General features: G+C 71.6%; 86 protein-coding genes. 42 read left to right on the top strand and 44 right to left on the bottom strand.

The window, feature by feature from the left end; translation table 11 throughout:
* The 4 genes from ACWEPL_RS32950 to ACWEPL_RS32935 all read left to right on the top strand — a co-directional run.
* Positions 1 to 537, top strand: a 537-nt coding sequence (locus ACWEPL_RS32950; RefSeq protein ID WP_452438492.1) for a M23 family metallopeptidase, incomplete at its 5' end; no start/stop codon positions are given.
* 6 nt (positions 538 to 543) lie between these two features.
* On the top strand, positions 544 to 1980 hold the full coding sequence (locus ACWEPL_RS32945; protein ID WP_452438491.1) for an N-acetylmuramoyl-L-alanine amidase: 1437 nt from the start codon (positions 544 to 546) through the stop codon (positions 1978 to 1980).
* Between the two features lie 206 nt (positions 1981 to 2186).
* Positions 2187 to 3131: a class 1 isoprenoid biosynthesis enzyme gene (locus ACWEPL_RS32940; RefSeq protein ID WP_452438490.1), complete on the top strand. Its 945-nt coding sequence runs from the start codon at positions 2187 to 2189 to the stop codon at positions 3129 to 3131.
* Positions 3132 to 5084, top strand: a complete 1953-nt coding sequence (locus tag ACWEPL_RS32935; RefSeq protein ID WP_452438489.1) for an NACHT domain-containing protein — start codon at positions 3132 to 3134, stop codon at positions 5082 to 5084.
* On the opposite strand, the gene ACWEPL_RS32930 is transcribed toward ACWEPL_RS32935, so the two are convergent.
* The 3 genes from ACWEPL_RS32930 to ACWEPL_RS32920 form a co-directional block, all read right to left on the bottom strand.
* Positions 4996 to 5676, bottom strand: a complete 681-nt coding sequence (locus ACWEPL_RS32930) for a hypothetical protein (RefSeq protein ID WP_452438488.1) — start codon at positions 5674 to 5676, stop codon at positions 4996 to 4998. The two genes, ACWEPL_RS32935 and ACWEPL_RS32930, sit on opposite strands and share 89 nt — an antisense overlap.
* 137 nt (positions 5677 to 5813) lie before the next feature.
* Positions 5814 to 6302 (bottom strand): hypothetical protein, encoded by a 489-nt coding sequence (locus tag ACWEPL_RS32925; protein WP_363978430.1) that lies wholly within the window; start codon positions 6300 to 6302, stop codon positions 5814 to 5816.
* 225 nt (positions 6303 to 6527) lie between these two features.
* Positions 6528 to 7421, bottom strand: a complete 894-nt coding sequence (locus tag ACWEPL_RS32920) for a MerR family transcriptional regulator (RefSeq protein WP_452438487.1) — start codon at positions 7419 to 7421, stop codon at positions 6528 to 6530.
* A 45-nt stretch (positions 7422 to 7466) separates the two neighbouring features.
* Here ACWEPL_RS32920 and rplK point away from each other — a divergent pair, with 45 nt between their 5' ends.
* From rplK to ACWEPL_RS32885, 7 genes are all read left to right on the top strand, one after another.
* Entirely contained in the window at positions 7467 to 7892 is a 426-nt protein-coding gene (gene rplK / locus ACWEPL_RS32915) for a 50S ribosomal protein L11 (protein ID WP_449909094.1), read from the top strand.
* 34 nt (positions 7893 to 7926) lie between these two features.
* On the top strand, positions 7927 to 8343 hold the full coding sequence (locus ACWEPL_RS32910; RefSeq protein WP_452438486.1) for an HIT family protein: 417 nt from the start codon (positions 7927 to 7929) through the stop codon (positions 8341 to 8343).
* A gap of 222 nt (positions 8344 to 8565) precedes the next feature.
* Complete coding sequence (locus ACWEPL_RS32905) at positions 8566 to 9099, top strand: hypothetical protein (RefSeq protein ID WP_452438485.1); 534 nt, start codon at positions 8566 to 8568, stop codon at positions 9097 to 9099.
* Between the two features lie 254 nt (positions 9100 to 9353).
* The gene (locus tag ACWEPL_RS32900) at positions 9354 to 9461 is read left to right on the top strand and encodes a keywimysin-related RiPP (RefSeq protein WP_350723271.1); all 108 of its coding nucleotides are present in this window, start codon (positions 9354 to 9356) and stop codon (positions 9459 to 9461) included.
* Between the two features lie 13 nt (positions 9462 to 9474).
* A complete protein-coding gene (locus ACWEPL_RS32895; RefSeq protein ID WP_452438484.1) occupies positions 9475 to 11325 on the top strand; it encodes a lasso peptide isopeptide bond-forming cyclase in 1851 nt (616 codons plus the stop codon).
* Entirely contained in the window at positions 11322 to 11579 is a 258-nt protein-coding gene (locus ACWEPL_RS32890) for a lasso peptide biosynthesis PqqD family chaperone (protein ID WP_350723274.1), read from the top strand. The genes ACWEPL_RS32895 and ACWEPL_RS32890 overlap by 4 nt, the downstream gene beginning before the upstream one ends.
* Positions 11576 to 12031 (top strand): lasso peptide biosynthesis B2 protein, encoded by a 456-nt coding sequence (locus ACWEPL_RS32885; RefSeq protein ID WP_452438483.1) that lies wholly within the window; start codon positions 11576 to 11578, stop codon positions 12029 to 12031. The genes ACWEPL_RS32890 and ACWEPL_RS32885 overlap by 4 nt, the downstream gene beginning before the upstream one ends.
* On the opposite strand, the gene ACWEPL_RS32880 is transcribed toward ACWEPL_RS32885, so the two are convergent.
* Both ACWEPL_RS32880 and ACWEPL_RS32875 read right to left on the bottom strand, forming a co-directional pair.
* A complete protein-coding gene (locus tag ACWEPL_RS32880) occupies positions 11995 to 12657 on the bottom strand; it encodes a response regulator (RefSeq protein ID WP_452438482.1) in 663 nt (220 codons plus the stop codon). The two genes, ACWEPL_RS32885 and ACWEPL_RS32880, sit on opposite strands and share 37 nt — an antisense overlap.
* Positions 12654 to 13781, bottom strand: coding sequence for a sensor histidine kinase (locus tag ACWEPL_RS32875; protein ID WP_363978405.1), 1128 nt, complete (start codon positions 13779 to 13781; stop codon positions 12654 to 12656). The genes ACWEPL_RS32880 and ACWEPL_RS32875 overlap by 4 nt, the downstream gene beginning before the upstream one ends.
* Positions 13782 to 13992: 211 nt before the next feature.
* On the opposite strand from ACWEPL_RS32875, the gene ACWEPL_RS32870 reads away from it, so the two are divergent.
* Entirely contained in the window at positions 13993 to 14337 is a 345-nt protein-coding gene (locus ACWEPL_RS32870) for a DUF6223 family protein (RefSeq protein ID WP_452438481.1), read from the top strand.
* On the opposite strand, the gene ACWEPL_RS32865 is transcribed toward ACWEPL_RS32870, so the two are convergent.
* The 4 genes from ACWEPL_RS32865 to ACWEPL_RS32850 are packed head-to-tail and all read right to left on the bottom strand — an operon-like array spanning position 14303 to position 19920.
* The gene (locus tag ACWEPL_RS32865; RefSeq protein ID WP_452438480.1) at positions 14303 to 16885 is read right to left on the bottom strand and encodes a family 78 glycoside hydrolase catalytic domain; all 2583 of its coding nucleotides are present in this window, start codon (positions 16883 to 16885) and stop codon (positions 14303 to 14305) included. The two genes, ACWEPL_RS32870 and ACWEPL_RS32865, sit on opposite strands and share 35 nt — an antisense overlap.
* A 1-nt stretch (position 16886) precedes the next feature.
* Entirely contained in the window at positions 16887 to 17714 is an 828-nt protein-coding gene (locus ACWEPL_RS32860; RefSeq protein ID WP_363978396.1) for a carbohydrate ABC transporter permease, read from the bottom strand.
* On the bottom strand, positions 17711 to 18625 hold the full coding sequence (locus ACWEPL_RS32855; protein WP_452438479.1) for a carbohydrate ABC transporter permease: 915 nt from the start codon (positions 18623 to 18625) through the stop codon (positions 17711 to 17713). The genes ACWEPL_RS32860 and ACWEPL_RS32855 overlap by 4 nt, the downstream gene beginning before the upstream one ends.
* Complete coding sequence (locus tag ACWEPL_RS32850) at positions 18619 to 19920, bottom strand: ABC transporter substrate-binding protein (protein ID WP_452438478.1); 1302 nt, start codon at positions 19918 to 19920, stop codon at positions 18619 to 18621. The genes ACWEPL_RS32855 and ACWEPL_RS32850 overlap by 7 nt, the downstream gene beginning before the upstream one ends.
* Before the next feature lie 241 nt (positions 19921 to 20161).
* On the opposite strand from ACWEPL_RS32850, the gene ACWEPL_RS32845 reads away from it, so the two are divergent.
* A complete protein-coding gene (locus ACWEPL_RS32845) occupies positions 20162 to 21151 on the top strand; it encodes a LacI family DNA-binding transcriptional regulator (RefSeq protein ID WP_452438477.1) in 990 nt (329 codons plus the stop codon).
* On the opposite strand, the gene ACWEPL_RS32840 is transcribed toward ACWEPL_RS32845, so the two are convergent.
* Positions 21146 to 22456: a cellulose binding domain-containing protein gene (locus ACWEPL_RS32840; protein WP_452438476.1), complete on the bottom strand. Its 1311-nt coding sequence runs from the start codon at positions 22454 to 22456 to the stop codon at positions 21146 to 21148. The two genes, ACWEPL_RS32845 and ACWEPL_RS32840, sit on opposite strands and share 6 nt — an antisense overlap.
* Positions 22457 to 22575: 119 nt before the next feature.
* Positions 22576 to 23784, bottom strand: coding sequence for an ROK family protein (locus ACWEPL_RS32835; RefSeq protein WP_452438475.1), 1209 nt, complete (start codon positions 23782 to 23784; stop codon positions 22576 to 22578).
* A gap of 132 nt (positions 23785 to 23916) precedes the next feature.
* Here ACWEPL_RS32835 and ACWEPL_RS32830 point away from each other — a divergent pair, with 132 nt between their 5' ends.
* The 5 genes from ACWEPL_RS32830 to ACWEPL_RS32810 are packed head-to-tail and all read left to right on the top strand — an operon-like array spanning position 23917 to position 28310.
* The gene (locus tag ACWEPL_RS32830) at positions 23917 to 24969 is read left to right on the top strand and encodes a sugar ABC transporter substrate-binding protein (RefSeq protein ID WP_355194000.1); all 1053 of its coding nucleotides are present in this window, start codon (positions 23917 to 23919) and stop codon (positions 24967 to 24969) included.
* A gap of 54 nt (positions 24970 to 25023) precedes the next feature.
* On the top strand, positions 25024 to 25998 hold the full coding sequence (locus ACWEPL_RS32825; protein WP_350723292.1) for an ABC transporter permease: 975 nt from the start codon (positions 25024 to 25026) through the stop codon (positions 25996 to 25998).
* On the top strand, positions 25995 to 26750 hold the full coding sequence (locus tag ACWEPL_RS32820; protein ID WP_363978376.1) for an ATP-binding cassette domain-containing protein: 756 nt from the start codon (positions 25995 to 25997) through the stop codon (positions 26748 to 26750). Before ACWEPL_RS32825 ends, ACWEPL_RS32820 begins: the two co-directional genes overlap by 4 nt.
* 25 nt (positions 26751 to 26775) lie before the next feature.
* Entirely contained in the window at positions 26776 to 27645 is an 870-nt protein-coding gene (locus ACWEPL_RS32815) for a sugar phosphate isomerase/epimerase family protein (RefSeq protein WP_363978373.1), read from the top strand.
* Positions 27642 to 28310, top strand: a complete 669-nt coding sequence (locus tag ACWEPL_RS32810) for a nucleoside/nucleotide kinase family protein (RefSeq protein ID WP_355193995.1) — start codon at positions 27642 to 27644, stop codon at positions 28308 to 28310. Before ACWEPL_RS32815 ends, ACWEPL_RS32810 begins: the two co-directional genes overlap by 4 nt.
* Positions 28311 to 28331: 21 nt before the next feature.
* Here the strand turns inward: ACWEPL_RS32810 and ACWEPL_RS32805 are convergent, their stop codons facing one another.
* Together ACWEPL_RS32805 and ACWEPL_RS32800 are read right to left on the bottom strand one after the other, a co-directional pair.
* Positions 28332 to 29807 (bottom strand): class I adenylate-forming enzyme family protein, encoded by a 1476-nt coding sequence (locus ACWEPL_RS32805; protein WP_452438474.1) that lies wholly within the window; start codon positions 29805 to 29807, stop codon positions 28332 to 28334.
* Entirely contained in the window at positions 29791 to 31344 is a 1554-nt protein-coding gene (locus tag ACWEPL_RS32800) for an NAD(P)-binding domain-containing protein (protein WP_452438473.1), read from the bottom strand. The genes ACWEPL_RS32805 and ACWEPL_RS32800 overlap by 17 nt, the downstream gene beginning before the upstream one ends.
* Positions 31345 to 31406: 62 nt before the next feature.
* On the opposite strand from ACWEPL_RS32800, the gene ACWEPL_RS32795 reads away from it, so the two are divergent.
* The 5 genes from ACWEPL_RS32795 (at position 31407) to ACWEPL_RS32775 (ending at position 36733) form a co-directional block, all read left to right on the top strand.
* Positions 31407 to 32894: an aromatic amino acid ammonia-lyase gene (locus ACWEPL_RS32795; protein ID WP_452438472.1), complete on the top strand. Its 1488-nt coding sequence runs from the start codon at positions 31407 to 31409 to the stop codon at positions 32892 to 32894.
* A 33-nt stretch (positions 32895 to 32927) separates the two neighbouring features.
* Positions 32928 to 34244, top strand: coding sequence for an FAD-binding protein (locus ACWEPL_RS32790; RefSeq protein WP_452438471.1), 1317 nt, complete (start codon positions 32928 to 32930; stop codon positions 34242 to 34244).
* Between the two features lie 103 nt (positions 34245 to 34347).
* Positions 34348 to 35007, top strand: coding sequence for a DUF998 domain-containing protein (locus ACWEPL_RS32785; protein WP_363978355.1), 660 nt, complete (start codon positions 34348 to 34350; stop codon positions 35005 to 35007).
* Between the two features lie 37 nt (positions 35008 to 35044).
* Complete coding sequence (locus tag ACWEPL_RS32780) at positions 35045 to 35419, top strand: YciI family protein (protein ID WP_350723308.1); 375 nt, start codon at positions 35045 to 35047, stop codon at positions 35417 to 35419.
* A gap of 57 nt (positions 35420 to 35476) precedes the next feature.
* Positions 35477 to 36733: an RNA polymerase sigma factor gene (locus ACWEPL_RS32775; RefSeq protein WP_363978352.1), complete on the top strand. Its 1257-nt coding sequence runs from the start codon at positions 35477 to 35479 to the stop codon at positions 36731 to 36733.
* An 11-nt stretch (positions 36734 to 36744) separates the two neighbouring features.
* Here ACWEPL_RS32775 and ACWEPL_RS32770 read toward each other — a convergent pair whose 3' ends face one another.
* The 8 genes from ACWEPL_RS32770 to ACWEPL_RS32735 form a co-directional block, all read right to left on the bottom strand.
* Positions 36745 to 36912 carry a hypothetical protein gene (locus ACWEPL_RS32770; RefSeq protein ID WP_452438470.1) on the bottom strand — a complete coding sequence of 56 codons (168 nt, stop codon included), beginning with the start codon at positions 36910 to 36912 and terminating at the stop codon, positions 36745 to 36747.
* Between the two features lie 61 nt (positions 36913 to 36973).
* The gene (locus tag ACWEPL_RS32765) at positions 36974 to 38350 is read right to left on the bottom strand and encodes a serine hydrolase domain-containing protein (protein ID WP_452438469.1); all 1377 of its coding nucleotides are present in this window, start codon (positions 38348 to 38350) and stop codon (positions 36974 to 36976) included.
* A 138-nt stretch (positions 38351 to 38488) separates the two neighbouring features.
* A complete protein-coding gene (locus ACWEPL_RS32760; RefSeq protein ID WP_452438468.1) occupies positions 38489 to 40003 on the bottom strand; it encodes a nucleoside hydrolase-like domain-containing protein in 1515 nt (504 codons plus the stop codon).
* Between the two features lie 167 nt (positions 40004 to 40170).
* Complete coding sequence (locus tag ACWEPL_RS32755) at positions 40171 to 41187, bottom strand: LacI family DNA-binding transcriptional regulator (protein WP_452438467.1); 1017 nt, start codon at positions 41185 to 41187, stop codon at positions 40171 to 40173.
* A gap of 37 nt (positions 41188 to 41224) precedes the next feature.
* Positions 41225 to 42034, bottom strand: a complete 810-nt coding sequence (locus tag ACWEPL_RS32750) for a carbohydrate ABC transporter permease (protein WP_350723315.1) — start codon at positions 42032 to 42034, stop codon at positions 41225 to 41227.
* On the bottom strand, positions 42031 to 42963 hold the full coding sequence (locus tag ACWEPL_RS32745; protein WP_452438466.1) for a carbohydrate ABC transporter permease: 933 nt from the start codon (positions 42961 to 42963) through the stop codon (positions 42031 to 42033). Before ACWEPL_RS32745 ends, ACWEPL_RS32750 begins: the two co-directional genes overlap by 4 nt.
* A 1-nt stretch (position 42964) precedes the next feature.
* Positions 42965 to 44200, bottom strand: coding sequence for an ABC transporter substrate-binding protein (locus ACWEPL_RS32740; protein WP_452438465.1), 1236 nt, complete (start codon positions 44198 to 44200; stop codon positions 42965 to 42967).
* A gap of 217 nt (positions 44201 to 44417) precedes the next feature.
* Positions 44418 to 45572 carry an FAD-dependent monooxygenase gene (locus ACWEPL_RS32735; protein WP_452438464.1) on the bottom strand — a complete coding sequence of 385 codons (1155 nt, stop codon included), beginning with the start codon at positions 45570 to 45572 and terminating at the stop codon, positions 44418 to 44420.
* Positions 45573 to 45631: 59 nt separating this feature from the next.
* Here ACWEPL_RS32735 and ACWEPL_RS32730 point away from each other — a divergent pair, with 59 nt between their 5' ends.
* A complete protein-coding gene (locus tag ACWEPL_RS32730; protein ID WP_452438463.1) occupies positions 45632 to 46249 on the top strand; it encodes a TetR/AcrR family transcriptional regulator in 618 nt (205 codons plus the stop codon).
* A gap of 170 nt (positions 46250 to 46419) precedes the next feature.
* Positions 46420 to 46626 carry a cold-shock protein gene (locus ACWEPL_RS32725; RefSeq protein WP_192788611.1) on the top strand — a complete coding sequence of 69 codons (207 nt, stop codon included), beginning with the start codon at positions 46420 to 46422 and terminating at the stop codon, positions 46624 to 46626.
* Positions 46627 to 46683: 57 nt separating this feature from the next.
* On the opposite strand, the gene ACWEPL_RS32720 is transcribed toward ACWEPL_RS32725, so the two are convergent.
* The 4 genes from ACWEPL_RS32720 to ACWEPL_RS32705 form a co-directional block, all read right to left on the bottom strand.
* A complete protein-coding gene (locus ACWEPL_RS32720; protein WP_452438462.1) occupies positions 46684 to 47823 on the bottom strand; it encodes an alpha/beta hydrolase family protein in 1140 nt (379 codons plus the stop codon).
* A gap of 75 nt (positions 47824 to 47898) precedes the next feature.
* Entirely contained in the window at positions 47899 to 49743 is a 1845-nt protein-coding gene (locus ACWEPL_RS32715; protein WP_452438461.1) for a hypothetical protein, read from the bottom strand.
* Between the two features lie 71 nt (positions 49744 to 49814).
* Positions 49815 to 51590, bottom strand: a complete 1776-nt coding sequence (locus tag ACWEPL_RS32710) for an ABC transporter ATP-binding protein (protein WP_452438460.1) — start codon at positions 51588 to 51590, stop codon at positions 49815 to 49817.
* 164 nt (positions 51591 to 51754) lie between these two features.
* Positions 51755 to 53176, bottom strand: coding sequence for a hypothetical protein (locus ACWEPL_RS32705; RefSeq protein ID WP_452438459.1), 1422 nt, complete (start codon positions 53174 to 53176; stop codon positions 51755 to 51757).
* A gap of 133 nt (positions 53177 to 53309) precedes the next feature.
* Here ACWEPL_RS32705 and ACWEPL_RS32700 point away from each other — a divergent pair, with 133 nt between their 5' ends.
* A complete protein-coding gene (locus ACWEPL_RS32700; protein WP_355193961.1) occupies positions 53310 to 53975 on the top strand; it encodes a sensor domain-containing protein in 666 nt (221 codons plus the stop codon).
* Positions 53976 to 54041: 66 nt separating this feature from the next.
* Here ACWEPL_RS32700 and ACWEPL_RS32695 read toward each other — a convergent pair whose 3' ends face one another.
* Positions 54042 to 54428: a hypothetical protein gene (locus tag ACWEPL_RS32695; protein WP_452438458.1), complete on the bottom strand. Its 387-nt coding sequence runs from the start codon at positions 54426 to 54428 to the stop codon at positions 54042 to 54044.
* Positions 54429 to 54596: 168 nt separating this feature from the next.
* On the opposite strand from ACWEPL_RS32695, the gene ACWEPL_RS32690 reads away from it, so the two are divergent.
* The 3 genes from ACWEPL_RS32690 to ACWEPL_RS32680 all read left to right on the top strand — a co-directional run bounded on the left by ACWEPL_RS32690 (position 54597) and on the right by ACWEPL_RS32680 (position 58335).
* Complete coding sequence (locus tag ACWEPL_RS32690) at positions 54597 to 56633, top strand: sensor histidine kinase (protein ID WP_452438457.1); 2037 nt, start codon at positions 54597 to 54599, stop codon at positions 56631 to 56633.
* Positions 56630 to 57289 carry a response regulator transcription factor gene (locus tag ACWEPL_RS32685; protein ID WP_350723338.1) on the top strand — a complete coding sequence of 220 codons (660 nt, stop codon included), beginning with the start codon at positions 56630 to 56632 and terminating at the stop codon, positions 57287 to 57289. The genes ACWEPL_RS32690 and ACWEPL_RS32685 overlap by 4 nt, the downstream gene beginning before the upstream one ends.
* A 62-nt stretch (positions 57290 to 57351) precedes the next feature.
* The gene (locus tag ACWEPL_RS32680) at positions 57352 to 58335 is read left to right on the top strand and encodes an aldo/keto reductase (protein ID WP_452438456.1); all 984 of its coding nucleotides are present in this window, start codon (positions 57352 to 57354) and stop codon (positions 58333 to 58335) included.
* Positions 58336 to 58372: 37 nt separating this feature from the next.
* On the opposite strand, the gene ACWEPL_RS32675 is transcribed toward ACWEPL_RS32680, so the two are convergent.
* Positions 58373 to 59428 (bottom strand): Glu/Leu/Phe/Val dehydrogenase dimerization domain-containing protein, encoded by a 1056-nt coding sequence (locus tag ACWEPL_RS32675; RefSeq protein WP_452438455.1) that lies wholly within the window; start codon positions 59426 to 59428, stop codon positions 58373 to 58375.
* 305 nt (positions 59429 to 59733) lie between these two features.
* Between ACWEPL_RS32675 and pqqA the strand changes: the two genes are divergently transcribed.
* The 7 genes from pqqA (at position 59734) to ACWEPL_RS32640 (ending at position 66052) form a co-directional block, all read left to right on the top strand.
* On the top strand, positions 59734 to 59889 hold the full coding sequence (pqqA, locus tag ACWEPL_RS32670; RefSeq protein ID WP_225963807.1) for a pyrroloquinoline quinone precursor peptide PqqA: 156 nt from the start codon (positions 59734 to 59736) through the stop codon (positions 59887 to 59889).
* Between the two features lie 12 nt (positions 59890 to 59901).
* On the top strand, positions 59902 to 60711 hold the full coding sequence (gene pqqB, locus ACWEPL_RS32665; RefSeq protein ID WP_452438454.1) for a pyrroloquinoline quinone biosynthesis protein PqqB: 810 nt from the start codon (positions 59902 to 59904) through the stop codon (positions 60709 to 60711).
* Positions 60708 to 61379, top strand: a complete 672-nt coding sequence (gene pqqC / locus ACWEPL_RS32660) for a pyrroloquinoline-quinone synthase PqqC (RefSeq protein WP_452438453.1) — start codon at positions 60708 to 60710, stop codon at positions 61377 to 61379. Before pqqB ends, pqqC begins: the two co-directional genes overlap by 4 nt.
* Entirely contained in the window at positions 61376 to 61615 is a 240-nt protein-coding gene (gene pqqD / locus ACWEPL_RS32655) for a pyrroloquinoline quinone biosynthesis peptide chaperone PqqD (protein ID WP_350723348.1), read from the top strand. The genes pqqC and pqqD overlap by 4 nt, the downstream gene beginning before the upstream one ends.
* Positions 61612 to 62661 carry a pyrroloquinoline quinone biosynthesis protein PqqE gene (pqqE, locus tag ACWEPL_RS32650; RefSeq protein WP_452438452.1) on the top strand — a complete coding sequence of 350 codons (1050 nt, stop codon included), beginning with the start codon at positions 61612 to 61614 and terminating at the stop codon, positions 62659 to 62661. Before pqqD ends, pqqE begins: the two co-directional genes overlap by 4 nt.
* Before the next feature lie 95 nt (positions 62662 to 62756).
* Positions 62757 to 63143: a hypothetical protein gene (locus ACWEPL_RS32645; RefSeq protein WP_363978293.1), complete on the top strand. Its 387-nt coding sequence runs from the start codon at positions 62757 to 62759 to the stop codon at positions 63141 to 63143.
* 38 nt (positions 63144 to 63181) lie between these two features.
* Positions 63182 to 66052, top strand: coding sequence for an AfsR/SARP family transcriptional regulator (locus tag ACWEPL_RS32640; RefSeq protein WP_452438451.1), 2871 nt, complete (start codon positions 63182 to 63184; stop codon positions 66050 to 66052).
* Here the strand turns inward: ACWEPL_RS32640 and ACWEPL_RS32635 are convergent.
* The 7 genes from ACWEPL_RS32635 to ACWEPL_RS32605 all read right to left on the bottom strand — a co-directional run bounded on the left by ACWEPL_RS32635 (position 66020) and on the right by ACWEPL_RS32605 (position 74211).
* Positions 66020 to 67885 carry a BTAD domain-containing putative transcriptional regulator gene (locus ACWEPL_RS32635; protein ID WP_452438450.1) on the bottom strand — a complete coding sequence of 622 codons (1866 nt, stop codon included), beginning with the start codon at positions 67883 to 67885 and terminating at the stop codon, positions 66020 to 66022. The genes ACWEPL_RS32640 and ACWEPL_RS32635 overlap by 33 nt on opposite strands.
* A gap of 101 nt (positions 67886 to 67986) precedes the next feature.
* Complete coding sequence (locus ACWEPL_RS32630) at positions 67987 to 69207, bottom strand: glycosyltransferase (protein ID WP_363978284.1); 1221 nt, start codon at positions 69205 to 69207, stop codon at positions 67987 to 67989.
* A 138-nt stretch (positions 69208 to 69345) separates the two neighbouring features.
* Positions 69346 to 69606: a GlsB/YeaQ/YmgE family stress response membrane protein gene (locus ACWEPL_RS32625; RefSeq protein ID WP_350723358.1), complete on the bottom strand. Its 261-nt coding sequence runs from the start codon at positions 69604 to 69606 to the stop codon at positions 69346 to 69348.
* A 39-nt stretch (positions 69607 to 69645) separates the two neighbouring features.
* The gene (locus tag ACWEPL_RS32620; protein WP_452438449.1) at positions 69646 to 70572 is read right to left on the bottom strand and encodes a hypothetical protein; all 927 of its coding nucleotides are present in this window, start codon (positions 70570 to 70572) and stop codon (positions 69646 to 69648) included.
* A 79-nt stretch (positions 70573 to 70651) separates the two neighbouring features.
* Positions 70652 to 71116, bottom strand: a complete 465-nt coding sequence (locus ACWEPL_RS32615) for a MarR family winged helix-turn-helix transcriptional regulator (RefSeq protein WP_350723362.1) — start codon at positions 71114 to 71116, stop codon at positions 70652 to 70654.
* Positions 71117 to 71192: 76 nt separating this feature from the next.
* Positions 71193 to 72089: a sugar phosphate isomerase/epimerase family protein gene (locus ACWEPL_RS32610; RefSeq protein WP_452438448.1), complete on the bottom strand. Its 897-nt coding sequence runs from the start codon at positions 72087 to 72089 to the stop codon at positions 71193 to 71195.
* Positions 72090 to 72099: 10 nt separating this feature from the next.
* Positions 72100 to 74211: a PQQ-dependent sugar dehydrogenase gene (locus ACWEPL_RS32605; RefSeq protein WP_452438447.1), complete on the bottom strand. Its 2112-nt coding sequence runs from the start codon at positions 74209 to 74211 to the stop codon at positions 72100 to 72102.
* A gap of 191 nt (positions 74212 to 74402) precedes the next feature.
* Here ACWEPL_RS32605 and ACWEPL_RS32600 point away from each other — a divergent pair, with 191 nt between their 5' ends.
* Complete coding sequence (locus ACWEPL_RS32600) at positions 74403 to 77465, top strand: BTAD domain-containing putative transcriptional regulator (protein WP_452438446.1); 3063 nt, start codon at positions 74403 to 74405, stop codon at positions 77463 to 77465.
* A 51-nt stretch (positions 77466 to 77516) separates the two neighbouring features.
* On the opposite strand, the gene ACWEPL_RS32595 is transcribed toward ACWEPL_RS32600, so the two are convergent.
* From ACWEPL_RS32595 to ACWEPL_RS32585, 3 genes are all read right to left on the bottom strand, one after another.
* The gene (locus ACWEPL_RS32595; RefSeq protein ID WP_355193929.1) at positions 77517 to 78143 is read right to left on the bottom strand and encodes a TetR/AcrR family transcriptional regulator; all 627 of its coding nucleotides are present in this window, start codon (positions 78141 to 78143) and stop codon (positions 77517 to 77519) included.
* A gap of 71 nt (positions 78144 to 78214) precedes the next feature.
* Positions 78215 to 79141 (bottom strand): NAD-dependent epimerase/dehydratase family protein, encoded by a 927-nt coding sequence (locus tag ACWEPL_RS32590; protein WP_363978266.1) that lies wholly within the window; start codon positions 79139 to 79141, stop codon positions 78215 to 78217.
* 29 nt (positions 79142 to 79170) lie between these two features.
* On the bottom strand, positions 79171 to 80310 hold the full coding sequence (locus ACWEPL_RS32585) for an SGNH/GDSL hydrolase family protein (RefSeq protein ID WP_452438445.1): 1140 nt from the start codon (positions 80308 to 80310) through the stop codon (positions 79171 to 79173).
* Between the two features lie 222 nt (positions 80311 to 80532).
* Here ACWEPL_RS32585 and ACWEPL_RS32580 point away from each other — a divergent pair, with 222 nt between their 5' ends.
* The 4 genes from ACWEPL_RS32580 (at position 80533) to ACWEPL_RS32565 (ending at position 84401) form a co-directional block, all read left to right on the top strand.
* Positions 80533 to 81465 (top strand): cupin domain-containing protein, encoded by a 933-nt coding sequence (locus ACWEPL_RS32580; protein ID WP_452438444.1) that lies wholly within the window; start codon positions 80533 to 80535, stop codon positions 81463 to 81465.
* Between the two features lie 130 nt (positions 81466 to 81595).
* Positions 81596 to 82864: a cryptochrome/photolyase family protein gene (locus ACWEPL_RS32575; protein ID WP_363978257.1), complete on the top strand. Its 1269-nt coding sequence runs from the start codon at positions 81596 to 81598 to the stop codon at positions 82862 to 82864.
* Positions 82865 to 83050: 186 nt separating this feature from the next.
* Positions 83051 to 83884: an SAM-dependent methyltransferase gene (locus ACWEPL_RS32570; RefSeq protein ID WP_397368654.1), complete on the top strand. Its 834-nt coding sequence runs from the start codon at positions 83051 to 83053 to the stop codon at positions 83882 to 83884.
* 100 nt (positions 83885 to 83984) lie between these two features.
* On the top strand, positions 83985 to 84401 hold the full coding sequence (locus ACWEPL_RS32565; protein WP_363978459.1) for an ATP-binding protein: 417 nt from the start codon (positions 83985 to 83987) through the stop codon (positions 84399 to 84401).
* Positions 84402 to 84524: 123 nt separating this feature from the next.
* Here ACWEPL_RS32565 and egtE read toward each other — a convergent pair whose 3' ends face one another.
* From egtE to egtA, 5 genes are read right to left on the bottom strand one after another with little or no spacing between them, the layout of a single operon-like run.
* Entirely contained in the window at positions 84525 to 85820 is a 1296-nt protein-coding gene (gene egtE, locus ACWEPL_RS32560) for an ergothioneine biosynthesis PLP-dependent enzyme EgtE (protein WP_452438443.1), read from the bottom strand.
* Positions 85817 to 86797, bottom strand: coding sequence for an L-histidine N(alpha)-methyltransferase (gene egtD, locus ACWEPL_RS32555; protein WP_452438442.1), 981 nt, complete (start codon positions 86795 to 86797; stop codon positions 85817 to 85819). Before egtD ends, egtE begins: the two co-directional genes overlap by 4 nt.
* A 19-nt stretch (positions 86798 to 86816) precedes the next feature.
* On the bottom strand, positions 86817 to 87536 hold the full coding sequence (gene egtC, locus ACWEPL_RS32550) for an ergothioneine biosynthesis protein EgtC (RefSeq protein ID WP_363978245.1): 720 nt from the start codon (positions 87534 to 87536) through the stop codon (positions 86817 to 86819).
* Positions 87537 to 88829, bottom strand: a complete 1293-nt coding sequence (egtB, locus tag ACWEPL_RS32545) for an ergothioneine biosynthesis protein EgtB (RefSeq protein ID WP_452438441.1) — start codon at positions 88827 to 88829, stop codon at positions 87537 to 87539.
* Entirely contained in the window at positions 88826 to 90088 is a 1263-nt protein-coding gene (gene egtA, locus ACWEPL_RS32540; RefSeq protein WP_452438440.1) for an ergothioneine biosynthesis glutamate--cysteine ligase EgtA, read from the bottom strand. Before egtA ends, egtB begins: the two co-directional genes overlap by 4 nt.
* Before the next feature lie 105 nt (positions 90089 to 90193).
* On the opposite strand from egtA, the gene ACWEPL_RS32535 reads away from it, so the two are divergent.
* Positions 90194 to 90445, top strand: coding sequence for an anti-sigma factor family protein (locus tag ACWEPL_RS32535; RefSeq protein ID WP_363978236.1), 252 nt, complete (start codon positions 90194 to 90196; stop codon positions 90443 to 90445).
* Here ACWEPL_RS32535 and ACWEPL_RS32530 read toward each other — a convergent pair.
* Positions 90440 to 90679, bottom strand: coding sequence for an anti-sigma factor family protein (locus tag ACWEPL_RS32530; RefSeq protein WP_452438439.1), 240 nt, complete (start codon positions 90677 to 90679; stop codon positions 90440 to 90442). The genes ACWEPL_RS32535 and ACWEPL_RS32530 overlap by 6 nt on opposite strands.
* A 79-nt stretch (positions 90680 to 90758) precedes the next feature.
* Entirely contained in the window at positions 90759 to 91397 is a 639-nt protein-coding gene (locus ACWEPL_RS32525) for an RNA polymerase sigma factor (protein ID WP_350723388.1), read from the bottom strand.
* Positions 91398 to 91826: the final 429 nt, after the last annotated feature.

The raw sequence follows: 91826 nt of genomic DNA, 5'->3' as shown, positions 1-91826 counted from the left end.
GGCGCCCAGGTCACCCAGGGCCAGAAGATCGGCACGGTCGGCAACACGAGCAAGCCCGGCAACAACATCAGCCCGCACCTGCACTACGAGGTCCGCCAGGGCACCAGCTACCCGAGCAACATCCGCAAGGCCACCTTCAACGGCGCCACCTTCGGCTACCCGAACGCCAGCGTGACCTCCAAGAACAAGTGCGGCGGCGGCAGCCCCGGCAACCCGCACACCGCCGAGTCCGTCTGCGGCGCCGGCTACAAGGTCATCGATTCGGCCGCCCTCGGCTCCAGCGGCACGGTCTACCTGACCTTCAACTCCGCCAACGGCAACAACTGCGTCGCCACGATCAAGAAGACCTCGCTCGGCAAGGCCACCGCCACCACCGCCTACCTGGAGGTCGCGGGCAAGACCCGGGCCACCGACACCGGCAACTTCGAGTACTACGCCGGACCCATCCGGGCCACCGCCGCCGGCAAGTGCGTCAAGTGGGGCGGCAAGGCCGGATCCAGCACGTACAACAGCCCGTCCGAGCACTGCGGGAGCTGAACCCCCTTGAACCTGCGCATTCTCCTGACCGGCGCCGCCGTTCTGCCCCTGTCGATGCTGGTGGGGCAGCCGGCCGGCGCGGCGGCCGCCGATCCGATGACCGACGCGTTCACCAAGGCGGCCTCGACGTACGAGGTGCCTCGTGACCTGCTGGTCTCGGTGGCCTACTCCGAGACCCACCTGGACGGGCACCAGGGCCAGCCGAGCGCCGACGGCGGCTATGGCGTGATGCACCTGGTCACCGCCAAGACCCTCGACAAGGCCGCCACGCTGACGAAGAAGTCCGCTTCGGCGCTGAAGTCGGACGACGCGACGAACATCGCGGGCGGCGCGGCCGTCCTGCGTGCCCTCGCCGACGAGCTCAAGCTGGACGCCACCGCCCGCAAGGACGCGGGCAAGTGGTACCAGGCGGTCGCCAAGTACGGCGGCGCCTCCTCCCCCGCGGTCGCCCGGCTGTACGCCGACACCGTGTACGAGGAGCTCGCCAAGGGGATCCGCGCCACGACCCCCGGCGGCGAGAGCGTCACCGTACCGGCGAGCACCGTGACGCCCGAGCGCGGCCCGTACGCCGACGCGGACGACCTCGACAAGCCCAGCACCCTCGCGGCGAGCACCGACTACCCGTCGGCCAGGTGGGTTCCGGCGCACAGCAGCAACTACGCCGTCTCCAACCGGCCCACCAGCGACGCGATCGACCGCATCGTCATCCACGTGACCCAGGGCAGCTACGCCGGCACGATCTCCTGGTTCCAGACCGGGCCCCGGCCGAACCCCACCTCGGCCCACTACGTCGTCCGCTCCTCCGACGGCGCCATCACGCAGACGGTCAGGGAGAAGAACCGGGCCTTCCACGCCGGCAACTACAACCGGCGCTCGGTCGGCATCGAGCACGAGGGCTTCGTCGACAACGCCACGTGGTTCACCGACACCATGTACCGCGCGTCGGCGGCGCTGACCCGCAACATCGCCGACCGGTACAACATCCCCAAGGACCGCAGCCACATCGTGGGCCACAACGAGGTCCCGGGCGCCGACCACACCGACCCCGGCCGGTACTGGAACTGGTCCAAGTACATGCAGTACGTCACCGGCAGCAGTGGCGGCGGCGGGGGCACCAACCCGCACACCGCCGAGTCCGTGTGCGGCACCGGCTACAAGGTGATCGACTCCGCCGCCCTCGGCTCCAGCGGCACGGTCTACCTGACCTTCAACTCCGCCAACGGGAACAACTGCGTGGCCACGATCAAGAAGGCCTCGCTGGGCAAGGCCACCGCCACCGCCGCCTTCCTGGAGGTCAAGGGCAAGACCCGGGCCACCGACACCGGCAACTTCGACTACTACGCCGGACCCATCCGGGCCACCGCCGCCGACAAGTGCGTCAAGTGGGGCGGCAAGGCCGGGACGAGCACGTACGAGAGCCCCTTCGAACACTGCGGCGGCTGATCCGCTGACCCTATGACCTGTGGCCGGATCGCGCGGGCTCGCGATCCGGCCACAGCTTTGCCGTGGGGCAATTGCGGCTGACGACACGCGGCCGACAAAGGCGTCTGACGTCCGTGTCGGGCGAGGGCCGCCAACCCGGGAAAGCCGTATTTACCGTAGCCCGGTGCCGTGTCATCATGCGCTCACCGTCTGTCGATGGGAGCGTAGTGATTCGCGACCTACTGACCGTTCTGCGCTGTGCCCGGCTGGCGATCGCCCTTCCCGTCGCGCTCAAAGACGCCGTCGCCTGCGCTCCCGACGCCGTACGCGACTTCGAGCGCGCCGTGGAACCGATCGTCCGCGACGTGTTCTCCGAGCCCGAGCGCGAGGCGATGATCGACTCTCTGCGCGGCACCGCGCTGAGCTTCAACGTCGGCATCCATGCCTACGCCAGGATGGCGGGCCGCTCCTGTGACGGGGAGCTGGTCATGCTGGCCGGATCGGTCGCCCGGCTCTATGACGACATGATCGACAACGGCGGCGACCCGGCGATCGACTCGTGGGTGGCGTCCCTCTTCAAAGCCGAAGAGCATGCCGCCTCACCTGATCATCACCAGCGCCTGCTGGCCGCGCTCTACGCGGAGATCCGCCGCCGTGCTCCCGGCGAGCTCTGGCACACCGCGCTGCTCGAACTGCACGACTACCAGGTGCTCTCCCGCAAGCAGCGCGATCCCGCCACCCCGGCGGCACAGCTCGGCAAGATCACTCGGGGGAAGGGCGGGCTGGCGGGCCTCGTACTGTTCGGCCTGGTGCATCCGGACATGAGCGTGGTGCAGCGCGACGCGGTGATGGAGGCGGGCGAGGCGCTGCAGCTCCTGGACGACTACCTCGACCAGGACGCCGACCTGCGTGCCGGCATCGGCACTCTGGTCAATCGGGGCGAGGTGAGCCTGGCCGAGGTGGGCGCCCGCCTGCTGGCCCTGCGGCCCCGGCTGGCCGCCTGTTACGGAGGCGCCGCGGCCCGGCCCTTCGCCGCGACGCTCTTCCTCCTCCTGGCGGTCAACGTGCTCAAACGCCACCAGCACGGACGTGCCAGGAGAACGAGAGACACCCCGCTGGGGCTGCTGCTGGCCGGCGGCAAACACGCCATCCCCCCGAAGAGAGCCTCGTAGATGCGCAAGCTGAAGACGGCGTTCTTCGTCCTCCTCCCGCTGGCGTTCGTCCTTCTGGCGGTCGTACGGCTGGCGGTGGGCGGCTGGTCCAACGTCGAGGCGGTCATCGCCGCGGCCGCCCTCGTCGTGGCCTACATCGGCACCCTGCGCGGCGAGCGCCCTCCGGACGAAGCCTCCGACCTGGCCGACAGGCTGGCCGACCAGGTCATGCAGACGGCCAGGCGGGAAGCGGGCAACCGCGACGTCCCGGACAGCCGCGGCATCCCGATCCGCTGCGAGTCCGGCGGCACTCTTCCCGGAACGATCGAGGAACTGGCCGACCACCTCTTCACCATGAAGGGGCCCGTGGTGGTGACAGGAGAGCGGGGCTCGGGCAAGACCACGCTCGGCCTGCTCCTCTCGCTGCGGATGTCCTCGGCGCAGCACCGGCCGATCCCGGTCACGCTGCCGCTGTCGTCGTGGGAGCCGCGGCTGGCCCTGCGCGAGTGGGTGGCGCTGCGGCTGGCCGCCGAGTACCCGTTCCTGCGGGCCGCTCCCCGCGCGCTGGAACGGCTGATCGCGAACGGCAGCCTGCTGGCCGTGTTCGACGGTCTGGACGAGGTGCCGCCGGCGCGCCGTACCGAAGTGGTCAGGGCCATCGACGAGGGCTGGTCCCGCTCGTACGTGCTGACCAGCCGCGTCGAGGCGTTCACCGGCCCTGTCGCCCGCAGGCTCGCCGGGACGCCGGTGGCGCGGCTGCTGCCGGTGGACGCCGCGGGCGCCGCCGGATACCTGGAGTCGCGCTGGGGCGACGTACCCGAGACCGCCGCGCTGGTCGCCCGGCTGCGCGCTGAGCCGGCGGGTCCGCTGGCCGAGGCGCTCGACACCCCGTTGATGATCTTCCTGGCGGCGCGCACCTGCGAGAGCGGCCACACCCCGCTCATCGACGGCACCGCCCCGCACATCAGGCAGGGCCTGGTCGCCGGGTTCGTGCCGGCCGTCTACCGGCCGGAACCGGAGGCCGATCAGCGGTGGAGCCCCGAGGAGGCGGCCCGCTACCTTCGGTTCCTGGCCGACTTCCTGCGCCGCAGGGGGACCCACGACCTGGCCTGGTGGGAGTTGCACCACGCGCTGCCCCGCGCGGTGATCCCCGCCTTCCAGGCCGTGCTCGGAATGGCCCTCTTCGGGCCGCTCTGCGCCGCCGTGACCGCGCTGTTCGGGCTGGGGGCGGTCGGCTGGTGGTTCGGCCTGGCCATCGGGCTGGCCAGCGGGTTCGCGGTGTCGCTGGCCAGGCAGCACTACCCGCGTGAGGCGCGGCCGAAGCTGCGCAAGACGCTGACCCGGCGCTACCTGCTGCGCCGCCTCGGCCAGGGCCTGGTGTGCGTGGTGCCCGGCATGGTGATCGTCCTGGTGCTGTACGACGGGGTGACCTACGCGCTCACTGACGGCGCGGTGTTCCTGGTCGGTTTCCTGGCCGCCTCCCTTGCCCTGGCCCCCGCCAATGTGGACAAGGCGGGCACGCCCGACGGCTTCCTGCGCAACGACCGGGCCGCTGTGCTGCTGGCCTTCGCCGCGGGCGGCCTGATCGGGCTCGCCATGGGCGCCTACCTCGGCTGGTGGATGGAGACCGGGCTGCGGGTCAGGGACCACGTGTGGCTGCTCGCCCTCGGCCACTGGCAGCAGACGCTCATCAGCGCCGCCAACGGCGCGGTGCTCGGTGCGGCCGGGTTCGGCGTCACGATGATGGCGCCGAGCGCGTGGGGGCGGTTCGTCGACGTCCGGGTGTGGTTCGCGGCGCGGCGGGTGCTGCCGCTGCGGCTGATGACCTTCCTGCACGACGCCTACGAGCGCGGAGTGCTCCGCCGTACGGGGCCCTACTACCAGTTCAGGCACGAACTCCTGCAGGACCAGGCCGCAGCTGGGCCGACACCGCCGGCGTCAGCACCACCTGCCCCGCCAGCGACCAAGCCGTGACCCGGCCGTTCGCGCCGATGGCGTAGCTCGCCTCGGGGAAGCGCGCCCGGCCGCTGTCCGGTGCGAAGCGCGCGTACCGGATCTCCAGCTCCGCGCGCCTGCGGCGGACCCGTTCGACCGCGACGCGCCCGCCCGTCGCGGGCCGGTAGCCGAACTCCAGCACCACCTCTTCGTCAGGCGCGGCCCGCGTCAGTGCCTCCACGTCGCCGGGCCTGGTCAGGTCGCAGACCCGGCCGCCGACCGTACAGCGCAGGATGTCGAAGCCGTGCCCGCGCAGCACCCGCGTCTGCGCGGCCAGCCAGTCCGGCTCGAACCGGCGCTGGGCGCGCGCCAGCAGGCGCAGCGCCATGACCCGGGCCACCACGTACGCCGCGGTCAGCCAGGTGGCGGCGGAGAAGAGCGGATGCGGCGCGAAGGTCGCCGCCAGCGCGAGCGCGGCGGTGAGCACCGCCCAGCCGAACGTCGCCGCGGGGGCGCGCTCCGGCGACGGCCCGGCCAGAACTCGGCGCACCGTCACCGGCAGCCCGGGCAGCGGCACGAGCGGGACCGGCAGGTCGGGGCGGGAGTATTCGGGCCCGTAGGTGACCGGCATCTTGCCAGTATCACCCGAGACGCCGCCCGGTGTTACTGGCCTGCCGGCTCGTCTCGTTCTGCCGGACGCGGCACCGGCCCAGCCTGAAGGGCCGCGACATCCGGATGTCGCGGCCCTTCTCCCGGTCATCGCGCCGATCAGCCGAACGGCTGGTTGTCCAGCGTGTTCACCTTCACGGCGGTGATCTTCACCTGCTTCATCAGCACCTGGGACGTGCCCGCCGGCTTGGAGCAGGCGAAGCTGAGCGGCCCCGTGCCGGGGTAGGTGTGTACGACGTTGAGGAAGATGCTGTGCCTGCTGTGCGGCGCCAGCGTCACCTCGGTGATGTCGCCGTCCGAGTTGGGGCCCGTACCGATCGTGCAGAGGTAGTCGATCGCGGAGTTACCGGTGTTCTCGGCGTACAGCTTCGCGGTGATCGTGTACGAGCCCGTCCCCAGGAACCCGCTGAAGCCGGGGCTGAGGGCGTTGGAGTGGACGATCTCGTTGTCCCACCGGCTGATCACCTCCGGTGGCACCGCCTCGGCCGCGTTGACGTTCCCCGCCAGCAGCGCGCCCGCGGCCACGACGGCGGCCAGCGCGGACAGGCGCAGGCGGCGGCGTGATGGGGCGGTTGTGGGCATGGTCATGTGAGTTTCTCCTGATGTGAGCCGTCCCCCTCGCGCGGACGCGCGAGCGGCCGCACGCTGTCGCCGGCCGAGGCGGCGGTCACCGGCTCGCGTGCACCCTGGAAAACTAGCCCTCGCGGTTTCGGAAGACCGCGCAAAAATAACCGCGCCGGCCGTGCCGGTCGTCATCGCGCTTTCGTCCACCGGACCCGCACCGAAGCCCCCGTACCAGGCACGGATCTGCGTCTAGGGCCCCTCCAGGAAGCGGCGCAGCGTGGCCTCGATCCAGCCGTACGCGATCGTCTGCTCCGGCGGCCAGGGCCTGTCCTCGATGATCGACACCAGCTCCCACAGCCTGGCCGCCCGCGGGTCGTGCTCGTCGAACGTGCGCAGCAGCTCCTCGCGGCCCTGTCCCATCACCGCCAGGATCCGATCGAGGATCGGCTCGGATTCGGGGGAGCCGGGCTCGATGCCCGCCCGCGAAGCGGTCAGCGCCTCCCGCATGATCTGGGCGTTCATCTCGTGCCAGGCGTCGAAATCCCGGTCCTCGTCCCAGAACTCCGTGTTCTGCCGGCGCAGGCTGTCGCGGTAGTCCTCGTCGGCGAGCAGGTCGGCCAGCTCCAGCCAGGCGTCGAGCTGCGCGACGGTCGGCTCCTCGGGCAGTTCGGGGAGCATGGCGTCGCGCATCTGGGTCAGCCACTCGTGCCGGGCATCGATGCCGCCGCCGACCTCGTCGACGAACTCGTCCAGCAGGATCTCCATCTCGGCCGCGCCGAGCCGGCCGAGCGCGTGGAGTCTGCTCAGATCCTCCTCGGCGGGATCGCCGTCCCGGGCGAGCGTCGCCCTGAGCACCGCCCTGGTCCGCTGGAGCGATCTGAGCTGCGTCTCGACCGCCTTGAGGTGAAGATCGAGTACGTCCCTCAGCCGGCGGTCGCCGAGCGAGCGGATCGTGGCCAGGTCGACCCCGATCTCCCTCAGCGTGCGGATCAGCTCCAGCCGCGCCCGGTCCTCATCGCCGTAGAGCCGGTAGCCGGAGGCAGTGCGCTCGCGCTCGGGCAGCACGCCCGCGTCCGAGTAGAAGCGGATCGTCTTCACGGGAAGGCCGGTCAGCTTCGCCAGGCGGCCGATCGTGTAGCTCATAATTCCCTTGAGCCTCCAGTAACTGGAGACTTTAGCGTAGCCGACATGGCGAAGCAGAAGATAGCCAGGGTCGTCACCCTGCACATTCAGGCCGGCGAGGCGGGCCCGGCGAACGTCGGCAAGGACCTCGGCCCGCTCGGCATCAACCTCATGGAGTTCTGCCGGCAGTACAACGCGCAGACGCAGGACCGGCGCGGGTTCGTGATCCCCGCGGTGATCACCGTGTACGAGGACAGGTCGTTCGAGGTCGTCACCAAGCAGCCGACCACCGCCTCGCTGATCCGGCGCGTCGCCGGGCTCGACGGCGGCAGCCCGCGCCCGGGCCACCAGAGCGGCGGCTCGATCACCCGCGCCCAGCTCCGCGAGGTCGCCCAGGCCAAGCTCCCCGACCTCAACACCGCCGACCTGGATCAGGCCGAGAAGATCGTCGCGGGAACGGCCCGTTCCATGGGCCTCACCGTCCGCGACTAGAACCGGGATCCCGCTCGGCCAGATCATGATGGGCATGGGAATCTGCGTTTTCTGCGAGATCATCGCCGGGCGCGTCGAGGCCGGCGTCGTTCATGAGGACGACAGCGTGGTGGCCATCATGGACCACAAGCCGGCCACGGTCGGCCATGTGCTGGTGATCCCGCGCGTACACGTGGTCGGGCTGGCGGACACCGATGACGCGGTCGGTACGGCGATCTGGCGCACCGCGCGGCGGGTGTCGGGCGCGTTGCGGGCATCGGGGCTGCGCTGCGACGGGGTGCGGTTGTCCCTGGCCGACGGGGAGGCCGCCGGTCAGGACGTCTTCCATCTCCACCTGCACGTGGTGCCGCGCTTCCCGGGAGACGGCGTGGTGGTCACCGCCGGCTGGAAGAAGCGGTCGCGGGAGCTGCTCGACCAGGATGCGGCGCTGATCCGGGAAGCCCTTACGTAACTCCGGCGAAAGCGTTCCTGCAATCGCCTGTTCCGCTGCACCCAGCTGCCCAAGAAAAGACGGTCTGATAATCACCTGTTTTGATCATTTCCATCTTTTTCTCCAAGTCGATCCCCGACGCGCGTTATCTCGCCTTCGAGCGGGTACCTCCAGCTCGCACCATCAGGGGGATGTGGCATTAAGTCCGATTCTTCCGAATCCGACCTACAGGGGAAGAAACAGATGATTAAGCACCGAAGCATCAGAAGCGCGCTGGCCTTTGCCGTGGCAGCGGCGGCGGCCAGTGGATTCGCGACTCTGACCTTTACGGCGTCGGCGGGCGCCACGGCCGTCACCAGCGTTCACAGCACGGTGGACACGGCGGCAACGATCAACCTCGCCACCGATCCGAGGTCGGAGAAGGAAGAGCAGCCGACCCGGGCGATCGACTCGGCCTTCCAGGGCGACCCGGAGGACCCGAAGAAGCCGCCGACCAAGTTCGTCGGGGTCATCCGCGACGACAGGGTCGCGATCAGGGACCCGCGGACGATGCCACAGTGGCATGACCTGACCGAGCTGCTGCCGCGCGACTTCGGCCGTCTGGTCGACATCACCCTGGCCGCGCCCGACGAAGGCGACACCGTGCACATCACCGTGCTGAACGAGCGCGGCAAGGTGGCCCAGAGCAGGTGCACCGTCTTCCCGACCCCGGGCACGAAGGGGACGCCGGAGTGGCCTGACAACTGCACCGACTTCATCGATCTCACGCGTAAGTGAGTCGCCTGATCCACCGATGATGAATGCCGTGCCCGGGAAGCTTTCCGGGCACGGCATTCATCGTTTTTTGCTACATTTTTGTAGCCGTACGGCACACATGGTTGTCCAATTGAGCGGATTTGCCACCTCATCGCCCGCGCCATTTTGGGCGATTTATGAGGAGAAAGCGCGCTATGACGCTATCCTGGACGAAACGGCCGCAGGCCATGCAAAGTCATCCCTGTAATGCATGGAGCGAGCCGAAAGGAAAACGCATGAAGCGTTACGAGAAGCCCCGTCTTATGGCAGCCGGATCCTTCCGCAAGGCCACCGGCCTCCTGGCCCTGCACGGCAACGACCGCCTGATCTTCAGCAAGAACTGAAATCGGACAGTCCATGCCCGACTGCGGCATGCTGAGCCGGCCGCACCACGGCGAGGCGTACTTCGTGGTCCTCCCCGACCACGAGGCCGCGCCCGCCGTGGCGGCGGTCCTGCGTACGGCGACTGCTCGCACCGTCACCTACGCCTCCGGACGGCCCTGGCTGGTCGGGCACTGGTCCGATGAGGAGATGACGGTGGCCGAGGCGGGCGCCACCAGGCTGGCGGTGATCGGCCGCTGCGCCTTCGACGCCGAACGGCTGGCCGCGGAGGCGAGCCGGCTGCGTGACCCGGCGCACCTCGACCGGCTGGCCCGGACCCTGCCCGGCAGCTTCCACCTCGTCGCCGCGCTGGACGGCCGGTTACGCGTCCAGGGCACCGCGTCCGGACTCCGGCTGGTCTTCCACGCGCGCGTGAACGGGCTCACCGTCGCCTCCGACCGCGCCGACGTTCTGGCCGCCGCCACGGGCGCCGAGCTCGACGTGCGGCGCCTGGCCGTACGGCTGCTCTGGCCCGTCCCCCATCCCCTGCCGCACCTCCCCCTCTGGCCGTCGGTCACCGCCGTCGAACCCGGCCACCACCTCACCGTCGCGCCGGACGGGGTGACCGCGGGGCATCGCCGCTGGTGGACGCATCCCGAGCCCGTCCGCACGCTGTCCGACGCCGCCGAGGACGTCCGGCGGGCGCTCGACGACGCGGTCGGCGCGCGCACCAAGGCGGGCGGCACGGTGAGTTTCGACCTGTCCGGAGGGTTGGACTCCACGTCGCTGTGCTTCCTGGGCGCCGCCCGGCAGGAGGCGCACCTCATCGCCTCCACCTGGCCGGGCCGCGACCCGGCGGACGACGACCTGGCGTGGGCCCGGCGCGCGGCGGCCCACCTGCGCGGCGCGGAGCATGTGGTCTGGCCGGCGGAGGACTCGCCGCTGGTCTACGAGGACCTGCTGAGAGTCGACGACACGCTGGACGAGCCGACCATCGGCGTCATGGACCGCGCCAGGGTGCTGGCGCACCTGCCCCGGCTGGCCGCCAGGGGCAGCAGGCTGCACGTGACCGGCATCGGCGGCGATCACGTGGCCTGGTGCTCGGAGGCGAGCTACCACCGGCTGCTGCTCAGGCGGCCGATGCTGGCGATCGGGCGGCTGCGCGGTTTCCGCGCGCTGTTCCACTGGCCGTACGGACCGATGCTCCGGACGCTGGCCGACCGCCGTTCCTACCGCCGCTGGCTGTCCGGCTCGCTCGCCGATCTGCGCGCCCCGCTGCCGCCGCCCGTGTCCGGCGCGCTGGGCTGGGGGGTGCCGCCCCGGCTCTTCCCGTGGATCACCCAGGAGGCGGGCCGCATGGCCGCCGAGGTGCTCGCCGAGACCGCCCCGTACGCCGAACCGCTGGGAGCCGACCGGGGGCAGCACGCCGACCTGCACGCCATCCACGACACCTGCCGGATCATCCGCCAGTGGGACCAGATGAGCGTCCGCGCGGGGCTGCCGATGGCCTCCCCCTTCCTCGACGACCGGGTGATCGAGGCGTGCCTGTCGGTCCGCCCGCAGGACCGGGTGACGCCGTGGCGCTACAAACCCCTCCTGACGACCGCGATGCGCGGCGTCGTGCCCGAGGAGTGCCTGCGGCGGACCAGCAAGGCGGAGGCCTCGCTCGACGCCGCCGAAGGTCTGCGCCGCCACGGCCCCGACATGCAGGCACTCTGGGCTGACTCCCGGCTGGCCCGGCTCGGGCTGGTGGACACCGCCCTGCTCAAGGACCTCACCGCGCACCCCGACACGCCGGGACTGCGGGAGGCGATCCTGTACTCGACCATCGGCTGCGAGGTCTGGCTGCGGACCCTGGAGCCGTTCGACAAGGAGGACGGCCGATGAGCCTGCGGCTGAGCGCCGATGTGTCCACCGCCGACACCGACTACGGCATCGTGCTTCTCAACCAGCGCAACGGCGACTTCTGGCAGCTCAACCCGAGCGGCGCGCTGGCCGTGCGCCGGCTGCTGGACGGCGACACCACGGAGCAGGCGGCCGCGGCCCTGGCGGCGGAGTTCGAGGTCGGGCACGGGGAGGCCCTGGAGGACGTGCTGGCGCTGCTGGAGCAGCTGCGGGCCGCCGGGTTGGTGGCGCCGTGACCGTTCCGAGCGCGCTGGAGCGGCCGCAGGGGGTTCCGTGGCGGGCCAGGCTGGCGGCGCGGATGGCGGTGGGAGCGGCGTTCTCGCTGGCCGTGCTGCCGCCGAGGCGCCTGCGTACCGTGCTCACCCTGCTCAGCCGGCGGGCCAGGCCCGCCACGTACGCCGAGGCCAAGGCCGCCAAGGACGCGGTGCTCGCGGTGAGCCTCGCCTGCCTGGGCGTGCACGGCTGCCTTCCCCGGTCACTGGCCACCGCCCTGCTGTGCCGGATGCGGGGCTCGTGGCCGACGTGGTGTACGGGTGTCCGGGTACGGCCCCCGTTCGGGGCACACGCCTGGGTCGAGGCGGAGGGCAGGGCGGTGGACGAGCCCACACCGGAGGGGTATCTCGCCCCCTTGATCGCTGTCGCCCCGAGAGGTCAGGAGTTGCGTGGGACCACTAGTCCGGATTCGTAGGCGAAGACCACGAGCTGGGCGCGGTCGCGGGCATTGAGCTTGGTCATGGCCCGGTTGATGTGGGTTTTCGCGGTCAGCGAGCTGATCGCCATGCGGTCGGCGACCTGGTCGTTGGACAGGCCCTGCGCGACCAGGGCGACGGCCTCGCGTTCGCGGCCGGTCAGCTCTTTCAGCCCCGTGCCGGTGGCGGCGTGGAGCGGCTGGGTGACGTACCGGTTGATCAGCTTGCGGGTGATCGACGGTGCGAGCAGGGCGTCGCCGCGCGCGGCCACGCGTACGGCGTGCAGGAAGTCCTCCGGCACGATGTCCTTGACGAGGAATCCGGCCGCGCCGGCGCGCAGCGCGTTGAAGACGTACTCGTCCAGGCCGTAGTTGGTCAGGATGACGACGTGCACCCCGGCCAGGGCCGGGTCCGCGGCGATGCGGCGGGTCGCCTCGATGCCGTCGACGACCGGCATCCGGACGTCGATGAGCGCGACGTCCGGCAGGTGCCGCCTGACCAGGTCCAGGCCCTCCTTGCCGTCGGCGGCCTCGGCCACCACCTCGATGTCGTCCTCCAGGTCGAGCAGCGCGCGGAATCCGCTGCGGAGGAGCGGCTGGTCGTCGACCAGCAGGACACGGATCATGACGTACGGTCCACGGGAAGTTCGGCCTGGACGGTGAAGCCGCCCTCCTCGCGCGGTGCCGCGCGCAGGCGACCGCCGAGAGCGGTGACGCGTTCGCGCATCCCGAGCAGGCCGACGCCGGGCGGCGGGGCGGCGTCCGGGGTGGCCCTGCCGTCGTCGTCGATGCGGACCGCGAGGGCGTCGGGACGGTAGTCGATCCGGACGGACGCGGTCGCGGCGGCGGCGTGACGGGCGACGTTGGTCAGGGACTCCTGAACGATCCGGTAGACGGTCCGGTCCACCGCGGCCGGCACGTCGTGGCGCTGTCCCCCGATCGTCAGCGTCGCGTCCAGGCCGGTCGTCCGGGCCCGTTCGACCAGCTCCGCGACGTCGTCGAGCCCACGCGGCGGGCTCGTGTCGTCGTCACGCAGGGCCTCCAGGGTCGCGCGCAGCTCCCGGGTCGCCTCGCGTCCGGCTTCCTGGATCGCCAGCAGGGCCTCGGGCACCGGTTCGCCCCTTTTGCGGGCCACGTGGACGGCGACCTCCGCCTGCACCTTGATGATCGAGATCTGGTGGGTGAGCGAGTCGTGCAGCTCCCGCGCGATGTGCAGCCGCTCCTCGTCGGCGCGCCGCCGCGCGGTCTCCTCCCGGGTGCGCTCGGCTTCGTCGGCCCGCCGCTCGGCCTGCCGCAGCGCCTCACCCGCGGCGCCGGCCGCGACCAGCCAGGCCAGCTCCAGGGCGCCTCTGGCCTGCGCGAACGCCTCGCCCGTGTCGTGCAGCCCCGAGGCCAGGGCCGCGAGGGGCAGGACGGCCAGCATGGCCACGCTCACCGCCACCGTGACGGCACGGTGACCTGCCCGCACGGCCGCGTACACCGCGAACAGGTACGCGACGGCGGGCACGTCGAACCCGGCCGCCTGGTAACCCGCCGCGCACAGCCCGGTGACGGCCAGGACGAGAACCGGGGCCCGGCGGCGCGCGGCCAGCGCCAGCCCGCCGGCCGCCAGCAGCGCGTAGCCGAGCAGGTCGAGGTAGGTGGTGGAGTGCTGCCCGGACAGCCCGGTGACCAGCAGCGCCGCGGCCACGCCCCCGGCGATCGCCCAGTCTGTGACAGCCGCCGGGACGCCGAACCGTCCTGTGCTCATGCGCGCACCTTAGCCGGATACCGCCGCGGGCGACTCCACCGCGCGGATGAGCGGCCGGCTACCGCAGCCGCGGTACCTGCGCGGCTTCTGCGGCATTCGCGGTAGCCGGCTGCGGCATCGGCGGCACCGCGAACTGCCCACGTCAGGCGGACGACCGGCGACGGCTCCGGCGGACATGCTCGACATCCGGTCGTAGGAGAAGGAGCACCTCATGATCATCCGTCATCTGCTCGCCACAGCCCCGGACGTCAGCGCCTATGACCTGACCCCCGGGCGTCTCTGGTCCTTGGTGGCCATCGCGCTGGGGCTGGTCGGCGTGGTCCTCGGCGGGCTGGCCCTGGCCCGCTCCACCGGTCGTGCCAGGGCCGTCGTGGCCCTGGCGGCGGGGCTGGCCGGCGCGGTCGTCGGCGGGCTGGTCGTGGCCGCCGCCGAGGGCGGTCCGGGCACCGGCTACGGAATAGTCGGGGGCGTCATCGCCCTGCTGGTGGGGCTGGTCGGCGTGGCCCTCAGCGGGCTGGCCCTCACTCGCTCCCGCCGCTCCTCCTTGTCACGGTGAAGGTGTGGGTGCCGGCGCCCACCTCGTGCAGGACGCTCCCGGGCAGGTCCACCTCGGCGGCCGTCCCCGGGGGGACGGTCGCCGTGACCGTGAGCGTCTCGCCGTCCCGCTCCCACGAGACGGCCGCGAGGCCGTACGGGGTGTCGAGGCGGGCCGAGGCGTGCGTGAGGCCGCCCCCTGGCCGGGGCGCGATGCGCAGGCGGCGGTAGCCGGGGGCGGCCGGGGCGAGTCCAGCGACGGTGCGGTGCAGGAAGTCGGCGACCGCGCCCAGGGCATAGTGGTTGAACGAGGTCATCTCGCCCGGGTTGATCGTGCCGTCGGGCAGCAGGCTGTCCCAGCGCTCCCAGATGGTGGTGGCGCCCATCGTCACCGGATAGAGCCATGATGGGCATTCGCGCTGCGTGAGCAGCTCGTAGGCGGTGTCGTACGCCCCGACCGAGCAGAGCGCGTCGCAGATGAGCGGCGTGCCGGCGAAGCCCGTGCTGATGCGGTGGCCGTCCTGGACGACCAGCTCGACCAGGCGCTGCCCGGCCCGCTCCCGCTGCGCGGGTCCCTCCAGCAGGTCGAAGGTCAGGGCCAGCGCGTAGGAGGTCTGGCTGTCGCAGGCCAGCCGGCCCGACGGGGTGACGAACTCGCGGCGGAAAGCCGCTCGTACGGCCTCGGCCAGGTCCCCGTACCGGGCCGCGTCGGCCTGGTGGCCGAGCAGCGCCGCCGTGTCGGCCAGGACGCGAGCCGTGCGGGCGTGGTAGGCGGTGGCGACCAGCGCGGGGTCCGTACGCGTCTTGCCCGGCTTGTCGGGGGGCGCGGCGGGGTCGAGCCAGTCGCCGTACTGGAAGCCCTCGTTCCACAGGTGGTCGTCGCCGGCCAGGGACGTGACGTGCTCCACCCACGCCTTCATGCTGGCGTACTGCCTGCGCAGCAGGGCGAGGTCGCCGGAGCTCCGGTAGAGCACCCACGGGACGAGCACCGCGGCGTCACCCCACACCGCGGCGGAGCGTGGCGGGAACTTCAGCGGCACCCACGGCACGTACGACGGCACCGTGCCGAGGTCGGCCTGCTCGGCGGCCAGGTCGGCGAGCCAGGACGCCAGCGCTCCCGTGCAGTCGTACAGGAACGCCGCGGTCGGGGCGAAGACCTGGAGGTCGCCGGTCCAGCCCAGGCGCTCGTCACGTTGGGGGCAGTCGGTGGGCAGGTCGACGTAGTTGCCGCGCATGCTCCACCGGACGTTGTCGTGCAGGCGGCTCAGCAGCGGATCCGAGCAGTCGAACGCGCCGATGGGCCGCAGGTCGGTGTGGCAGACCACGGCCTGGACATCGGCAGGGCCGGCCTCTCCGGGCCACCCGTCGACCTGGGCGTAGCGGAAGCCGTGCGTGGTGAACCGGGGCTCCCACTCCTCCGGCCCGTCGTCGCCGCGCAGCGTGTACGCGTCGAGCGCGGCAGCCTGGCGCAGTGGCCGCAGGGCGAGCGCGCCGTCCTCCAGGACCTCGGCATGCCGGAGCGTGACGGTGTGCCCCGCCGGGCCCTGGACGCGGATGCGCAGGCGGCCGGCGATGTTCTGGCCGAAGTCGAGGATCGTCTCCCCGCCCGGGCCGGTCAGCACCGCCACCGGGCTCAGCGTCTCCGTCCGGCGCACGGGGGGACCGCTGGGGGCGACCAGCCGGGCCGGGTCGTGGGCGAGCACGTCGGCGGGCAGCCAGGCGGAATCGTCGAAGCCGGGCGCGGACCAGCCGGCGGGCACCAGCCGGGCGTCGTGCTTCTCCCCGTCGTAGAGGCTCGTGGCGGTGATCGGCCCGGTGGCGCAGCGCCAGGAGCCGTCGGTGACGACCGTCTCCGTCGTGCCGTCCCCGTACGCGATCTCGAGCTGGGCGATGAGCGCCGTGCGGTCGCCGTAGACGCCGGTCGTGCCGCCCAGGAAACCGATGCGGCCCCGGTACCAGCCGTCGGCCAGGGTGGCGCCGATGGCGTTGGCGCCCTGGCGCAGGAGAGTGGTGACGTCGTGGGTGCGGTAGCGCAGGCGGTGGCCGTAGCTGGTCCAGCCGGGGGCGAGCACGTCGTCGCCGACGGCGTGGCCGTTGATCTCGGCCTCGTACAGGCCGTGGGCGGTGACGTACAGGCGGGCGCGGGCGATCGGGCCGCGCAGGGTGAAGTCGCGGCGCAGCAGGAGGGCGGGGCCGTCGGGCGGGCCGAGCAGTGCCGGCGGGGGTGCGGCGGCGCCGGCCTGCCAGTCGGCGGGTTCCAGCAGGCCGGCCTCGGCCCAGGACCATTCGCTCCAGTCGCTCGCCGAGCCGTCGTGGCCGTGGACCCGTACGCGGGCACCCCGCCGTTCGCGCGAGCCCAGCGGCTCGCCGGGCCAGGGCACGAGCACCGACTCCGCCGACTCGACGCGTCCGCTCGCCGTGCCGTCGCCGAGCTCGATCTCGTAGGCGGCCTGCCGCCAGCCGGGGAGGTCGGTGGCGACGGTCCACGACAGGCGGGGCGCGTTCTCGCCGATGCCGAGCGGCTCGCGGTGGTGTTCGAAGGTGGGGGCGTGGACGTGCGGAGAGGTCATGTCATCCCTTGATGGCGCCGGCGGTCATCCCGGCCACGATCTTGCGGTTGAAGAAGACGAAGAGCAGCAGCGGCGGGATCGTGATCAGCACGATGTCCATGAACAGCAGGTTCCACTGCGTGCTGTACTGGCTCTGGAAGTTGTAGAGGGTCACCTGCACGGTCGCGTTGTCGTCGCCGGGCAGGAAGTACAGCGGGTTGACGAAGTCGTTGAAGACCGCCACCGAGCTGGTCACGATCACGGTGACGGTGACCGGCTTGAGCAGGGGGAAGATCACCCGGAAGAAGAGGGCGGGCCCGGTGCAGCCGTCGATCATGGCGGCCTCGTCCAGCTCGCGCGGGATGGCCGCGACGAACGCGCGGAAGAGCAGCACCGCGAAGGACAGGTGGAAGGCGACCTCGATCAGGATCAGCCCGGGCAGCGTCTTGAACAGGCCGATGGCCTGCAGCAGCCAGATCGTCGGGACGATCGCGGGCGGGATGATCAGCCCGGCCAGGACCAGGAAGTTCGCCAGCGACCCGATCCGGCCCGCGCGGCGCTGCAGCACGAACGCGGCCATGGCGGCGAAGAGCACGACGAGCGTGACCGAAACGACGGTGAGGATCGTGCTGTTGAGGTAGGCGCGCAGCAGCACGTAGTCATGCGCCTCGATCACCTCCAGGAAGTTCTGGACGACCCGCCACTCGCTCGGCCAGGAGAAGTCCAGGTCCGCGGACTGGAGGGGATCCTTGACCGCGGTCAGCAGCATGAACGAGAACGGGACCAGGAAGACCACGGCGGCCCCGAGCAGCGCGATCCCCTCCGCGCCGAATCTCTTGAGTGCTCTCACGAAGTCACCTGCCTCTTGGCCAGGAAGCGGTTCAGGGGGACGACGATGGCGGTCACGACCACGAACAGGATCACGTTGCCCGCGGTGGACAGGCCGAAGAAGCCGGCCTGGTACTGCTTGTAGATGATCGAGGCGATGGTGTCGCTGGTGAAGCCCGGTCCGCCGCGGGTCATCGTCCAGATCAGGTCGAAGGAGCGCAGGCCCCCGATGAGGGAGAGGACGATCACCGAGTACGTGGCCGGCCAGGACAGCGGGAGGGTGACGTGGCGGAAGCGGTGCCAGGCCCCTCCGCCGTCCACGGCGACCGCCTGGTAGTAGTCGCGGGGGATGGACATGATGCCGGCGATGTAGATCACCGTGGCCAGGCCCACGCCTTTCCACACATCCACCAGGGCGACCGAGAGCAGGGCGGTGCCGGCGTCGCCGAGCCAGTCGGGCCCGTCGACCCCGACCACGGCCAGGGCCTTGTTCACCAGGCCGGTGTCCGGCCTGAGCAGGGCGCTGAAGGTGATGCCGACCGCGACCGTCGACACCAGGACGGGGAAGAACACCACCGAGCGCAGGAAGCCGCGCAGCCGCAGCCGTGAGGTGAGCAGCACGCCGAGCAGCAGCCCGAGCACCACCTTCAGCCCGGAGGTGAGCACGGCGTAGACCAGGGTGTTGGCGAAGCCGGCGCGCAGGTTCTGCTCGGCGAAGAAGTCGCGGAAGTTGTCCAGCCCCACGAAGGTGCTGTCGAACAGGGTCCAGCGGGTCAGCGCGAAGTAGAAGGCCATCGCCGTCGGCACCAGGAAGATCACCAGGTAGACGACCGCGGCCGGCAGGTAGAGCGCGTACGGGTAGGCCGTTGCGTGGGGACGGGGCAGGGCCGGGCCGGGCCCCGTGCGGGGCCCGGCGTCCTGCTGGGTCACCATCCGGGCAGCCCCAGCTGCTTGGCCTGCTTGTCCACGTCCTTGTCGTACTGCGCGGCACCCTCGGCGGGCGGCGTCAGCCCGGAGCCGACCGCGACGGTGATCTGCTCCAGCGACGGGCCCTTGACCGGCGAGACGAACTCCAGCGCGGAGGCGGTGGCGCCCTTGTCGAGGTAGGCCTGGAGGTCCTTGGCCGCCTGGATGGCGTTGTCCGGCAGCTTGGCCCCGTTGATCCGGAACGGTCCCGCGGGCTGGACGGCCTTGCTGATCGCGTCGGCGCCGGCCGGGGAGGCGATGAAGGCGAGGAACTTCTTGGCCGCGTCCAGGTGCTCGGTGGTCTTGGCGATGTAGACGCCGGGCGGCTCCCAGACGGTGGCGCCGTTCTTGGCCGCGTCGGCGCCGGGGACGCCGAAGAAGCCGATGTCGGTGGCGGCCTGCGGCATCGTGGCCACCAGCGGCGGGATCTGGGAGCTGGTCATCGCGTAGTGCGCGCCCTTGCCCTCGACCAGCATCTTCATGCCCTGCTCGGCGGTGGCCGAGCCGAAGCCGTCGTTCTGGTAGCCCTTGGCGTGCACCTCGGCCAGGTGATCGAACCCGGCCCTGGCCGCGGGGGTGGTGGCGAACTTGGCCTTGTTGGCCGTGTAGTCCTGCGCGAAGGCCGGGACCGCGGCCTGGACGTTGTAGTAGTCGCTGAGAAGCAGCAGCTGCGAGGTCCAGGTGTCCTTGAACGTGGAGATCACCGGCGTGATCCCGGCCGCCTTGACCTTGTCGTTGTTGGCCATGAACTCGGCCCAGGTCTTGGGCACCTGGAGGCCGAGCCGCTCGTAGACCTTGCGGTTGTACAGGATGCCGCCGCCGCTCATGCTGCCGGACGGCACGCCGTACACCCTGCCGCCCTGGGTCACGGCGGGCAAGTACTCCTTCTGCACGTCGGCCAGCACCGGATCGCCGGTCAGGTCGACCATGGTCTGCGCCGGGTTGAGCGCCTGGAGCAGCGAGCCCGAGTTGTACCAGAACACGTCCGACATCTCGCCGGTCGAGAGCCGGGTCTTGATGAGGTTGTCGCCTTCGGTGCCGCCCGGCCGCGTCTCGGTCTCGATCTTGATCTTGGGGTTGGCCTGCATGAAGGCGCCCGCGAGCCCCTTGGCTCTGGCCGTGGTCGACGCGCCGTTGTCGATGAGGAAGGACAGGGTGACGGTGCCGTCGGCAGCCGTCCCGGAGTCGGATCCGCAGGAGGTCAGTGCCGCCGTCGTCAGAACGGCCAGGCCCGCTGCGAGCATGCGGTGAGAGGTCTTCACAGTGCCCCTACAGGTCGTTGAATCGTTTTAACGGGCCCCCGATGCGAGTTAACGTAGCCGTTACGCCACCAGCGGTCAAGGAAAAACGTAGACCGGTCTACGCCATATGCCCTAGAAGAGACATCGCATCTCACTTCTTATGTAAACCGGTCTACGCGGGCGTACAATCGGCGGGACTCGGCTTCGAGAAGGGATGCCCATGGTCGCGCCTGAGCGACGACGAAGAGTGACCATATCCGACGTGGCGAAACTCGCCGGGGTCTCCAAGGCGGCGGTCTCGAAGGTCATCCGGAACGACTACGGGGTCAGCGAGGCCATGCGGGACCGCGTCAAGCGGGCCATCGACGAGCTCGGCTACCGTCCCCAGGCCGCTGCCCGCGCGCTGCGCGGACGGTCGTTCACCATCGGCGTCCTCATGCAGCACATCGGGATCCCGTTCTATGCCGAGATCATGAGCGGCCTGGTGGAGCAGCTCGCGGAGTCCGACTACCAAGCGATCATGATCCAGGGCGGCACCCGCAACAAGACCGAGGAACGAGCCATCGACGCCCTGATGGATCGGCAGGTGGACGGCATTCTCATGATCGCCCCACTCGCCGCCCGCACGCAGCTGGAGCGGGTGGCACGCGAGATCCCCACCCTGGTGCTCGGCCGGCACGATCGCTCACCAGCGTACGACTCGATCGTCGACGACGACCGTACGGGCTCCGAGCTCGTCATGGAGCACCTGATCGCGCTCGGTCACCGTCGCATCGGGCACATCACCTTCCACGAGGAGCAGGGACAACCCGCCGACCACAAGCCGCACATCAGGGCCGAGACCTACGAGCGCGTGATGCGTGACCACGGGTTCGCCGACGAGATCGCCGTCGTCGCGACCTCGTACTCCGAGGACGGCGGTTATCGCGGCGCCCACGAGCTGCTGAGCCGGTCCCCGCGCCCGACCGCGATCTTCGCGGGCTCCGACGAGTCGGCGCTAGGCGTCCTGACCGCGCTCCACGAAGCCGGTCTCTCCGTCCCGGACGACGTCTCCGTCGCGGGCTACGACAACACCCGCCTGGCCGCCCATCCCAACATCGCGCTGACCACCGTCAACCAGGACGGGGCCGTCATGGGCCGTACGGCGGGGCGGCTGCTGCTCGAACGCATCGAAGGCCGCACCACCGCCGTGCACTTCTCCGTCACGCCGAGCCTGGTCGTGCGCCGCTCCACCGCGCCGCCCGGCCTATGAGCAGGTGATGCCGGTCGGGGCGGCCGTGGACGGGCCGTTGGCCTGGTAGCCGAAGGTGGCCGTCGCGCCCGCCGCGAGGCTCGTGGCCCAGCTCGGCGCCTTGATCGTCCACGTGGTGCCCGACGACGTGACGGTGGAGCCCCAGCCGTTGACCAGGGACACGCCGGACGGCGCGGTCCACGTGATCGTCCAGTTGTTCCAGGTCGAAGTGCCCGTGTTCTTCACGGTGACGTTGGCCGTGAAACCGCCCTGCCAGGCGCTGGCGACCTGGTGGTTCACGCTGCAGGAGACGCCGGTGCCGCCCGTGGGCGTCACGGTCGGGGTCACCGTCGGAGTCGGCGTGGGCGTGGAGGTCGGGCCCTGTGAGGCGGTGTAGGTGACCTTGGTGTACGGCGTGCCGCACTGCGGGCTGCAGGCCGACGGCAGCGAGAAGCTGTACACGCGCCCGCCGTTGATCAGCGTGTCCGTGGCGTCCCGCACCCGGATCTGGAACTGGCTGCCGCCCGACGTGGTCCCGCCGATGACGTAGGACTGGCCCATGTCACTGTTCATCTGGGCCGTCTGCCAGGTGCCGTTGGCGTAGTACTCGACGCCGTGGATGCCGTTGGCCAGGTGCGAGACGGAGATGGCCGGCCACCAGACCTGGGCACCCTGCAGGAAGCCGATGTTGATGTCGCCGCTGTAGTTGGGCGCGGGGACGAACGACCAGGTGACGTGCCGGTTGTTCCAGTGGTTGGGGTACATGTCCCCGATCGCGCCGCCGTTCTTCACGAACCGGTTGAGCGAGTCCTTGGACAGGTCCAGATGGTAGGGATCGTCGCGGCACCAGCCGTTGGAGTCACCGCAGCTGTCGGCGACGAGCATGGTCAGCTTCGCGCCGTTGTAGGCGTCGGAGACCCAGGAGCCGTTGCGGCAGAACGCCTGGTTCGGCGCGCCGTCGTTGGTGCCCGTGCAGTAGTCGCTGATCTCGACCTGCACGTAGCGGCCGCAGTTGAGGCCGTTGTTCCATAACCCGGCCTTGCTGAGGTTGGCTCCCGTCAGCGGCCGGGGGTAGAAGGCGTAGTCGCCGGGGGTGTTGTAGACGTTGAGCGCGACGAAGTCCTGCGAGTCGAGGTTCGCCTGGGGCATCCCGCAGCCGCCGTACGGCGAGCCGAGTCCGTCGAAGTAGGTGGCGTTGCCGGTCACCGGGCCGGGCGGGTCGGCGACCGCACCGGCGGACTGTTCCGTCAAGGACACGAAGGCGCAGAGCACGACCAGGAAACCGGGAAGCAGGAGGGCAAGCCACCGGCGACGAACGTAACTCATCGGACTCCCAACCCAGAAAGGTTCGGATCGACTCTTTCCGCGGGGCTACGGCCCGGTCAAGCACAGGCGATCGCGACCTGGGCGAACACGCCGGAAAGCCTGTAACTTTCATCGGCTCGCTATGCCACGGCGCCGTCCACGAGCTGCTGGACCCGCGCGGGGGTGTAGATGCCGTCGACCAGCAGCTGCGCCAGGCCGAGCACGCCCGCGTGCGGGTCGAGGTCGCTGCGCACGATCTGCAGGTTGCGGGTGGCCAGCGGGAGCGAGCGCCGGTAGACGATCTCGCGGATGCCGGCGAAGAGCTGCTCGTCGGTGTGGGCGAGCTGCCCGCCGATGACGATGACGCGCGGGTTGAACAGGTTGACCGTGTCGGCGATCGCGCCGCCGAGGATGCGGGCCGCGCGCCGGGCGAGCCGCACCGCGACGAGGTCGCCGCTGCGGATCAGGCGTACGGCGTCGTCCACGGTGGTCACGTCGCGGCCCGCCTCGCGCAGGTCGCGCACGATAGCCCAGCCCCCGGCGTACGCCTCGACGCAGCCCGCGTTGCCGCACCGGCAGATGGGCGGCTCGGCCACGTCGTCCACCGTGACCTGGATGTGGCCGACGTCGCCGGCCGCTCCGTCGGCGCCGCGGTGTACCTTGCCGCTGGCGATGAGGCCGGTGCCGACGCCGGTGCCGATCTTGAGCATGAGCAGGTGGGGCACGTCCGGGTAGCGCAGCCGCTGCTCGCCGTACGCCATGGCGTTGACGTCCTTGTCCACCAGGACGGGGCAGTCGAAGCGGGAGCGGAACCAGCCGGGGATGTCGTAGCGGTCCCAGCCGGTCATGATCGGCGGGCTGACGACCCGTCCGGTCTCGAAGTCCACCGGGCCCGGCACGTCGAGACCGATGCCGAGCACCTCGCCGGGCTTGCGCCTGGCCGCGGCCAGGACCTCGGTGAACAGCTCGTCCACGATGGTGAGGATGGCCTGCGGGCCCACCGTCACCTCGGCGCGGACCTCGCGCTCGGCCCGCACCTCGCCGGCCAGGTCGCACACGGCGGCCCGCAGGCCGGTCGCGCCGATGTCGGCCACCAGCAGCACCCCGCGGTCACGGTTGACCACGAACTGGCCCGCCGGGCGGCCACGGGTGCGCGCCTCCTCCTCGGCGGGCATCAGCAGACCGGCCGCGAGCAGGCCGTCGAGCCGCTGGTTGACGGTGGTGCGCGACAGGCCGGTGTGGCGCATCACGTCGGCCTTCGTCAGGCCGTCGGGGGCGTCGCGGAACAGGCTGAGGATCTCGCCTGAGCTGGCTCCCCGCCACACGCCGGGCAGGCTCGGTGCATCCATACGGGTCACTCTAGCTATGTCTCCCACTAGACGGAAGTTAGCCATGTTTCGACATAAAAAGTCGAAAGGAGTGTTGCAATCTAACGGAAACACTGGTTACGGTCATGCCATCGACGCTGAAAGGGGCATCCGATGATGGCCAACACCCGAGGTCGCCGCACCGCGGCCCTCAGCGCGGTTCTCGCTGCGGGTGCGCTCGCGCTGGCGGCCTGCGGCTCCAGCGAGACCACCGGGAGCACCCCCGTGGCCGGGGAGGCGGGCACCGCGACACCCAAGATCGCCGCCGTGATCAAGGGCCTGGACAACCCGTTCTTCCAGACGATGAAGCAGGGCATGGACGACCAGGCCGCCACGGCCAAGGTGCCGGTCACGGTCCAGGCGGCCAACGCCATCACGGACACGACCGGCCAGGCGGACAAGCTCAACGGCCTGGCCGGGCAGGACTTCTCCTGTTACGTCGTCAACCCGATCTCCGGCACCAACCTGGTCCAGGGCCTGGCCCAGCTCTCCGCCCAGAACAAGACCGTGGTCAACATCGACAGCCCGATCGACGCGGCGGCGGCCAAGAGCGCGAACGTCAAGCTCGCGACGTACATCGGGACCGACAACGTCGAGGCCGGCAAGACGGCCGGGCAGCGCATGACCGAGCTGCTGGCCGACGGCGGCGACGTCGCGGCCATCGGCGGCATCGCGGGCGACGTGACCAGCGGCGCCCGGGTCGAGGGCTTCAAGCAGGGCCTCGGGCCCAAGGTCAAGATGGTGCAGACCGTCGCGGCCAACTGGGAGCGGCAGACCGCGCTCACCGCCGCCACCGACGTGCTGCAGGCGCACCCCGACCTGGCCGGATTCTTCGTCGCCAACGACGACATGGGGCTGGGCGTGGCGCGCGCCGTCGCCAACGCGGGCAAGGCCGGCAAGGTCAAGGTCATCAGCGTCGACGGCATCAAGGACGCGCTCGACGCGGTCAAGGCCGGCACCCTGGACGGCACCGTCGCCCAGTACCCGTACGCGATCGGGCTGATGGGCGTGGAGGCGTGCCAGGCGGCGGCGACCGGCAAGACGCTGCCCGCCAACGTCAAGGCCCCGGTCGAGCTGGTCACCAAGGAGAACGCGGACAAGGCGCTGGCGGCCACACCCAAGCCGTTCGGCAGCTACGACGACCCGTTCGCGTCCCTCATCAAGTAGCGCCTACGCCGTCCTGCCCGGCCGTCCGGCCCGGTGGGACGAGGAGTGACAGACATGGCAAACGCAACGCTCGCGGCCCGCGACGGAGAGCACTGGGCCGCGAAGCTGAAAGACGTCGGGTTCTGGGCGGAGTGGGCGGCCCTCGTCGGACTGGTCGTCCTGGTGATCGTGTTCCAGGCGCTCAATCCGACCTTCCTCAGCCCCGGCAACATCACCTCCATGCTGCTGGCCGCCGCGATCCTGATCGTGCTGGCCGTGGGCCAGACGTTCGTGATCGCCACCGCCGGCATCGACCTGTCGATCGCCTCGGCGATGACGCTGGGCGCGGTGGTCTTCGGCCAGGCGTACACGGCGCAGTGGGGGCTGGCGCTCTCCTGCGTGGCGGGCGTGCTCGCCGCGGCGGTGGCGGGCCTGGTCAACGGCATGATCACCGCCTGGGGCAAGATCGCGGACTTCATCGTGACGCTGGGCATGCTCTCGGCGGCCTCCGGTCTGGCGCTGATCCTCTCCGACGGCAAGCCGGTCACGATCATCGACCCCGCGCTGCTGGCCCTGTCCACCGGGAGAGTGGGGATCTTCGGCTACTCGTTCCTGATCGCGATCGTGGTCGCGATCGTGGCGCACGTCGTGCTGTTCCACACCAGGTTCGGCACCCACGTGCTGGCCACCGGCGGCTCGCCGGAGTCGGCCAACGCGATGGGCATCAGCACCCGGCGGATCAAGATCGCCGTCTACGCCATCAGCGGCGCGCTGGCCGGGCTGGGGGCGCTGCTCCTGGTCGCCCGCGTCGGCGCGGCCGAACCCGCCTCCAACACCTCCTTCCTGCTCAACTCCGTGGCCGCGGTCGTGCTCGGCGGGGTGAGCCTCTTCGGCGGGCGGGGCACCATCATCGGCCCGGTCATCGGCGCGCTGCTGCTGGTCGCGCTGGTCAACGGGCTGACCCTGCTCGGGGTCTCCCAGTTCTACCAACCGCTGGCCGTCGGCGTCGTCGTGGTGCTGGCCGCCCTGCTCACAAGGTTCCAGCGATGATCGAGAACGGCACTCCCCTGCTCGAGGCCCACGAGGTCTCCCTGGCCTTCGGCAGCGTACGCGCGCTGGCCGACGTCTCCCTCACCCTGCGCCGTGGCGAGATCACCGCGCTGGTCGGCGACAACGGCGCGGGCAAGTCCACCCTCGTCCGCTGCATCTCCGGCATCCACCGTCCGCAGAGCGGGCGCATCGTCTTCGACGGCGCCGAGACCGACTTCCGCTCCCCGGAGGACGCCCGCGAGGCCGGGATCGAGACCGTGCACCAGAACCTCGCGCTGGTGGAAGACCTCACGGTGTGGCAGAACCTGTTCCTCAACCGCGAGATCGTCCGCAGGTTCGGCCCGGTCGCCCTGCTCGACCGGCGCGCCATGCAGGCCCGCGCCCGCGAGATGGTCTCCACGCTCGCCGTCAACGTGCCCGCGGTGAAGTCCCGGGTACGCCGCCTCTCGGGCGGCCAGCGCCAGGCCGTGGCCATCTGCCGCGCCGCCGGGTTCAGCTCCAAGCTCGTGATCATGGACGAGCCCACGGCCGCGCTCGGCGTGCAGGAGACCGCCCGGGTCGAGGAGCTGATCCTCAGACTCCGCGACGAGGGTCACGCGGTCCTGCTCATCAGCCACAACTTCGCCCAGGTCATGCGGCTCAGCCAGCAGGTGTGGGTGATGCGGTCCGGGCGCTGCGTGGGCGGGCGGCGTACGGCCGAGACCACCGGCGAGGAGATCGTCGCCCTGATCACCGGCGCGCTCAGCAACTGACGCCCCAGAAAGGCAATCCACTCAGATGACCACCAACCCCATCGGCGTCCACGCTCTCGTCTGGGTCGGCGACACCGGCCCGGCCTCGCTGGCGTACGCGATCGACAAGACCAAGGCGACCGGCTTCGACCTGCTGGAGATCTCGCTGCACGACTCGGCGAACCTCGACGTCGCCGCCGCGCGCGAGGCCCTGCGTACGGCCGGGCTGGGCGTGGCCTGCTCCCGCGGCCTCGCCTTCGACGCCGACGTCTCCAGCGACGACCCGGCCGTGGTCGAGCGCGGCGAGAAGCTGCTGCACGACTCCCTGGCCACGACCCGCGAGCTCGGCGGCACCCACTTCACCGGCGCGCTCTACAGCGCGCTCGGCAAGTACGGCCGCCCGCTCACCGAGGCGGGGCGGCGCAACGTGGTCGCGGTGCTGCGCCGGCTGGCCCAGGAGGCGAGCGCCCACGGCATGACGCTCGGCCTGGAGATCTGCAACCGGTACGAGACCAACGTCATCAACACCGCCGGGGACGCGCTGCGCCTCGCCGACGACATCGGCGAGGACAACGTCCTGATCCACCTCGACACGTACCACATGAACATCGAGGAGGACGACCTCGTCCGCCCCGTGCGCGAGGTCGGCGACCGGCTGGGCTACGTCCACATCGGCGAGAACCACCGTGGCTACCTCGGCTCCGGCCACCTGGACTTCACCGCGTTCTTCCACGCTCTGGGCGACATCGGATACCAGGGGCCGATCACCTTCGAGTCGTTCTCCTCGGCGGTCGTGATGGAGGGGCTCTCCAACGACCTGGCGATCTGGCGCAACCTGTGGGACGACGGCGAAGACCTCGCCCGGCACGCCCGCGCCTTCATCGCCGGCCACCTCCACACCAGCCCGGCCCGATGAGCCTGGACGACCTCCTCGCCCGGGCCCGCGCCTGGGGCGGCCGGCGGGCCCTCCTGGGCATCACCGGCGGCCCCGGCGCGGGCAAGACCACGCTCGCGGTGACCCTCACCCGCCTGCTCCGGCAGGAGCCACCCCCTGGCCTCACCGCCGACTGGGTGGCCCACGTCCCGATGGACGGCTTCCACCTGGCCGACGTCGAGCTCGACCGGCTCGGCCGGCGTGACCGCAAGGGCGCCCCCGACACCTTCGACGCCGCCGGCTACGCCGCCCTTCTCCGCCGCCTGCGCGAGGACGAGGAGGACGTGGTCTACGCCCCCGCCTTCGAGCGCGACCTGGAGCAGCCCATCGCCGGCAGCATCCCGGTCCCCCGCGCCGCCCGGCTGATCATCACCGAGGGCAACTACCTCCTGCTCGACGAGGGTGACTGGGGCCGCGTACGCCCCTGGCTGGACGAGGTCTGGTACTGCGATCTGGGCCACGCCGAGCGCGTGGACCGGCTGGTCACCCGGCACATCCGCTTCGGCAAGCCGCCGGAGCACGCGGTGAGCTGGGTGGCGGAGGTCGACCAGCGCAACGCCGATCTGATCGCCACCACCAAGCCGAAGGCGGACCTGATCGTCCCCGACGCCGTCATCCGGTCGATCGAGCATCCCGGCGGCATGTGAGCGGCTCCGTCCGGCCTGCTGCTAAGCCTCCGCTCGGGGTATCGCGGTCATCAGGAGGCGCTTGTCCGGTTTGCCGTTCGGCGCCGGTGGCGCCTCTTCGATGACGGTGATCGTCGCCGGCACACACGCGTCACCCAGTTGCCCACCGACCCGCCTCCGCAGCTCACCGAGGTCCGGGGTCCGGCCCGCCACCGGCACCACGAACGCGTGCACCGCCTCGCCGGTGTTCTCGTCGGGGGCGCCGACCACGTACGCCTCCGCGACATCGGGGGACGCGGCCAGAGCCCGCTCGATCGGGCCGGCGTAGTAGAGGTTCGCGTTGACGATGACGACGTCCCGCGTCCGCCCGGCCAGGTACAGCCGCCCGTCCTCGTCGAAGTGGCCCAGGTCCCGGGTGCGCACCCACCCGTCCACGAACACCTCCGCGGTCTCCGCCGGTTCGGCCCAGTAGCCGATGGCCTGCGCGGGTGTGCGGACGTACAGCTCGCCGTCGACGCCGGGCGGGACGGGCCTGCCGTCCGCATCCCGGATCACGACGTCGACGGCGTCGGGCGGGAACCCGACCGAGGGAGGGACGTCCGACGGCATGGCCATCGAGATCGTGCCGGTCTCGGTCTGGCCGTAACCCTGGAACACGACCGGGCCGAGCACGTCGAGCGCCTCTCGGAGCCGGGACGCCGCCAGTGGCGACCCGGACACCATGAGCGCCTGGAGACTGCTCAGGTCGGCCGGGTCGTCACGCTGCGCGGCGACGAGCTTGTACAGGCGGGGCACGGTGATGACGGTGGCGGAGGCCCGATGCCTGACGATCGCGTCGGGGAAGGCCGGCGGGTCGGCGACGACCATGGTGCCGCCCGCGGCGAGCGTGAGCACCCCGTACTCCATCATCACCTGGCTGCTCAGCGACCCGAACACGAGGTAGCGCCGCAGCCGGGAGGCCAGCTCCCGGATCGCCGGCGGCCACGCCCGCGGCCGGGCCGTCCACGCCGCGTTCATGGCGGCGTACGTCTGCGCGCACGCCTTCGGCGTGCCGGTGCTGCCGCTGGTGTGAAGGAGCCGGGCGACATCGTGCGGCCGGCCGGACAGCTGCGGCGGGCCGCCGTCGTCGGGCGCGGCCAGCAGCTCCGGCACGGTCAGCGTGCGCGGCGCGTGTTCCGGACCGGCGGGCGCGTCGGTCACGACGGCGGCGACGTCCTGGCGGAGCAGGTGGCGCAACTGGCCGTCGGACAGCCCTGGCCGCACGCCGACGACCCGGGCTCCCACGACGTACCCGGCGATGATCGCGGCGAACGCTTCGGGGGTGACGCCCAGCAGCATGACGAGGCCGTCCCCCGGCCCGACGGCCGCGGCGCGCAGCCCGGCCGCCATCCGCCGGACGAGGCCGAGCAGCTGCGCGCCGGTGACGGCACGGGCACCGTGCTCGAAGACGGGCCGGTCCCCGGCCGCGGCGAGGAGGTCGAGGACGACGCCCGGGTACGGTTCAGCCGGCGTCGGCAAGGCACTCCTTGACGAAGACGGCCAGCGGCTGCTGGTGCACCGCCGGCAGGTCCCACTGGTTCTCCAGGTTCTCGGCGAGGTGGTGGACGCCGGCCGGCGCCCCGTCGCGGTAGTGCCGCACCACCGGGTGCAGGTAGCTCGCGTCGTGGGCGTTGACGGCGTCGTTCTCGACGACCCTCGGGACCGAGATGTCGAAGGGGTCGACGGCGTCGTGATCCTTTCCGTACTCCAGGGTGACGACGAACGCGTGCCGGGCCGGGCCGAACCCGCCGCCGGCGACGTAGGCGACCGGCACCTCCTCCTGGTAGAGCGCGGTGGCGCCGTCCACCGTGACCAGGTCGCCGAGTACGCCGAACTGCTGCCAGAGCGCGGAGGAGCGGTTGACCCTGGCGATGATCGCGTCGCTGATCGCGTCCGGGGCCGGATCCACCTGCTCGGCCGGCCAGGTCCCGCCGTGGTAGCGGGTGGTCAGGATCCGGTGCAGCGCGCGCACCCCGTAGCGGAAGCCGTGGATGAACCCGCTGGTGGCCTTCTTGAAGTCGCGCTGCTGGGTGAGCGTGCCGGCGAAGTACAGGTCTGGCACGTTGACCGACTCGTACGCCGGCGTCTGCTCCGGGAACCGGTCGTCGATGACCAGCGCGGGCCGGCAGCCGTCGTCGAACGCCGAGGCGTCGAACCGGAACCCGGTGCACACGATCACCCGGTCGTAGAACAGCTCGCGCAGGGCCTCCACGGTGCGGGCGTAGCGGAACATCACCCGGTAGCGGCCGTCCTCGCGGCGTTCGATGCTCTCCACCGTGCCGTCGAGGACCGTGTTCTGGGACTTCAGCTGGTAGCTGTCGAGGAAGTTGTTGTTCACCGCGCGCAGGTGCCCGACGTAATGCGACTGCCAGGCCATCCTGATGGAGTGCGGCCCGGCGATGTGGATGACCGCGGCCTGCTCCATGAGCGCGTCGGCGGTCTCGAATCCCGAGTTGCCCTTGCCGATCACCAGGACCCGCTGGTCGGCGAAGGACGCCGGGTCGGTCTCGAACGTGTCGTAGCGTTCGGCGGTCTCGATGCCGGGGATCGGCGGGACGTACAGCTGGGAGACGCCGGTGGCCATGACCAGCCGCCGGCCCGCCCACGAGCGTCCGCCGCGGTCGGTGACGGTGAACCCGCCGTCGTCCCGGCTGATCCGGACGACCTCGGTGTCGTAGCTCACCCGGACGCCGGCCGCCGTCGCGAAGTCGGACAGGTAGCGCACGAGATCGTCGGCCTGCGGGAAGTATCGCTCGCTGTACCGGGTGAACAGCAGCTCGGGATCGTCGCTCAGCAACGAGTTCCAGTCCATCCGCAGCCGCAGCTCCGGGTCCGCGTACCCGGTGTGCACCTTGTTGATGGAGATCAGCCGGCGGTGCCGCGGGAACCTGGTGAAGAAGGTGCCCGGTCCGGCTCCGCGTTCCAGGACGACATAGTCATGACCGCTACGTTCGAGCGATGCGGCGAGCTGCAGCCCGGCCGGTCCGGCCCCGATGATCAGGTAGTCATGCGCCATGATCTGGAAGCTACGGACGAATTCTCAGAAGATTCTGAGAATTGACCGCCTATGGTCCGGGCATGCCCGCCGCCGAAGTTTCCATAGATCTCAGCGTCCCGCTCCGCTCGGCCGACCTGCGCCGCGCCGCCGCACCGGTGTCCGTCGTGGTCGACGCGGGCGTCCGCGGCCGGGTCGAGCGCGGCCGTGACTTCCTCCGCGACGTGCTGCGGGAGGAGGAACGTCCGGTCTACGGCGCGACCACCGGCTTCGGCGCCCTGGTCGGGTTCCCCGGCCGGGAGGAGGAGGCGGACCAGTGTGACAACACCCTGGCCCACCTCGGTGCCGGGCAGGGGCCGGATCTCGCCCATGAGGTGAGCCGGGCCGCGCTTCTCGTGCGCGTGTGGTCGCTCGCGCAGGGGGTGTCCGGGGTTTCGGCGCACGTGATCGACGGGCTCGCCGCGATGTTCGCGACGACGTTCGTACCGGCGATCCCCCGGTACGGCTCGGTCGGCGCGAGCGGAGACCTGATCCCGCTCGCCTGTGCCGCCCAGGCGCTGCGCGGCCGGGGGGAGGCGTACGTCGACGGCCGGCGGATGCCCGCGACCGAGGCGCTCCACCATGCCGGGCTGACCCCGTTGACGCTCGACGGCCGGGACGCCCTCGCGCTGGTCAACGGCACGTCCCTCACCACCGCCGCGACCGCCCTGGCCCTGGACGGCGTCCGCTCCGCCCACCGCGCGATGCAGGCGCTCACCTGCCTGCTGGTCGATCTGCTGGGCTGCGACCCGGGCTTCCTCGACCCGCGCCTGATCGCGGCGTACGGCCACCCGGGTGCGGCCGACGTCGCCGACGGCATGCGCAAGCACCTTTCCGGGATCGTCCCGGCCGGCACGCGCGCGCTGCAGGAGCCGTACAGCATCCGCTGCTCTCCCCAGCTGCTGGGCGCCGCCGAGGATGCCCTGCGGTACGTGGACGGCGTCGTCGCGGCCGACCTGTCCGGCGTCAGCGACAACCCGCTGTTCTTCCCCGGCGACGACCTGGTGGTGCACGGCGGCAACTTCTTCGGGCAGCCGGCCGCCTTCGCCTCCGATGTCCTCGCGATGGTCACCGCTCAGCTCGGCAACCTCGCCGAGCGGCAGCTGGACCTCCTCGTCGACCCGGCCCGCAACGGCGGCCTGCCCCCGATGCTCGCCGCCGGGCCCGGCCGTCAACACGGGATGCAGGGGGTGCAGCTCGCCACGACCGCGTTCGTCGCCGAGATCCGCCACGCCGCCGTACCGGTCAGCATGCAGAGCCTGCCGACCAACCTGCACAACCAGGACGTGGTGCCGTTCGGCACCCAGGCCGCCCTTCGCGCCTACGACACGGCCGCCCTGCTGCGGTTGCTCTGCGGATCGCTCGCGGTGGGGCTGCGGCAGGCCGCGCACGTCGGGGCCCGCCGCCCCACGGCTCCGGGCTGCGCGGCGCTCCTCGACGCCCTGATCGAGGCGATCCCTCCGGTCGACCCCGACCGCCCGCTGGACGCCGATGTCCGCAAGGCCGCCGAGCTCATGGTTGACGTATGGTGACCCTGAGTGACCACGCCGAGTTCGGGGGCCGGGATGAGCAAGGAAGCGTGGCTGTACGCGCCGGAATGCCTGGATGCCGCGAGTGACGATTTCGGGCACCTGATCAGGCGGCGGCCCGCGGCCGTGTACCGGCCGGGATCGGCCCCGGACGTGGCCGCCGCGGTGCGCCGGGCGGCCGAGCAAGGGATGCCCGTGGCCGCCCGCGGGCAGGGCCATTCCGTCTACGGCCGGGCGCAGGCCGAGGACGGTCTCGTGATCGACATGAGCGACCTGAACGCCGTGCACGCGGTCGAGGCCGATCGCGTGACCGTGGGCGGCGGCGCGACCTGGCGGTCGGTGCTCGACGTCACCCTGCCGCACGGCCTCACCCCGCCGGTGCTCACCGACTATCTCGACCTTTCGGTCGGCGGGACCGTTTCCGCGGGCGGTCTGGGCGGCATGACGTTCCGGCACGGTTTCCAGAGCTGCAACGTCATCGAGCTGGAGGTGGTGACGGGCGAGGGCGAGGTCGTCACGTGCTCGGCGAGCGCGCACCCCGAGCTCTTCGACGCCGTACGCGGCGGGCTCAGCCAGTACGGGATCATCACGCGGGCCGTCCTCCGGCTCGTCCGCGCTCCCGAACGGGTCCGCCTGCACACCCTGTCCTACCCGGACCACCGGGCGATGACGGCCGACCAGCGCCACCTGCTGTCCACGGACCGGGTCGACTTCCTGCAGGGCACGATCCGGCCGGGCCGGCAGTGCGTGGTCGAAGTAGGGGTCGGTCACTCGGCCGACTCGCCGCCCGATGACGAGGAGACGCTGGCCGGCCTGTCCGACCTCCGCGACCGGGCCGAGCGCGTCGATCTGCCGTACCTGGAGCTGTTCCTGCGGCTGAGCAAGCTCGAGAGCCACCTGCGGGCGGCGGGCACCTGGCACCATCCCCACCCGTGGCTGCACTCCTTCGTCCCGGACGCGGCCGCCGACGGGTTGGCCGCGGAGCTCCTCGCCGACGTGACCCAGGAGGACCTGGGCGAGTTCGGGCGCATCCTGCTCTACCCCATCCGCCCCGGCCGCGTGAGCTCGCCGCTGGTGCGCCTGCCGGAGGGGGAGGTCGCGTTCCTCTGCAGCCTCGTGTGCTTCCCCGCCGACGATCCCCTGCTGGTGGGCAGGCTGGTCAAGACCAACCGCGCGCTGTACGACCGCATCCGCGCCATCGGCGGCCACCTCTATCCCGTCAGCGCCGTCGCGCTCACGCGGGCCGGCTGGAAGGACCACTACGGCCCGTTGTGGCCCGCCGTGGAGCACGCGAAGGCCCGATTCGACCCCCGCCACCTGCTGACTCCCGGGCAGGGGATGTTCGCCGAATAAATCTTGAAAAAACTTCGGGGCGCGTGTCGAAAACGCCTCCCCTCGTTCGCAGCGTGTCCAGAGGGCCGGATGGGCCGGCCCCGCCGACGCGAGGTTGACGACCATGACCCGGCAGCTTGCCCACTCCCCCGCCCGACCCACCTCCACCCAGCGCCTGCTCCTCGGCTGCGGCGTCGCCGCCGGTCCGTTCTACGTGATCGTCGCCCTCGCCCAGGCGTTCACCCGGCAGGGCTTCGACCTGGCCCGCCACCCGTGGAGCTTCCTCGCCAACGGCGAGCTCGGCTGGATCCAGACCGCCAACTTCGTCCTCACCGCCCTGGCCACCATCGCCGCCGCCGCCGGCCTGCGCCGAGCCCTGGCGCCCGGCCGGGGAGCCCGGTGGGCGCCGATCCTGGTCGGCGTGTTCGGCGCCAGCATGATCGGCGCCGCGATCTTCCCCGCTGACCCCGCGATGGGTTTCCCCGCCGGGACCCCGGAAGGCCCGGGCGTCATCACCCTGTCGGGTACCCTGCACCTGGCCGCCGGCGGCGTTGGGTTCCTGTGCATGGTCGCGGCCTGCTACGTCATCGCCTCCCGGCAGTCGCGTGAGGGCCGCACGGGCTGGGCCCTGTACTCCCGCGTCACCGGCACGCTGTTCCTCGGCTCCTTCGTCGGCATCGCGAGCGGCGGCGGCGTCGCCTGGACCAACCTGCTGTTCGTCGCCGCCATCGTGGCGGTCTGGAGCTGGCTGTCGCTACTGTCCTTGAACCTCTCCCGCGCCTGACCTTCCATCCCCACCCATAGAGAAAGGAAATTTCACCATGCGCTACCTGGTCACCCTCAAAGTCAACGCCCAGCCCGAAGGGCCGCCGCCGGCCGACCTCATGGAGGCCATCTTCAAGCTCGGCCAGGAGGCCACCGAGGCCGGGGCCCTGCTCGACAACAGCGGCCTGGCCCCCAGCTCCGAGGGGGCGCGGGTCGAGGTGAGCGGGGGCCGGCTGACCGTCAGCGACGGCCCGTTCGCCGAGGCCAAGGAGCTGATCAGCTACGCACTGTACGAGGTCAGGAGCAAGGAGGAAGCCGTGGAGTGGACCACCCGCTTCGTCAAGCTCCACCGTGACCTGTGGCCGGGATGGGAGGGCGAATCGGACGTGCTGCGGCTGTTCGGGCCCGAGGACTTCGCCCCGCCGGCCTGACCTGGTGCCCATCCGGCCGCGGACCACGTCCGCGGCCGGATGCTGTATGCAGGACGCATGACGGTAGCCGATTCGCACCGGGCGGTGGAGGCGGTGTGGCGGATCGAGTCCGCCCGGGTCATCGCCGCCCTGGCCCGCATGGTCAACGACATCGGGCTGGCCGAGGAGCTGGCGCAGGACGCGCTGGTGGCCGCGCTCGAAGAGTGGCCGCGTAAGGGCGTACCCGACAATCCGGGCGCCTGGCTGACGCTCGCGGCCAAGCACCAGGCCCTCGACCAGTTCCGCCGCCGTGACACCTACCAGCGCAAGCTGCAGCAGATCGGCCGGGACATGGAGCTCCGCCAGGAGTCGGCGGAGGCCGAGCTCGACGAGGCCCTCGACGACCACATCGGCGACGACCTGCTCCGCCTGATCTTCACCGCCTGCCATCCCGAGCTGCCCGCCGAGGGCCGCCTCGCGCTCACCCTTCGCCTGCTCGGCGGCCTGTCCACGGCCGAGATCGCCCGCGCCTTCCTCGTCCCGGAGCCCACCGTCGGGCAGCGCATCTCGCGGGCCAAGCGCACCCTCGCCGACAAGAGGATCCCGATCGAGCTGCCGCCGCCCGCCGAGCTGCCCGCGCGGCTGGCCTCCCTCCTGGAGGTCATCTACCTGATCTTCAACGAGGGGTACGCGGCGACCGCCGGCGACGACTGGATCCGCCCGTCGCTGTGCCAGGAGGCCATGCGCCTCGGCCGCGTACTGGTCGGGCTCATGCCCGCGGAGCCCGAGGTGCACGGCCTGCTCGCGCTCATGGAGATCCAGGCCTCGCGCATCCCGGCCAGGACCGCCCGCGACGGCTCGCCCATCCTGCTGCTCGACCAGGACCGCAGCCGCTGGGACCGGCTCCTGGTCCGCCGCGGCCTGGACGCGCTGCGCCGCGCCGAGGAGCTGGGCACGCTCGGGCCGTACGGGCTGCAGGCGGCCATCGCCGCGTGCCACGCCCGCGCGCTCACCCCGGAGGCCACCGACTGGGAACGCATGGCCGCCCTCTACCGGCTGCTGGCCCACCTCACGCCCTCGCCGATCGTCGAGCTGAACCGGGCGGTCGCGGTCGGCATGGCGTACGGGCCCGAGCGCGGGCTGGAGATCGCCGACGGCCTCCGGGACGAGCGCGCCCTGCGGGAGTACGCGCATCTGCCCGCTGTCCGCGGTGACCTGCTGGCCAAGCTCGGCCGGGCCGAGGAGGCGGCCGCCGAGTTCCGGCGCGCGGCCGAGCTGACCCGGAACGTCCGCGAGCGCGACCTGTTCCTGGAGCGCGCCGCCGCACTGTCATAGTGCGATAACGGTCACCGGACGATCCGCTCCCGGGCCCGGAGCAGGGCGGCCACGATCTTCTCCGCGCGGTCGGGGCCCTCCCCGCTCGACCCGCCGTCGGGGTGCCGGTTCCGGACCCGCTGCCGGAAGGCGCAGGACGTCTGCGCCCGGGAGGCGCCGCCCCTGGAGCCGGCCGACAAGGAGCCGCTGCACGGGGCCGCCTGCCACTTCCCGCTCCAGGAGGTGGCGGCCGCTGATCGATCAGGAGGTGGCCGTGGCCCGGCCGAACAGCCGGCCGGCGAGGTCGACGCCCACGACCGTGCCGCTGTCGTCACGGGTGAAGAAGCCGCGCTGCCCCTTCAGGCCGCCCTCGGTGATGATGTACTCGTTGCCGTCGCCGGGCAGGAAGCCCACGGCGGCCGGCGGGTAGTCCGGGGGCATCTCGGTCTCCGACGCCTGGCGGATCTCCGGCTTGATCCCGACCTCGAGGGTGAGCCGGGTGCCGTCGGTGGCGAGGTCGAGGTTCATGGCGTCGATCTCGTAGCGGCCGGCGACCTCCTCCGCCCGCGCCCGGTCGTACGGGATCGGCTCGGGGTCCCGCTCGACCACGCCGAGGTAGTGCTCCAGCGCCCAGCGCGCGACGCTCTCGTTGAACCGGTAGCCGTCCGGACCGGCGTTGGCCAGCGAGACGACGGCGAAGTCGTGTTCGGGCACGATGAGCAGCTCGGCGAACTGGCCGTTGCCGGATCCGCCGTGCCCGATGGTGCGCACCCCGTCCACCTCGCGCAGGAACCAGCAGATGCCGAAGGCGTCGCCGAGCGTGCTGGCCCGCAGCTCGACCGTCGGCTCCCGCATGCTCCGCAGCGTCTCGGCGGGCAGCACCCCCACTGCGCCGCCCAGGTGGAAGCGGGCCCAGGCCAGCAGGTCGCTGACGGAGGAGGCGAGGCCGCCGCCGGGGTTGTTGCCGCGCATGCCGGCCCGCCACGCCTTCCACGGCCGCGCGAACCGCAGCGTGCCGTCCTCGCCGCGGTTGTAGCCGACGGCGAAGCGGCGGACCATGACGTCGTCCGGCTCGAAGAAGGTGTTCGACAGCCCGGCCGGCTCCAGGACCAGCGCGGACACGGCCTTCTCGTAGCTCAGGCCGGTGACGTTCTCGATGATCCGGCCGGCCAGGTTGTAGCCCGCCTGGCTGTAGGAGGCGCGGGCGCCGGGTGGCGCGATCAGCGGCAGGCCGGCCAGCTGCGCCACGAACGCGGCCAGGGAGCCGTCCTCCTCCTCCACGTCGATCAGGTTCCAGTCCAGGCCGGCGGTGTGGTTGAGCAGGTTCAGCACGGTGATCCGCGCGGCGGCGGCCTCGTCGGCGAGCGTGAGCTCGGGGACGTAGCGGCGCACCGGCGCGTCCAGCTCCACCTTGCCCTCCGCGACCAGGCGCATCAGCGCGGTCGCGGTGAAGGTCTTGGTCACCGAGCCCAGGTGGAACAGGGTTCGGTCGTCGACCGGCAACGGGTTGTCGAGGCTCGTCACGCCATGTGCGGCGACGAACTCCCGGCCCCCGGCCAGCACCCCGACGGCGACACCGGGGATCCCGAACTCCTTGGCCGCCGCCTCGACGAACTCGGCCAGCTTCTCCTGCGACATGTGATTCCCTCTCGGCTTCTCGTACGCTCTGACGTGCACGTACGACGATGGCCGCCGCCGCTGATACGGGTCTGACAGCGCGCTGCCACGCGCTCTCAGCGCTGCGACCGGCCAGGGACGGGCTTCACATGCGCCGGGTCATCTCACGGTCACGATGATGCGCTGGTAGGCGGTCAACGCCGGGCTGCCGTCGTCCTTCACCTCGACGATGACGTGGATGGTGCTCCCCGGCCGCGCGTCCGCCGGCACGGTGAAGCTCGCCTTCGAGGAATGACGTCCCGGTGCGGCGGCCGTCGCGCCGTCATCGGTGGTGAGCTCGACGGCGCCCCGATAGCTGCCCGCCTCCTGGTACTGCCACCAGCGAGAGCTGAGTGCGTCCCCGTCGGGATCGGTCGCCCTGGCGGAGAGGCGCACCTTCTGCCCGGGCCGCGCGCTGATGTCGCGGCGCCCCGCCGGCAGGGTGACCTCGGGCCGGTGGTTCGCCGCGCGGAAGTCGGGCGTCACGCTCCATCGCAGGCGCGCGGCGAAATCGAGCTGGGCGGCCTCGAACCAGCGGGCCGCCGCATAGTCGGCCGGCGCGTTGCCCTGCGGATCGTGGTCCACGGCTTTCGAGGCGAGCCATTCGGACGGGTCGTCGGGGCTCTGCTCCTGGCGGCCGCCCCATCCGCCGTAGCCGCCTTTCTCATGACCGCGCAGACCGTTGTCCACGAGGTTCATGAAGTTGGAGGTGTCTCCTTCGGAGATCCAGGAGCCCTTTTCCTGGATGGGCATCCATATCTTGTAGCCGCGCGCGCGTAGCTCGTCCTCGCCGAGGTAGGACAGGCCGAAGTGATCCCAGACGTCGCCCTCCACCATCTGCTTTCCGTCACCCCAGATCCGGTACAGCTCGCCGAAAGGCCCCTTGCCGGACACGTTCTCCGCCGTCCATCGGGCCGAGAGGTATTTCGCGTGCTCGGGAAGGACCGTGCGGCGGGCGAAGTAGCCCCAGATCGTGGTCGCCACGTCCCGTGCCTCGATGTCCGGCCAGTTGGGGGCGATGTAATCCTGGTAGCCGGCATCCTGTGAGCCGAACTTGGTGATGATCGCCTTTCGGGACACCTCGCGGCGGACGCGGTCCCACCGGGGCGTTCCCTCGTACTGTTCCTGGATCGATTTCAGCGCGCGGGCGATCGTGCTCGTGCCTCCCCACGCCTGCAGGTAGACGGGTCCGCCCTTGCCGTCGAGGAGAACGTCCTTGATGAGGTTCGATCCCGGGGTCTCCTTGGAGATGTCCCCTTCGAACTCGACGTTGCCCACGCGGATCTTGGAGAGCAGACTGCGGGGGTCGGGGTAGTCGCGGTCATGGCGTACGAGGTTGGGATAGACCTCGGCGTACGCCTTCACCGCGGTGTGGATGAACTGCTCGTCCCGCGCCCACCGCCACGACGTCTGCGGGGTGGTGTACTCCCTGCCCGGCAGGAAGAACTCCGTCCCCTTGCCGTCGCCTTTCCAGTGGAACCGGCTGCTGGCGTAGACGAGCCCCTCGGTCGTCACCTCATTGCTGTAGAGCAGGTATCGGATCAGCGAGTTGGCGTCGTCGAGTTCGGGGTCGGCGGTGACGATGGTCCGCGGCCGGGGGCTCTGGGTGACGGCTTCGGCCGGCGGCGCCGTCATGCCCGCCGTGAGCGAGAGCAGTAAGAAAGTCCCGAGAGATCTGCGTATCCACTGACGAGCCATGCTCTCTCCTGCCGCGCAATGTCCTGTTATGAATATCTATTCACTAACGACTGGACATTTATCACGCTACGGAGGGTGCGCATCCATGTCAATGGCGGCCGGCCTCACGCCCCACCGGTGGACTCGCGGGCCACGACCGTGAAGCGGCTGACGAACTCGCGCGCGACCTCCCGCTTCTTGCCCTTCTCCGTGATCCGCTTGGCGAGGAACCGGACGGCCGTGCCGGCCATCAGCGAGTGATCGGGGTCGATCGACGACAGGGAGGGCACGATGTAGCCGCCTTCGGCGATGTTGTCGAAGCCGATGACCTTCACCTCGCCGGGCACGCGTACGCCCCGGTCGGCCAGCCCGCGCAGCACGCCGATCGCCACCGTGTCGGTCACGCAGAACACGCCGTCGAACTCCACCCCGTCGTCCACCAGGCGCCGGGCCGCGGCGGCCCCGCCCTCCATCGTGAACCGCGAGGTCGGGGCCACGAGCCGCGCGTCGAAGTCGACGCCGGCCTCGTCGAGCGCCTCGCGGTAGCCGGTGAAGCGCAGGCTGGAGACGTTGACCTCCTCCCCCTGGGCGCCGCCGTCGACGAGCGCGATGCGGCGGCAGCCCCGCTCGATCAGGTGGGCGGTGGCGGCGCGGGCGCCTTCGACGTTGGGCATGGCGACGTGGTCCACGGGCCCGTCGAAGATGCGCTCCCCCAGGATGACGATGGGGTAGTCGACCTTGAGCAGGTCGGTGTCGGTCGGCCCGAGCCCGACGGTGCTGAGGATGAGCCCGTCGTAGAGGCGGTTGCGGGACAGGGCGAGCGCGTCCAGCTCGCCCTCGCGCGAGGCGCCGGTCTGCTCGATGGCCACCTTGAGGTTGTGCCGGGCCGCCGCCGTGATGATCTCGGCCGCGAGCTGCCCGAAGTACGGCCGGTCCACCTCGGGTACGGCGAGCCCGATCGTGCCGGTCCGCCCGGTACGAAGGTTGCGCGCCGCCACGTTGACCCGGTAGTCGAGCTGGTTGATGGCCTGCAGCACGCGCTCGCGCGTCTCGGCCTTGACATGGGGGTGGTCGTTGAGCACGTGGGACACCGTCATGGCGGACACCCCCGCGGCCCTGGCCACGTCCTGGATCGTCACCATTTCTGGATCACCCGCACGGCCCGCATCCTCTCACGCGTCAACCCTTGACGCTCCCCCGCAGCAGCCCGTTGACGATGTGCCGCTGCATCGCGATGAAGAAGATCACGACGGGGGTCAGCACGATCACGCTGAGCGTCATGAACGCCGGCCAGTCCACCGAGTACTGCCCGACGGCCTTGTAGACCTGCAGCACCAGGGTCTGCTTGTCGGGCGAGCTGATGAACACGTTCGGCGTGATGAAGTCGTTCCAGATCCACATGGTCTGGAACACGCCGACCGTGATGAGGATGGGCCGGATGAGCGGCAGCACGATCCGCCAGTAGATCTGCCACGGTCCCGCGCCGTCGATGCGTGCCGCCTCGAAGATCGAGATCGGCAGTGACCGCAGGTAGCCCTGGATGAGGAAGTAGCAGAAGACCGAGCCGGCGGCGTACAGGAAGATGAGCCCTTCGAGGCTGTCGACCAGCCGCAGCTGCACGAGGATGCGGTAGACCGGGATCAGCGTGGCCTGCCCCGGCACCAGGAACGCGATCACGAGCAGCGCGCCGGCCACCCGGTTGAGCAGCGTCTTGCGCAGCAGCATCGCGTACGCCGCCATCGACCCGATGATCAGCATGATCACGATGGAGACGGCGGTGACGTACAGCGTGTTGAGGAAGGACTGCAGGATCGGCGTGCTCTCGAAGACCCGCGCGTAGTTGTCGAGGTACAGGCCCGACGGCAGGCCCAGCGGTGAGGCCGACGTCTCCGCTTGCGTCTTGAAGGTGTTGACGACGATGTAGTAGAACGGCACGCCGACCACGGCGGCGGCCAGGATCATCGCGAAGCTGAGCAGCGGCCTTCTCATGACAGGCGCCCTTCGAGCCGGCTCGACAGGACCAGCTGGACGGCCACGATCGCGCCGACGACCAGCATGAAGACCACCGCCAGCGCCGATGCCTGGCCGAACTCGGCCTGCGCGATGCCGCTCTGGATGATCGACTGGGTGATGGTGAACGTGGCGTAGCCGGGTCCGCCCTTGGTGAGGGTGTAGGGCAGGTCGTAGACCTTCAGGCCGCCGGTCATCAGCAGCAGCGAGCTGATGGTGACGGCCGGGGCGAGCAGCGGCAGCGTGATGGAGAGGAACGACTGGCGCGGCGAGGCGCCGTCCACCCGCGCGGCCTCGTAGTAGTCGTCGGGGATCGACTGCAGGTACGCCAGGTAAAGGATGGCGTGCCAGCCGGTGGACGACCAGACGGCGACCATGATGACCGACAGCTGGGCGAGCGTGCTGTCGGACAGCCAGGGCACCGGGCCCAGCTCTCCGAGCAGGCTGTTGATGGCGCCCGAGCCGAGCGGCGACAGGATGAACCCCCACACCAGGCCGAGGATCGCGATGCTGGGGATGGCGGGGAAGAAGAAGACGGCCCGCACTACGCTCCGGCCGAAGAAGCGCCGGTTGAGCAGCACGGCCAGCGGGATCGCCAGCAGGGTGATGATCAGCGTGGTGCCGATCGCGTACAGCAGCGTGAACCCCAGCCCGGCCAGCATGGCCGGGTCGGCGAAGATCTTCCGGTAGTTCTCCAGCCCGACGAAGTTGACCTCCGTCGAGTAGCCGTTGAAGTCGGTCACGCTGAAGTAGAGCGACTGCGCCAGCGGGATCGCGAACAGCACCGCGAACACGATCCCGATCGGCACCAGGAACGCCTGCAGCCGCAGCCCCTCCAGCCGCTTCGGCGAGACCAGCCAGGACAGGGCGCCTGTCGCGGCGGGCGCCCTCGTGCCGAACGCCGTCATGTCAGCTCTGGCCCTTGAGCCGGTTGTCGAGCGCGGCGGCCACGTCGGCCGGCTGCTCCTGGCCCTGCACCATCAGCTGGAGCTGCGCGACCGCCTCGGTGTTGAGCGCGTCCTGCGCCCGTGGCCAGGCGATCTGCGGCAGGTAGAAGGTGCCGTCCTTGAGCGCCTGGAGGTTGGGCTCCAGCACCTTGTCGATCTCGGGCGTGACGTCCGACGTGGTCGTCATGGCCGCCGTCTGCTTGTTGAACAGCGTCACGCCTTCCTTGCTGCCGAGGTACGTCAGGAACGCCTCGGCCTCCTTCTCGTGCTCGGTCTTGGCGTTGATGGCGTAACCGGGCGAGGCCGCGCCGGACCAGAACGGCTTGCCGTCGGGCGTCGGCACGCCGACGAAGGCCATGTTCATATTCGGCGCCTTCTCCCGCAGCGTGGACACGTTCCACGGGCCCGCGGAGATCATCGCGACGCGGCCGTTGGCGAACTCGTCCACGATCTGCTCGCCGCTCAGGCCCACGACGTCCTTGCTCATGACCCCGCTGGTGAACAGCTGGTTGAAGTTCGTCAGCGGCCCGAGCCACAGGTCCCCGAACTTCTTCTGGCCCGCGAAGATCTGCGCGTCCACGTCGCCGCCCTGGCGCGCGTTCTCATGGCCGACCAGGGCCGCGAGGGTGAGCGGCATGCCCGTCACCGAGTCGTAGTACGGCGTCGTGCCCGCCGCCTTGAGCTTCTGGCACAGCGCGACGAAGTCGGCCCACTTGGTCGGGAACTCGGTGACGCCCGCCTTGGCGAGGAGGTCCTTGTTGTAGAGGATGCCGGCGGACCAGGACGAGATCGACATCCCGTACGCCTTGCCGTCCCGGGAGTAGGTGGCGGTGTTGAACTTCGACATGTTCGCCATGTACGGCTTGCCGGTCAGATCTTTGACGAAGCCGCCCTGGATGAGGTTGGTCTTGTTCTCGGCCGCGATCGCGAACACGTCGGCGCCGGTGCCCGAGACGAGCCGGGTCTGCAGCGTGGAGATGTACTCGGCCACCGGCGGGGCCGTGGAGAACTCGACGTCGATGGTGGGATTCTGCTTCTCGAAGGCCTCGATGATCGGTTTCATCGACTGCTCGTTGTCCCAGGAGAAGAACGTCAGCTTGGTCTTCCCGCCGCCTCCGCCTCCTCCTCCCGAGCCGCATCCGGTCAGGGCCAGAACGGCAGCCGCCAGGATCGCAGTTGAGCTTCTGAGCAGGGACATCGCGCACCTCTTTGGCACTCATACCGGGGGGTCGGGCACGTCGGATCGTCGTCCGCGGACGCCTGGACAGCTGCGCCCGCTTGGGGGTTGTATCGATAAAACATGTATCGACACAAATCGCAGCCTGTCAAGAGTGCGTTACCGATCGCGCAACAGGCCAGGCCCGTCCAAGTGAGGGTCTGGCCAGGCTCGATGCGGACATGTAACGTTACGAACCTCAAGCCTTCTGGGCGCGCCAGAGGGCGGCGAGCTGCCGGGTGGCCAGGCGGGACGGGACGGCCCGGAGCAGCGTGTCGCGCAGCCACGCGGCGAGACCGGTCTGGGAGGTCAGCCGCGACTGCCGGGACGCCGCCCGCATGATGCGGTTGGCGCTGGGCCTGCGCTCGGCGTCGTAGCGCAGGAGCCGCTCGGCGACGTCGGCCGGCTCGGCGCCGGTCAGGTGGCGGGTCAGCGCGGCCGCGTCCTCGAAGGCCTGGCTGGCACCCTGGCCGAGATCCGGTGGCATGGCGTGCGCGGCGTCGCCGAGGAAGGCGATCCGGCCGGCCGCGTACGAGGGCAGGGGTTCGGCCAGGCGGGCGATCGGGTCGACGTAGATGTCGTCGGCTGGGGTGGCCTCGATCAGCGCGGTGACGAGGGGGTGCCAGTCGGCCATGAGGGAGAGCATCTGCCGGCGTGCCTCGTACGCGTCCGGCGGCGTGCCGTGCAGGACGGAGTCGGTGAACCAGTAGAGGCGGTCCTCGCCGACGGGGAACAGGCCGAACATCGCCCCGCCGCGGCGGTCGACCAGCTGGCTGGCGAGCAGGTCCGTGGCCAGGCCGGCAGGGCGGGGCAGCATGCCGCGCAGGTCGATCCGGCCGGTGCGCCGCAACCCGGGGTGACCGGGGAAGAGTTGTGCGCGCAGCTTGCTGCCGATGCCGTCGGCCGCAACCACGGCATCCGCTCTCGCGACGGGGTTCCCGTCGCTGATCACGCTCACCCCGGCGGGATCGGGCTCCAGGCGCTCGACGGGGGTCGCGGTGCGCACCAGGCCGGGAGGCAGCGGGGCGCGCAGCGCCCGGTGCAGTTCCGCCCGGTCGATGATGGCGGCCGTCCCGACCTCCTGCTGCGCCCGGGCCAGGTCGGTGATCAGCAGCGGCCGTCCGCGCCAGTCACGCAATCCCCCGAGGGTCGCGTGCATGACGTGCCCGCGAACGTCGCCGGCCAGCCCCACCGCGTCCAGCGCGCGAAGCCCGTTGGGCATGACCACGATCCCGGTGCCGGCCTCCCGGAGCTCGGAGCCCCGTTCGAAGAGGGTCACCTCATGACCCAGGCGGTGCAGCCCCACCGCGGCCACCACTCCTCCGAGCCCGGCGCCGACCACCACGACCCTCATGAGGCCTCCCCATCGATTCACTACGATCGTACTAGTACGGGCATTGGTATCATGGCCGCATGCCGCCCACGAATCCAGCCCGTCGCCAAGCCCTGACCGATGCGGCCATCGAGCTGCTGGCGTCGTCGGGCGCGCACGGGCTGACCCACCGCGCGGTGGAGAAGGCGGCGGGCCTCCCGCCGGGGACGGCCTCCAACTACTTCCGCAGCCGGGAAGCCCTGCTGGTGGCCGCCGCGGAGCGCATCGTCGAGCTGCACCACGCCGACACCGACCGGGCCGTCGGGCAACCGGCGACCCTGGTCGACCTGCTGACGGAATCGCTGCTCACAGCGGCGACCACGCTGCGCGACCGCTATCTGGCGATCTTCGAACTGCAACTGGAGGCCGCGCGCCGGCCGGTGCTCGCCTCGGCGCTCGCGAGGCTGCAGGACACGGCGGTGCTGGTCACCGCCGGGCACCACGACCAGCTCGGCCTCACCATCCCGCGCGAGAAGATCCCGGCCCTGATCGCGCTCTATGGCGGTACGCTGTTCACGCTGGTCAGCGCGCCGCCGGGGAGCGTCAGCAGGGGCGCCGTCCAGAATGTGGTGCAGGTCATGGTGTACGGCTGCATCGAGGACGTCCAGGCACGAAAAGGTCAATCCACGGCAAAACTTTTCGGACGCGACGGTGAATAGGAAAGTCTCATCCAGCTGCACCGGAAGCGTGTGATAGGGTGGGGGAGTTGCAGTTGCGGTACCCATCGACTTAGTGCGCGCCCGACGGAATACAACCTTCGGGCGCGTTTTGTTTGCCGGGCAATTCCGGATGGGCTCATGTTTTCTGCACTTATCTAAAGGAGATCTACATGGCTACCGGAACCGTGAAGTGGTTCAACTCTGAAAAGGGCTTCGGCTTCATCGCGCAGGACGGCGGCGGCGCCGACGTCTTCGCGCACTACTCGAACATCGTGTCCAACGGCGGCTACCGCGAGCTGACCGAGGGCCAGAAGGTGTCCTTCGACATCGTCCAGGGCCAGAAGGGCCCGCAGGCGGAGAACATCGTCTCGGCCTGACGCAACAGCGCACGTCGAGAACGGGCCCGCACCCTCATGGGTGCGGGCCCGTTTTCGTCAGGGATTCTGGAAGGCCACCTCGGGATTCGCCGCGGACGGGCCGTCCAGCAGCGGCTGGTGCCTGCCGCGTAGGTGCTGGTCGAAGAAGGCGCCCACATAGGCCGTGGTGATCTCGCCCGATCGTTCGCCCGAGAGCGGGGCGGAGGGGTCCACGACTCCCGCCTGCCCGCCGATGATCGGCAGGTCGATGAAGGTGAAGTGCCCGGAGTCGGCGACCGTCAGCCAGCGCTTCCAGCCGTCCAGCCGCTGCCAGGCCAGCGGCCAGCTCGTGTCGACGCTGTCGGGCGAGTGCTGGGCCTTGGTGCCGAGCATGAGGAAAGGCCGCTTACCGAGGCCGGACTGCGGTACCGGCGCGAAGAACGTGCCGTCCATGTCCACCCCCGCGCGGATGCGGCGGTCGGCGGCCATGACGGCAGCGGCGGCGTTGCCGCCCAGGGAGTGCCCGGCGGCTCCGATCCGCCCCGGGTCGATCATCTTCCAGCGCTTCCAGCGGGTCAGCTCGCCGACCACGAAGGAGAGGTCGGCGCCTCGGCCCTCGGCGGCCTTGGCCATCAGCTTCTTCTCCGCCTCGTCGGAGGGAGCCCGCTCGATCGCCTCGCAGGCGACGCAGGTCAGGGTACGGCCGCCGGGGAAGGCGGTCCCGTACGACTCGTAGGCGTGGTCCACGAGCGCGACGACGTACCCCTTGGACGCCAGCTCCTCGGCGAGCGTCGTCAGGGTGGCGCGGTTGAGCGTGAAGCCCGGCGAGAGCAGCACCAAGGGATGCCTGCCGCCGATCGGGCGGGCGCCGGCGCGGGCGTTCACGCGCACGCCGGCGAGCTGCTCGGCCTTGAACCTGGTGTCGAGCTTCAGCCCCTTGAGCAGGAGCCGGGCCTCGTCGACGGTCATGTACGGGGCGGGGCCGCCGCCGGTGGAGGCGGGGTAGTACATCGACACCATCAGCTCCCGCCCGTCCGCGGTGGGCACCCACGGGTCGGGACGCTTCCTGTCGACGAGGTGCAGGGTGTCGCGACCGACCGCGTACTGCCCGGTGGGGCGGGGAATGGAGAAGGCTTCCGCGGAGGCGGCGGCCGCGGAAGCCGGAAACACGGCGCCCAGCAGAGCGACGATTGCGAGCGCAAGACGGGATCTCATCATGGGCAGGAGCGTAGAAATGACGCCTCTGTCGCCGACACTCCCGAAAGGCCCGTTCGCTCCCTTACTTTCGTCAACCTAGTCGCCGGCGGCGCTCCGGTACTGGGCGGCGAGGGCGACGGTCTGCTGCGCGGTGTACGGGTCGAAGGTGCGCAGCGCCCGGGCGTCCAGACCGGCCAGCAGCCGGGCGGCCTGCTCGGGGTCGCCGTCGCGGCGGACGTACTCGTTGTCCTGGAACCGGATCGACGGGCGGGCGGCGTCGAGCGCGGCGGTCCGGACGATCGCCGCCACGACCGGGTCGTGGCTCCCGGTCTCGGCCTGGCGGCGCTCGCGTACCCCGGCCAGCGCCTCGCCCGCCGAGGCGAGGGCGTCGCTGCCGCCGAGGGCGAACCACGCGCCCGTCTCCGCCGCGTGCAGCACCTCGGCGTCGCGCTCCTCCGCCACGCCCTGCGGGGGTGTGATGCGGACGCGCAGCGGCTCGCCGGTGACCACCCACTGCACGGGCTCCCCCGCCGGGTCGCGGGCGGGGATGCCGAGGACCGGCGTGATGTCGTATTCGCCGGGTTCGGCGAAGGTGAAGCCGGCCGAGCCGAAGGTGAGGTTGACGTTGTTGCTGATCGCCCCGCTGGGCGGGACGGTGAGCTTCGCGGTGGAGTCCATGGCGGCCATGCACCGCTGGGCGATCGGGGTGAACGCGGTCACGTCCGCCGGCGGATCGCTGCGGCGGCGTACCAGGATCTCCAGCGGCCCGGCCTTCGGGTCGAGCACCCAGCGCTCCACCTCCAGATCCGCCGCCGTGCGGTTCTCCAGGGTGACCTTGAGGAACACGGGCTGGCCGAAGGCGAAGACCGGCCCGGACTCGGGCGCGGCGAGCGTCAGCCGGTAGCCGTCGAACGGGATCTCCGGCGCGTACGGCGAGTGCCCGCCGCCCCCGTCGGCCCAGTAGCGAACGGAGTGGAAGGGCTCACCCCCGGGGATCAGCGCCGTCAACGGCCCGTGCCGAAGAAATGTCAGTTCGTCGGCGTCGAAGGTGAACGCGAACTCCCGCCAGTAGTCCTGCTCGTGGCCGCCGCCCAGGTATCGCCAGTCGTAGTTCATGAAGGAGGTCGAGTCGGCCCGGCCGACCACGCGCTCGAAGCGGTGCGCGAGGTTGAGCGCGTGCCCGAGCTCGTGCACGATGGTCCTGATGATCTTCTGATCCCTGGTCGCCCCCTGGAAGCCGGCGGTGAAGACCGCCGCGCCCTGCCGCTGGAGCAGCCCTTCGGCGTCGAACATCACGCCGGCCAGCCCGGGGATGGCCGCCCGGGACAGCAGGAGCAGATGCAGCTCCCACGCCCTGGCGCGCAGCGACGCGTCGCCCGTGATGAGCATGAGATCGCTCAGCATGGTGTAGAGCAGCGAGTCGTCCCAGGCTCCGGCGATCCCGGCGGGGATGGCGCTCTGCCGCCCGACGCCCTTGACCGCGAACCCGGCGCCCCGCAGGCAGCCGTTGATCGTGCGCTCCACGCCCTGGAAGATCACCGGGCTCGGCGCCGGGACGTTCTGCTCCAGCTCGATCTCCAGTCCCAGCTCGCGCAGCGCGTCGTCCTTGTGCTCGACGGGGACGACCACCTCGGTCTGGGTCGGCAACCCGTTCAGCGGGGCGTCGAGGACGAACGTCACCGACACGCCGTCGCTCTGCGCCAGGGCCAGCGACCCCGTCGTCTTATTGGTGGGACCGGCCTGCCAGATCGCCGGCCACTTGCCGTCGTCGAGCGCGACCTTGGTGCCGGGCGCGGTGCGCGCCGACGCCAGGTACGCCTTCCGGCCGTCCGCCGCGACCTGGAACACGTCCGCGCTGATCACCCCCGAGCCGTCCGCGTCCACCCGCAGCGTGACCGAGATGCCGCCGCTCTGCCCCTCGTAGCGTCCGTCCCTGATCATGGGATCTCCTCGATGTCGATTGCACCGTTCCAACGATGGGGCACGACAGGCCGGGATCGCATGAGTATCCCCTACTCAACCACCGCCTCGGCGACGATGGGGCTGTCGTCGTCCATCAGGAAGCCGCCGGACTGGTGCCGCCAGAGCCGGGCGTACGGGCCTTCGGTCTGCAGCAGCTCGGCGTGGGAGCCCTGCTCCACGATGCATCCCCGGTTGAGCACGACCAACCGGTCCATCCGGACGACGGTGCTCAGGCGGTGGGCGACCACGAGCGCGGTGCGGTCGCGCATCAGGTGCCACAGGGCTTCCTGGACGAGGATCTCGCTCTCGGAGTCGAGAGCGCTGGTGGCCTCGTCCAGCAGCAGGATCGGGGCGTCGCGCAGGATGGCGCGCGCGAGCGCGAGGCGCTGCCGCTGGCCGCCGGAGAGCTTGACGCCGCGCTCGCCGACCAGGGTGTCGAAGCCGTCCGGCAGGGACTCGGCGAACTCCGTGACGTGCGCCGCCCGCGCCGCCGCGAGGATCTCTGCGTCGGTGGCGCCCGGCCGGGCGAACGCGATGTTGTCACGCACCGACCGGTGGAACATGGCGGGTTCCTGGGGGACGTACGCGATGAGGCTGCGCAGGTCGGCCTGGCGCAGCCGGGAGATGTCCTGGCCGCCTATCAGGATCCGGCCCGCGTCGACGTCCATGAGGCGCAGCAGCAGCCGGGTGAGGGTGGTCTTGCCGCCGCCGGACTGGCCGACCAGCCCGATCTTGGTGCCGCTGGGGACGTCCAGGTCCAGGCCCTCGAACAGGGGCGCGGCACCCTGGTGCGCGAACCTCACCCGCTCGAAGCGGACGCTCGAGTCGGCCGGGCGCAACGGCTGCGGGTCGGCGGAGTCCAGCACGGTCGGCGGCACGAGGAGGAGTTCGGTGAACTGGGCGGCCTCGGTGAGCACGCTCTCGATCCGCCGGTAGATCTGGTTGAACTCGAACATGATGCTGATCGCGCTCGTGTAGTAGGAGAACGACACCACGATGGCCTCGACGCCCAGACCGCCCCGCAGCACCACGGCGAGGAGCAGGCCGACGGCACTGGTGAGGACCGAGATCGGGGCGACGACCGTGTCCACCCGCAGGTTGCCGTAGTCCCAGGACCGCAGCGCCAGCCGCTGCTGCTCGGCGATCCTGGCCCGGTGCTCGGTGGCTTCGCGGTCTTCGGCGGCGAACGCGCGGACCGTCTCCATGTTGGCCAGCACGTCGGCGACGTGGCCCGACACGAGCACCCTGGCGGCCTCGCGCTCGTCGACCAGCGCCTGGCGACGGCGGATCAACGGGGCGACGAGCACGCCGGTGACGACGATGAGACCGATGAGAACGAGGACCAGCAGCGGGTGATACTGCCACAGCACCACCGAGGCGAAGGCCAGCGGCATCAGCTTGGCCATGATCGAGAAGGTGAGCGTGTCGGCGAAGTCCTCGAACCGGGAGGAGAATCCCAGCACCCGCTTGGTCAGCGAGCCGGCGAAGTTGTTGTGGAAGAACGCGGCGTCCTTGGTCAGCAGCTCCTCCATGCCCACCACGCCGAGCCGTTCGATGCCCCGGGCGTCCGTGCGGTTGAGGAAGTGCAGCCCGATCCGCCACAGCACCTCGCCCGCCAGCAGCAGCGCGCCGAAGGCGAGCACGTACGGCAGGAGCGTGGCGACGGTGCCGTCCCCGCCCCCGGCCAGCTGCCCCACCAGCCCGGCCACCGCCAGCGGCGCCAGGTAGGACAGGCAGATGTTGCCCAGCGCCGGCAGGGTGAGCGCGGGCACCGCGACCCACCGCTGTCGGATCAGCTCACCGCAGTAGTAGCGCAGTGCCAGCATGATCGCCGACCTCCGCGCAGATGGATTGCCTGGGGAATCCTGAAGTGTTCCGAGCACAGCCATCCGCCCTCCCGAATGCAGACACCGCCCCGCTAAATGCTGCCGTCCGGGGGTACGAGGGAGCGAACGATTTTCCGGCCGCCGCCCCCTCGTACGACGCGGGCTTACTGGATTGCGCCGGATTGGGAGAGAAGGTCCTGATACCAGGTGTCGTACGGGTGGTTGGTCGCCGGGTAGTTGGCGAGCGGGCTGGTCGCGTCGCCGGTCGAGTCGAAGTCCCAGCCCCGTACGAGCCGTCCCGCCTGCCGTGCCGCGGTGATGAACGAGGACTGCGTGGCGGGCGCGGCGTAGAACAGCGCGCCCTGCTGGAGCTCCGCGCTGTCGCCCTGCTGGAACTCGTCGAAGGCGACCTGCTGGTAGCGGATGCGGTCGCCGGTGTACCTGTCGGTGTCGATACGCAGGGTCTGCGACGGGGTCGGGCCGTCGGCGCCGGTCCACACGCGCACGCGAGAGGTGCCGCTGGCCGAGGTGGTCTTGTCGTAGCGGGCGTCGGAGGTCTTGGCGTTGCCGCTCCACGAGACCGTCATCGCGCCGGCGTCGAGCACGCCGTCCCAGTCCCAGTTCTGGCTGCTGCTCTGGCTGCGGTGGATCTCGCGCAGCTGAGTGCCCGCCGGATCGGTGAACCTGATCGTCGGCAGGACGCCGTCGTCGTACTTGTGGCTGGCCGACCAGGTGATCTCGCCGTCGGCGCCGAGGCGGCCCACGCGGTACCACAGCGTGGTCGCGGTCTGGGACTGGTGGACCTCGACCAGGTCGCCGTTGTCGTTGAGGGCGACGGCCGGCGTCACGCCGTTGTCGTACTTGCCGTGGCGCAGCCAGGTCACGCGGCCGTCGGGGCCGTACGTGCCGGACCAGTACCAGAGCGCGCCCGCACCCGAGTCGTGCACCTCCACGACCTGGCCGCGGCCGTTGATGGCGACGGCCGGGTTGGAGCCGACGTCGCGCTTGTACTGGGTGCGGGTCGTCCCGTTGCCGGAGATCAGGGGCAGCACCCGGCCGCGCAGCGCGTCCACCGTCGGCGGGGTCGCCGGGTAGTCCTTGGCCCAGAGCAGCCGCGAGCCGAAGACGGAGACGAACTCCTGGTTGAGCGCCGCCAGGTTGCCGGCCGCGTACGAGGTGTTGTCGGTCAGGTCGTCCTTGATGTCGAGGGCGACGACGATCGGGGCGGCGGTGGGATGCTGCGCGGACCAGGTGTTGATCACCTTGAGCCAGTCACGCAGGAGGTTGGAGGCGGGGTTGCCAGAGTGGTCGACCTGGTTGCCCGGGGAGTCGTGGCCGATGGAGTAGTCGTTCGAGGTGGCGTAGCCGTTGTCGTGTATGTCGAGTTCGATGAAGCGGATGCCGTGGTCGAGCTGGTAGGCGATCGAGTTCTTGGCGCCGGCGACGTTGCCCGAGTAGCTGTTGTGCGTGGCGCGGAAGATCGCCGAGGGTAACGGCGGGTCCGCCTGCGCCTCGGCGGGTCCGCTGATCAGCATCGCGGACGCGGCGAGGGCGAGCGCGGACAGGACGGTTCGTGATCGGAGCATGCTCTGATCATCACGTCGAAGATCTTTCCCGACAATACTGCTGCCGAGGCCGTTCAGGTAGGGCTGTCCCTACCATGGACACGCCCGTGCGCAGGGTCGATGCGTCATGGTCCCGGCTCGTAGCGTCTTTCCCATGAGAACCCTCCAGCGCCGCCTCGCCACCGACACCCGCTACACCCTGCTCGGCCTCCCGCTCTCCGTCGCCTCCTTCGCCACCACCGTCATCGGTGTCTCGGCGGGCCTGGGCAGCGCGGTCGCCTTCGTCGGCCTGCCGGTGCTGGCCGCGACGGCCGCCGCGGCCAAGCACCTCGCCGACCTCGAACGCGTCGCGCTCCCCGACGTGCTCGGCCACCCCGTCGCCCGCCCGGCGTACACCCCCGTCCCCGAGGGCGCGGGCTGGTTCCGCCGCGTGATGAACCCGCTGACCAGCGGGCAGGCGATGATGGACCTGCTGCACGGGATCGTCGCGCTGCCGTTCGCGCTGGCCGCCTTCGTCCTCAGCGCCGTGTGGTGGGCCGGGGCCATCGCCGGCCTCACCTTCCCCATCTACGGCTGGACCATCGCCCGGATCCCCGGCGCCCTCGAGAACGGCCTGCCCGAGTGGCTGGGACTCGCCCCCACCCCCACGACGTTCGTGCTCGTCACCACGGCGGTCGGCGCCCTGTTCGCGCTGACGCTGGTGCCGGTGGTCCGGATGGCCGCCCTCCTCAAGGCGAGCGTGGCGCAGACCATGCTCACCCGCGCCGTCCACCCGGAGCCCGCCGCGACCCGCGAGCCCTCCTGGGTGATCGCCCGATGACCCACCATGGCCGCCTCTGCCCCGCGTGAGCCGGGCAGAGGCGGCCATCGTCATTTTCCGGACAGGTCAGGCGCGCAGCACCTGGACCACGCGTACGCCGCTGAAGACCCCCATCGCCAGGTGCGCCCCGACGAGGGCGACCTGGAAGAGCCGCAGGGATACGGTGAGCCGCGGGTCGTCGTAACCGCCGTCGTAGAAGCCGGAGACGAACGCGAGAACGCCCGCGACCGTGAGCAACCCCGCGGAGGCGGCGGCCACGCCGCGGTGGCGGCGGGTGGTCCCGAACGCCAGGACGGCCTGGGCGATCATCATGGGGAGCGGCGCGGACAGGCGCGCCTCGGAGCCGAGCGCGTCGAGCAGGGTCGGGCTGAGGCCGGTGCCGATGGAGATCAGAGCGCCCGTGACGTCCATGACGAGCAGCAGGGCGACCAGGGCTGGGACGGGGCGGTTCATGGTGATTCCTCCGTGTGTCGATGGAGCAACCATGGGCGCCCGGCCGTCCGCGTTTCACGAGGCCACGGTCATGATCGCGACGGGACGTCCGGTCCCGGCCGGGCGGGACGTGACAGTCGGGACATCCTGTCCCGTGACCTGCGCACGCGCGGCGGGCACAATGGCGCCGTGTCACCACGCGACAGGCAGGCCAAGGCGGGCGCCGCCGCCGGCGCGGCCCTCACGCTGGGCCTCACCGCGGCCGGCATCGTGCTGCACGTCGCCGACGGGCAGACGCCCGGCAACCCCGATCTCATGGCGTGGTGGCCGATGAGCGCGACGGCCGCCTGCTCATACGGCCTGATGGGCGCCTGGCTCGCCGGCGCGCGCCCGCGGCTCGTCATCGGCTGGCTGCTGCTGGCGATCGGTCTCCTCCAGGCGATCAGCTTCGCCGGCCCCCAGTACGCCGTGCACGCGCTGGCGATCGGGCACCCGCTGCCGGGCGCCGAGGCCGCGCTGTGGGTCGGAAACTGGACGTGGCGCACCGGGTTCGCCCTCATCGCCCTGGTGCTGCCGCTGCTGCTGCCCGACGGGCGGCTGCTGGGGCGCGGCTGGCGCCCGGCGATGTGGCTGGCGGCGGCCGGCGTGCTGGCGGCGAGCGTGGACGCGGCGAGGACCGGCTACACCGTGGACGCGCCCAGCCTGATCGGCACCTACCTGCGCAATCCCGTCGGCGTGGACCGGCTGCCGCCGTGGCTGGGGCTGGCGGTGAACGCGGTTCCGGCGGCCGCGCTGGCGTTCGCGCTCGTGTGCCTGTGGCTCCGATGGAGCGAGGGCGGCCTGTCGCAGCGGCAGCAGCTCAAGTGGATCGGGCTCGGGTTCGCGGCCACGGTGGTGCTGTTCGGGCTGGGGTTCCCGCTCGGCCCGGTGGTGACCGCGGCGGCGATGCTGCCGCTGCCGCTCGGGTGCCTGGTGGCGGCCATGCGGTACGGGCTGTGGGACGTCGACGTGGTCGTCAGCCGGTCGCTGCGCTACACCCTGCTCCTGCTGTGCGCCCTGGTCGGTTACACCGCGCTGGTGGACGTCCTGAGCGGCCTGCTCGGGCGCTCGACCGGCGCGCCGCTGGTCGCCGTGGCGGTGGTGGCGCTGGCCGGCCGCCCGCTGGAGGGCCTGCTGCGGGGCCGGGTGAACCGGCTGGTGCACGGCCAGCGCGAGGACCCGTACGCGGTGCTGGCCGGCATCGCCCGGCGCCTGGACGCCGCCCGCGACGCGGACGTGGTCGGCGCCGAGCTGCTGCCCGAGATGACCCGCACGGTGGCCTCGACGATGCGCCTGCCGTACGTGGCGATCGAGCTGGCCGACGGCGAGCGCGTCGCGCACGGGAGCCCCGTGGCGGAGACCGAACGCCTGCCCCTACGTTACGGCGGTGCCGACGTCGGCACCATGCTGGTCGGCCACCGCGCCGACGGGCTGAGCCGGGCCGAGCGCAGGCTGCTGGCCTCGCTCGCCGCGTCCGCCGGGGTGGCCGTGCACACGGTCGCCCTGACGCGGGACCTGGTGCGTTCGCGCAAGCAGCTCGTCACCGCGCGGGAGGAGGAGCGGCGGCGGCTCTACCGGGAGCTGCACGACGGCTTCGGCCCCCTGCTGGCCGCGGCGGCGCTGCAGGCCGAGACCGCCCGTGACCTGATCGGCGAGGACCGGGCGGCGGCGACGCGGCTGCTGGACAAGGTGGTGCCGCGGCTGCGCGGGGCGGTGGACGACGTCCGCGGGATCGTGCACGGCCTGCGCCCGCCCGCCCTCGACGATCTCGGCCTGCCGTCGGCCGTGCGCGAGCTGGCCGGTCGGTTCGCCGGCGCGCGCCTGCGGATCGACGTCGAGATCGCCGAACCCCTGGAGCCGGCGCCGGCCGCCGTCGAGGTCGCCGCGTACCGCATGGTGGCCGAGGCCCTGACCAACACCACCCGCCACGCGGGCGCGGCCACGGCCCGGGTCGAGCTGCGGCGCGAGGCGGACGACCTGCGGGTCGTGGTCGAGGACGACGGCCGCGGCATGCCGACGGCGCCGGTGCCGGGCATGGGGGTGGCGTCCATGCGGGCCAGGGCGCGCGAACTCGGCGGTGACCTGACCATCGGCGCCGGGACCGGCGGCGCCGGAACCCGCGTCGAGGCCCGCCTGCCGCTGCACACGCGAGGCGAGATCGAGCTGACCGAGGAGGTGCCCGCGTGAGGGTGCTCGTCGTCGATGACCATCCGCTCTACCGGGAGGGACTCATCACCGCCCTGGAAGCCCTGCCGGACGTCGAGGTGGTCGGGGAGGCGCCCGACGGGCACGAAGCCGTCCGGCTCGCCGCCGAGCTGACGCCGGACATCGTGGTGATGGACCTCAACCTGCCCGCGCGTGACGGCGGCCCGGCGCTCAACGGCATCGACGCCACCCGCGAGATCGTCCGGCACCGCCCGGAGATCGCGGTGCTGGTCCTGACGATGCTGGACGGCGACGACTCGGTGTTCGCGGCGATGCGGGCGGGCGCGCGCGGCTATCTCGTCAAGGGCGCCGACCGGCAGGAGATCGCGCGGGCGCTGCGGGCCGTCGGCAGCGGCGAGGTGGTCTTCAGCGCGGCGATCGCGGGACGGGTGCTGTCGTGGTTCGCCTCCGGCGGCCGGGCCGCGACCATGCCGTTCCCCGAGCTGACCGAACGCGAGCGCGAGGTGCTCGATCTCGTGGCCCGCGGGCTGACGAACGCCGCCATCGCCAAGCGGCTGTTCCTGTCGGACAAGACGGTCCGCAACCACGTGTCCAACGTCTTCACCAAGCTGCAGGTCGCCGACCGCGCCGAAGCCGTCGCCCGGGCCAGGGACGCGGGCCTGGGCACGGGCGGCTGATCACCTTGTACGGGCCGGGGCCCGTCGGCAGCCGATCCCGGCGTGTGTGGTCAACTGGCGGCATGACTGCGGAGAGCTGGGACGGGATGGGTGTGCGCGAGCTGGGCCACACGGGGCTGCGGGTGACACCCGTGGGGATCGGGCTGGCCGCGCTGGGCCGGCCGGCGTACATCACGCTCGGCCGGGAGGAGGACCTCGGCGGTGATCGCAGCGTCGGCGCGATGCGGGCCCGGAGCTGGGCGGTCCTGGACGCGGCGCTGGCGGCCGGGGTGCGGTACTTCGACGTGGCCCGCTCCTACGGCCGGGCGGAGGAGTTCCTCGGCGGCTGGCTGCGCGAGCGCGCCATCGCGCCCGGGGCGGTGACCGTGGGGTCGAAGTGGGGGTACGCCTACGTCGGCGACTGGCGGATGCAGGCCGACCGGCACGAGGTGAAAGAGCTGTCCGCCGGGCAGTTGCGACGGCAGCTCGACGAGACGCGGGAGCTGCTGGGCGAGCACCTGTCGCTGTACCAGATCCACTCGGCCACCCTGGAGAGCGGGGTGCTCGACGACCGGGACGTCCTCGCCGGGCTGCGCGAGCTGCGCGCCTCCGGCGTGTCGGTCGGCCTGTCCACGACCGGGCCGCGTCAGGCGGACACCATCGACCGGGCGGTCGGGCTCGGCCTGTTCGACACGGTCCAGGCGACCTGGAACCTGCTCGAACCGGCCGCCGGCCCGGCCCTGGACCGGGCCCATCGCGCCGGGCTGGGGGTGATCGTCAAGGAGGGCGTGGCCAACGGCCGCCTGACCGCCCACGCCGCCCCGGACGCGCTCGCCCGTGCCGCCCGGGAACGCGGCCTCACCCCGGACGCTCTGGCCCTGGCCGCGATCCTGGCCAGGCCGTGGGCCGGCGTGGTGCTGAGCGGGGCCGCGTCGGTGGAGCAGCTCCACAGCAATCTCGCCGCGGTCCGCATCGCCTGGGACCCGGACCTGGACGAGCGGCTCGCCGCCCTGGCCGAGGATCCCGAGACCTACTGGGCGACCCGGGGCTCGCTGGCCTGGCAGTGACCCGGGCGGCCGATCGCTCAGGACGCACGGCACGGGCTCATCCGACGGGCCGTCCCGCCCGGGCTGCGTCGAGGCGGCGGCGGGCCAGGTCCGTCGCGGCCCGGGCGGGGGTGACGTTCCGGTGTTCGGCCTCGTGGAGCAGCTCGGTGACGGTGTGCTCGATGGCCTCGACGCGTACGCGGGCCTCCTCGGGGCTCTCGTGACGCAGTTCCACGGCGAGCGCGTTGACGGCGCCGCCCGCGCTGACGACGTAGTCCGGCACCCAGACGATGCCGCGCTCGTGCAGCAGGTCGGCGACGGGCTCGGTGGCGAGCTGGTTGTTGGCGGGCCCGGCGATGGCGGCGCAGCGCAGCTCCGGTACGACGTCCTCGGTGAGGATGCCGCCGAGCGCGGCCGGGACGAGGAGGTCGACCTCGGCGGTGAGGGCCTCCCCGGGCGAGGTCCAGGTCGCGCCGAGCTCGCGGGCCGGGGCCCGCTTGGCGGGGTCGATGTCGCTGACCAGGAGTTCGGCTCCCTCCTCGGCGAGCAGGCCGGCCACGCGGAGGCCCACGCTGCCGAGTCCCACCAGCGACACGCGCGCGCCCTTGAGGGCCGAGGTGCCGTGGAGGCGGTGGCGTACGGCGCGCAGGGCCGCCAGCGTGCCGAGCGCGGTGGCCGGTGAGGAGTCGCCGCTGCCTCCCTGCTCCACCGGCCGGCAGAAGACGTGGGCGGTACGTTCGCCGATGACCGCCATGTCCTCGGGGCTCGTCCCGACGTCAGGACCGGTCGCGTACGTGCCGTCCAGAGACGCGACGGCGTCCGCCACGTCCTCCAGCAGCTTGCGGCGCAGCGCCGGATCCAGCTCGGTGCCCTCGGGCACGGCGACGACGGTCTTGCCGCCGCCGTTGGCCAGCCCGGCCACGGCGCACTTGGCGGTCATGCCGGCCGACAGGCGCAGCGCGTCGGCGAGCCCGTCGCGCCAGTCGGCATAGCGCCAGACGCGGCATCCGCCGACCGCCTGGCCGAGCGCCGTCGAGTGGACGGCGACGATCACCGGCAGCCCGGAGCGCGGGCCGGTGCGGATGGCGACGTGTTCGTGGTCGAGTTCGGGCACGGCTCCGGTCCCTCCGGTCGAGCGGCATCAGGGCTCAAGCGTCCGCCATACGCCGGTGCGCAGGCCCCTCGGCCCGAACGAACGGCCGGAAATCGGCGCGACCGCGCGAACGAGACGAACTTCGTTTGGCGATCGGGCGGCTTCACCGACCGAATGGCGAGACATCGGATGAACGATCCCGTCGGACACGCCCACGCCCGGAAAGTTTCCGGAAATCGGCGATATAGCTCCGATCTAAGGCATTGACGTCCGCCATCTCACAGGGTCATATCGGTTGTAACACCCTACGGAAGGCAGGTACTCATATGTCCCAGCCGAAAGAGCAGGGCAAGAAGCAGCCTCGCAGGATCCACGAGAAGAAGGTCAGGACCCGCGGCGAGGAGACGACCTGGCACAAGCCCGACTACCAGGTCGTCGAGGCATCGATGGAGATGACCGCGTACTTCCTGGCCACCCGGTAACCGGGCGCCGCCATGCGACTGCAGGTGCTCGGCACCGCGGCCGGTGGCGGCGTGCCCCAGTGGAACTGCGCGTGCCCCGGCTGCTCCGGGGCGCGCGCCCATCCGGGCCGCCGCCGACGTCACGCCAGCCTGGCCGTCCAGCTCGACGACGGCGCTTACGTGGTCAACGCCACGCCCGACATCGCCGAGCAGATCGAGTCGTGCGCGTGGCTGCGCCCGGGGCCGGGCCCCCGCGAGTCGCCGCTGAAGGGCGTGATCCTCACCGACGCCGAGCTCGACCACACGATCGGCCTGCTCAGGCTCAGGGAGGCCGCCGCGCTGGAGGTGCGCTCCACCCCGGTCGTACGGGACGCGCTGCACCCCTTCGCCGAGCTCCTGCGCCCCTACCTCCAGCTGACCTGGGCCGACGCCGCCACCATCCCGGTGTCGGGCAAGCGTCCCCGGTATGCCGCCGGCTCCCCCGAAGCCGCGGGCTGGGTGTCGGCGCTGCGCCTCGGGCCGCTGGTGTACGCCCCCGCCATGGGGGTGTGGCCGGACGAGCTGGACGAGGCGTTCCGGCAGGCCGCGTGCGTGATCGTGGACGGCACGTTCTGGGACGACGAGGAGCCCCGCCGTACCGGGATCTCCGCCAGGACCGCCACCCAGATGGGCCACCTGCCGATCGAGGCGACCATGGAACGGCTCTCCAAGCTGCCCGGCCGCCGCCTGTACACCCACCTCAACAACACCAACCCCCTCGTGGACCCGGCGGCCGAGCAGCACGAGGTGCTCGCCGAGCTGGGGATCGAGGTGGCCGCCGACGGGATGGTGATCGACCTTTGAACGGCTTCGAGGCCGAGCTGCGGGCCGTACCGGAGAAGCGTTACCACCACCTGCACCCGTTCAACCAGCGCATGCACGCGGGTGAGCTGACCCGGGACGAGCTGCGGGGCTGGATACTCAACCGCTTCCACTACCAGCGGCACATCCCGGTCAAGGACGCGTTCATCCTGGCCAAGCTGACCACGCCCGAGCTGCGCAGGATGTGGTTGCGCAGGATCCAGGACCACGACGGCGCCGCGCCCGGCGAGGGCGGTATCGAGCGGTGGCTGCGCCTGGGCGAGGCGGCGGGGCTGGAGCGGTCGCTGCTGCTGTCGGGCGAGGGCGTGCTGCCCGGCGTGCGGCTGGCCGTCGACGGCTACGTGAACCTGTGCCGCAACGGCTCCGCGCTGGAGGCCGTCGCGGCGTCGCTGACCGAGCTGTTCGCCCCGGACCTCATGCGTACGAGGATCGCCGCCTTCGAACGGCACTACCAGTGGATAGACCCGGACGGACTGCGATATTTCCAGGTACGCGTCTCCCAGGGCCGCCAGGACAGCGGCGAGGCTCTGACCTTGGTGCTCGACTGGGCGCGGACGCGCGCCGATCAGGAGAAGGCCGTCGCGGCGCTCGCCTACAAGTGCGACCTCCTGTGGTCCTTGCTCGACGCCGTGGACGGGGCGTACCGATGACCTGGCGCCCGGTGCTGTCCCGCTCGGCCATGCTGCGCCACGACCCCGTACGCGGGGCGGACCTGCTGATCGTGCCCGAGCGGATCGTCGTGCTCAACACGGAGGCCGCGGCCATCGTCGCCCTGTGCGACGGCGCGCGGACCGTGGCGGACATCGTCGCCGAGCTGCCCGAGGGCGCGGAGCCCGACGTCGTGGAGTTCCTCGAACGGGTCCGGGCCGAGGGCTGGCTCCGGTGAGCGCCCCCTGGGCCATGCTGGCCGAGCTCACGCACGCGTGCCCGCTGCGCTGCCCGTACTGCTCGAACCCGACCGAGCTGGCGGCCAGGTCGAGCGAGCTGGACACCGGCGAGTGGCGGCGGATATTCGGCGAGGCGGCGGCGCTGGGCGTCGTGCACGCGCATCTGTCCGGCGGCGAGCCGCTGCTGAGACCCGACCTGGCGGAGATCGTGGCGGCGGCCGACCGCGCGGGCGTCTACACGCAGCTGGTCACCAGCGGCGTCGGGCTGAGCGAGCGCAGGACGGGCGAGCTCGCGGCGGCGGGGTTGCGCAGCGTGCAGCTGTCGGTCCAGTCGGCCACGGCGCCGGAGTCGGACCGGATCGCCGGGGTCTCGTCGTTCGCGAAGAAGGAACGGGCCGCCGCAGCGGTGGTCGCGAGCGGCCTGCCACTCGGGCTCAACGTGGTCCTGCACCGGGCCAACCTGGACGCCGTCGGCGAGATCATCGAGCTCGGGCTGGCGTGGGGCGTGGAGCGCATCGAGCTGGCCAACACCCAGTTCTACGGGTGGGGGCTGCTCAACAGGTCCGCGCTGCTGCCGACCAGGGAACAGCTCGCCCGCGCCGAGGCCGTAGTCAAGAAATATCGGGAAAAGACAGATGTTGAGCTGATCTGGGTGATCCCTGACTACTTCGACGGCGTGCCCAAACCCTGCATGGGCGGCTGGGGCGCGATCTCGATCACCGTCGCTCCCGACGGCCGCGTGCTGCCCTGCCCGGCGGCGTACGACCTGCCGCTGGACCTCCCCAGCGCCCGCGATCACTCGCTCGGCTGGATCTGGGAGCACTCGCCCGCCTTCAACGCCTACCGGGGCACCGGCTGGATGCGCGAGCCGTGCGCGAGCTGCCCGCGCAAGACGCTCGACTTCGGCGGCTGCCGCTGCCAGGCGTACGCGCTGACCGGCGACGCGAGCCGTACCGATCCGGCCTGCGGGCTCTCCCCCGACCACCACCTCGTCACGGAGCTGACGGCGGAGGGCACGTTCACCTACAGGCGGCCGGCGCGCTAGGAGCCCTCCGCGTATGCGCGGCGTCAATCCGCGGTAGACGACCGCGTCCTACGGTCGGCGTCATTCGCCTTTGCCGCCGACCGAGGAAGGCAACCATGTTCCGCACCCCTCTCCGCCGAGGTCTCGCCGCCGCCGCGGCCTGCATCGCCCTCTCCGGGTCCGCGAGTGCCTGCGGTGGCGGCGGGAACGCCGAAGTGTGCACCGAGACGTTCAAGCTCTACGAGGACTACACGACGCAGGCGCAATCCGCGGCCGGCGACGCCGCGAGCATGAACAAGCTGAACGCCGACATCGGCGCCAAGGTCAAGGAACTCGCGGGGAAGGCCGAAGGCGACCTCGCCACGGCCCTGAACGGCATGGCCGACACCTTCACCAACGCCCAGATCGACCCCTCCGACAAGGACGCGGCCCTGGCCGAACTGCAGGAGGTGCGGACCAACATGAAGGCCGCTCTGGACAAGGTCAACGCGATCTGCACCTGATAGGCGGAGAAAGGCGGTGACCTCTCCTGACCGAGCGGATGTGGTTCACGCTGCTGGGCCCGGTGCGCGTGCTGCGGGAGGAGCGCGAGGTCCGGTTGGGCGGGCCGCAGCAACGTGCCTTCCTGGCCCTGCTGCTGGCCGCCGCGGGACAGCCCGTCGGCGTCGATGACCTGGTCGACGGCCTGTGGGGGCAGGACCCGCCGCCCACCGCGCTCAACGTGCTGCATCGGAACGTGGGAAGGCTGCGCCGGGCGCTGGAGCCGGGGCTGCCGGCGCGGGAGGCGGGCCGGTGGCTGCTGCCCGCGGCGGGCGGTTACCGGCTCGCCGTGGACGCGGCCGCCGCGGACCTTCTCCTGTTCCGGGAGCAGGTGGCGCGGGCCCGCGCGGCCGCCGCCGAGGATCGGCCCGCCGAAGCGGTGGACCACTACGTGCGGGCGCTGGGGTTGTGGCAGGGGGCCGTGGCCGCCGGGATCCCGCCCGCGGTCCGTGCCCGGCCCGTGTTCGTCGCCCTGGACCGGGAGTACGCGGCGACGGTGGGCGTGGCCGCCAACTACGCGCTGGCCGTCGGCAGGCCCGCGCCGCTGCTGCCGGCCGTACGGGCGGCGGCCGAGCGGGAGCCGCTGGACGAGCTGCTGCAGGCCCGGCTGGTTCAGCTGCTGGCCGCGACCGGCCGCCGGAGCGCGGCCCGCGACCACTATCTCCAGGTCCGCGCCCGGCTGGCCGAGGATCTGGGCATCGACCCGGGGCCGGAGCTGACGGCCGCGGGAGAGGACGTGCTGCGCCGTCCAGCCGCCCAGCCAGGGGCGCGGGCAAGCATGACCGGGCCCGCAGCGCGGCTGAGCATGACCGGACCCGCCCAGCCCGGGGCGTGGGCGAGCGTGGCCAGGCCCGCCCAGCTGCCCGCCGATCCGCCGGTCTTCGAGGGGCGCCACGCGGAGCTGGCCCAGCTGCCGACTCCGGAGGAGGACCACGCCGGGCCGGACGCCGCGCAGGTCAGGGTCATCTACGGCATGGGCGGCATCGGCAAGACCACCCTGGCCGTGCGCTGGGCGCATCAGGTCGCCCACCACTACGCCGACGGGCAGCTGTTCCTGAACCTGCGCGGCTTCCACCCCAGCGACCAGGCGATGAGCGCCGGTGAGGCACTGGACGCGCTCCTGGCCGGCCTCGGCGTGGCAGCGGAGGAGATCCCGGTCGACGTGGAGGCGCGGGCCGCGCTGTTCCGCGACCGCGTCGCCGGACGGCGAATGCTCCTGCTGCTCGACAACGCCCGGAACGCCCGGCAGGTACGCCCGCTGCTGCCCGCGTCTCCCGGCTGCCTCGTCATCGTGACCAGCCGCAACCGGCTCGACGGGCTCGCCGGCGCCCACCCGCTGGTCCTGGAACCGCTGCCGCCCCGCGAGGCCGCCGACCTGCTGCGTGCCCGGCTGGGCGCGGCGCGGGTGGAGGCGGAGCCGGACGCGACCGCCCAGATCCTGTCCCTGTGCGGCGGGCTGCCGCTCGCGCTGGTCGCCGTCGCCGCCCGCGCTCTGACCCACCCGTCCTTCACGCTGGCGTCCATCGCGACCGAGCTGCGCCAGGCGCGCGGCAACCTGGACGGCTTCACCGGCTTCGACGCGACGGCGGCCCCGCAGGCGGTGTTCTCCTGGTCCTACCGCGCGCTCACCCCGGCGGCGGCCCGGCTGTTCCGGCTGCTCGGCACCGCGCCGGGGCCCGACATCAGCGCGTCGGCCGCGGCCGGCCTGGCCGGCCTGAGCCTTTCCGGCGTGCGCCCGCCGCTGCTGGAGCTCACCGCCGCCCACCTGCTCACCGAGCACGTGCCGGGCCGCTTCACGTTCCACGACCTGATCCGCGCGTACGCCGCCGAGACGGCGGCCGAGGAGGAGGCGGATCACGATGTCAGCGCCGCACTGCACCGGCTGCTGGACCACTACCTCCGTACGGCGCACCGCTGCTCGGAGCTGATCAAACCGGGCCAGAACACGATTCCCTTCCCCGAGCCGCAGGACGGCGTCACCCCGGACCCGATCGACGACACGGTCCGGGCGCTGGCCTGGTTCGGCGCCGAGGAGGATGCCGTCCTCGCCACCGTCGAGCACGCCGCCCGGCTCGGGCTCGACCACCACGTCGCGCATCTGGCCTGGTCGGCGCATACGTACCTGATCCTGATGCGCCCCGCGGAGCGGGTGCTGGCGCTGGCGCGGACCGCGGTGCGGGCCACGGAGCGGCTCGGTGACCCGCGCATGCACGCCCACGCCCTGCACGCCCTGGCGTCGGCGTGCACGCGTGCCGGGCTGCCCGGCGAGGCGCACGACGCCTACCGGCGTGCTTTGAGCCTGTTCACCGAACTGGGGGACGTGAAGGGCCAGTCCGTCGCCCATCTCGAACTGACCCGCCTGCACGACCGGCAGGGCCGTTATCAGGAGGCGCTGCGCCACGCGCGGCGCTGCCTCGTGTTGTCCCGCCAGGAGGGAGCGACCCCGTTCGAGGAGGCCGGTGCCCTGAACGCGGTGGGCTGGGTGCTGATCCGGCTGGGCGAGCCGCGCGCGGGCCTGGCGTACAGCCGGCGATCGCTGAAGCTGCAGACCAACGTGGTCGGCCAGAGCTTCGTCCTCTACACCATCGGCTGGGCGCATCACCTCCTGGGAGAGCACCGTGCGGCGATCGACAACTACCGCAGGTCCCTGGCGCTGGGCGACGGCCAGAGCTGGCACGGTCGTGACCACGACGCTCTGGTGCTGGAGCGGCTCGGCGACGCCTTGGATGCCGCCGGTGATCCCGGCGCGGCCAGGTCGAGCTGGCGGGCCGCCCTGGAACGCCTCTACGACTCCCGGACCGAGGCCAGGGCGGCCCTCACCGCCAAACTCGACGGCGGATCAGCCCATGGGCAGGACCGCCGGTCGCCGTGAGTGGTGCCTCAGCAGCCGGCTCAGCGCGGCGTCGCACTGTTCGACGCCCTCGCACGCCCACGCCTGCCGCCTCGCGAACGCCTTGACCAGGCCGTGGTACCGGTAGGTCCCGCCCGGCCCGGCCAGCAGCAGGTGCGCGTCGACCAGCGACTCCAGCAGCCGGTGGGCCCGCGGTCGCGGCAGGCCGAGCAGCGCCCCGACCGACTCTGCCGTCAGCTCGCCGTAGTCGGGCAGCGCGGCGAGCCGGAAGGCCGTGGCCTGCTGCGGATCGAGCCGGCTCTGGGCCAGCAGCAAGGGCGCCTCGATCAGCGCGCAGCCGTCGTTCGCGCCCGCGGGCCGGTACAGGTCGTCCTCCAGGCGCATGCGGACCTGCCGCACCGTCCAGTGCGGCCGGGCCTGCAGCAGGTCCGCGGCCACGCGTACGGCCAGTGGCTGGTACGAGCACAGATCGACCAGCTCGACCGCGTCCTGCCGGTGCCCGAGGACCCTCCCGTGGCCGGCCAGCCGGGCCAGCAGCTCCAGCGCGTCCGCCGGGGGCAGGGCGTCGAGCCCGATCCAGCGGGCGCCGGGCAGGTCGATCAGGTGCCGCCAGGTGGTGACGATCGCGGCACAGCCGGGCGCCGCCGGCAGCAGGTGGCGTACCTGGTCCGCGTCGCCGGCGTCGTCCAGCAGGATCAGCACCCGCCGGTCGGCCAGCACGGTTCGCCACAGCGCCGCCCGCTCCTCGAGCCGGTCGGGCAGCCGATCCCCCGGCACGCCGAAGGAGCGCAGGAAGAAGCCCAGGACCTCGGCGGGGTCCGCCGGGCGACCGGCGGACGTTCCGAGATCGGCGTAGAGCTGGCCGTCCGGGAACCGGTCCCGCATCGCGTGCGCCGCCTGGACGGCCAGCGCGGTCTTCCCCACCCCGCCGAGCCCGGTGATCGCCACCACCGGCGTCCACCCGCCGGGACCGAGCGTGTCGTGGACGGCGGCCAGCTCCGCCTCCCTGCCCACGAAGCCGGGTGGCGCGGCGGGCAACTGGGCGGGCGGCCGCTCGGGCGCGACGACCGGTCCCGGGCCCGGCACCGGCGGGTCGAGTCCGGGGTCCGCGCGCAGGATGCGCTGGTGCAGCTCGCGCAGGCCGGTGCCGGGGTCGATGCCGAGCTCCGCCGCGAGCAACCGCCGTACCTCGTCATAGGCGCCCAGCGCCTCCGCCTGCCGGCCCGACCGGTAGAGGGCGACCATCTGCAGCTCGCGCAGCCGCTCGCGCATGGGCTCGGCGGCGACGGCCTCGGCCAGCTCCTCGCTCGCCTCGGCGTGCCGGCCGAGCTCCAGGTCGAGCGACAGCCGCTCCTCCAGCGCGGCGACCCGGCGCTGGACCAGACGGGTCCGCTCCTGGTCGACGTAGTCGCCGCGGGCCCCGCCCAGAGGCGGGCCCTGCCACAGCCGCAGGGCGCCGCGCAGCAGGCCGGCCGCCTCGGCCGCATTCCCCCGAGCCCGTACGGCCTGCGCCTCCCGCACCTGCCCGAGAAAGGTGTGCCAGTCCACGGACACCGTGCCGGTGGAGATGACGTAACCGCAACCGGACGACCTGATCACCCGATCGTCGTCCTCGCCGGATGACACGACACGGCGCAGCCGGCACACATAGGTACGCACGACGGCCCGCGCGCTCTCCGGCGGCCGCTCCCCCCACAGCGCGTCCACGATCTCGTCGATCGACGCCGCCTCGCCCTCGCGTAACAGCAGGAAGGCGAGCAACGCCTGCTGCTGGGGTGCGCCGAGGTCGAGCTCCGCGTCACCGCGCCATCCCCTGACCGGCCCCAGCAGGGCGAACCGCAACCCAGTCTTCATGATCGATCGTTCCTCCCCCCATCGGTAAGACCCCTGGTCAGACCGCGGGAAATCGTAGGCCGCCCCTTGTGACCAAGGACTGACCGAAGTGTGACCGCGGCTCACCCTCGACGAGCCGCCACCAGTTCGGCGATGGACTCCAGGGCGTCGAAGCCGGCGATCTCCTCGCGCAGCTCCCGTGCGCGGGCGCGGTAGGACGGCGTCGACAGGACGGTGTTCACGGCCGAGCGGAGTGCGGCGTCGTCGGGTCGCGCGGTGGCCAGGTTGACGCCCGTACCGCTCCACTCGACCCGGGCGGCGATCAACGGCTTGTCCTCCGTGACGCCCGCGACGACGAGCGGGACACCGTGCCGCAGGGCGGTGTGCACCCCGCCGTAGCCACCGTTGGTGACCAGGAGGTCGGCATGGGGCAGCAGCAGGTCGAAGGGGATGAAGTCGGCCACCCGGGCGTTGTCGGGAACGGTCTCCATGAGGCTCCGCACGTCCTCGACACCGCCCGGCCGCGCGGTCGCGGCGACGACGAGGACGTCGGAGTCGGCGAGGACGCGCAGCGTGGGGACGACCAGCTCCTCCAGGTCCACGTTCGCGAACGTCCCCTGCGTCGTCACCACGACCGGGCGGCCGTCCGACAGTTCCCTCCACCACGACGGCCGCTCGAAGGCCCCGGGAGGCGCCGACGGCAGGGGGCCGACGAAGCGGAAGGAGCTCGGGAGGTCGTCACGGGGGAACTCGAACCCGGGGACGGTCAGCTGCAGGTAGTGGTCGGGGACGGTGATCAGGCCGGTGAGCACGAACTCGGGAAGGCTCACCCCGACCGACTCGAACAGCTTCTCCAGATGCTGCTGCGCGTCCACGTGGATCTCGGGGCCCCAGCCGGTCGCCGGGGGCGGCGGCGAGACGCCCACGCTGACGGTGATCGGACGCGTGTCCGGCCCGGAGGCCAGGGAGAGCGGCAGGGCCCCGAGGAACAGGTTGTCGGTGATCACCGCGGTGGCCGGGATGTCGGCCAGCAGCCGCCGCAGCGCCTCGTACTGGGCCGGAACCGGGTCGCCGAAGATGTGCTTGACGTCGAACCCGAGCTGGACCGGGCCGGGAGGGAGCTGCCCGCGTTCGGGGAACTCCAGGTCCATCCGCCGGTCATCGTAGTCGGCCTCCTCGGGGAGCGCCGTGAAGTACGCGCCGACGGCCTCCGCACGCTCCTTGAACCTCGTGCCGGTGAGGAAGGTGACCTCGTGACCGCGCCGCACCAGATCGGCGGCGACGGCGAGGAGGGGAGCCACGTGCCCGTTGGCGGGCGTGGCGGCGATAATGATCTTGGGCATGGACATCTCCGCTGTCAGAACGTGAGAAACAAGCGGAGATCGTACGTTCGCCCTTGTGCATAACTAGTGACCAGATTCAACACATGCGAACGGCCGCCGCCGGAGCCCGATGCTCCGGCGACGGCCGCGTCCGTGGCCTCAGGACCTGCTTTTCTTGCCCAGCATGCTCGTGGCGGCCGCCACGCAGGCGACGGCGAGGACGAGTTGCACGACGATCACCAGCCAGGTCTTCTCGCTGAAGCCGAACAGGTAGGCGATCCCGGTGCCGACCCCGGCGGCGACGATGCCCGCGGCGATGGTGGCGAACCAGCCGATGTCCTGGCGTCCGGGCAGGAGCAGCCGGCCGAGGCCGCCCACGACGGCCCCGCCGATCACGGCGCCGAGCAGGATGGTGAGCATTTCAATCTCCTTGCGTGAGTGTTTTCCGATGGGTCGGAGCTAGTTGCCGCTGTCCTGCTGGGCGAGGTCGCCGCAGGTGAAGCCCTCTCTGCGCTCGGGATCGAGCTGGATCCGGCTGAGGTTGGTGGTCTCCATGGGCCTGCGGAAGGTCTCGAGCTTGTCGCAGTCGTACATGACGTACGTGCCGTCGCTCTCGCCGAGCAGCATCATCCAGCGGCCGTCGTAGAGCGGCTTGTCGTCCTCGGCGCTCTTGACCACCGTCCACTGGTCCTGGAAGCCGACCGCGCCCAGCAGCTCGCTGGCCTGGCCGGTCTCCTGGACGTCGATCGCGCCCTCGACGAGGCTCAGGATGAGCAGGAACCCCAGGCCGACGCCGGTCAGGCCGCCGACGATCACCTTCGTCCCGGCGCGCCCGACGGGCTTGCGGCGCATCAGCCGGAACGGGATCAGGAAGGCCAGCACGCCCAGCCCCACCGCGACGACGACCATGACGAACAGGTCAAGCGTGCCGAAGATGCGGAAGATGCCCCAGTACGTCGCACCGCACCACAGCGCCGCCACCGTGGCGGCGATCCAGGGCCGCTTCCTGACCCCCTGGAAGAGCCTGTTCGCCGCGCCGCCGGTCATCTTGTCGATCAGCCATGCCAGGCCGGCGATGACGCCGAGCAGCGGAAGGGCGACCAGCAGGAGCAGGACCAGGGTGCTCGTCAGCCGGCCGAGCAGGACCGACTGGTCGACGCCCACCTGCTGCGGGTTGACGCCGAAGACGGCGTACATCTGCTCGACGCCGATGTAGAGGACCGCATAGAGCGCCACCGTGATCGGCACGACGACGGATCCGATGCGTTCGAGCAGCGTCATGACGCCGCCGCCGTCCTCCTGCTCCTGCTCCGGCCCCGTGGCGACGGCGCTCTCCGGAGCTTCGGGAGGGTACCGGTGCTCCGGCGATATCCGATGACTCGACATGGCCCACGACCGTAGGACCCGCCCGCATGCGGAACGTTGACGGCGCGTATACGCGGCGGCGGGGACGGGCCCGGCCTGCCTACTGCGCGCCGTCCGGCTCGATGAGGTGATCGAGGAGGACCTGGCTGATGTCCTCCAGTTGCCGCAGCTGCTCCGGGGTGAGCAGGTCAATCAGGTGCTCGCGCACACTGGCCACGTGGCGGGGAGCCGTGGCCCGCAGCGCGGCCAGGCCGTCGTCGGTCAGGACGGCGAGCCAGCCACGCCGGTCGTCCACGCAGTGCTCCCTGCGCACCCATCCCTTCTCCTCGAGCTTGTTGACCGCGTGGGAGATGCGGCTGGGCTTGGAGTTGGTCCAGTGCGCCAGCTCGCTCATGCGCATGGTCCGCTCAGGCGCCTCGGAGAGCAGGACCAGCAGCTCGTAGTAGGTCGGCGGCATGCCGGCCCCGGCCAGCAGGTCGCGCTCCAGGCGGTCGGTCAGCAGGCGGCTGGCCAGCCCGAAGGCCCGCCAGGCCCGCTGTTCGTCGTCGTTGAGCCATCGCGTCACGAAGGCATCGTACTGAATGGTTTCGCGCTGAAATAAGCGCCGGGCCCGGGGGCGGGCCCGGCGGGTCCGACCGTGGTCAGTATCGGAGCTTGCGCAGGTAGCGGTAGCCGACCTCCGCGGTCTGCCGGGGGGTCACGTCGGGAGTGTCGTTCTCGACGATGTACTCCTTCACCTGGTGTTTCTCGAAGATCCGCCGGAAGTCGATGGTCCCGGTGCCGAGGTCGGCCATGTCGCCGTCCAGGTGCCGGTCCTTGACGTGGAACTGCAGCACGCGCTGCGGCGCCCTGCGGATGACGTCGAGGGCGAAGCGCACCGGGTCGGCGGCGCCGCGTCCGACGCCGCCGGTGACCGCCCAGTAGATGTCGATCTCCAGGTGGACCAGGCGGGGGTCGAGCTCGGAGGTGAGCACGTCCCAGGGGGTCTTCCCGCCTCCGAGGTCGGTCGTGAACTCGTGGGCGTGGTTGTGGTAGCCGTAGCGCAGACCGGCCGCGCGGGCGGCCTGCGCCTCGACGTTCATGCGCTCGGCCCACGCCTTCCACTCGTCCAGGCTGGTCGAGTTCAGGTAGGGGACGACCATGAAGGACTGGCCGAGGGTCAGCGCGTTCTCGATCTTCGTGTCCAGGGCGGCCTGGTCGGCGGTGAGGCCGTCGTGGCTGGAGCTGGCCCGGATGCCGAGCCCGTCGAGGAACGTACGGAGCTGCCTGGCCGTGCGGCCGAAGTAGCCGAGCGCGACCTCGATCTTCGGGTAGCCGGTCTCGGCCAGGTAGGCGAGGGTGGCGTCGTAGTTCTTGGCGAGATCGTCGCGTACCGTCCAGAGCTGGATGCTGATCTGGTCCCGGGGGATGCGGTTCCTGGCGGGGTGGTGCGCGGTGGCCGCGGCGGCGGCCGGGGAGGCGGCGGCGACGGCGGCCGCCCCGAGTCCGAGGCCCGCGGCGAGCAGGGAGCGCCTGCTGGGGCCGTATCCGTAGCACATGGGGGGTCTCCTAACGTGTGGGCTGGAGGATGACCTCGTCGCTGCCGGTCAGCGAGGGCAGGTCCGCGCCGCCGGGGTCGGTGTAGGTCGCGACGAAGACGCCGGTGAGGTGATCGGTTTCCGGATCGTGCCCGCTCGGCACGGTGGTCTGGATGGAGCCCGTGCAGCCGCGGGCCGTGGTCTGCGGGTGGCCGTGCTCGTCGTGGCCGAGGATGTAGTCCACGGTCACGTTGGCGCAGTTCACCGGCTGGTCGTCGGTGACCCGCACCTCGAACTCGACGGCGTCGCCGAACCTGAACGTCTGCCCGTCGGCGGGCCGGACCAGCTCGACGACCGGCGCGGCGTTGCCGACCACGATCCGCACCGACGTCGCCGCCGACCTGCCGGCCTCGTCGCTGACGCGCAGCGTGGCGTTGTAGAGGCCGTTCTGCCGGTACGTGTACGACGCCTGCGGGCTGCGGGAGTCGACCCGGCCGTCGGCGTCGAAGTCCCAGGCGTAGCGGATCCGGTCCCCGTCGGCGTCGGTCGTGCCGGCGCTGGTGAAGTCGACGGTGAGCGGCGCGTGGCCGGCGGTCACCGACGCGGCGGCGGCCGGGACGGGAGTGTGGTTGCCGGTTTTGCCGATGTAGTCGAAGCGTGAGAGCTGGGCGTCCGGGTTCTCCTGGAAGTAGCCGTCGCCGTACTCCAGCACGTAGAGCGCGCCGTCGGGGCCGAACTCCATGTCCATCGGGTTGTCGAACACGAGCGACGGCAGCACGTCCTCGATCCGCCCGTCACGGTGGAACGCCTTGACGTAGTCGCGGGTCCACTCGTAGAAGAGCGGGACGCCGTCGTAGTACCTGGGCCAGGCCACGGTGGTGCGGCCCTGCGCGGCGCGCGGGTCGTAGGCGTACGCGGGCCCGGCCATCGGGCCGATGCCGCCGGTGCCCAGCTGCGGGAACTCCTGCGACGGCCCGTACGAGTACCACACGTCCGGCTGGACCACCGGCGGCAGCCGGCGCAGGCCGGTGTTGTGCGGCGACTCGTTGACGGGTGCGGCGCAGGCGAACGCGTTGCCGGACGCGCCGGTCGCGAAGTCGTAGTCGACGTACGGGAGCCGCGCCGTCGCGCAGTACGGCCAGCCGTAGTTGCCCGCCTTGCGGATCTTCGTCCACTTGCCGTTCCCCGCCGGACCCCGCTGCGGATCGGCCTCCCCCGCGTCGGGCGAGTAGTCGGCGACGTAGAGGTCACCGTTGGACCGGTTGACCTCGATGCGGAACGGGTTGCGCAGGCCCATCGCGTAGATCTCCGGCCGGGTGCCCGCGGTCCCCGGCGGGAAGAGGTTGCCGCGCGGGATCGTGTAGGAGCCGTCCTGGCGGACCTTGACGCGCAGGATCTTGCCGCGCAGGTCGTTGGTGTTGCCGGCGCTGCGCTGGGCGTCGAACGCCGGGTTCCGGTCCGCCCGCTCGTCGAGCGGGGTGTAGCCGCCGGAGGAGAACGGGTTCGTGTCGTCGCCGGTCGACAGGTAGAGGTTGCCGGCGGCGTCGAAGACGATGTCCCCGCCGACGTGGCAGCAGATGCCGCGGTCCACGGGCACGTCGAGGACGCGCTGCTCGGTGCGCAGGTCGATGGTGGAGCCGGTGAAGCGGAACCGGGACAGCCGGATCAGCCCCTTGAAGGGCGCGAAGTCCGCGGGCTTGCCGGTGACCGGGGCGTCGCCCTCGTTGACGTCCGGCGTCGCGGGGTCGTCGATCGGGGTGTCGAGAGGTGGCGAGTAGTAGAGGTAGACCCAGTCGTCCTTCTTGGAGCCGGTGCCGAAGCCGGGGCCGAGGGCGATGCTCTGCAGCCCCTCCTCGTCGTGCCGGTAGACGTCGAGCCGGGCGGCCAGCGTGTTGAGGCCGGTCTTCGGGTCGTTCAACCAGACGTCGCCACGCCGGGTGGTGTGCAGCACCCTCGAATCCGGTAACACCGCCAGGTCCATCGGCTCGCCCGGATTGTCGTTGAGCGTCACCTTCTGGAAGTCACTGTCGGGAGGCGGGGCCGGGGCGCTCGCGGCGCTCCCGGCGCTCCCGGAGGCGTGGGCGGCGGCGGGCAGGAGGATCGCCGCGGCAGACACGGCCGCGATCACGGTTCTCACTCGCATTGCCTCTCCCTTCGGTCTACTCGGGGGATAAGAGAGGGCAAATCACCGTGAATGTAACCCGAGTTACGCCGATAGAGGAGGGGGTAATCGCGGATGATCGAGCATCTTTCGCCTTCCGCTCGGACTAAGTGCCCCATCGGTTCCAAGTTGCGCTGCAGTGTGCTCCAAGTCGGCTTGATCACACTTGGCCGGTGGAATTCCGAGTTCTGGGGCCCTTGGAGGTCCGTGCCGGTGACGGGCGGGCCGTCGCGCTGGGCGGGGCACGCCCGCGGGCGGTGCTGGCGCGGCTGCTGGTCGCGCGGGGAACGGTGGTCTCCTCCGACGCCCTGATCGACGACCTGTACGCCGGAGCGCCGCCGCCCAGCGCCCTGCCCACGCTGCACTCGTACGTGTCGAACCTGCGCCGCGCCCTCGAGCCCGGCCGCCTCCCGCGCGCCCGGCCCGGACTGCTGATCGGCCGGCCGCCCGGTTACCTGCTCGCCGCCGAGCACGTGGACGCCGACCGGTTCGCCGAGCTGCTGCGCCGGGCGGAGCTGCGGCCACCGGTGGAGGCGCTGGCCTGCCTGGAGGAGGCGCTCGGGCTGTGGCGCGGCACGCCTTACGGGGAGTTCGCCGAGGAGCCGTGGGCCGTCACCGAGGTGAGCCGGCTGCGCGAGCTGCGGCTGGTCGCGCTCGAACGGCGCGCGAACGTGCTCCTGGAGCTGGGCCGGGCCCAGGCGGTGATCACGGACCTGGAGACCGAGGCGGTCGCGAACCCGCTGCGCGAGCGGCTGTGGAGCCTGCTCGCGCTGGCCCTGTACCGTACCGGCCGCCAGGCGGAGGCGCTGGGCGTGCTGCGCCACGCGGCCGAGCTGCTGGCCGACCAGCTCGGCCTCGACCCGAGCCCCGAGCTGCGCGCGCTGGAGCAGGACATCCTGCGGCAGGCGGGCTCGTTGCTCCCCGCGCACGACACCCCCGCGTTCGTCACCGCGCCCCCGTCCACCCCTGCGTTCGTCACCGCGCCCCCGTCCACCCCCGCGTTCGTCTCCACGCCCCCGTCCACCCCTGCGTTCGTCTCCGCGCTCCCGTCCACTCCCGCCATGCGCGGGCGCGACCGGCAGCTCGCCGAGCTGACGGCGCTGGCCGCGCGGGCCGCCGACGCCGGCCTGTCACTGGCGGCGGTGAGCGGCGAGCCGGGGATCGGCAAGACGCTCCTGCTGGAGGAGTTCGGGACGCACTGCGCCGCCCGGCTCGGGCAGCTCGTGCTCCGCGGACGCTGCCACGACGCCGAGGGCACGCCGCCGCTGTGGCCGTGGATCCAGGTCCTGGAGGCGCTCGAACACCACTGCCCGCCACCGGACCGGCAGGCGCTGGCCGGGCTGCTCGACGCCGGGACCCCGGCGGGTCCGGCCGACGGGATGCTGTTCCAGCGGAACCAGGCCATGGCCCGGTGGCTGTCGTCGGCCGCGCGCGCCCGGCCGCTGGTGATCGTCCTGGACGACCTGCAGTGGGCCGACGCCGCGTCGCTGGACCTGCTCAGGGATCTCGTCGTGCTGCTGCGGGCGGCCTCGGTCACGCTGGTCGCGGCGTTCCGCACCGGGTGCGACGACCCGCTGGGCCGGCTCGCCCACTACGACCTGCTGAGCCTGCGCATGTCCGGCCTGGAGCCGGCCGCGGTGCGGGCCATGGCGGCGGACCTGGGGGTGGAGCTCGACGCGGACGCCGCGCTGCGGATCGCCGGGCGGACCGCGGGCAACCCGTTCTTCATCCGGGAAAGCCTCCGGCTGCTGGCCCAGGGAGAGGCCATGGACGCCGTCCCGGACGGCGTCGCCGAGCTGGTGCGGCAGCGGCTCGACGCGCTGGCCGGGGACCCGGCGGCGCTGGAGGTCGCCGCCGTGATCGGCAGGGAGTTCGACCCCGCGATCGTGACCGAGGTCGCGGGCCAGGAGGCGGGCGACCTGCTCGACCGCGCGGTCCGTTCGAGTCTGGCGGGCGACCTGCTCGACCGTGCGGTCCGCTCGGGTCTTCTCCAGGTCGCCGGGGGCGGCCGGCTGGCCTTCGCCCACGACCTCGTCAGGGAGGCGCTGGTACGGGATCTCCCGCCGCTGCGCAAGGCCGCCGTCCACCGCGACCTGGCCGCCGCGCTGGCCGCCCGCCCGTCGACCGACGTGGCCGTCATCGCGCACCACGCCGTACAGGCCGGGCGGGAGTCGTACGGCCAGGCCGTGCACTGGGCCACCGCGGCGGCCGAGCAGTCCGGCCTGCGCCTGGCCTACCAGGAGGCGGCCACCTGGTGGGGGCACGCGGTGGCCGCTCACGACGCGGCCGGCGGCGATCCCACCCAGCACGTGGAGCTGCTGCTCTGCCACACCCGCGCGCTCTTGGCCGCCGGCGATCCGGCCACCGCCCGCCGGAGCGCCGCCGCCGCCCTCCGCACCGCCGACCGCATCCCCGCCGGCCACGTCCCCACCGGACCGCACACCGCCGACCGCGTCCCCACCGGACCGCACACCGCCGACCGCGTCCCCACCGGACCGCGCACCGCCGACCGCGTCCCCGCCGGTCGTGACCTGGTCGTCCGGGCTCTCACCGCGCTCGACACCCCCGCCCTCTGGGTGCTGCGCGACCCCTACGAGACGGTCCACCGCCCTCTCGTGCACCGCCTGGAAACCGCCCTCGACGACCTCCCCGCCACCGACTCCCCCGAACGCGCGCTCCTGCTGGCCCGCCTCGCCCAGGAGCTCTACGACGGCACCGCCGACCCCCGCTGCGACACCCTCTCGGCCCAGGCCGTCGCCATGGCCCGCCGCCTCGGCGACCCTCACCTGCTCATCCGCGCCCTCAACGCCCGCCACCTCTCGATCCCCCAGCCCCAGTCCCTGCCCGAGCTGATCAAGCTCACCGGCGAGCTCCACGAGCTGGCGCGGCGCACCCGCAACCCCCGCGTCGAGCTGCTGGCCGGAATGATGGACACCCACAACCGGCTGGAGACCTTCGACATCGCCGGCGCCGACCAGGCCGCCGCGCGCTGCGAGGCCCTGCTCGAACGCCTCCCGCTGCCCTGGCCCCGCTTCCAGCACACCCTCTGGCGGGCCAACCGGCTCGCCCCCGTCGACTGGTACCTCGCCCTGCTCGCAACCGCCACCGGCCATCACGACACCGCCGCCGCCCACCTCACCACCCTCGAACAGCAGGCCGAAGCCGCCGGCCTGCACTGGTGGCGCGACCGCGCCGCCGCCACCCGCGAGCCCCTTCACGTGGCGACCAGTGGATGACAGGCGCCGCCTGGTCGACTGGCAGGCCGATCACGAGAAAGCCGCTTTCGGTCAGCTCAGCAGCTCGCGGACCAGCGCCTCGCTCCACCAGCGCTCGACCCGCTCGGGTGACCAGCCGCGCTCGGCGGTGAGCGTGGCGTAGACGTCGATGCTGCACATGCCCGCATAGACGTCCACGGCCGCCGGCACATCCAGGCCCGGGCGGAGCGCGCCGGCGGGCCAGGAGGAGAACACCGCCGTGCGGGTCTCGTCGGCCCGCCTGCGGCCGTCGCGGTAGACCGTCGCCAGCTCGGGCTCGACGCGGCCGGCCTCGCGCAGCAGGGTGATGACGTCCCCGGCGCGCTCGTACAGGCGCCGGTCGAAGCCGGCCATCGCGGCCAGTTGCCGCGCGGGATCCGTCCCGGGGGCCTCCAGCTCCGCGAGCTGCTGGGACGGGTCGGCCGACAGGTCGGCGGCGTCGGCCAGGGCCCGGGTCAGGCCGGTCTTGTTGCCGTACACCGAATAGACCGTCGGCACGGAGACCCCCGCCTCGCGGGCCACGTCGCGTACGGTAGTCGCCGCCCAGCCGCGCTCGACGAACAGCCGCCGCGCGGCTCGGGCGATCTCGGCCCGCGTCTCCAGCGCCTGCGTCGTACGGCGCAGCGAGTCGTAACGGCGCGGCCCCACCTCTGCCTCCACGACTTGCACCCTAAGGCTTTGCGCTACTTATGTTGAATATAAGTAGCGCGACATCTCCGCCCAGGATCCCCCTAGTTGGCGAACGACTTGACGGTTTCCAGGAGCACGTCGTCGAGTGGGGTGGGGGTTAGGCCGAAGGTCTTCACGGTCAGTGAGGCGTCCAGGATGAAGGGGCGCTGGTACTGATACTGCATCTCCCATGTCTGCGCCATGATCGGGTCGGCGAGGCCGGCTTTGTGCAGGTCCAGGGGTGACATGCTGATCAGTTGTGGCGCGGGAGCTCCGGCCAGCTCGGCGAACCTTTCCGTCACCTCGCGTACGGTGACGTCGGAGATGGGAGGCACATGCCAGGCCCGGCCCCATGCCCGCTCGTCGCGACTGAGGGTGACCAATGCGTTCGCGGCGTCGCCGGGGTGGCTCCAGCTGTGCGGTGCGTCCAGGTCTGCCGGTACGACCGCGGGCTCGCCGGCCAGCACCGGCGGCGCGATCAGCAGATTGAACATCGATAGTTGGCGGGGTCCGATGAAGTCACCGGGCCGCACTTCGGTGAATCGAATCCGTCTCTCGTTGTGGGCGGTGATGGCGTCCTCCCACATCTGCGCCCGGACCCGTCCCTTGATGGTGGTCGGCGACATGGGGAGATCTTCGGTCAGGGGCTCGCCTGGGGCCGGAGGGCCGTATCCGTAAGTGTTGCTCAGGTTGACGTACCCGGCGCCGCTGCGTTCGGCTGCGATCAGCAGCGCGGCCGCCAGCGCCGGGGTCTCCACGGGCAGCAGGTCGTAGGCCGGTGTGGCGCAGTTGAACAGTGTCGTGGCGCCACTGGTCAGCTCGGTGAGCCGGGCGGCGTCGCGGGCGTCGGCGGCGATCGGTTCGATCAGCGAATGCTCGGGCCCGCCGCCACGCCGACTGAGGATGCGGACACGCTCACCGGATTCGGCGAGCAGGCGCGCGGTGGCGATTCCCGAGGCGCTGGTTCCGACGACGACGTGGAATGACATCGAGACTCCTTCGTGGGGATGCAGGGTGTTCAGCCGAGGTCGGACAGGTCGATGGCGTCGGCCATGGCGCGGTATCCGGCATCGTTGAGGTGCAGGTGGTCACCGGAGTCGAAGGCCGGGTCGAGCCGGAACGCGTCCTCGGGCGAGCCCACCACACGGTCGAAGTCGATGACCGCGTCGTACTCGCCCGAGGTGCGGATCCAGGCGTTGATGGCGGCGCGTTTGGCCTCGCTGCTCGCGGTGGAGAACGCCGAAGGCCCCGCGGGCATCACCGTGGCCCCGACGACCCGCAGCCTTGCGGTGCGGGCCTGCTGGATCATGTCGCGGAAGCCTGCGATGACCTCGCCGGAGGAGACCTCGACATACGGCGCGAAGGTGGGGAACGGCGACGCCTCGGCCACCTCGCTGATACCGATGTCGTTGATGCCCAGCAGGATGACGACCGTTCCCACGCCCGGCTGACCGAGGACATCGCGACGGAACCGGGACACCGCGCTGTCACCGAGCCAGGCCGAGTCGACCGTCACCCGGTTGCCGCCGATGCCCTGGTTCAGCACGGCGCGGGGACGGCCCGCCGAGGCCAGGCGCTCGGCGAGCGCGTCCGGGTAGCGGCGGTCGGCGTCCAGGGCGCTGCCCACGCCCTCGGTGAGGGAGTCGCCGAACAGCACGACGCCCGCAGGCCGCACCGGGCCGCCGGTCACGTCCAGCCCGCTCAGGTAGTACCAGGACTGCGAGGTCTCAGCGAACGCCGTGCCGTCGGCGTCGTCCCGGTGGTCTCCGTCGGCACGGTAGTTGGTCGCCAGCGCCTGGGCGTGGAATGTCGCGGGGCCGGTCGGCTCGGCCGCATAGAACGTGATCGTCACCTTGTCCAACGGCGCCGTCCTGAACGGTGTCAGGTCGCTGGCGAGTTCCGCACCGGCCGCGATCGTGAACGTCCGCTTCCCATCGACGGTGAGGTGCCGAAGAGTAGCCTCCTGGATGGCGGCGCCATCCGCACAGGCGGCGATGGTGGCCCCGGTGATCGTGAGCGGGCCGGTCCCGTAGACGTTCGACAGCCGGATCCGGACCGCGTCGCCGTCGGCGGTGACCCGGAGCACTTGGCGGACGGTCTGGCTCGCGAAGCCCTCCTGGGACCAGTTCGGGGCGAAGCTCTCACTCGGACGCTGCATCGAGGTGGTCCAGGCAGCGGCCCAGGTGGTCGCGGTCGTAGCCGGAGCGAGGCCGGCATCGGCCGTATTGGTCGGTGGCATGACAGGCACAGGCGCATCCCTCAGGCATCAAGATCGAAAGCTTGTCCGCGATCCACCGTAAGGAGCCGATGACAGATGATGAATATCTTGCCGTCCGAAATAGATGTCCCAGCGTCTAATGATCATTGCTAAGTTGCAGCAATGGACGTTCTCGGTGACGTGCTCGCCGCGATGCGCGCCGGACGGCCGTACGCGGGTCGGACCAGATGCTGGGAGCCCTGGGGCGTGCGGTTCCCGGCCGGCGACTCGGCCTGCTGCCACATCGTTCTGCAGGGCGCGTGCTGCCTGATCTCCCCTGACGGCGCACCGTTGACGCTCGGTGTCGGCGACGTGCTGTTCACCGCGCCGGGGCGGGGGCACGTGCTGGCCGACCGGCCCGGCGGCCCCTTGACCGACTTCCGTCCTGTCCGCGACGGCGAATCTCTGATCACCGACTTGAACATCCCCGGCCCAGGCGCCGCCACCGAGATGCTCTGTGTCTGCTACAGCTTCGACCGCGTCCGCCCCCATCCGCTGCTCGCCGACCTGCCGCCGGTGATTCACCTACCTGCCCGGCTCGGGCACCACCGCTCGCTCCGCACCACCGTCGACCTCATGGGCGACGAACTACGCGAACCCCGCGTCGGCTCCGAAGCGATCTTGGCCCCGCTCATCGACATGCTCCTGCTGTACGTCCTGCGCGCCTGGCTCGACGAGCAGTCCGCAGCCGGTGCCACCGGATGGGCCGCCGCCCTGACCGACCCGGCCATCGGCACCGCACTGCACGACATCCACCGGCGCCCCGAACACCCCTGGACCGTCGCAGAACTGGCCACCCGGGCCGGCGTGTCCCGCGCCACCTTCGCCAAACGGTTCGTCACCGCCGTCGGCCAGCCACCTCTGGCCTACCTCACCTGGTGGCGGATGAGCACCGCGTCTCGACTCCTGCTCGGCACCGACGCCCCACTCCAGAGCGTCGCCGAACGCTGCGGCTACGGCTCGGAGTACGCGTTCGCCAAGGCGTTCAAACGCGAGTACGGCATAGCCCCGGGCCGCTACCGGCGGAGGGCCCGCTCGGGCTCGCCGGCCGGCTGATCTGGGTGGTCTGGCTGGCGATGTACGGCATCCGCCTGCGCGAGGCGTAGCGGCCCACCTGGAGCTCCTGGCCGGTCTCCCCCGGCGCTCCCGCGAGCCGCGCGAACGGCGTCCGGCTCACACTGTCTCCATGGCCACGGCGATCGTGCTGTTCAACAGGGACCTGCGCGTCCACGACCACCCCGCCCTCGTCGCCGCCTGCGAGCGGGCCGAGCGGGTGGTGCCGCTGTTCGTGCTGGACCCGGCCGTACCGGAGGGGAACCGGCACGGTTTCCTCCTGGAGTGCCTGGCCGAGCTGCGGGCCGCGCTCCGCGCCCGCGACGGCGACCTGGTCGTACGGCAGGGCGACGTCGTCCACGAGACGATGAAGCTGGCCGCCGAGGTGGACGCGACGACGATCTGCGCCGGCGCGGACGTCAGCTCGCTCGCCCGGCGGCGCGAGGAGCGCTTCGCCCGGGAGCGGATCGAGTACCTGCGTTTCCCCGGCGTCACCGTCGTGCCACCGGACGCACTGCGGCCCTCGGGCGGCGGCGACCACTACCGGGTCTTCACCCCCTACTGGCGCGCGTGGACCCGCCACCCCCGCCGCCCGGTCCTGCCGCCGCCGCGCACGGTGCGGACGCCCTCGGGCCTGGCCGCCGGGCGGCTGCCCCGGCCCCAGTCGCCCGGGCCGATGCCCGGCGGCGAGCCGGCGGCCCGCGAGCGCGCCGACCGCTGGCTGCGCCAGGGGCTGGACGGCTACGCCGAGGGGCACGACGACCTGGCGGGCGACCGCACCTCGCGGCTCAGCCCGTACCTCCGCTTCGGCTGCCTGTCGCCGCTGGAGCTGGCCTGCCGCGCCGAGCGCAGCGAGGCCTTCGTCCGCCAGCTCTGCTGGCGGGACTTCCACCACCAGGTGACGTACGCGTTCCCGCGCATCGGCCGCGAGAACTACCGCCACCCCGAACGGCGCTGGCGGCACGACCAGGACGCGCTGCAGGCGTGGCAGGCCGGGATGACCGGGCTGCCCATCGTGGACGCCGGGATGAGGCAACTGCTCGCCGAGGGCTGGATGCACAATCGGGCCCGCCTGATCACGGCCGCATATCTGGTCAGGCATCTCGGCCTCGACTGGCGCGACGGCGTACGGCACTTCTTCGAGCACTTGCTCGACGGCGATGTGGCCGACAATTCGGGCAACTGGCAATGGGTCGCCGGCACGGGGAACGACACCCGTCCCAATCGCACCTTCAATCCCCTACGTCAGGCCAAGCGCTACGACCCCGAGGGCCACTATGTCCAGCGCTATGTGCCCGAACTCGCCGCCGTGCCGGCCCCGTACGTCCACGAGCCCTGGCGACTTTCCGCGCCGCCCGCCGGGTACCCCGCGCGGCTTGACAGTGCCGCTGACCAGGGATGACTCGCGGACGATCTATTACGCCGGCCGTGTCACGAAGAATCTGGTCACAAACATTTCCCGAAATAACCGGTCTATCGTATTGTCATTGACTGGAATTGTTGGAACATATGGTCAGAGTCATCGAGTGAAGTCCAAAGATCGCTTACCGCAAAAAGGTCAGCGGCGAGGGGAAAGGGGACAACGCTCATGCACCGACGTGCTGTCCGAAACCTGGCCAGGCTCGACACGACGCAAGCCAGAATCACTCGGATATTCGACGCTGCCGCAGGTGGGAAGGACAACTTCCTGGCGGACAAAGACGTGGTGCGCCATTTTGATCAAGTTACACCTGCCCTCACGACCGCGGCCCGCGCCGTTCTACAATTCCTGTCCCGGGTGGTGGCCCACCTGGCGGCCGAAGGCGTGGACCAGTTCATGATCGTGGGCAGTGGCGTCCCCAGCGGCCTCTCGGCCGGGAACCGGTTACACGACATAGCCCGGCGCGCCTCGCCCGGGTCCGCCGTACGCGTCGTGTACGTCGAGAACAACCCGATGGTGGTGGCCACCGCCCAGGCCACCATCGAGCCCTTCACCGACCTGGTCCGCGTGGTGGACGGCGATGTTCGGGAGATCGACGAGATGCTCCAGGACCACGTGGTCCAGACGTTCATCGACTGGGAGCGGCCCCTGGCCGTGCTCCTGCTGTCGTCGCACAGCCTCGACGACGACGAGTACGCCCACTACGTCGTCAAGCGGCTCCAGCACACGGCGCCCAAGGGCAGCTTCCTCGGCCTGCTGCACACCACGTTCGACGCCGTCCCGCCGGAGCTGCTGCCCGCCATCCGCGACATGGTCGCCATGACGCTGCCCCGCCTCGCGATCCGCTCGCGGGAGGAGGTCGCGGCCCTGCTCGACGGCCTCGACCTGATGGAGCCCGGGCTGGTGTGGGTGCCGGAGTGGCACCCCGGCGGGCGTGACCTCGCCTGCGCCGACGAGCCGAGCGCGTCGGGCAACTACGGCGCCGTCGCCCACATCCCCTGACGCGTCGCTCCGAGTCCGGAATCGTAACGAAATCGCATTCGCATAAGTGAGGGCGAGAGCTTATCGTGGAGTTGGGAGCGCTCCCAATCTGAGAGACGTGATGCGTATGTCCCCCCGCCCCAGCTCCTTGTCCGCCGCTCCGACTCGCGCGGTCGCGTACCTGCTGCCGTCGGTGCCGGCCGGTGTCTGCGAGGCGCGCTCCCTGGTCCGGACCGAACTGACCGGCTGGGGCCTGGAAAGGCTGATCGACGACTGCGTGCTCATCGTCAGCGAACTGGTGACCAACGCCGTCCGCTACGGCGGGTCGGCGTACGCGTTACGCCTGGAAGATCGTACGGACCGGTTGTACGGGGAGGTCTTCGATCCGGGCGACGGCGAGCCCCGCCCGTGCTCGCCCGACGCGGACGCGCTCTCGGGGCGGGGGCTGCAGATCGTCTCGGCGATCGCCGACGACTGGGGAGTGACCGCGGCGGACGGCGGCAAGGTCGTCTGGTTCTCGGTCCTGAGCGCCATCTGACCGGCGTGACGGGCCGCCCTCAGACCGGCGCGGCGGGCGCGGTTTCAGCGGGCGCGGCGTCAGCGGACGAGGACGTCAGCGGACGAGGACGTCAGCGGGCGAGGACGTCAGCGGGCGAGGACGTCAGCGGGCGAGGATGCGGGCCAGGGCGTGCAGGGTCTCCACGGGCGTGCCGGGTGGCGGGGAGACGCGGAGCACGGGTTCGCGCAGGTCCAGCGGCGCGCGGGCGGTCGGTACGACGTTGACCAGCAGCGACGCCTCGGCGGCCCGGACGGCGGCGCTCTGCGCGCTGTCTCCCGGCGGCGGCCGGAGCGTGACCAGGGCGGACGGCTCGTCGAGCGGCTCGACCACGCGCCACCCGCCGGCCCCGTCGAGCACGCCACGCGCCGTACGGCCGAGGTCGGCCAGGTGCGCGTGGACCGCGAACGGCCCGAGCTCGTGATGCTCCAGCACGGCCGCCCCGAGCCCGGCCCGCGCCGCGACCGCCGCCTCCGAGCTCTCGAACCGCACCACCCCGGGCACCGGCACCGGGCCACCACACTCGGGCACCACCCCGGGCACCGGCACCGGCCCACCGCACTCAGGCAGTGGGCCGTCAGAAGTCCACAGGTGGCCACCCAGGGTGGGGACCGCGGCGTCCATGGCCGGCGTGAGCCCGGGGACGATCAGGAAGCCGACGCCGCGCGGCCCGCCCAGCCACTTGCGCGAGGTCCCCACGTACGCGGTCGCACCCGCCCCGCGTACCTCGACATGCCCGAGTGACTGGCAGACGTCGAGCACGAACGGCACCCCCGCCGCGCGGCACAGCGCCCCGACCTCCTCGGCGGGCTGCACGACGCCGCGATGGGAGGCCACGTGGGAGACGATCACCAGGTCGAGCCCGGACGCCAGCAGGGCCCGCAGCCCTTCGAGGTCGAGGCGGGCGTCGCCGTCCACCGGCAGCTCGACCGGCTGCCAGCCCCGCTGGGCGGCCAGGCGGTGCAGCAGCATCAGCGTGCCGCCGTACTCGGTGCGCGCGTGGCCGACGCGGCTGCCCGGCGGGAGCCGCCAGCCGCCCAGGAGGGCCGCCATCGCCGCCGTTCCGCTCTCCAGGAACGCCACGTCCGCCGGGCCGCCCCCGACCAACCCGGCCAGGGCCGATCTGGCCGGGGTGAGGTCGGGGACGGCCGCGTAGCCGCCGCGTTCCCGTTCCAGCCGCAGGTGCGCCACGACCGCGTCGAGCACCCGGTCGCTGGGCACGTTGCAACCGGCCGCGTCGAGATGCCCGGGCGGCACGACGCTGCGCGCCGCCCGCCACAGCTCACCGGCCCGCGCCGCCCACCCGGCCCGATCGGCCCGCGCGTCCGGCCCGACTCCGGCGGCCGACGCGTCCGGCCCGGCCCCGGCGGGCGGCGCCACCTGCCCCGTTCCGCGGATCATGCCTCCGCCAGGATCAGGGTGAAGTCACCGTCCGGGTCGGTGTAACCGCGGCGGACGAGGAAGCCCGCCCCGGCCAGCTCGGCCCGCAGCCCTTCGGGCCGGAACTTGGCGCTGATCTCGGTACGCATCTCCTCCCCTGCGGCGAAGTCCACCTCCAGCCCGAGCTCCGAGACCCGCACCCGCAGGTCCCGGACGGCCCGCAGCCGCATCTCGATCCATTCGTGCCGCTCGTCGTAGAGCGCCACGTGCTCGAACGCCTCCGGCTCGAAGTCGGCCCGCAGCTCCCGGTTGATCACGTGGAGCACGTTGCGGTTGAAGGCGGCCGTCACTCCGGCCGCGTCGTCGTAGGCGGCCACCAGCCGCTCGGTGTCCTTCACCAGATCGGCGCCGAGCAGGAACGTGTCCCCCCGCCGGAGCGTGGCCCGCACCTCCTTCAGGAACGCCCTGCGGGCGACGGGTTCGAGGTTGCCTATCGTGCCGCCGAGGAAGGCCACCATCCGCCGCCCGGTACGCGGCAGCAGCCCCAGGTGCTGCTCGAAGTCGGCGCACACCGCCCGCACGTCGAGCCCGGGGAAGCGCCCGGCGACCCGGCGCGCCGCCGCCTCGAGCGTGACGGCGTCCACGTCCACCGGCGTGTACGCGCGCAGCGTGCCCGCCGCGGAGAGCGCCTCCAGCAGCAGCTCCGTCTTCTCGCTGGTGCCCGACCCCAGCTCGACCAGCGTGTCCGCGCGGGAGGCGGCGACCAGGTCCGCGGCCCGGGACCGCAGGATCGCCAGCTCGCGCCGGGTCGGGTAGTACTCGGGCAGCCGGGTGATGCGGGAGAACAGCTCGCTGCCCGCGGTGTCGTAGAACCACTTGGGCGGCAACCACTTCGGCGAGGACGTCAGACCCATCCTGACGTCACGTTCGAGAGCCTGCCGCAGGTAGTCACGGTCGAGGTGATTGATCACATGCACGGACGACTGGCTGACGGCCATGAGGCCTCCTATGGTGAGATCACAACGGCTGCACGGCAACGCGGTCGGGGGTGACGGTCAGCAGGCTGCGCTCGGGAACGGGCTGCCAGCCCGGCAGGTCGTCGAGCGGCTCGCTGGCCACGCGCACGCCGTCGTGGCTTCGGTGGTGGAAGAGCGTGTCGCCCCAGGCGGTCGCGGCGATCGAGGCGCCGTCGCAGGCGAGCAGGTTGAGGCGGGCGCCGGGGTCCTTCTTCCCGGCGTGGACGACGACTTCGGCCAGCGCCTCGCCCAGCCCCAGCCCGGCGCGCCCGCGCAGGAACACGGCGGTCGCCATCCAGGCGGCGTCGCACGCGCTCTCCGCGCGACCGGCCAGGTCGTCGGCGAGGTCGCGGAGCGCGTCCTTGCTGACGCGCCCGTTGTGGCTGAGCAGCCACCCCTTGTCGGTGAACGGCGCGGTGGCGCTCTCCTCGATCGGCATGCCCGCGGTGGCCGAGCGCACGGCCGCGAGCAGGCAGGTGGAGCGGGCGATCTGGGCGAGCGCGGGCAGGTTGGCGTCGGACCAGATGGGCACGGTACGGCGGTAGCGCACGGGCTCGGGGCGCGTGGAGTCGTACCAGCCCATGCCGTAACCGTCGGCGTTGATCATGCCGTTGCGCTGGTGCCGTGGCGCGTACGACTGCTTGAACAGGCCGTGCTCGGGTTCGTGGATGAGCCAGGTGAGCGGGCGGGGCTCGCCCAGCCAGGCCGCGTGCCTGCACACCTAGACCAGCTCCGAACGCGCGCAGCGGAACCCGGTGAAGATCTGCCGCCGGACCGGGTAGTCCCAGTTCCTGAACGTGGTGCGGACCGCCGCCGGGTCGGCCGCCCAGGAGCCGCCGCGCAGCACCCGGTATTCCTGGCCGAAGAACACCTCGCTGTACTCCTTGTAGGGAAACGCGCGGAAGCCCGGGTAGGGCTGGAACCAGGAGCCGGTCCACTCCCACACGTCTCCGACCATCTGCTCGACCCCGTACGCGCTGGCCCCGGCCGGGTAGGCGCCCAGCGGCGCGGGGTGGGCGGCGCGGTGGCCGAGGTTCGCCCTGGCCGGGTCGGGGGCCTCCTCGCCCCACGGGTAGCGGCGGGCGCGGCGGGCCTCCGGGTCCCAGCCGCAGGCCTTCTCCCACTCGGCCTCGGTGGGCAGCCGCTTGCCGGCCCAGCGCGCGTAGGCGTCGGCTTCGTACCAGCTCACGTGCTGGACGGGCTCGTCCATCGGGATCGGCTCGGTGCGGCCGAAGCGCCTGCGCCACCAGGCGTCGCCTTCTTTGACCCAGAACAGGGGAGCGACCACCCCGCTGCGCTGCCGCCACAGCCAGCCCTCGGCGGACCACCAGCGCGGGTCGTCGTAGCCGCCCTCCTCGATGAACGCCGCGTACGCGCGGTTGCCGACGGGGAGCCGGTCGATCCAGTACGCGGGCAGGTCCACCTGGTGGGCGGGGCGTTCGTTGTCGTAGGCCCAGGGGAGGGTGGCGGTGCCCATCATGAAGGAGCCCGCGGGCACGTACACCTCCTCGGGGCCGCCGCTCCGGCCCTGCGGCAGGTCGCCCTCGCGTACCAGGCCGGGCTGCCCGGACAGCTGCAGGGTGGCGAGCATGGTCTCGTCGTGCTGGTGCTCGTGCTGGATCACCAGGCCGAACACGAAGCCGTCGCGGTGCAGCGGGTCGGCGCCCTCCAGGTCGACCGCGTCGAGGACGTCGAGCACGCGCCCGCGTACGCCCTCGATGTAGCGGCGGGCCTCCGCAGGGCCCAGGAGGGGCAGGGTGGGGCGGTCCTTGCGCGGATGTTTGAACGCGTCGTAGATGTCGTCGATCTCGGGGCGGATCGGCTCGATGCCGCCGGCCGCGCGCAGCACCCACAGCTCCTCGTAGTTGCCGACGTGCGCGAGGTCCCACACCAGCGGCGACATCAGCGGGGAGTGCTGACGCACCAGCAGGTCGTCGTCCGCCTCGGTGTAGGCGAGCGACCGGTCGCGCACGGCGAGGAGCTCGGCCGCGATGCGTTCCTTGGAGTCGGTCATTGCCGTCCTTCCCCGTTCAGCCAGGCCGGGACGCGCCGTCCCGGCACCGGATCCATCAGGTCGGCCGCCGGTGAGCGGCCCGTTGTCACGTGCCGGTCGGCGAACGCGGCCACCTCGCCGACCAGGCCGGGGTCCGCGCCGAGGCGGGGCAGCGCCTCCAGCGCGGCGCGGAAGCACGCCTCGGCGGCCCGGCCCAGGCGCGGCTCGGTCAGCCCGCACCGCGCCGCGTCCCGCCACAACTCCCGGCTCGGCATCCGGCCGGGCCCCAGGTACGGCTCCACGGCGGCCAGCGCTGCGTCGGCGGCCCGGTCGTCGGCGACGAGGGCGTGGGTCACGGCCACGCACACCGGCCAGGCCGCCGGGTGCTGGGCATCGAGGTAACGGATCTCCAGCCAGCCCCTGGGCCGTACCGGGGGGAAGACCGTCGTGGCGTGATAGGCCAGGTCGTCGGCGGTGGGGCGGCGCTCGCCGGCGCCGTTCAGCCAGTCGCGGAACGTCGAGCCGTCGCGGACCGGGCGACATCGCTCCCCGTCCTCGCGCACCAGCATGAGCCGGGCGTCCAGCAGGTAGCCGGCCCAATCGGCGGCGGGGTCGCCCGAGGCGGGCACGGGCGCGGTCCGGGTGCGGTCGAGGCGGTCCCAGACGGCCTGGCGGCCCGACATCCAGCCGCACGGCCGGCCGCCGCTGAGCGGCGAGTTGGCGAAGGCCGCCATCAGCACGGGGCCGAGCGCGTGCGCCCGCTCCCACCGGGCCTGCGGCCGCTCCCCGAGGTCCAGGTTGACCTGGACGGAGGCGGTCGAGCACATCATCAGGGCCCCGTACGGCTCGCCGAGGAACTCGGCCATGGCGTCGTACCTGGGCAGGCGGAGCTGGCGGCGGGCCGGGCGCACCGGGTCGAGGCCCACCCCGGCCAGCACCAGCCCCGCCGGGCGCAGGGCGGTCCGCACGGCGGAGACGTCGGCGGCCAGGCCGTCGAGCGCGTCCCGCAGCGGGGCCGCGGGACCGGACAGCTCGAGCTGCCCGCCCGGCTCGAACGTCACCCGGCTGCCGCCCGGCAGCGCCGGGACGGCCCGCTCGACCTCGGCCATCGGGACCTGCGCGGCCGCCGCCGCACGGTCGAAGACCAGGAACTCCAGCTCGACGCCCACCCGCTCCTCGGCGTCCGGATCCTGCGCGGCCGGCTGGAAGCAACGGCGCGCGAAATCCGCCACCTCGGAGGCGTCCCGCAGCGGCGTGCTCTCGGACGTCAGCCCGATCATCGTCGTCCCCTTCGCGTGGCGCACAGGTCTACAGACCCGCGAGGCGCGCGAACGTTACAGGCGGATTTTCGTGTAACGGATGGGACGTGACCGGGACTAGGTCACATGGAGCGGGCAGCGGACGACCTCGGATGCGACGACGTGCTGGAGCTGCTCACGGACTATCTGGAGGCGGCGCTCCCGGCGGGGCGACGGCGGCGGGTCGCGGACCATCTGGACGCCTGCCCTGCGTGTTCGGAGTGGCGGGCGCAGATCCTGGCGACGATCGCGGCGCTCGGCTGCCTGCGTGACGACGTCATGCCGGCGCCGGTGCTCGCCGCGCTGCGGGCGAGCTTCCGTATGAGCCCCGGCTCATAACCGGCGCCGCTCGCGGAAGGCGGACATGAGCCGGTCGCGCATGTCGGCGGGCAGCTTCTCCGGATGCGGGTCGCCGAGGGCGTCGATGGTCACCCGGAACTGCTCGACGTAGCGCTCGCACCCCTCGCAGCAGGCCAGATGCTCCCGCACGCCGTCGCGGGCGGGCCGGTCGAGGGCGTCCTCAAGGTAGGCGGTGATGAGTCCCGCCAGCTCGTCGCAGGTGAACCGCTTCACGACGTCGACCGCCCTTGCCTCTGGATATGAACCGTTTCACTTATTGTCGCCGCTTCGCCGCCCAGGAGAAGCCCACCGGCTACTCCGGCTGCTTCACGGACTCGAAATAGTCCGCGAGCCAGCCGCGCACGGCCGTGCGGGCGCGATGCAGCAGCACCCGCTGGTTGGCCTCGGAGATCTCCAGGATCTCGCACACCTCCTCGGACGTGCACCCTTCCACGTCGCGCAAGGTGATCACGATCCGCTGCCGGGGAGGCAGCCGCGCCAGCCCCTCGGCGATCAGCCCGCGCACCTCAGAGGCGAGCGCCTCGCTCTCCGGCGTCGGCCAGGTCGCGGGGAGCTCCTTCCAGCCGCCCGGCAGCACCGCGTCGAAGCCCTGGTCCGCCACCGAGACGCCGTCGTGCTCGAAGGAGCTCCACGGCAGCGTGCGGCTCTCGCGGGCGCCGCGCTTCTTCGCGGTGTTGATCAGGATGCGGTAGACCCACGTCTTGACCGACGAGCGGCTCTCGAACGCGTCGATCCCGCCGATAACCGCCAGCCACGTGTCCTGGACGACCTCCTCCGCGGAGTGGTCGGTGGACACGTAGGACCTGGCCACCCGCAACATGCCCCCGGACCAGGTGTCGAGCAGCGCCGCGAACATCGCCTCGTCCCCGGCGCGCAGGGCCGTGACGACGACGTCATCCGGGGGCAGCTCACCGCCCGCGAGAGACCCCACGATCGCTTCCCTCCGCTCGAACGCTGAGACATCCATGGCATCGGGACCGATCGCCGGCCCTCGCCCGGGACATACCGCCCCACGCTAATCCTTCCCACTGACGTTCTTCCGTCTCGGCGAAAGGCCACAAGATGCGTATTTTTCGGATAAACAGGTCAGAACCTTCCCAAAGGCGCAGTTCACGACGTTACGGGCCCTTCATCCCGCTCCCTTTGGACCAGACTCCCAAAGTTCCGGACATCCCCGGCGCCACATCCTGGTGGAGATCCATCCTCGGGGCGATAGTCGGCATCATGTTCGATATCTCCCTCGACCCCAGTGTCCGCTTCGCCGTCGCCAGCCCCCAGTCCATCGCGGTCCCCGCACCGTCCCGCAGCGTGCTGCCCACAAACCAGGCGTCCACGTCCTCCCACGTGACGGCGTCGGCGC

The sequence above is a fragment of the Nonomuraea sp. NPDC004186 genome (genome assembly GCF_053603495.1).
The sequence above is the reverse complement of the archived record's forward strand: the minus strand, read 5'-3'. Positions and strand labels throughout refer to the sequence as shown.

Coding starts and splice junctions, on each gene's coding strand:
- ACWEPL_RS32935 (WP_452438489.1), top strand. CDS start 3,132: ATGCGCAAGCTGAAGACGGCGTTCTTCGTCCTCCTCCCGCTGGCGTTC.
- ACWEPL_RS32930 (WP_452438488.1), bottom strand. CDS start 5,676: ATGCCGGTCACCTACGGGCCCGAATACTCCCGCCCCGACCTGCCGGTC.
- ACWEPL_RS32925 (WP_363978430.1), bottom strand. CDS start 6,302: ATGACCATGCCCACAACCGCCCCATCACGCCGCCGCCTGCGCCTGTCC.
- ACWEPL_RS32920 (WP_452438487.1), bottom strand. CDS start 7,421: ATGAGCTACACGATCGGCCGCCTGGCGAAGCTGACCGGCCTTCCCGTG.
- rplK (WP_449909094.1), top strand. CDS start 7,467: ATGGCGAAGCAGAAGATAGCCAGGGTCGTCACCCTGCACATTCAGGCC.
- ACWEPL_RS32910 (WP_452438486.1), top strand. CDS start 7,927: ATGGGAATCTGCGTTTTCTGCGAGATCATCGCCGGGCGCGTCGAGGCC.
- ACWEPL_RS32905 (WP_452438485.1), top strand. CDS start 8,566: ATGATTAAGCACCGAAGCATCAGAAGCGCGCTGGCCTTTGCCGTGGCA.
- ACWEPL_RS32900 (WP_350723271.1), top strand. CDS start 9,354: ATGAAGCGTTACGAGAAGCCCCGTCTTATGGCAGCCGGATCCTTCCGC.
- ACWEPL_RS32895 (WP_452438484.1), top strand. CDS start 9,475: ATGCCCGACTGCGGCATGCTGAGCCGGCCGCACCACGGCGAGGCGTAC.
- ACWEPL_RS32890 (WP_350723274.1), top strand. CDS start 11,322: ATGAGCCTGCGGCTGAGCGCCGATGTGTCCACCGCCGACACCGACTAC.
- ACWEPL_RS32880 (WP_452438482.1), bottom strand. CDS start 12,657: ATGATCCGTGTCCTGCTGGTCGACGACCAGCCGCTCCTCCGCAGCGGA.
- ACWEPL_RS32875 (WP_363978405.1), bottom strand. CDS start 13,781: ATGAGCACAGGACGGTTCGGCGTCCCGGCGGCTGTCACAGACTGGGCG.
- ACWEPL_RS32870 (WP_452438481.1), top strand. CDS start 13,993: ATGATCATCCGTCATCTGCTCGCCACAGCCCCGGACGTCAGCGCCTAT.
- ACWEPL_RS32865 (WP_452438480.1), bottom strand. CDS start 16,885: ATGACCTCTCCGCACGTCCACGCCCCCACCTTCGAACACCACCGCGAG.
- ACWEPL_RS32855 (WP_452438479.1), bottom strand. CDS start 18,625: ATGGTGACCCAGCAGGACGCCGGGCCCCGCACGGGGCCCGGCCCGGCC.
- ACWEPL_RS32840 (WP_452438476.1), bottom strand. CDS start 22,456: ATGAGTTACGTTCGTCGCCGGTGGCTTGCCCTCCTGCTTCCCGGTTTC.
- ACWEPL_RS32835 (WP_452438475.1), bottom strand. CDS start 23,784: ATGGATGCACCGAGCCTGCCCGGCGTGTGGCGGGGAGCCAGCTCAGGC.
- ACWEPL_RS32830 (WP_355194000.1), top strand. CDS start 23,917: ATGATGGCCAACACCCGAGGTCGCCGCACCGCGGCCCTCAGCGCGGTT.
- ACWEPL_RS32825 (WP_350723292.1), top strand. CDS start 25,024: ATGGCAAACGCAACGCTCGCGGCCCGCGACGGAGAGCACTGGGCCGCG.
- ACWEPL_RS32820 (WP_363978376.1), top strand. CDS start 25,995: ATGATCGAGAACGGCACTCCCCTGCTCGAGGCCCACGAGGTCTCCCTG.
- ACWEPL_RS32815 (WP_363978373.1), top strand. CDS start 26,776: ATGACCACCAACCCCATCGGCGTCCACGCTCTCGTCTGGGTCGGCGAC.
- ACWEPL_RS32810 (WP_355193995.1), top strand. CDS start 27,642: ATGAGCCTGGACGACCTCCTCGCCCGGGCCCGCGCCTGGGGCGGCCGG.
- ACWEPL_RS32800 (WP_452438473.1), bottom strand. CDS start 31,344: ATGGCGCATGACTACCTGATCATCGGGGCCGGACCGGCCGGGCTGCAG.
- ACWEPL_RS32795 (WP_452438472.1), top strand. CDS start 31,407: ATGCCCGCCGCCGAAGTTTCCATAGATCTCAGCGTCCCGCTCCGCTCG.
- ACWEPL_RS32790 (WP_452438471.1), top strand. CDS start 32,928: ATGAGCAAGGAAGCGTGGCTGTACGCGCCGGAATGCCTGGATGCCGCG.
- ACWEPL_RS32785 (WP_363978355.1), top strand. CDS start 34,348: ATGACCCGGCAGCTTGCCCACTCCCCCGCCCGACCCACCTCCACCCAG.
- ACWEPL_RS32780 (WP_350723308.1), top strand. CDS start 35,045: ATGCGCTACCTGGTCACCCTCAAAGTCAACGCCCAGCCCGAAGGGCCG.
- ACWEPL_RS32775 (WP_363978352.1), top strand. CDS start 35,477: ATGACGGTAGCCGATTCGCACCGGGCGGTGGAGGCGGTGTGGCGGATC.
- ACWEPL_RS32765 (WP_452438469.1), bottom strand. CDS start 38,350: ATGTCGCAGGAGAAGCTGGCCGAGTTCGTCGAGGCGGCGGCCAAGGAG.
- ACWEPL_RS32760 (WP_452438468.1), bottom strand. CDS start 40,003: ATGACGGCGCCGCCGGCCGAAGCCGTCACCCAGAGCCCCCGGCCGCGG.
- ACWEPL_RS32755 (WP_452438467.1), bottom strand. CDS start 41,187: ATGGTGACGATCCAGGACGTGGCCAGGGCCGCGGGGGTGTCCGCCATG.
- ACWEPL_RS32750 (WP_350723315.1), bottom strand. CDS start 42,034: ATGAGAAGGCCGCTGCTCAGCTTCGCGATGATCCTGGCCGCCGCCGTG.
- ACWEPL_RS32745 (WP_452438466.1), bottom strand. CDS start 42,963: ATGACGGCGTTCGGCACGAGGGCGCCCGCCGCGACAGGCGCCCTGTCC.
- ACWEPL_RS32740 (WP_452438465.1), bottom strand. CDS start 44,200: ATGTCCCTGCTCAGAAGCTCAACTGCGATCCTGGCGGCTGCCGTTCTG.
- ACWEPL_RS32735 (WP_452438464.1), bottom strand. CDS start 45,572: ATGAGGGTCGTGGTGGTCGGCGCCGGGCTCGGAGGAGTGGTGGCCGCG.
- ACWEPL_RS32730 (WP_452438463.1), top strand. CDS start 45,632: ATGCCGCCCACGAATCCAGCCCGTCGCCAAGCCCTGACCGATGCGGCC.
- ACWEPL_RS32725 (WP_192788611.1), top strand. CDS start 46,420: ATGGCTACCGGAACCGTGAAGTGGTTCAACTCTGAAAAGGGCTTCGGC.
- ACWEPL_RS32720 (WP_452438462.1), bottom strand. CDS start 47,823: ATGATGAGATCCCGTCTTGCGCTCGCAATCGTCGCTCTGCTGGGCGCC.
- ACWEPL_RS32715 (WP_452438461.1), bottom strand. CDS start 49,743: ATGATCAGGGACGGACGCTACGAGGGGCAGAGCGGCGGCATCTCGGTC.
- ACWEPL_RS32710 (WP_452438460.1), bottom strand. CDS start 51,590: ATGCTGGCACTGCGCTACTACTGCGGTGAGCTGATCCGACAGCGGTGG.
- ACWEPL_RS32705 (WP_452438459.1), bottom strand. CDS start 53,176: ATGCTCCGATCACGAACCGTCCTGTCCGCGCTCGCCCTCGCCGCGTCC.
- ACWEPL_RS32700 (WP_355193961.1), top strand. CDS start 53,310: ATGAGAACCCTCCAGCGCCGCCTCGCCACCGACACCCGCTACACCCTG.
- ACWEPL_RS32695 (WP_452438458.1), bottom strand. CDS start 54,428: ATGAACCGCCCCGTCCCAGCCCTGGTCGCCCTGCTGCTCGTCATGGAC.
- ACWEPL_RS32680 (WP_452438456.1), top strand. CDS start 57,352: ATGACTGCGGAGAGCTGGGACGGGATGGGTGTGCGCGAGCTGGGCCAC.
- pqqA (WP_225963807.1), top strand. CDS start 59,734: ATGTCCCAGCCGAAAGAGCAGGGCAAGAAGCAGCCTCGCAGGATCCAC.
- pqqB (WP_452438454.1), top strand. CDS start 59,902: ATGCGACTGCAGGTGCTCGGCACCGCGGCCGGTGGCGGCGTGCCCCAG.
- pqqD (WP_350723348.1), top strand. CDS start 61,376: ATGACCTGGCGCCCGGTGCTGTCCCGCTCGGCCATGCTGCGCCACGAC.
- ACWEPL_RS32645 (WP_363978293.1), top strand. CDS start 62,757: ATGTTCCGCACCCCTCTCCGCCGAGGTCTCGCCGCCGCCGCGGCCTGC.
- ACWEPL_RS32640 (WP_452438451.1), top strand. CDS start 63,182: ATGTGGTTCACGCTGCTGGGCCCGGTGCGCGTGCTGCGGGAGGAGCGC.
- ACWEPL_RS32635 (WP_452438450.1), bottom strand. CDS start 67,885: ATGAAGACTGGGTTGCGGTTCGCCCTGCTGGGGCCGGTCAGGGGATGG.
- ACWEPL_RS32630 (WP_363978284.1), bottom strand. CDS start 69,207: ATGCCCAAGATCATTATCGCCGCCACGCCCGCCAACGGGCACGTGGCT.
- ACWEPL_RS32625 (WP_350723358.1), bottom strand. CDS start 69,606: ATGCTCACCATCCTGCTCGGCGCCGTGATCGGCGGGGCCGTCGTGGGC.
- ACWEPL_RS32620 (WP_452438449.1), bottom strand. CDS start 70,572: ATGTCGAGTCATCGGATATCGCCGGAGCACCGGTACCCTCCCGAAGCT.
- ACWEPL_RS32610 (WP_452438448.1), bottom strand. CDS start 72,089: ATGTGCTACGGATACGGCCCCAGCAGGCGCTCCCTGCTCGCCGCGGGC.
- ACWEPL_RS32605 (WP_452438447.1), bottom strand. CDS start 74,211: ATGCGAGTGAGAACCGTGATCGCGGCCGTGTCTGCCGCGGCGATCCTC.
- ACWEPL_RS32590 (WP_363978266.1), bottom strand. CDS start 79,141: ATGTCATTCCACGTCGTCGTCGGAACCAGCGCCTCGGGAATCGCCACC.
- ACWEPL_RS32585 (WP_452438445.1), bottom strand. CDS start 80,310: ATGCAGCGTCCGAGTGAGAGCTTCGCCCCGAACTGGTCCCAGGAGGGC.
- ACWEPL_RS32580 (WP_452438444.1), top strand. CDS start 80,533: ATGGACGTTCTCGGTGACGTGCTCGCCGCGATGCGCGCCGGACGGCCG.
- ACWEPL_RS32575 (WP_363978257.1), top strand. CDS start 81,596: ATGGCCACGGCGATCGTGCTGTTCAACAGGGACCTGCGCGTCCACGAC.
- ACWEPL_RS32570 (WP_397368654.1), top strand. CDS start 83,051: ATGCACCGACGTGCTGTCCGAAACCTGGCCAGGCTCGACACGACGCAA.
- ACWEPL_RS32565 (WP_363978459.1), top strand. CDS start 83,985: ATGCGTATGTCCCCCCGCCCCAGCTCCTTGTCCGCCGCTCCGACTCGC.
- egtE (WP_452438443.1), bottom strand. CDS start 85,820: ATGATCCGCGGAACGGGGCAGGTGGCGCCGCCCGCCGGGGCCGGGCCG.
- egtD (WP_452438442.1), bottom strand. CDS start 86,797: ATGGCCGTCAGCCAGTCGTCCGTGCATGTGATCAATCACCTCGACCGT.
- egtB (WP_452438441.1), bottom strand. CDS start 88,829: ATGACCGACTCCAAGGAACGCATCGCGGCCGAGCTCCTCGCCGTGCGC.
- egtA (WP_452438440.1), bottom strand. CDS start 90,088: ATGATCGGGCTGACGTCCGAGAGCACGCCGCTGCGGGACGCCTCCGAG.
- ACWEPL_RS32535 (WP_363978236.1), top strand. CDS start 90,194: ATGGAGCGGGCAGCGGACGACCTCGGATGCGACGACGTGCTGGAGCTG.